A 90,300-nucleotide genomic window follows, 5' to 3' on the forward strand; every position below is an offset into this window, starting at 1 on the left:
TGGAGATCAGCCCACCGGGCCCGCCCGACGCGAGTCGTCCGCGGTCCGGACCCCCCGGCCGCGGCAAGAACGCGGCAGCTGCTCGCCCTGTCGACCGGGCCCCGCGCGTCATGGCGCCGGGGCAGGAGTTGTCGTCTTTTACTCCAGGGTGACACAGATGGGAGCTGACTGACGGTCATGTTAGATTTCCGCGTTCTCGGGCCCGTCGGAGTGTGGTCCGCCGGAGCGGAGGCTCCACTGGGCGGTTGCAAGCAACGGACGATACTGACCGCCCTCTTGCTTGCGGACGGCTGGGTCGTCTCCGACTCCGACCTCGGTGGTGTCCTGTGGGAGCGAAGACCTCCCGCCACGTACCAGGCACAGATCTACACCTACGCGTCGCGACTGAGGGGCCACTTCGGCGCTGGAGCGACGATCACTCGCTGCGGACGGGGATACCGTATTGAGAGAGGGGATGCCCGCTTCGATCTGGACGAGTTCTACAAGCTGTCCAAAGAGGGCCATTCCCTGATGCGTACCGGAAGGGTCGGCGATGCGGCGTTCCGTTTCCGTACGGCACTCGGCTTGTGGAGCGGCCCCACCCTCACGGGGGTGACCGAAGCGCTCATCGACAACGAACGGTCCAGAATCGAGATGGCCCGTATGGAAGTGCTGGAGAGCCGGATCGACGCGGAGCTTCAGCTGGGGCTGCACCAGGAACTGATCGGCGAGCTCACGCGGTTGGTGGGCGCGCACCCGCTCCGGGAGTCCTTCCGGGCGAAACTGATGATCGCTCTGCACCGGAGCGACCGGCAGGCCGAGGCCTTCGACACGTTCCACGCGGGCTGCGATCTGCTGCGGGATCAGCTGGGGGTCGACCCCGGGCCGACCCTGCGCAGCGCTCACCAGGCGATCCTGACGGACGACTTCACGGCGGTGCTTCCCCACCGGGGACACCTGGTGGCCGGTCCGACGGGATGAGGGAAGCTCCGGGCTTGTGTGCGGTTGCGCGGCGCCGCACACAAGCGCGCGAGCGAGGAACGGCGAAGCGGCCGGGCCTCCCGGCGGACAGGGCCGGCTCTCGCGGGCCGGCGAGGACAGGGCGCACGGCGGCGTGCGCGCCCGCGTAGCGGCCGCACAACGGCGCGCCACGGCGTGGGGAAACCGTTCAGTCACCACGTCGTCGGGCAGGACGACGTCAGCCGGGCCGGGGAAGTCCCCGACCCGGCTCCGTCACGTCGGGACGGCATGACCCGGGCCGGAGCGCCCGGGTGCGGTCATGTGATCACCCACGCGAGCGAGGCACACCGGACCGCCGGCACGAGGCGCCTCCCGGCGACGGGCCGGACGGGCCGCGCGGTCGCCGGAGCAGGGAAGGGCCAGGGCCGGCGGGGGGTGGGCCGGCCCTGGCCCTGCTTCGGTGGCGGGGGGGCCCGGCCGGTCAGTCCGGCAGGAAGCCCTCCACCGGCACGCCGAGTCCCTGGGCACGGGCGGCCGTGAGGACGTGGTCGGCCAGGGCGATGTCCAGGACGCCCAGACCGAACGGCGCGTAGACGACCGTCCGGTCGCGCGCGGGCCTGAACTCCCGGTCGGTGCCCTCGTCCAGGAGCAGCCGGCCGATCGTCGGGGCGATGAAGTCACGGTGGCCCGCCGCCTGGACGGCGAGGTCCAGGGACGTGCGCTCGCGCAGCGCGTGGTCGGTGTCGTCGACGATGTTGTACGCGTCGGGCAGCGACTCGGGCAGCAGGTCCCGCAGGGAGATGTGCAGGACGACCGTGCCCGGCTCGGCCGCCTTCAGGTCCAGGTGCGGTTCGACGGCCGAGGTGGCGATGGAGACCAGGTCGTGCGCGGCCATGGCCTTCTCGGCGCTGTCGAGGACCAGCACCTGCGCCCCGGGCACCACCGCCGCCGCCTGGGCGGCGGTCTCGGCCGCCCGTTCGGCCGAACTGTCGTACAGTGCCAGCGAGTTCAAGTCAGGCAGGGCGGCGTGGATGTGCCGCAGGATCTCCAGGTTGATGACTCCGCAGCCGATCAGCGAGAGCCCGCTCGGACGACGCTCACGGGTGAGCAGCTCCGCCGCGAGGGCGGCGCTGGCCGCCGTCCGCGCGGCGGAGATCAGCGATCCTTCGATCACGGCCTCGGGGCGGCCCGTCTCCAGTGAGTTGAGGATGATCGCCGCGCTGGCCCGCTGCGTCCCGCGGTCGATGTTGGCGGGGAAGGAGGCGATCCACTTCATGCCGGCGGCCGGCCGGTCCCCGCCGCGGTAGGCGGGCAGGCCGATGATGCGGTTGCGCGGCTGCCCGGGGAACCGCAGGAACGTGGAGTGCGGTACTGCGGTGTCCCCCTGCTCGTGCAGGCGGTAGGCGTGTGCGACGACCGACATGGTGTCGAGTTCGCAACCGTCGAGGAGCTGTGCGACCTCGCTGTGTCGCAGGATGAGCATGACGGAATCGGTTCCTTCCACGAGGAGCGGAGCGGGTCAGCGGGTCGCTTTGAGCGTGCCCAGGTAGGGGCGCCACAGGTGGTCGGGGTTGCTCTCGACCGCGGCCACCGCCTCGCGCATGGCGACCAGGGCCTTCGGCTCCTCGTCGTCGTACACGTCGCCCTGGAGCATCTTCAGCACGTCCGTCCGGTACCGGGGGTCCTGGACGAAGGCGGTGAAGAGCACGTTCAGGCGGTAGTAGATGGAGATGAACTCGTACCAGTAGCTCACCGCCCTGCGGAGCTTGGTCTCGAACGTGGCGAACCGCTCCTTGCCGTAGTCGCCGGCGGCGTGCGCCGCGATGATGTCCTGCGAGGCGATGCGGGCGCTGTTGAGCGCGACGCTGACTCCGCTGGAGAAGATCGGGTCCACGAAGCGCGCCGCGTCACCGATGAGGACGTAGCGGTCGCCGACGATCTCCTTCACCGCGTAGCTGTAGTCGCCCTCCGCCTTGAGGGGCCGGACCTGGCGGCAGCCCTTCAAGGCGTCGTGCAGTTCGGGACGGCTGCCGACGAAGTCCCAGAAGAACTCGTCGAGATCTCCGCTGCCTTCCGCGAAGCGCTTCTTCTGGGTCACCACGCCGATGCTGGTGATCGTGTCGGTGATCGGGATCTGCCAGACCCAGGTGTCCGCGATCGGGAGGAAGTGCACGTAGATGTGCTCGGCCTGGGCCGTGGAGGTGCTCAGCGCCTCCCGGTCGAGCCCCTCGAACCAGGCGTGCACGGCGTACTGGTCGAAGACCGGGTCGGGCACCTTGGTCTTGAGCTGACGGCCGAGCATCGTCTGCCGCCCGGAGGCGTCCACGACCATCCCGGCCGTGTAGTCGACCTGCTTGCCCGCGATCCGGGTCCGTACCACCACCTCGTCGGGGTCGTCGAAGTCGACGCCGAGGACGCGGGCCCCGTTGACGACGGTCGCGCCCTGTTCCTCGGCATGGCGCAGCAGGATCGAGTCGAACCGCGACCGGTCCACGTGGTAGGTGTAGTCGCGGTCCACCCCCTTCTGGCCGCGCTCCACGAACTGGATGTCGGCGGTCCAGTCGTGCTGCAGGCCGCGGAAGCCCAGCCGGGGTATGTCACGCGATTCGGCCGAGGTCCACGAGGCCCCGTACTTGCGGGGGAAACCGGCCTCGTCGATCTTGTCGAGGGCGTCTATCTCCAGGAGCACCGGCGTGGTGGCCGGCACGAGCGACTCGCCCACGTGCGGCCGGGGAAAGATCGCGCTCTCCAGGACGATCACGGAGAGCCCGGCGCGCGCCAGGTACGAGGCGGCGGTCGAGCCCGCGGGCCCGCCGCCGATCACGGCGACGTCGAAGTCGGTGGCGCTCATCGGACGGTCTCCTTCTCCAGCTCGCAGATCATGGTGGCGATCGAGGCCGCGTTCTTGAAGTTCTTCGCGTCGATCTTGGCGGCGGGTACGGGGACGTCCCATTCGTTGAGGATGAAGGCCTGCAGCAGGGCTATCCGGAGCGAGTCGACGATGCCCCACTCCAGCAGCGGGGTCGCCGCGTCGATCTCCCGTCCTTCGTCGGACCAGAGGAATTCGCTCCGGATGAAGTCGAGCAAGCGCGCCGTCACGGCATCGGTGTTCATGAGCGTCCTTTCGAAAGGGTCAGATGCCGCCGGACCAGCGCCGGTCGGTCGATCTTTCCGTTGGGTGTCCTCGGCAGGTCGGGAAGCAGATGGACGTGGTTGGCGATCATGTAGCTCGGCAGCCGCTCCGCGAGATGGCGGCGGAGCGCGAGTGTGCCGGGCGCGGCCCCCTCGACGGGGACGACGAAGGCGACCAGCCGGGCGTCCACGCCGTCGCCGGCCACGACGACGGCCGCGTTCTCCACCTCGTCGTGGGCGTTGCAGGTCGCTTCGATCTCGCCGAGTTCGATCCGGTGGCCGCGGACCTTCACCGCGTGGTCGCGGCGGCCGACGTAGTCGAAGGAGCCGTCGGGCAGCACCAGCACGATGTCGCCGGTGGCGTACGTGCCGGGGCAGGGCCCCCTGCCCCAGTAGCCGAGCATCACCGTCGGCCCGCTGACGACGAGCTCGCCCTGCTCGCCCGGCCCGGCGACGGAACCGGCGTCGGTCCTGGCCCACACCTCGTCGCCGCTCGCGGCCTTGCCGATCGGTACCGGCCGCTCGCGTTCCAGGTCGGCCGGGACGACCTCGTGCCAGGTGCACACGTTGGTCTCGGTCGGGCCGTACAGGTTGAGCAGGCGGGCGTTCGTCCACTCGGCCAGGCGGCGGACGTGGGTGACCGGAAACGGCTCGCCGGCGAAGAGCACCGCCCGCAGGCCGGCGGGGGCGGGCCGGTCGAGCAGCCCGCCGCCGCGGATCATGAGGATCAGCGCCGACGGCACCGAGTACCAGACCGTGATGCGCTCCCGGTGCAGGAACTCGACCAGTTCGCCGGGCGCGTAGGCCAGTTCCGCCGGGACCAGGTGGACCGACGCCCCGACCGAGAAGGCGGCGTACAGGTCCAGCACCGACAGGTCGAAGACGAGCGGCGCGTGGTTGGCGAAGCGGTCCTCGGGCCCCGGGGCGAGCAGGTCCACGGCCCAGTCGATGAACGACCGGGCGTTGCGGTGGCTGATGCTCACGCCCTTCGGCGACCCGGTGGAACCGGAGGTGTAGAGGATGAAGGCCGGGTCGTCCGGCTTCACCTCCGTGTTGACCGGGGGCGCCTCCTCGTCGTCGGGCAGGTGCTCGTCGAGGTCGAGGACCACGCCGTCCCCGAGCGCCGTGCGGACCTCCGCCAGGCGGGTCCCCGTCGTGCACACGACGCGGGCCCCGCAGTCGCGGGCCACGGTGGCGACCCTGCCGACCGGCGCGGTCCCGTCCTGGGGCACATGGACGGCTCCCAGACGCAGCACCGCCTGCATGGCCGCGACGACCGAGGGCGACTTGTCGCTCCACAGGACGACCCGGTCCCCGCGACCGACCCCGGCCCTGGCGAGGAGACGCGCGAAGGCGTCCGCCCTGCGGTCCAGTTCCCGGTAGCTCAGCTCACGCCCGGAGCCCGTCACGGCCGGTCTCCCGGGGTGCAGCTGGGCGGATCGTATGACCAGCTCGTGCAGGTTCACAGCCCTCTCTCCCTTGCGATGACACTCCGGTGGATCTCGGTGGTGCCGGAGAAGAGCGTGCTGGGCACGGCGTCGCGCAGCTGCTGCTCGATGCCGGTCGCGGCGAGGTATCCGATGCCGCCGAAGACCTGGACCGCGTCCCTGGCGTTGGCGACGGCGGCCTCGGAGACCGCGACCTTGGCCAGGGACACGGCGCCCGCGTCCGCGGTGCCCTGGTCCGTGAGCCAGCAGGCGCGGTACAGCAGCAGCCGCGCCCCCTCCAGCCGCTCCGACATGACGGAGATCTTGTGCGAGACGGCCTGGAAGTCGGCCAGCCTGTGGCCGAACTGCTTGCGCGACCGGACGTGGGTGACGCACCGCTGAATCTGATACGTCATCACCCCGAGGTAGATCGCGAACAGGCAGGCCCGCTCCCACCCCATCGAGTGCTGGAAGATCATCCGCCCCTGGCCCTCGCCGCCCAGCAGGTAGCGGGCGGGGACGCGGACCCCCTCGAAGGTGATCCGGCCGGCCGGGCAGCCGTGCAGGCCCATCTTCTCCAGGGGCGGGCTGACGCTCAGGCCCGGCAGATCGCGGGGCACCGCGAACCCGCTGGTGCCGAGGAACCCGGCCTCGGGCTGGGTGACCGCGTAGGTGACGATCACGTCGGCCATCGGGGCGTTGCTCGCGAACGACTTCACACCGTCGAGCACGTAGCAGTCGCCGTCGCGGCGGGCGGTCATCTCCAGCCGGGCGGAGTCGGAGCCCGCCGCGTCCTCGGTGATCGCGTTGGACGCGATCAACGAGCCGGTGGCCAGACCCTTCAGCAGTTCCTCCCGCACCTCCTCGCCGGCGAAGTCCCGGACCGGCACGGCGCAGGCCAGCAGATGGGCGGCGACCCCGAAGGCCAGTCCGGTGTCGAGGCACCCCTGGCCGAAGGCCTCCAGGCACAGCGCCGTGTCCAGGGCGCCGAGCCCGCCGCCGCCGTATTCCTCGGGCAGGCAGAGCCCGGTCAGCCCGAGCGCCGCTGCTTTGCTCCAGTCGTCCCGGTCGAAGTGGTCTGCCGGATTCGTGCGCCGACCCCCGGGAAGTTCTTCCCGGATCGCGGCCAGCAGCCGGTCACGACGACGCTGCTGCTCGATCGTCAAGGCGAAGTCCATCGACGTCCTCCTTTCTGTAGGCGTTGAGCTCGGCGTCGGACATCGCGTCGAGCTCGGAGCGGACCAGTTCCTCGATCAGGGCCGCCAGCTCGCTGACGGTCGGGCCCTCGAAGACGGCCCGGATCGGCAGGTCCACGTCGAAGGCCTCCCGGAGCGCGGCGACCAGCCGGATCGCGAGGATCGAGTTGCCTCCGGCCCGGAAGAAGCCGGTGTGCGCGCCCACCGGGACCGTGAGCAGTCCGGTGAAGATCTCCGCGACCCGTTCCTCGACGATGCCGCGCGGTGCGACCAGTTCCTGCGCCTGGGCGGTGGGCGTGGGCAGCGCGCCGCGGTCGACCTTGCCGTTGGCGTTCAACGGCATCGCGCTCAGCGCGGTGAACGTGGTGGGCAGCATGTAGGCGGGCAGCCGCGCGGCACACAACGCCGTGAGCGACTGCGCGGAGGGCTCGTTGCCGTCCGGGACGTAGAAGACCCCGATCCGCCCGTCGTGCGCGGTGGCCACCGCCTGTCTGACCTGCGGGTGTTCGGTGACCACCGCGGCGATCTCGGCGAGCTCGATGCGGTAGCCGCGGATCTTGACCTGGGTGTCGGCGCGGCCGGCGAACTCCACGTCTCCGCCGTCCAGCACCCGGGCGAGGTCTCCGGTCCGGTACAGCCGGTCGCCCGGCTCTCCGTACGGGTCGGGGACGAACCGCTCCGCGGTCAGTTCCGGTCTGCCGGTGTAGCCGCGGGCGATGCCCGCGCCGCCGACGCAGAGTTCACCGACCGCGCCGATCGGAACCGGCTCGAGCCAGGGGTCGAGCACATGCATCCGCACGCCGGGCAGGGGCCGTCCGATCGGCACGTTGTCCCGGCCGGTCCCCGCCGTGACCTCGTGGACGCAGGTGCCCACGGAGGCTTCGGTCGGGCCGTACTCGTTGATCAGCCGGCCCGGTCCCAGGAGGGACGCCCAGCGCTCGGCCAGGGCGATCGGCAGGGCTTCGCCCGCGACGACGATCCGGGCCGCGAGCGCGGCGATCCGCTCGTCCGCGAGTCCGGAGAGGATCTCCAGGTGGCCCGGCGTGAGCTTGAGGAAGGCGAGCGGGGCGGCGGCGGCCAGGCGGTCACCCAGCTCCGTCAGTTCGAGGTCCTGCGGCAGCAAGGTGGTCGGCCGGCCGGCCAGCAGTCCCGCCCACAGGTTGGGTACGCCGAGGTCGAAGGCGACCGAGGTGAACACCGCCGCGCCGCCCGGAGCCGGCAGCGCCAACTCGTCGACGGCCCACCGCAGATGGCCGGCGAGTCCGGCGTGGGTGATCTCGACGCCCTTGGGCCGTCCCGTCGAACCGGACGTGTAGATCACATAGGCCAGCCGCTCGGGGTCCGCCGACCGGGAGGGCCGGGAGCTGTCGGCGTCCCGCGGCCGCGGGGACACCGTCTCGACCCCGTCGACGGCGGTGGCGCAGACCATGAGACCGGCCCCGGCGTCGGCCAGCATGTACCGGAGCCGCTCGGCCGGGGTGCCCGGTTCCACCGGCAGGTAGGCCGCTCCCGCCTTCCAGACGCCCAGCAGGGAGGCGATCAGGTCGGGGCCGCGGTCCACCAGGACGCCGACGACGGTGTCGGCGCCCGCGCCGAGGTCCCGCAGGCGGTGGGCGATGCGATTGGCCTGACGGTCGAGCTCGGCGAAGGTGACCTCGCCGGCCTCGGACCTCAGGGCGACCGCGTCGGGTGAGGCGTCGGCCTGCCGCTCGAAGAGGCCGGGGGCGTCGGTGGTGTACGCGGGTGCGGGGGTGCGGCCCCACCGCAGGAGCGTCTCGCGCTCGGAAGCCGGGAGCAGGGCCAGTTCGTCCAGGCCGGTGCCCGGTCCCGACGCGGCGTCCTCCAGCAGGAGGACGAGCTGGGCCGCCATGCGCGCGGCGGTCCCCCGCTCGAACAGGGCGGTGGCGTACTCCAGGCCGCCGGACATCCCGCCGTCGGGACGGCGGCGCAGGTAGAGGGTGAGATCCGTCTTGGCGATCCGGGAGACCTCGACCAGGGTCGCGTGGTCGGCCGCCTCGGCGGCGGACCCGGTCAGCTCCTCGTCGTGGAGGTCGAAGGCGACCTGGTAGAGCGGCGTGCGCGACGGGTCGCGCTCGGGTGCGAGGTCGGCGACCAACTGCTCGAAGGGCAGCTCCTGGTGGGCGAACGCCTCACGGCACGCGTCCCTGACCTTCTCGACGCCGGCGCCGAAGGACAGGGAGCCGGAGAGACCCAGCCGCAGCACGAGACTGTTGAGGAAGAAGCCGACCACCCCTTCCGTCTCGGGCCTGTCGCGGCCCGCGACCGGGGTGCCGAGCACGACGTCCCACTGCCCCGTCTGCCGGGCGAGCAGCGTGGCGAACCCGGTCAGCAGCGTCATGAACGGGGTGGCTCCACGGGTCCGGCCGATCTCGGTGAGGGCCGTGGTGACCTGGGGCGACAGTTCGATGGGCACCATCGCGCCCTTGGCGTCCCGGGTCCGGGGGCGCGGGTGATCCGCCCTCGGCTCCAGCGGGGCAGCACCCTCCAGGGCCCTACGCCAGTGGAGGAGTTCCTTCTCCACCCTCTCGGGCGTCATCAGGTCGCGCTGCCACGAGGCGAAGTCGGCGTACTGGACGGGCAGGGCGGGGAGTCCGGGCTCGCCGCCGGTCCGCAGGGCGGAGAGGATCGCGGCGAACTCGCGCTCGAGCACCGACGAGGACCACCCGTCGCAGATGATGTGGTGCACCGAGAGCACCAGCACCTGGCGGCCGCCGGGCGCCGGGTCGCCGGCCAGCAGGGCCCGGGCGAGCGGGCCGCCCTCCAGGTCGAAGCCGCGGTCGAGCTCGCGGTCGAGCACCGCGGGCAGCTCCTCGTGCGTGACGGCGGCCGTGGTCAGTTCCAGCGGGACGGGCGGCCGGATCAGCTGCATGGGTTCGCCGTCCCGGACGACGAAGGCGGTCCGCAGCGCCTCATGGCGTTCGACCAGCCGCTCCAGCGCGGTGGCCACCTGTTCGACGCCGGTCCCCTCCGGGACCCGCAGGAACAACGCGGAGATCCACTCGCGGCTGCGCGGTTTCATCCGGTCCAGCACCCAGAGCCGGCGCTGGCCGAAGGAGAGCGGCAGGGGGCCGGTACGGGGCAGCGGCACCGGTCCGTCCTGGGCGCCCGGGCCCTCGATCAGGCGGGCCTGGGCGGCGATCGTCGTCGCGGTCAGCAGATCCGCGAGAGCGAGGTCGCGTCCGGTCGCCTTGCGCAGCCGGTTGACCAGCCGGGTGAACTGCAGGGACGTGCCGCCGAGCTGGTAGAAGTCGGCCTCGGGGTCGATGGCGTCGGTCTTGAACAGGTCGCGCCAGACCTCGGCCACCGTCCGCTCCGCCTCGGACACCGGCCGGGCGGCCGCCGAGGGAGCGGGCGGCTCGGGCAGTGCCGCGCGGTCCAGCTTGCCGCTGGAGGTCGTCGGGAACTGGTCGACCGCGATCAGCACCGAGGGCACATGGGTGCCCGGCAGCCGCTCGACGAGGTAGTCGCGGAGCCCGTCCGGCACCGCGGGGGCCCGGACGTAGGCAGCCAGGGCCTTCCCACCGCCGGGTGTCTCGACCGGGACGACGGCCGCGCCGCCGATCGCGGGGTGGCCCTCGAGGGCCGCTTCGATCTCGTCCGGCTCGATCCGGACACCGTTGATCTTGACCTGGCGGTCCACGCGCCCGAGGTACTCCAGGCATCCGTCCTCACGGACCCTGACCCGGTCTCCGGTGCGGTAGAGCCTCGCCCCGGCGGGCCCGTACGGGTCGGGCACGAACCGCTCGGCCGTCAGGTCGGCGCGGCCGAGGTAGCCGCGGGCGACACCCACCCCGCCCGCGTAGAGCTCGCCCTCGTCCGCCGGTTCGCCGTCCTCGTCGAGGACCAGGACGCGCATCCCGGTGATCGCCCGCCCGATCGGCACGGGCCCGGTCAGCTGCCCGGGGTCGAAACGGTGGGCGGTGACGTCGATGGAGCATTCCGTCGGCCCGTAGGTGTTCCAGACCACGGTCCGGTGCGGGGCCAGCGCGAGCAGCCTGCGGACCGGCTCGGCGTGGAGCGGCTCCCCGGCGCAGCACAGCGCGCGCAGGGCGTCGCAGCGGTCCCAGCCGTCCACCTCCAGCAGCTCGCGCAGGACGGACGGCACGACCTGGAGTACGGTCACGCCGGCGTCGCCCACGGCCCGGAGCAGGGTGGCCGGGTCCCGTTCGGCGCCGTCCGGCGCGAGGACGACCGTGCCGCCGACGGCCAGCGGGGCGAAGATCTCCCAGCCGGCGGCGTCGAAGGTCACCGGGGTCTTCTGCAGCACCCGGTCGGAGGCGTTCAGGCCGAGCGACTCGACCGCCCACAGGACGCGGTTGGCGATGCCCGCGTGGTCGATCACGACGCCCTTGGGGCGGCCGGTCGAACCCGAGGTGTGCATCACGTACGCGGCGTCCCCGGGCTCGACGGCGACGGGCCGGAACCCGGCCACCGGGGCGAGTCCGTCCGTCAGCACGGGTGTCGCACCGGCTGCGGTGACCAGGTCGCGCCCGGCGTGGTCGGTGACCACCAGGGCGAGGCCGGTCTGCTCGGTCAGGCCGGATATCCGGGCGGCGGGATGTCCCGGATCCATGGGCAGGTAGGCGGCCCCCGCCCGCCAGACGGCGAGCAGGGCGACGACCAGGTCGATGCCGCGCGGCAGCAGGACGCCGACCGGGCAGCCGGGGAGCGCGCCGTGGGCGATGAGGCTGTGGGCCAGGGCATCGGCCCTGGCGTCCAGCTCGGCGTAGGTCAGCTGCCTTCCGGCCGCGGCCACCGCCGGCCGGTCCGGGGTCAGCGCGATCTGCCGGGCCACCAGCTCGGGCAGGGGCGATGGGGCGGTCATGGCGGTTCTCCTTCGAATGTGCTGAGCGCGGGTCAGGACGTGAACTGCGGGACGCCGTAACGGGCGAACCGCGTGGCCACGTCCTCGGGCTCCCGGGTGGTGGCGAGCGTGAGCAGCAGCAGGATCCGGGCCTTCTGCGGGAGGAGGTCCTCGGCGGGCAGGATTCCGGGGCCGTGACTGTCGTAGACGGCTCCGGAGCCCGTCCGCGCCGCGGCCACGACCGTCACGCCCTTGCCGAGGACCCCGGGCAGTGCGGCGACCTCGGCGGGCGACGGGTCGCCCGCGACGACGATGCCCTTGGCTCCGGCGTCGGCGAACGCGGTGAGCGCCTCGCCGCCCGCGTCCGGGTAGGAGGCGACGATCTCGGTCCGGGGAAGCGTGTCGCGCCCGATCCGGGACAGGTCGAACGGGGTGCGCCAGGCGCCCTTGCCGCACGTCTGGAAGCGGGCGGGCGCCCGCAGCAGCCGGATCCGGCTGCCGTCGACGGTGCCGAGCGTCCCTTGCTCCCTCGCCTGGAACGCGTCGAGCCGGAGCGTGTTGGTCTTGGTGGCTTCGCGTGCGGCGAGGATCTCGTTGTTGAGCGAGACGACCGTGCCGAAGCACCTGGTGCGCGCGCTCGCGGCGAGCACGACGGAGTTGTAGAGGTTCGCGGGGCCGTCCGCGCCGAACACGTTGGACGGCCGCATGGACCCCGTCACCACCACGGGCTTCGGGCTGCGGACCGTCAGGTCGAGGAAGTAGGCGAGCTCCTCCATCGACTTGGTGCCGGCCGTGACCACGACCGCGTCCGCTCCGGCCAGCGCCCGGTCGACCTGCCGGGCCAGGTCGTAGTAGTCGGTCATCGCGGTCTGTTCCGGGCCTTCCGCGGTGGAGACCTGCGCCACCGCGTCGAGCTCCGGTCGCAGGCCGGCCACGATGTCCGCGATCGGCAGCGCGCTGCCGTCGTAGTCCTCGAACGCGGCCCGGTCCTTCGCGACGCCCGTGATGGTGCCGCCGGTCCCGATCACGACCACCTCCGGCTTGGCCGCCTTCGCGACGGCCGGCGCGGAGGGGACCAGCCCGATGAGGAGGGCCCCGAGGAGGAGGCAGGCCCGTTTCACGACAGCACCTGCCCGTTGTCGGCCCGCAGGGCGCGGGACTTGCGGTGGTCGAGGTGGATGAAGGTCCGGTGGAGCCAGCGGTCCTCGCCGTCGTAACGCGGGGTGAAGCGGGTCCTGCCGTGGAGGGCGACGCGGTTGTCCACGACCGCGAGGTCGCCCGGGCGCAGGTGGACGGCCCGGGTCACCGTGTCGAGGGCGGCCCGCAGCACCGTCATCGCGTCGGCGGCCTGCTCGTCGGCGGGGTGGGTGGCGTGGAAGTCGACCCGGACGTCGGGGTCGTCGAAGTCACCGCTCAGGATCGCGTGCAGCGGGGCCTGTCCCCCGGGGGCGCCGAAGGACGGCGGCACCTCCGTGCGGAACCGCTCCTCGCCGAGCACTTTGCGTACGTCGTACGGGAGCAGGGCGGTCGCCCTGCGGATCGAGGCGACCCGCAGGCCGGCGCCGCCCTCGTGGTCGGGACGGACGCAGAACAGCGCGACCATGTCCGGCCGGTGCGGGTGGAAGGCGTTCTCGACGTGCAGTTCGAGCGGGACCGATCCGGCGTTGCTCTGCTGCTCCTCGCGTCCCGCCACCGGCACGACGTTCTGCACCAGGGCGCCGCTCTTCTCGTCCCGGTAGGCGATGACCTCGCCGATCTGCATGGAGACCAGGGCGGTGGTCCCGGCGGCGGGGGTGGCCGCCCGTTCCACCGATTCGTACACGGTCGGGGTGGGCGCGAGCGTGGAGGCCACCGGCAGGTTGCGGACCAGCAGGACCCCGTCCAGCTGCGGGTCGTGCAGGAACGCGCGCAGTCGGCGCCGCAGCCTCTCCGGGAGCTCCGCGGACATGCCCCGGCAGGCGTCGAGCCAGGTCCGGTCGTCGACGAGGCGCGGCTCCACCTCGGCGAGGGCCTCGGCGACGGCTCGGGTCTGGTCCCTCTCCACCTGGGTGAGGGTGAATACGTGGTCCTCGGTCATGAGGTGCCTTCCTGAACGGGGTCGGACAGATCGCGGACCAGGGGGTCCGGGCCGAGCGCGACCGCTTCGAGTACCCGCGCGCAGCGAGCGGCCAGCCGCTGCGCCTCGTCGCGGCCGAAGGCGTCGGGCCGGTGCCCGAGCCGCAGCGACAGCCGTGCGCCGGGGACGACCGCCAGCCGGAGCGGGAAGTGGGTGTCGTCCGCCGCCTCGAACGCGCGCATCCGCAGCTGCCCGCCGAGAGCCGTCGCCCAGGCGGCGGGGTCCATCGGGTAGTTGACGAAGAGCATCGTCGTGTCGAACAGGGTGCGCAGGCCGGCCTCGCGCTGGATCTCGGCCAGGCCCAGATGGTCGTGCGGCTGGAGCGCGGCCTGCTCCTGCTGGAGTCGGCGCAGCGCGGTGAAGAACGGCTCGCCGGGCGCCAGTCGCACCCGCACCGGGACGGTGTTCGTGAACAGGCCGACCATGCCCTCGACGCCGGGCAGTTCGGGCGGCCGGCCGGACACCGAGGAACCGAAGACCACGTCGTGGCTGCCGGTGAGCTCGCCGAGCACCAAGGCCCAGGCGCCCTGGACGACGGTGTTCAGCGTCAGACCGTGGGCCGCGGTGCGCGCCGACAGCGCCTGGGTCGTCGGCTCGTCGAGCTCGTGGACGACCAGCTCGTGCGCCACCTCGGTCAGACCCGTCGTGCCGGCCGTGGTCGGGCCGGGCAGGCCCGCGAGGGCCTCGCGCCATGCCGCCTTCGCCGCGTCCCGGTCGCGGGCGGCGAGCCAGGCCGCGTACCGCGCGTACGGTGCGACGGGAGCCAGTTGCCGTCCCGCGTAGAGGGAGAACAGCTCCTGGACGAACACCGAGGTGGACCAGCCGTCCCACAGGATGTGGTGGACGGTCAGGACCAGCCGGAACCGCTGCCCGCCGAGCCTCAGCAGGCGGACGCGCAGCAGCGGTGGCTCCGCCAGGTCGAACCTGCCCTTGCGGTCCTCGGCCGCCAGCCGTGCGGCCTCCGCCTCCGGGCGGGGGTGAGCGGTCAGGTCCTGCTCCTGCCAGGGCAGGGCGACGTCCGCCGGCAGGACCTGGACCGGCTCGTCGAGGTCGCCGTAGTAGAAGGCGGCTCGCAGGTTGGCGTGCCGGTCGAGGACGGCCTCGGCGGCGGCCTTCATGCGCGCGGCGTCGAGTGCTCCTTCGAGCTCGACGGCGAGCTGGGCGGCGTAGACGTCGAGCATGCTCTCCGTCCGCATGCTGTGGACGAGGAAACCTTCCTGCAACGGGGAGAGCGGCAGCAGGTCGGTGAGCGTTCCGTAGCGCTCGGCCAGCTCGTCCGTCTCCGCCTGGGTCAGCTCGACCAGCGGCACGTCGGACGGGGTGAGTCCGCCCGCCCCGGGACGCGTCCCGTGCTCGGCCAGCGCCTCCAGGGCGGCGCGGAACAGATCGGTCAGGCCGGCGACCCGCTCCTCGGGAAAGAGTCCGGCCGGCCAGTGCAGGGTGACGGTCAGCTCGGGACCGGACGGGCCGTCGAAGGTGGCCGCGACGATCTCGAGTTCGTGCGCGAAGGGCATCCGCGGGTCGGCGTCGGCGTGGAAACCGCCGTCGGTGAGCTCCCAGTCGGCGTCCTGGCCCGAGGAGAACCGGCCCAGGTAGTTGAAGCCGACGCGCGGGGCGCGGGCTTCCGCGAGCCGGGCCCGTGACGGCTCGTCGGCGTAGCGCAGCATGCCGTAGCCGATGCCGTGGTCGGGCAGGGCGCGCAGTTGCTCCTTGACCCGCTTGAGCGCGGCGCCCAGGGCAGGGCCCGCGGCGGCGACGTCCGGCCAGGCGACCTCGCCCGGGTCCAGGCGGGCCGGATACATGCTGGTGAACCAGCCGACCGTCCGGTCGAGGCGCACGCCGGGGAAGATGTCCTCCCTGCCGTGGCCCTCGAGGTCGCAGAGCACCGGGCCGCCCGCTCCGCGCCATTGGCGGTAGGCCAGGGCGAGCCCGGTCAGCAGCACCTCGGTGACCCCCGTGCGGAACGCCGCGGGCACCTCGGCGAGCAGGGCCGCGGTCGTCGCGGGGGAAAGCGTGAGGTCGAGGCTGCGGGCGGTGCGGAACAGGTCCGTGGCCGGGTCGAGGTCGCGGGTTCCGGGCCTCGGGTCGGCGGTCCGTGCGATCCGCTCCCACATCGGGAGTTCGCCCGCCCGGCCCGGTGCGGCCTCGACGAGCCGGCCGGCCCAGGTGCGCAGCGAGGTGCCCACCGCGGGCAGCGGGTCGCCGGTCATGGCCGAGGCGAGGTCCTGGATGAGCACGCGCCAGGACACCCCGTCCACGGACAGGTGGTGCAGCGTCAGTTCGAGCCGGCCGGGCAGGCCGGGCCCGGCGGGGAACCAGACCGCCTGGTGCATGACGCCCCGCGCCGGGTCGAGCCTGCTCCGTGCGGCCTCGCGCTGGTCCGGTGCCGGGCCGGCGACGGTCAGTTCGGGGGCGACCGTGCCGGCCGGCCGGACCTCGAGGCGCCATCCGTCGCGCACCCGCAGGCGCAGCGCGTCGTGGTGGTCGATGAGGGTGTGCAGCCCCTTGAGCAGGGCGTCGAAGCTGGTGTCCGCGGGCGTGCGGAGCAGCACCGACTGGCTGAAGCGCGAGCTGGGGACGTCCTGTTCCGCCAGCCAGGAGACGATCGGGGTGACCGGCACGTCACCGGTGCCCGCGCCTTCGGGTTCGGCGGCCTCGTCCTCGGGCAGCGGCTGCGCGACGGCGGCCAGGGCGGCGACCGTGGGGTGCAGGAAGACCTCGCGCGAGGTGAACGCGAGCCCGGCCTTGCGGGCGCGGCTGACCAGCTGCAGCGCCATGATGCTGTCGCCGCCCCGGTCGAAGAACGAGGCGGCGGTGCCGACCCGGTCCAGTCCGAGGACCTCGGCGAACAGGGCGCAGAGCGTCCGTTCGACCGGGGAGCCGGGCAGGTCGGTGTCCTCCCGCGCCTCGGGCGGGTCGGGCAGGGCGCGGCGGTCGACCTTGCCGTGCGGGGTCAGGGGGAACGCGTCGAGCACGACGAACGCGGAGGGCACCATGGCCTCGGGCAGGGTGCGCCGGGCCGTCTCCCGGACCTCGGCGGTGTCGAGTGGTCCGGCCGGTATCAGGTAGCCGATGAGGCGCTTGACGCCGGGGCGGTCCTCGCGGACGGCCACGGCCGCCGCGCGGACGCCGGGGTGCCGGTTCAGCGCGGCCTCGACCTCGCCCGCCTCGATCCGCAGCCCGCGCAGCTTGAACTGCCCGTCACCGCGGCCGAGGTACTCCAGCTGCCCGTCGGGACGCCACCGGGCGCGGTCTCCGGTCCGGTACATGCGGTCGCCGTCCGGGCCGAACGGGCAGGGGAGGAAGCGGTCCGCGGTGAGGTCCGGGCGGCCGTGGTAGCCGCGCGCGACGCCGGCGCCGGCGATGTAGAGCTCGCCGGGGCAGCCGGTGGGTACGGGTGCGAGCCGCTCGTCGAGCACGTAGACGCGCGCCCCCGAGATCGGGCGGCCGATGGGGGGCCGGCCCTCCCCGCGCAGCGGGCCGTAGCCGGTCGCCGCCACGGTCGTCTCGGTCGGGCCGTACATGTTGAACATGCGGCGGCCCGCCGACCAGCGGGCGACGAGTGCCTCGTCCACGGCTTCGCCGCCGACGATCAGCACGTCCAGGTCGGGAAGCTCGACGGCGGGCAGGCCGGACAGGACGGCGGGCGCCAGCGCGAGGTGGGTGATGCGGGCCTCCCGCAGCAGTACCGCGAGATCGTCCGGGGCGAGTGCCGAGGTCTCCGGCGCGAGCACGAGCGTGGCTCCGGAGACCAGGGCGGGCCAGATGTCGGCGCCGGCGGCGTCGAAACCCGGCGAGAGGTACTGCAGCACCCGGCTGCCGGGCCCGAGCCCGAACCGTTCGGCGTGGTCGAGGGCGAGGTTGGCGAGCGCGCTGTGCGGGACGACCACCCCCTTCGGCAGGCCGGTCGAGCCCGAGGTGTAGATGACGTACGCCGCCGAGTCCGGGTCGGGACCGGCGAACGCGGCGCCTCCCGCCCCGGCGGAGCCCTCTTCGGTGAGTACGCACACCGGGGCGGCGTCCGCCAGGAGGTGGTCGATCCGCTCCCGCGGGTACCCGGGGTCGACCGGTACGTAGGCGGCGCCGGCCCGCAGGCAGGCGAGCATCGCGACCACGAGGCCGGCCGTGCGCGGCATCAGCAGCGCGACGTTCGTTCCCGGTCCCGCCCCCCGCTCGCGCAGCGAGGCGGCCAGCGCGTCGGCCCGCGCGTTGAGTTCGCCGTAGGTCAGTGCGGTGTCGCCGGACTCGACGGCCGGTTCCCCGGCGGGACGCGCGGCGATGAGCCCGGGCACGTGACTGCCGTGCGCGGCGGAAGGAGCCTCGGCCGGAAGCAGGGTCGCGCGCTCCCTCGGGGTCAGCAGTTCGAGCTCGCCGATCGGCGTGTGCACGGAGCCCGCCGCCCGCTGGACGAACGCGACCAGCCGGCCGGCGTGCGCGGCCAGGCCGTCACCGTCGTGCAACTCGGGGTTGGCGTCGAAGAGCAGCGCACCGGGCGACCCGTCCGAACGGCCGCTGACCGCGACGGACAGATCGGGGGTGGGGCCCGAGGCGAGATTCGTCACCCGGCCCGAAGCTCCCCGGAGGTCGAGGTCCCGTTCGTACGGCATGAAGTTGACCAACGGTCCGAGCAGTCCGCCCTCGCGCCCGGTGAGGCCCAGCTCCCGGCACAGGTCCTCGTGCCGGTAGCGCTCGTGCCGCAGGGCGGTCCCGATCTCCGCCGCGACCACGGGCACCAGGTCGGCGAGGCTCGCCCCCAACGGGACGTCGAACCTCAGCGCGACCGTGCCGGTCGCCATTCCGGGGACGTTGCGCAGGCGCGGGCCGCGGCGCCCGGAGACCGGGAGGCCGAGGATCACGTCGGGGCTCCCGGTCATCCGCCGGACATAGCCGGCGATGGCGGCGACGAGGACGGTCTGCCAGGTGGCGCCGACGGCCTGCGCGGCCTCGGCGAGCACGGCGCGTCCGGCCTCGGGCACCGTCTCCTCCCGGCGCAGCCGCGGCGGCCGGTCACCGGCGGGGGCCGAGCCGGGCAGCAGGACGGGCTCCGAGCGGTCCGCGAAGCGGGCGGTCCAGTAGCGGCCGTCGGCCTCGAAGTCGGGCGACGACCGGTAGGCGGCATCCTGTTCGGCCAGGTTCCCCAGCGGCTCGAAAGCGGCGGGGCCCGGTCGCTCGCCGCACAGTTCGGCGAGCCGGCTGCGCAGCAGGTGCACACCGTAGGCGTCCACGAGAATGTGGTGAATGCGGTAGTAGAACAGCAGCCGCGACGGTCCGATGCGGAAAACCGCCGCGTGGGAAAGCGGCCCTTTTTCCAGATCGACGGGCGTCGCCAGATCGGCGTGCATCCGTTCCCGGGCCTCTTCCTCCGGGTCGGCGCAATCGCTCAGATCGATCAGAGGAGGCAGGACCGGCGAGGCGGCGGTGACATATTGCCGCAGCCCCTCGCTGTCCTCGCCGACCGAGGCCACGCGCAGTACTTCGGCCTCGGAGCGCAACTGGACCCAGGCCCGTCTGAGCACCTCGGGGTCCAGGTCACCGCGGATGTCTATCTGCTCACCGCAGTTGTAGCGCTGTCCCGAGGGGTCCAGTTGATGGGCGAACCAGACGCCTTGCTGCGCCGTGGAGAGCGGAAGCCGCCGTTCGTATTCCATGGCCGAGAGCGTGCTCGGCCCAGCTATCAGTCACCTATAACAAGACAACCGCCGGCTGCGGCGCCGAACGGGTATTGCAGGAATATGGGCACGCTATCGGATGCGATTTGACGCTCGCCTCCATGGTTATAGCTGTGAATCCCATAGCACCCCTTCCTGCGGACAGACTGCTGACCTTTCTGCTCCAGGCGGGCGTGCTCCTGGGTACCGCACTGGTCCTGGGCAGGCTCGCCCAGCGGGTGAACCTGCCCGCCGTGGTCGGAGAGCTCTGCGCCGGAGTCCTGCTCGGACCGTCCGTGCTCGGCGCGCTGGACCTCTGGCACGGCCCGGACGTCGAACAGATGCACCTTCTCGACGCCACGGGCCAGCTCGGGGTGCTGCTGCTGGTCGGTCTCTCCGGCTTCGAGCTGGACATGCGGCTGGTGCGCAAACGAGGAGCGACCGCGGCCAAGATCAGCCTCGGCGGGCTGCTCGTTCCCCTGGCCTTCGGCGTGTCGGCGGGATTCCTGATCCCCCTGTCGCTGCTGTCGGACGACGCGGACCGGACGGTCGTCGCGCTGTTCCTCGGCGTGGCGCTGTGCGTGAGCGCGATCCCCGTGATCGCCAAGACCCTGCTCGACATGAACCTCCTGCACCGCACCGTGAGCCAGTTGACCCTGACCGCGGCGGTCATCGACGACATCTTCGGCTGGCTGATGCTCTCGGTGGTGTCCGCGATGGCCACCACCGGCTTCCGTGCCGGGACGGTGGTGGGCTCCGTGCTCGACATCGCCGCCGTGGTGCTGGTCGCCGTGTTCGTGCTGCGGCCGGTGGCACGGGTCGTCCTGCGGCGGGGATCCGCGATCGCACCGGTGACGGTCATCATCCTGCTGGGCGCCGCGGCCACCCAGGCCCTCGATATCGAGGCGGTGTTCGGCGCCTTCGTCTGCGGTGTCGTGCTCGCCTCGGTCACTCCGCGTCCGGAGACGCTGGCGCCCCTGCGGACGGTCGTGCTGACCGTCCTGGCTCCGCTGTACTTCGCTCTGGCCGGCCTGCGGATGGACCTGACCGCGCTGGCCGATCCCCAGGTCGCCGCGGTCGCCGTCGGCATCCTGGTCCTGGCCATCGGGGGCAAGTTCCTCGGCGCCTGGATCGGGGCCACGTTCAGCGGTCTCACCAAATGGGAGGCGGTGGCCTGCGGGGCCGGTATGAACGCCCGCGGTGTGATCGAGGTGATCGTCGCGATGACGGGGCTCCGGCTCGGCGTACTCAACGGCACCGCCTACACCACGATCGTGCTCGTCGCGATCGTGACCTCCCTCATGGCCCCGCCCCTGCTGCGCAGGGCGATGGACCGCATCGAGCACACCGCTGAGGAGCAGATGCGGCGCAACTGGCCTTCGGTCTCGGAAAAGAAGACGGAGATTCCATGAACGACCTGCCCCACCTCATCCAGGGCGAGCCCACCGCCCCGTCACTGGCCCAATTCACCGCGCGCCACCGCGACGACCTGCGTGACCGGCTGACCCGGCACGGGGCGGTGCTGCTGCGGGGCTTCTCCACCGGCCCCGATCAGCTGCGCGGCGTCGACGACGCGGTCCGCGCCTTCTCGGGCCCGCCCCTGGAGTACGCGGAGCAGTCGTCCCCGCGCACGGCCCTCCAGGGCAACATCTACACCTCGACGGACTACCCGCCGGACGAGGAGATCTTCCTGCACAACGAGAACTCCTACCAGGCGTCCTGGCCGGGCGTGCTGTTCTTCACCTGCGTCGAGCCGCCCCTCACGCAGGGCGCGACCCCGCTCGCCGACATCGGGGAGATCTACCGGTCGATCGATCCGGCGGTCCGCACGGAGTTCGAGGAGCGCGGCTGGATGGTCGTACGCAACTACCGGCCGCGCTTCGGCGTCGACTGGCGGGTCTCCTTCGGCACCGAGGACCGGGAAGAGATCGCCCGCCTGTGCGAGAGCCGCGCCCTGCGCTGGTCCTGGGAGGACGGCGACGTGCTGCGGACCGAGGGCGTCCGCAGGGCCGTCCACCAGCACCCGGTCACCGGCGAGTCCGTCTGGTTCAACCACATCACGTTCTTCCACAACAGCACGCTGCCCCCGGACGTGCGGGAGGGCCTGCTGGCGTTGTTCGGGGACGCCGGCCTGCCGACCAACAGCTATTACGGCGACGGCGGCACGATCCCCGACGAGGTCATCGCCCATCTGCGCGACTGCTACCGCAAGGCGAGCCGCCGGTTCGACTGGGAGCGCGGGGACGTGCTGCTGGTCGACAACATGCGGGCGGCGCACGGCCGGGAGCCGTTCACCGGCCCGCGCAAGATCGCCGTGGCCATGGCCGAGCCCCTCACCCCGGCAGGACTGCGGTGAGCTGGTTCCGGACGTTCCACCCCCGGCCCGGGGCCCGCGTCCGCCTCGTCTGCCTTCCCTACGCAGGCGGCGGCGCGGGCCTCTACCGCGCGCTGGCGCAGAAGATCGCACCGGAGATCGAGGTCGTGGCCGTGCAGTATCCGGGCCGCCAGGACCGGCGGGCCGAGGCCCCCATCGACGATCTCCACGCGCTGGCCGACCGCATCGCGGACGAACTGGCCGCCCTGGACGGCCCCCCTGTGGCGCTGTTCGGGCACAGCCTGGGCGCCACGATCGGCTTCGAGGTGGCCCGCCGGATGCTCCCCAGGTTCCCGTCCCCGGTCGTCCGGCTGTTCGTATCCGCCCGCACGGCCCCCGTCGACCACCGGCCGAGCGGGCGGGACTTCCGCCAGGACGCCGTGCTGCGCGCCTGGGCCGGACGCGCGGGTGACGCGGCGCGGCAGGCCGCGGCCGACCCTGACCTCTGGCAGCTGGCGGCTCCCTCGCTGGCCGCGGACCTCATGATGTCGGAGACCTACGCGGCCCGTCCCGGCGCCAAGGTGACCTGCCCGGTCACCGCCGTCGCCGGCACCGACGACCGCGGCTGCGGCGCCGAGCACATGGCCCGCTGGGCGGCCCACACCATCGGCGGCTTCGAGGTCGCCGAGGTGGTGGGTGACCACTACTTCATCGACGACCCGTCCACCGAGCTCTGCGGGCTCCTCGAAGGTCTCCTCTGAGCTGTCGCAGGGCGGGGCAGGCTCCCCGGTCCCGGCGCGGCCCCGGCCCCCACGTCTCGCGTCACACGAGACGTGGGGGCCCACGTGCGCCCGGGGAGCCGTCGCGGAGCACGGCGAAGGCGACGGACGTGACATCGCGGCGACCGTCCGCTCACCGTCCCGGGCCGGCGAGCGGACCGCCGGGAACCCACGGAAGGGCCGGGCCGAACTCGGCTGCACCGCACGTGGACACGCCCGGTGAGCCCAAGAACGCCCAGGCCAGGTCCTCGTGACGTCGCGTCAGTAGGGCAACGCGGACGCACCGGTGGCCCCCCGCAGGGACAGCGACGAGCACGAAAGCGTACGCAGGCGCACGTGAGGGGCGGGATCCCTCAGGATCCCGCCCCTCGTGGAGTCGCTCGCTCCCCCTTGTCCCCCCGCGCTACTCCCCCTTGCCGACCAGGTCGAGCAGCCGGCCCCGGAGGAAGAAGCGGGTGGCGACGACCGCGACGGTCACCGCGACCGCCGCACAGGCGACGGCCACGCCGAGGATGGAACCCCACGGAGCGTCGAAGGTGAAGTCTCCGGCCAGTTCGGTGAGCGCGACCCGCTGGCCGACCACCACCAGGCCGGCCGCGATCGCGCCGAGGATCACTCCGGCGACCGCCGCGACCGCGGTCTCCGCGGCGACGTACTTGAGGGTGTCACCGCGCGTGGCACCGGACAGGTTCAGGGTCGCGAGCTCCCTGCGCCGGCCGGGAGCCGCCATCACCAGGGTGTTGGCGATCGCCAGGAGCGCGTACCCCAGGGCGATCCCGAACACGATCAGGGTCGCGAGCCGGGCCTGCTTCTGCTGCTCGGCCCGCATGTCGTCGAGGAACACGCCCATGGGCGCGACCTTGACCGGCTGGTTCTCCGCGATCCCGCGCAGCGCGGCGTCGACCTTGTCGGCGTCGCCGCCCGGGCCGACCGTGACGTCGATCCTGGTCGGCGAGCCGCCGGCCGTGTGGGCGGCGGAGACGTAGCCGGTCTCGCCGAGGACCGACGGTCCCGTCAGCGCCGCGACCGTCAGGTTCACGGCCGATCCGTCCGGCATCCCGGCCTTCACCGCGTCCCCGGCCTCGATGCCGAACTCGGCCGCGGTGTCCTGGTCGAGCACGAGCTGCTGGTCGCCGAACCCGTCGAGCGAGCCTTCGGTGACCTTGAGGTCCTGGGTGGCGGCCAGGGCCTTCGGGTCCACCGCCCAGCTGGACAGCGTGCCGATGTAGCGGTCCTTCTCGCCGGACAGGCGCAGTTCGCCGGGTGTCAGCGCGGCGACCTGGACGCCCGGCAGGGCGAGGACCTTCTCCCTGGTTCCGGGGGTGATGGTCGCGCCGTCGTCGGCGACCATGGTGAAGTCGGCCTTGGTCTGGGCGCGCAGGCCCGCGCTGCCGGCGTCACCGGCGGCGATCGGCGCGATGAGCAGCGCACCGCCGAGTCCGAGCGCCAGTACGACCGGAGCCGCGACCGAGGCGCTGCGGCGGCCGGCGAACAGCGCGCCCTCCCGCACGATCATGGCTCCGGCACCGAGCGTGCTCAGCGGCCAGGAGGCGAGGAGCAGGACCGGGCGCAGCAGCAGAGGCGTCAGCATGGCGCAGCCGCCCACGATCAGCACCGGCACCGGGAAGTAGTTCTGCATGCTCATCGCGGTGAGCGGGCTGTCCACGGCCGAGAGGCTCTTCTGTATGCCGAGTCCGAGCAGGGCCACGCCGAGCACCAGGCGGACGGGGGTCAGCACGGCGCGCCGGCCGGTCGCCTCCCGCAGCGCCTCGGCGGGCTTCACCCGGCCCGCCTTCCACGACACGGCGGCGGTGCCGATCATCGCGGACAGCAGTCCCGCCGCGAAGGCGATCACCAGCGGCGGCCAGACGACCTGGATCTCGTACCAGGCCGGGGCGATGTTCTTGGTGATCATGAAGTCCTGCAGGAGACCGGCGCATTGGGTCCCGATCAGGCAGCCCAGGGCTGAGGCGACCGAGGCCAGCAGCAGGGCCTCGAACAGCACCATCCGCCGCACCTGCCAGGGGGTCGCCCCCACGGTGCGGATCAGGGCGAGTTCGCGGCGCCGCTGGTCGACCACGAAGGCGAAGGTGGCGATCACGACGAAGATCGCGACGAAGGCCACGATCATCAACGAGGTGCCCGCCATGCCTTCGGCGTCCCTGAGCTGGTCGCGGCCGCCCTCCTGGTCGGCCTCGGCGAGCAGCCGGGACTCTCCGGTCAGGACGGACGCCGGGCCCGCCGCCGAGCGGACCTCGCCGACCGGCCCGTAGGCCACGACGGCCTGGACGCCCGGCGACAGTTTCCGGGCCTCGGCGTCCGTGAAGAAGAGCGCGTCCTCGAACCAGACCAGCTCGGTGACGCCGACGACCTTGTAGTCGGCGAACGTCCCGGCCACGGCGACCTTGACCTCCGTGCCGACCAGGGAGGGTTCGCCGCCGCCGACCGCGATCTCGTCGTCGGCCTTCGGGGCCCGCCCCGAGGCCATCCGGTAGGGGGTGAAGGCGGCTGCCGACCACGGGTGGCCGACCTGCTCGCCGGGACCGTCCTGGAGGCGGGCGGAGAACGTCCGGTCCTCCACCGTCCTGCCGGTGGCGGCCAGTGCGGTCACGGTGTCCGCGGGCAGGTCCCCCGGACGCGCGATCGGGAACTCGCGCGGATCCCCGTCGTCGTCGGTCAGCTTGTAGGTGACGGGCTGGGTCACGACGGCCGGGGCTGCGGCGTACCGCTGCGGCCCCGACAGATCGGTGGACCCCACGGCCCAGAGGGCGAGGATCATCATCGCGATGACGCCGACGCCCAGCGCGAGGGCGACGAACGCGCCCGCGTACGAGACCGCTCGGGCCCGCACGGTCGCGAGCGCGAGTCTCACCATGACCCCTCCAGCTTGGTGATCCGCGCTGCGGCCAGCTCGGGCGTCGGGTCTTCGAGCACGCCCGCGGGCCTGCCGTCGGCCAGGAAGACGATCTGGTCGGCGTAGGAGGCGGCGACCGGGTCGTGGGTGACCATGATGATCGTCTGCCCGTCGGTGTCGACCAGCTCGCGCAGTAACTGCATCACCTGCCGGGAGGACTTGGAGTCCAGGGCCCCGGTCGGTTCGTCGGCGAACAGCACCCTCGGCCCGGTGAGCAGCGCCCGCGCGATCGCGACCCGCTGCTGCTGACCACCCGACAGCTCGCCGGGGCGGTGCCGCTTGCGCTCACCCAGTCCCAGCCGGTCGAGTGCGGCGTCGACGGCCTTGCGCGCGGGCTTCTTGCCCGCCAGCATCAGCGGAAGCGCCACGTTCTGACGCGCGGTCAGCGACGGAATGAGGTTGAAGGTCTGGAAGACGAAGCCGACATGCTGCCGTCTCAACTTGGTCAGCGCCGCTTCGCTCATCCCGCGCAACGATGTGCCGGCCAGTATCACCTCGCCCGAGTCGACCCGGTCGATGCCGGCCGCACACTGCAACATGGTCGACTTGCCCGACCCGGAGGGTCCCATCACCGCGGTGAAGGCCCCCTCGGGGAAGTCGAGCGTCACCTCATCGAGCGCGATGACTCTGTTGTCCCGCTTGCCGAACCCTCTGCTCACGGCTTCGAGGCTCACCATCGCGGTTCCCGTATTCATAACCGGAATGCTAGGTGTGCGATCTATATACGGACCATAGCGTCGGTTACGCCCCGGGCCCCCCGGCGGGCCCAGCGCCTGCTCACAGCCTTCCGGCCTCGGGATATCTGGCGAATATGGCTTGCTTATGGCCGGTTCCCGATGCTCTGGAGAGTCCGTGTTTTGCACGGATCCCTTGTTCACCGGAGGTGGGAAAATGCACGCTGACGAAGCCGACGACCGCCGTTACCTCGTGGTTCTCAACGACGAGGAGCAGTACTCGATCTGGTGGGCCGACCGGGCGCTGCCGGCCGGCTGGCACCCGGAGGGCACCGAGGGCAGCAAGTCCGACTGCCTGGACCACATAGGAAAGATCTGGACCGACCTGCGGCCGGCGAGCCTGCGCCGCCGGATGGCTGCGGCCCGATGAGTGCCTCCCGCAGGCTGGTGTCGCTCGACGACCTGGGCGACGACGATCTGGAGCAGATCGTGCGCCGGGGCGTCGCCCACTCCGCGGGCACCTCCGAGAACCGCGAGCCGCTGGCCGGGCAGGTGGTCGGGATCTACTTCGGGATGACCTCGACCCGGACCAGGACCGCCTTCTGGTCCTCGGCGCTCCGGCTCGGAGCCCACGTGATCTACTTCGGCCCCTCGGATCTGCAGACCAACACCGGTGAGGCGGCCGGGGACACGGGGCGGGTGCTGTCGGGCATGCTCGACCTGCTCGTCGCCCGGACCGGCCGGCCGACCGCGGAGCTGGAGCTCTGGGCCGACCAGCACCGCATGCCGGTCGTCAACGCGATGACGGAGGAGGAGCATCCGACCCAGGCGCTCGCCGATCTGACCACGCTGCGACGCCGCTTCGGCTCGCTCGACGGGCTGCGGGTGCTCTACGTCGGCGAGGGCAACAACACCGCGGCCGCGCTGGCCATGGCGCTCGGCAGGACGCCCGGTGTGGAGCTCGAGCTGCGCACACCGCCCGGCTACGGGCTGGACCCGCGCATCCTGGAGCGGGCGCGGGGCTCTGCCCGGCGGAGCGGGGCCCACGTCACCGAGACGCACCGGATGGACCCGCGGCCGCGCGGCTTCGACGTCATCTACACGACGCGGTGGCAGACCACCGGCACCACCAAACCCGACGCCGACTGGCGGCGGATCTTCGCGCCGTTCCAGGTCACCCGGGCGCTGTGGGAGGGAAGTCCGGACGCGGTGTTCATGCACGACCTGCCCGCCCACCGTGGCGAGGAGGTCACCGCGGACGTGCTGGACGGTCCGATGAGCATCGCCTTCGACCAGGCCGAGAACAAGATGCACAGCGCCATGGCGGTCCTCGAGTGGTGCCACGGCGCGGCCATGGAGGACCGCACCGAGAGCGAAAAGGCATCCCTGCGGTGACCGGGATCAGTCCCAGCGGCGCGTCGGCCCCGGTCGACGCGCCGCCGCCGTTGCGGCGCAACCGCGACTTCCTGCTGCTGTGGACCAGTGCGGGAGCCACCCAGTTCGGGGCTCGGATCGGCGTCATCGCCTACCCGCTGCTCATCCTGTGGGGCAACGGCTCGGCCTCCGACGCCGGGCTGGTCGCGTTCGCCGGTCTGCTGCCCATGCTGGTCCTCCAGCTTCCCGCCGGGGTGATGGTCGACCGCTGGGACCGGCGACGCCTGATGCTCATCTGCAACGTGGTGGGTCTGGCGGCGATGCTCAGCGTGGTAGCCGTGGTGGTGGCCGGTTCGGTCTGGCTGCCCCACATCCTGGCGGTCGCCTTCGTGGACGGCGCGGCGACGATCTTCTACCAACTGGCCGAGCGCACCGCCGTCAGGAACGTGGTGCATCCCGACCGGCTGTCGTCCGCGCTCGCCCAGAACGAGGCGCGGGGACGGGCGGCGGGCCTGCTCGGCCAGCCGGCCGGCGGCGCCGCGTTCTCGCTGGCGGGCTGGCTGCCCTTCGGACTGGTGGCGGGCGGTCATCTGCTGTCCCTCATCAACCTCAGCCTGGTCAAGGCGCCCTTCCAGGAGGAACGCGAACCGGGCGAGCGCGACTGGAAGGCGGAGGTGAAGCAGGGGCTTTCCTGGCTGTGGGGCCAGCGGTTCCTGCGCGCGGCGATCTGCGTGGTGGCGGGTACCAACCTGCTGTTCCAGATCGTCAACATGGCTCCGCTCGTGGTCATCAGGGCCCAGGGCGGCTCGGCCGCCCAGGTCGGTGTCATCGGGCTGGTCTCCGGTCTCGGCGGGGTGGCCGGCGCGCTGTCGGCCGGCAAACTGCTGACCGGGTTCAAGCTGCCGAACATCCTGCTCGGCACCCTGCTGAGCTGGACGATCCTGGTCCCCACGGTCGCCCTGACCACGCAGTACTGGGCCATGCTCGTGCTGTACGCGGCGATGTCCTTCACGGGCGCGGCGCTCAACGTCGGGGCCGGCGCCTACATGGCGCACCTGGTGCCCGACGAGATCCACGGCAAGGCGATGAGCGCGGTGATGCTGGCTTCCTGGGGAGCCAACTCCCTCGGTGCGCTGGCCGCGGGCTTCCTGCTCGAAGCCTTCAGCACCACTGCCGTCCTGCTCGGTGTCGCCGCGGCCATGCTCCTGTGCACCGTCGCGGCCGCGGCCAGCCCGGCGATCCGTAACCCCTAGGGCCTGTACGGGCCCGTGACGCCGCGGGACATCCCCGGAAGGCCCTGACCCCCAGCGCTTGAGGCTCTCCACCCGGACCACGGGTGGGGAGCCTCAAGCGCTGCGGCACGTGCACGGTCGGACGGCCTGACACCCCGCGGCCACGGTCGGGCAACCTCAAGCCCCCGGCCCTCACACGGTCGGGCGACCTCAAGCCCCCCAGCCCTCACACGGTCGGAAAACCTCAAGCCCCGGCCCTCGCACGCGAAAAGGCTCTCCGCCGGACCACGGGTGGGGAGCCTCAAGCGCGACCGAACGCCCTCAGGTCCCCGGCCCTCACACGCGAAAAGGCTCTCCTCCCGGTCCGGGAGGAGAGCCTTTTCGCGGTGGCCCGTCAGCGCCCTCCCGGCGGTGTCCGCCCCGTCATGGGGCGGACACCGCCGGTCGGTGCGCTAGGCGAGCGCGGCACAGAGCCTGGCCGCCGTACGGTACTCGAACACCTCGCGGACCGAGACGTCCAGACCCTGGCGGCGCAGTGCCTCGGTCGCCCGGTGCGCACGGATCGAGTCGCCCCCGAGGTCGAAGAAGTCGTCCTCGACCCCGATCCCGTCCACCGGGAGCACCGAGCGCCAGACGGTCACGACCTTCTCCTCCAGCGGGGTCCTGGGGGCCACCGGCTCGGCCCGGGCGTAGGCCTGAGGCCCCGGTACGGGCAGGCCGCTGGGGTCGGTCTTGCCGGCGACCGTACGGGGGATGGCGTCCAGGAGCACGAACGCGACGGGGATCATCGGCTCGGGCAGGACCCGGGCCAGCGCCCTGCGCAGCTGTGCGGGGCTCGTGTCCCGCGCCACCACGTAGGCCACCAGCTCACCGCCGACCATGGTCACGGCTGCCTCGGCGACCGGGCCGACCGCCATGAGGGCGGCGGCCACCTCACCGGGCTCGACCCGGTGCCCCCGGATCTTCAGCTGGTCGTCGAGCCTGCCCAGGAACTCCAGGGATCCGTCGGCCAGCCGGCGGACCCGGTCGCCGGTGCGGAACCAGCGGGCGCCCGGTTCGCCCGTCGGGTCGGGGACGAACCGCTCAGCCGTGGCCCGGGCGTCGCCGAGGTAACCCTCGGCCACACCGACGCCGCCGACGCAGAGTTCGCCCGGGACCCCGTCCGGGACCGGGTGCCCGGCCGCGTCCCGCGGCTCGGCGTGCACGCCCTTCAGCGGCCGGCCGATCACGCTCCTGCCGCCGTGGGCGATGTCGTCGGCGGTGATCCGGTGCGCCGTCGCGTACACGGTGGTCTCCGTCGGGCCGTACAGGTTGACGAGGGCCGTGCGATCGAGCCGGCCCGCCCACGGGGCGAGCTCGCCCGCGCGCACCTTCTCCCCGGCCAGCACCACCGCCCGGAGGCCGGGTTCCGTGCCGTCCGTGAGAATCTCGGTCAGGCCGCGGAAGGCCGTGGGCGTCTGGCAGAGCACGGTCACACCCTGCTCGTCGATCAGGTCGGCCAGCTCGCGCGGCGAGCGGGCGGTCTCCCGGTCCGGGACGACCAGCGTCCCGCCCGAGACCAGCGCTCCGAAGACCTCGAAGACGGAGACGTCGAACGACGGGGAGTGGGTCAGCGCCCAGACCTCGCCCTCCGCCACACCGATCCGCTCCAGCGCGGCCACCACAACTGAGGCCGCCTGGGCGTGCCCGACCGCGACGCCCTTGGGCCGTCCCGTCGAACCCGAGGTGTAGATCACGTACGCCAGGTCTCCGGCCGGTTCCGGGCCGGACGCCGAACGGCCGCTGCCGACGAGCGGTACGGAATCGAGTCCGGCCAGGGCGAGCCCGGGGCCGGTCACCACGGTCCGGGCGCCGGCGTCCGCCGCGTACCCGGTGAGCCGGTCGGCCGGCAGGGCGGGGTCGAGCGGCAGGTAGGCCGCGCCCGACTTGAGGACGCCCAGCAGCGCGACGACGAGGGCGGCGGAGCGCTCGACATGCACGCCGACGACGTCTCCGGGACGCACGCCCCGTTCGGCGAGGTCCTCGGCCAGCCGGTTCGCACGCTGGTCGAGCTCCTCGTACGACAGCGTGTCCGCCCCCGAGACGACCGCGGGCAGGTGCGGGGTGCGGGCCGCCCGCTGTCGGACCAATTCGTGCAGCCTGTCCGTGACCGGGACGGCCGGCTCGCGCACGGGTGCCCGGCCGGACGGGAGGGGGCCGCGGGCGTCGCCGTCCGGGTCCTCGGCCATGGCCTCCAGAACGGTGCGGAGCATCCGTCCGATGCGTTCGGCCTCGGACCGGGACACGGCGCGGGGGTCGTGGCTGAGCCCCAGCCGGTCCGGCCGGGCGATCACATTGAGCCCGAACTCGGTCCGCAGGCTGCCGCCCCGGCCGGCCGCGACGTCCACGAGATCGGTGTCCACCTGGTGGAAGTGCACGAAGTTGAAGATCGTGTCGATCAGCCGGCCGGAACTCCAGCCGCGCTGCAGCGCCGACATCGGGTACCGGCGGTGCGGCCAGAGCTCGATCTCGCGCCGGAACACCGACTGCACCAGTTCGCGCCACGTCGTCGCCGTCCGGTCCACCGGGAACGGCACGGTGTTGAGGTACATGCCGTGCACGCGGTCGGCGCCGATCCGCTCGGGCCTGGTGTCGCAGACGAGCCCGACGTGGACGTCGCGTTCCTCGGTCAGCGCCCCCATGACCTTGACGAACGCGGCCAGCAGCACGCTCTTGACGGAGGCCTGGGCGCTTGCGGCGAGTTCCCTCAGCGCGGGCTGGATGTCCTCCAGCCCGACGACGACATCGGTCGTGTCCCCGGGCTCCTCGTCGCCTCCCCAGCTGTCGGGGAAGGCGAAGGGCGCTCTGCCCTCCAGGACCCCCTCCCAGTAGGCGCGGTCCTCCTTCGAGGTGAGCGAGGCCAGCTCCTCGGCGACGAAGTCGGCGAACCGGACGGCCGGGAGCCGGTGCGGTTCGGCCTCCAGCCCGTCCCTGAACCGGTGGTAGACGGTGACCAGCTCCATCAGCAGCTGATGGTAGGTCCAGCCCTCGGTGATCAGGTGCGCCTGGGTGAAGACGACGGTCCAGTGGCCGTCCGGTTCGAGGAGCACGGTCATCCGCATGAGGGGCGCCCGGGTGAGGTCGAACAGATCCCCCTGCCCGGCCATCCCCCGTACGGCCTCCTCGACCTCGGTCCCGGTCCCGGCCCGGAGGTCGCGGACCTCGACCGGGATGCGCGCGGACTCGTGGACGAGCTGCATCGGCACGGAGTACCCGGACAGATGGATCGAGGTCCGGAGCATCTCGTGCCGGGCCGTCAGCTCTTCGACGGCGCGGCGGAAGGCCTCGGGCTCGAACGGCCGCTCGTCCTTGATCCGGAACGAGGTGACGTCGTGGTAGCTGTCGCGGCCGTCGTCGGAGAGCATCTCCACCGCCATGCCGATCTGGTTCTGCGCCAGCGGGTAGGCGTCGGTGAGGGAGCCGGGCAGCAGCGGCCTGTCCTGTGCGGGCACCAGCGCGAACGGCGCGACGACCTGCTGGGCCGCGGCGTCGAGCAGCGGCCGTTCCTCGAGGGCCGCGCAGAGCGCGGCGACGGTCCGCAGCTGGAAGATGTCGCGCACGGTCACGTCCAGGCCCTCGGCGCGCAGCACGCCCGCCACGGTGACGGCCCGGATCGAGTCGCCGCCGAGGTCGAAGAAGGCGTTCTCCACCCCCACGTGGCCGACCGGCAGCGCCTCCAGCCACGCCGCGGCCACCCTGCGCTCCAGGGCGGTGCGCGGTTCGACGTGGGCGGCCCGCACGAACGCCTCGGAGCCGGGCTCCGGCAGCGCCTTGCGGTCCACCTTCCCGTTCGGCGTGAGCGGGATGCTCCGCAGCGCGACGAACGCGGCCGGGATCATGTAGTCGGGCAGAGTGGGAGCCAGCGCGGCCCTCAGCGCCGCGGGGTCGGCCTCGTCGGCCACCACGTAACCCACCGGCTGCCCGCCGCGGACCGCCACGACGGCCTGGCGCACCAGGCCGGTGGCGGTGATCGCGGCCTCGATCTCGCCGAGCTCGACCCGGTGGCCGCGGATCTTCACCTGGTCGTCGATCCGGCCGAGGTATTCCAGGTTGCCGTCGGCTCCCCAGCGGGCCAGGTCGCCCGTGCGGTAGAGCCGGTCGCCCGGCCGGCCGCTGAACGGGTCCGGGACGAAGCGTTCCGCGGTCAGTCCCGGCCGGCCGCCGTACCCCCGGGCCACGCCGACGCCGCCCGCGTACAACTCCCCCGCGGTTCCCGCGGGGACGAGCCGGAGCTCGCCGTCGAGGACATAGAGCTCGGTGTTGCGGACGACCTTGCCGATGGGCGTACGGAGCATGGGGGCGTCGTCGGGGGTCAGGACGGCGTGGGTGATGTCGTCGGAGCACTCGGTCGGGCCGTAGGCGTTCACCAGCGGGATGTCCGGGAAGCGCTGGAACCAGCGGGTGCACAGGTCCGGCGGCAGTTCCTCTCCGGTGACGACCAGCCGGCGCAGGGCCTGGAGCCGGGGCACGGGGGTGCCCAGGTCCCAGAGGTCCAGGCCGGCGCGCAGCAGGGACGGGACGACCTCGAGCACGGTGACGGACTCGGCGTCCGCGAGGCCGAACAGGGCCTTCGGGTCGAGCGCCACCTCGCGGTCGACCACGCGGGTGCGGCCTCCCGTGACCAGCCCGGCGAGCATCTGCCACACGGAGATGTCGAAGCCCTGCGAGGCGTTCTGCACGATCGTGTCGGCGGTGGTCAGCTCCAGGTCCTCGGCCTTGGCGAGGAGGTGGTTGCCCATGCCGCGCCGGTGCACCAGCACCCCCTTGGGGAGACCGGTGGAACCGGAGGTGTAGATGACGTAGGCGAGGTTCTCGGGGTCCGCCCGGCAGTCGGTCCCCGCCAGGTCTCCGGTCGGCCCCTCCAGTCCCTCCAGCTCCAGGACGGTGTCGGCGCCGAGGCCGTCCGGGGCGCCGCGACCGGTCACCAGCCGGCGGGCCCCCGAGTCGGAAAGCATGTACGCGAGACGGTCCACCGGCAGTTCGGGGTCGAGCGGCAGGTAGGCCGCGCCTGCCTTGAGCACCGCCAGCACCGCGACGACCAGGTCCGACGAACGGTCCATGCACAGGGCGACCACGGCGTCGGCGCCGACGCCCTTGGCCGTGAGGCGGCGGGCGAGCCGGCCCGAACGCTCGTCGAGCTCCCGGTAGGTGAGCGTGCCCGCGTCATCGGTCAGGGCGGGCGCGTCCGGGGTCTCGCGGGCGAAGGCGGCGACCTTCTCCGGGACGTCCAGGGTCAGCGGGGTGCGCACGTTCGAGGACCAGGCGGCGAGCTGCTCGCGCTCCCCGTCGGGCAGCCGGACGGCCTGCGCGTCGCCCTCCGGGTCGGCGGCCATCGATTCGAGCACCGCGCGGAACATTCCCGCGATGCGGTCGGCGTTGCCCTCGTGCACGAAGCGGGGGTCGGCGGTCACCCAGATGTGGCCCGCCCTGGAGGACACGGTCAGGGGGAACTCGGTCGGGCTGTCGTCGGTGCCGGCCATGTCGATCAGATCGGTGTCGACCTGGCGGAAGTCCTGGTAGTTGAAGTACACGTTGACCAGGCGCTGCCGGCCGGGCACGTCACGCTGGATCTCCGCGAGCGGGAAGCGGCGGTGCGGCCAGAGCTCCACCTCGCGCTCGAAGGTGCGGCGCACGAGGTCGCGCCAGGTCCTGCCGCCGCGCTCGACCGGGAACGGGAGCGTGTTCAGGTACATGCCGTAGACCCGGTCGGCGCCGGCCGCTTCCGGACGGGCGTCGCAGATCAGCCCGGTGTGGAACGCCGCCTCGTCGGTGAGCTGGCTCATCACCTTGGTGTACGCGGCGACCATCACGCTCTTGAGCGAGGCGTCGGCGGCCGAGGCCAGCCGGCGCAGGCCGGCCTCCAGGTGGGACCAGGGGGTACGGCGGACGAGGTAGCGGGAGCCGGTCGGCAGCGATGGGTCGCCCCAGCCCGCGGGCACCCGCATCGGCGCATGGGCGCTGGTGACGCCCTTCCAGTAGGCGCGGTCCTCGGCCGAGTCGACGGAGGCCAGTTCGGCCGCGATGAAGTCCGCGAACCGGACGGCCGGCCGCTCGAACGGCGCGGGCTCGCGGCCGTCCCTGAGCTGGTCGTAGAGAGCGAGCAGCTCCATGATCAGGGTGTGGTGCCCCCAGCCCTCCAGGATCGGGTGGCACTCGGTGATCGACAGCCAGTAGCCGCCGTCGTCCGTGATGTGGGCGAAGACCCGCATCAGTGCGGGGGTGCTCAGGTCGAAGAGGTTCGCCCGGTCACGGGCGGCGAAGTCGGCGAGCCTGCGCTGGACGTCCTCGTCGGGGAGCGGGCCGAGCTCCTCCATGCCGACCGGCATCACCGCCGCGGTGTGGACCACCTGCATGGGCACCGTGTAGCCGGCCAGGTGGAGCGAGGTGCGCAGGATCTCGTGCCGCGCCACCGCGATCCGGGCCGCCTCGCGCCAGGCCGGCAGCGAGAACGGCTTCGGGTCCTTGATCCGGAACGAGGTGACGTTGTGGTAGCTGTTCTGCTCGTCGGCGAGCATCTCGACGAGCATGCCGATCTGGTTCTGGGACAGCGGATACGCGTCGGCGGCGCCCTCGGGGAGCCGTGCCCGGTCCACGTCCGAGATGAGCGCGAACGGGAGGACGCCCTGGTCCTGACCGGCCAGCACCGGCCGGGAGGCCACGAGTTCACAGAGCGCGGCGACGGTGTGGTGGGCGAACACATCGCGGACCGAGACGTCCAGGCCCGCCTCCCGCACCGCGCCGACCAGCGCGACGGCCCGGATGGAGTCGCCGCCGAGGTCGAAGAAGCTGTCGTGGACGCCGACCTCGCCGACCTGCAGGACCTGTTCCCAGACCGCGGCGACCTGCTCCTCGAGCGGGGTGCGCGGGGCCGTCCTGACCACGTCCCGCGCGGGGCCGGGAGCGGGCAGGGCCGCCACGTCCAGCTTGCCGACGGGGGTGAGCGGGATCCGCTCCAGCGCCTGGAACGTGCCGGGGATCATGTGGTCGGGCAGGGTCAGGGCCAGCCAGTCGCGCAGTGCGCCCGGCTCCGGCACGTCTGCGGCGGGCACGTAGTAGGCGGCGAGCCTGCCGTCGACGGCGAGCACCCGCGCCTCGGTGACCGACGGGTGCCCGGTCAGGGTGCCCTCGACCTCGGCGGGCTCGACCCGGTAACCGCGGATCTTGAGCTGCCGGTCGACGCGGCCGGCGAACTCGACGGTGCCGTCCGGGAGTACCCGGCCGAGGTCGCCGGTGCGGTAGAGGCGTGAGCCCGGCTCACCGAAGGGGTCGGGCAGGAACTTCTCGGCGGTCGCTCCCGGCCGCCCCGCGTAGCCCCGGGCCACGCCCGTCCCGCCGACGCAGACCTCTCCGACGACCCCGGACGGGACGGGCGAGAAGGTCTCGTCGAGCACGTACATGGTGGTGCCGGGGATCGGGAGCCCGATCGGGACGACCTCGCGCTGGGGGCCGCCGACCTGGTGGGTCGAGTTGCCGACCGTGATCTCGGTGGGGCCGTACTCGTTGATCAGACGGCCCGCGCCCAGCAGGGTGTCCCAGCGTTCCGCGGTCGGGCCGAGCAGGGCGTCGCCGCCGGTGACGACGACGTTCGCGAGGCCGTCGATGTCCGCGTCGGCGAGCTGGTGGCCCAGCAGGTCGAGGTGGCCCGGGGTGAGCTTGACGAACGCGTACGGCGCGCCGCGCGTCAGCAGGGCGCCCAGGTCGGCGAGGTCGAGGTCCTGCGGGAGCACGTGCACCGGGAGTCCCGCGCACAGCGGACCGAACAGCACCGGGACGACCACGTCCGAGGAGACCGTGGAGAACAGCGGGGCTCCGGTGATCCGGGCGTCGCCGATGTACTGGGCCAGCACCCAGTCGAGGTGGACGGCCAGCGAGGCGTGCGAGATCTGCACGCCCTTGGGACGGCCGGTCGATCCCGAGGTGTGGATGATGTAGGCCAGCGCGTCGGGGTCGGGCAGGGCCCGGGGGCCGGGGGCGTCGAGCGGATCGGCCTCGTCCACGACGACGATCTCACCGGTGAAGACCTCGGCGAGGCGTCCGGCCCTGGCCCGGTCGGTGACGGCGACCTTGGCGCCGGCGTCGGCGAGCAGAGCGGCCCAGCGCTCCGGCGGGTACTCCGGGTCCAGCGGGACGTAGGCGCCTTGGGCGCGCCAGGCGCCGAGCAGGGTGGCGATGAGGTCGGGGCCGCGGTCGAGCAGCACACCGACGACCGACTCCGCCGCCACGCCGGTGCGGACCAGGCGGCCGGCGATGATGCCGGCGCGGTCGTCCAGCGCCTGGAAGGAGGTGGTTCCCGCGCCGGTGACGGCGGGGGTGTCCGGAGTGGCCGCGACCTGCTCCATGAAGCGTTCGAGCACCGAGCGGTAGGGGGCGGCGGCACCGCCCCGGCCCGAGGCGAGGAACCGGTCCCGCTCCGCGTCGTCCAGGATCTCCAGGGCGGACAGGGGACGGTCCGGGGCGGCCGTGAGCTCTTCCAGCAGCCGGACGAAGCGGCGGCCCATGGCCTCGACGGTCTCGTGGTCGAACAGGTCGGTGGCGTAGATGAGACGCCCGGCGAAGCCGTTCTCGCGGGAGTCACGCACCTGCAGTTCGAGGTCGCACCGTGCCACGCCGCCGTCGGCGAGGAAGGGTTCGGCCGCGATGCCGGGCGGTTCGAAGCCGGCGCCGCCGCCCTCGTGCAGGGTGAAGACCGCCTGGTAGAGCGGGGTGCGCGAGAGATCTCGCTCCGGCTCCACCTCGGCGACGACCTTGGCGAAGGGGACGGCCTGGTGGTCGTACGCGTCCAGGCTGGTGCTCTTGGCCTGGGCGATCAGGTCGGTGAACGAGTCGTCGGCGCCCCAGCCCGCTCTGAGGACCAGCGTGTTGACCCCGTAGCCGAGCATGCCCTGCAGCTCGGGGCGGGTGCGGCCGGAGACGACGGTGCCGACCGCCACGTCCCGGCGGCCGGTGTGGCGGCCGAGCAGTACCTGGTAGGCGGCGAGCAGCACGGTGAAGACCGTGGTGCCCCGCTCGTCGGCGACGGACCTGATCCGCGCGCCCAGGGCGTCCGGGAGGTCGAGGCCGACCTCGGCTCCCTGGTGGCCCCGCACCGCCGGACGGGGCCGGTCGCTGGGCAGTTCGAGCGGCTCCAGCCCGACGAGGTGGGACTTCCAGTAGGCGAGCTGCTCGGCGAACCGTTCACCGGAGGCCTGCCGCCGCTGCCAGGCGGCGAAGTCGGCGTACTGCAGCGCGGGAGCGGGCAGCGGCAGTTCCCGCCCGTCGGCGAACGCGGCGTAGGCGGTGGCCAGTTCGGAGAGCAGGATTCCGGTCGACCAGGCGTCGCAGGCGATGTGGTGGGAGACGAGCAGCAGCACGTGGTCGTCGTCCGCGATCCGGATGAGGTGGGCCCGTGTCGGCCAGTCCCGCGCCAGGTCGAAGGCCCGCGCGCACTCGCCCTCCACCACCTCGCGGGCGTGCGTCTCATCCGCCTCGGTGACGGCGAGCGTGCCCGCGCGGGGCGGGTCGACGACCTGCTCGGGCTCCGCGCCTTCCAGCACGTGCCGGGTGCGGAGGATCTCGTGCCGTTCGACCGTCGTGTCCCACGCCCGCCCGAGCACCTCCGCGTCGAGCGATCCGCGCAGCCGGACCGAGACGGGAACCAGGTACTCGGTGCTCCCCGGGTCGAGCCGGCTGAGGAACCACATCTGCTCCTGCCCGAACGAGAGCGGCAGCGCGCCGGACCGGTCGGCCGGCTCGATGACCGCCCGCGCCCGCCGCCCCCCTCCGGCCAGCCGCTGCCGCAGCAGCTCGGCGCGCACATCGTCGGCGGGTGGCGTCATCACGGTTTCTCTCGGGGTCATCTCGGCCTCTCCCAGTCACGGATCCATCAGCCTTCCGATGCTGGCGAGGGCCGCCATACACGCTCCATATTCGAGCAACTGCGCGCCCCCGCCCGGAGCTGCGACGACGGCCGGGCGGCCGTCACGGCAGCGCGACCGGGCGGGCCGGCCACGCCGGTCGCGCCGGTCGCGCCGCTTCGGCCGCCGTCGGCGGACCGGCCGAGGCTCCTGAGCGACAGGTCCCCGCTCCGCCCGGGACCCGCACGGAGCGAGGTGCTCAGGCGGCCGGGACGGGCAGCTCCGGCTTCCAGAGCTGTGAGACCTCGCCGAACCGCTCGCTGACCCAGAGGTCGTCGTAGATGGTGTCGAGATAGCGGTCCCCCCTGTCGGGGAAGATCATCACGCAGGTGGAGCCGTCCGGGATCTCCTCACTGATCTGCTGGAGCGCGGCGACCACCGCACCCGACGAGCCGCCCGCGAGCACCGCCTCCCTCCCGACCAGCCTCCGGCAGCCCACGACACAGTCGAGGTCGGTCACGTGCACCACCCGGTCGGCAGCGGAGGCGTCGAAGAGGGCCGGCTTGACCGACGCGCCGTGCCCCGGGATGAGGCGCGGCACCTGGCCCCGTTCGCCGAAGAGGACGCTGCCGACGGCGTCGACCGCGACCATGGTCGTACCGAGGCCGTTGGCCCTGGCGTACTGTGCGCAGCCCTGCAGCGTTCCGGTGGTGCTGGTGGCGCAGAACAGGTAGTCGACCTTGCCGTCCAGGGCATCCGCGATCTCCCGCATGGTGTGCTGGTGTGCCGCGGGATTCAGCGGGTTGGCGTACTGGTTGGGCCAGAAGGCGTGCGGGATGGTCGCCACCAGGTGGCGGACCCGCTGCACCCGGCGCTCCAGGAACTCACCGGTCCGCGGGTCCGGCTCCGTCACCTCCTCGATCTCGGCGCCGTAGGCCCGCAGGATGGCGAGGTTCTGCCGCGAGGTCTTCGCGTCGACCACGCAGATGAACCGGATCCCGTGGTAGCGGCAGAGCTGGGCGATTCCGACAGCGAGGTTTCCCGAGCTCGATTCGACCACCACCGAGCGGGCGGGGTCGACTTCGCCGCTCCGGATCCGGTCGAGGATCATGCTCACGGCGGTCCTGTCCTTTATGCTGCCGCCCGGATTGAAGCCTTCGATCTTGGCGAATACCCTTCCGCCGAAATCCGGCAGAAACCGGGGTAGTTCCACCAAGGGCGTGCCCCCGACTGTCCCGAGGATGCTGCTCGCAGCTGTTCCGTACATAGCCACTCCTCTTCGAAAATACCTCCTTCAACCGTTGCCCAGGACGCTATAGGGGCCCTATATGCAACCGGATATGGATGAAGTGCAGAATTGTGTTCCAAGCTCTTCTCAACCGACCCGAGACGAGGTGGACATGAACAGCAACCTGAACAACAACGCGAACAACGCCCGGAACAACAACGGGAACAACAACGCGAACAACAACAACCGGAACAACAACAACTGAACGGCGCACTGAAAGCCCGGCTCCGTGGCCACGGAGCCGGGCTTTGTGTGTGCGGGCCGGCAGCTCAGTCGGACATCGCCACCAGGACGCGGCGCGGCCCCGCGTAGGGCCGGCGCCCGTGCGCCACCAGCACGTTGTCGATGACCAGGAGGTCCCCGGCCTGCCAGTCGACGTCCACGGCGGTGGCCAGGCCCCGGTCGCGGATCTCCAGGACGTACGCGGGGTCGATCGGCGACCCGTCGGCGAAGGTGACGTGCTGGGGCAGGTCCTCCTCCGGCATGATCGCGGCCAGGGCGGCGGCGGTCTCGTCGCCGAGCGCCGCGTGATGCCACTGGTCGGCCTGGTTGAACCAGACCTCCGCGCCGGTGACCGGGTGGGTGACCGTGGCCGGGCGTATCTGCGCGATCCGCAGGCCGCCGTCGCGCTTCCACTCCCACGTCGTCCCGTCCATCGCCTCCAGGTGCCGTTCCACTTCGGCCCGGCCGGAGGCTTCGAAGGTCTCCTGCCAGCTCTTGCCGAAGCCGTGGCCGTCATGAAGGTTCTGGGTGTAGCGCACGCCTCCGGCGAAGGCGGTGCGCAGTTCCGGCGAGAGCGCGGCCAGCCACGCCACGCCGGGAACGACCGGGGTGGCGCCGCCCGAACCCGGCGTGGTCTCGCAGTAGAACGCCAGCCGGGAGGGCCAGCGTGCCGAGTACGACAACTCGTTGTGCATCGAGATCGTCTGCTCGGCGGGGTACTCGGTGGAGGTGTAGACACGGTCGCCCACATGGCTGCGGGGCGAGTTCCCGTGCACGTACGCGAGCCGGTTGCGCAGGATCCGGTCGAGTACGCCGCCCAAGGCGGCGGGCGTGATCCGGAAGCCGCGGAACACCACGGCGCCGTTACTCAGCAGCAAGTCGTCGAGGCGCTCGGTCAGTTGGTCGAGCAGCGGGCCGTCCGCCGCGGTGATCTCCGTGGGGGCCCAGGTCATGGTTTCCGTCATGCGCACGAGCGTCCCGCCGGGGGCTATACCGGCCCGATATCACCGCCGGGTCCGTCGCGGGCGGGTCGGTCGCGGGGCCCCCGCCCCGCGGGCTCGACGCCGCCTCCGAGCTCGGCGGCGCACGCCCCAGGCCCTGCGCCGACACACACGTACCTGCGCTCCCAGTTCACCCCAGGAGTGCACCAACTGCTCATAACTGCGCAGAGGTTCGGGGTGAACATACATTTTCAGTCACGGGCGGCTTCCCTCCCCCCACATACTGGGAGTTCACTGGTCGTGACGAATGGTGACGTGATCGCCGTGCACGTCAGGCGGTCCGCTGCCCTGGTCCGGCGGGCCCGGCTGCGACGGGCCGGCCCCGCGGAGGAAAGAGGACAGCAATGACAGCCGCCCCTCCCGTGACGCTTCCCCGGCGGGATCCGGCCGTCCGGCCCGGCCGCGGCGCCCGAAGCGTGCCACGGGTGGCCCGCTGCGACCGTCCGCCCCGCCGGCCCTGATCCGCTCCCGCGGCGACCACCGCCGCAGCCGGCTCACGGCCGTTCCACCTGTCACCGACGCCGGTGCGGACAGCTTTCCCCACGGACACGGCTTTGTCGAAGCGCCGATCGACGACCTCGTGTTCACCGTCCGCCGCCCCGGCCTGTGCGTGCGCGGTTCCTTTGCGCATCCCCCTTCCCTGTACATGACGTTCAGACGAGGTGCACCATGAGCAAGTTGGCGCTACCGGAATTCCACATGCCGTTCGAGAGCGCGGGATGTCATCCGGGAGTCGAGCAGACCAAGCAGGCCGCCTGGGCATGGGCGGAGGCCAGTGATCTCGCCCTGTCACCGGTGGCCCGTAAGAAAATGATCCGGACCCGCCCCGAACTCTGGATATCGCTCATATTCCCCGAGGCCTCACAGAAACACCTCGACCTCTTCTGCCAGTGGCTCTTCTGGGCGTTCCTGGTCGACGACGAGTTCGACGACGGCCCGGCCGGCCGCGACCCCCAGGTGTGCGAGAGCGCGATCGCCCGGCTCGTGGACGTGCTCGACGGCGCACGGGCGCCCGTCGGCCCCATGGAGCACGCCCTGGCCGAACTGCTGGTCCGCACGTGCACGGACAGGTCGGCGCGCTGGATCCGGCAGTTCCGCCGCGACACGGCGGCCTGGCTGTGGACGTACTACGCGGAGGCGGTCGACCGGGCGGCCGGGCACGTGCCGAGCACGGCCGACTTCGTGAAGCACCGCCGCGATTCGGTGGCCATGCAGCCGTTTCTCGACCTGCACGAGATCACGGCGGGAATCGACCTGCCGGAATCCGCCCGGAGCCTTCCCGCCTACATCGCCCTGCGCAATGCGGTGGCCGACCATTCAGGACTCTGCAACGACATCTGCTCCTTCGAGAAGGAGGCCGTGCTCGGATACGAGCACAACACCGTCCGGCTCATCCAGCGGGACCGCGGCGGCTCGCTCCAGGACGCCGTCGACGAGGCCGGGATCCTGCTGGCCCGCATCGCCGACCGGGTGCAACGGGCGGAGAAGGAGCTGGTCGAGGAGATCGAGGCGGCGGGCATCGAGGGGCTCCCGCGCGTCGCACTGGAGCGGTGCGTACGGGACTACCGAGGGCTCGTCCGGGGCGACTTCGACTACCACGCACGCGCGGAGCGCTACACCCGCCCCGACCTCATGGAGATCGACGAACACGGCTCCATGTCCCGGAACTTCGCCGCCTGACAGGGGCGCGCAGCACTGAACTACCCGTTGGCAACGGTGAGTTCAGGACATTGTCCGTCCACACGAGACGTGGCTTCCGGTCGCTTCGCGGCGGCCGGAAAGCCGTGTGGCCCACATCGGCCACCCTGCGGCAGCAGGCCCCGCGGAGCACGGACCACCGCCGCCCGGCCCCGCGGCCTCACCGGCCAGGAGGCGCCTCCCCGTCTGGGTGGGCACGGCCGTCATGGACGTGCGGCGGAAGGATGCGGACACACGGGCCCACACCACCACCGACCCTCATTTCCTGACTGACAACCACACAATTCACCCGCCTCTGTCCATGGGAACAGCGGACGTTCACCCGGAAGAAGGCATTGGGGACGGCGCGAACGTTTCTGCGTCGCCGCCTGACGGACTCTCGGGTTAGGTTCACCGACTGTCACCTCACCGGTCGTCCCCCGCCGACTGTCACGCGGGTCCCCGGGCACGTCCGTGGGCCCGGCCATGCGAGGAGAGGCATCAATGACCGAGACGCCGGCCACTACGGCATTCCTCGTGCCCGCCCCGCTGCCCGAGCCGTGCGGCCGGGTGTACCGCAGGGACGGGCACACGGTGGTGGCGCTGCGCGACGAGATCGACCTCGCGACCGCGGCGCTCATCGCGCCGGCCCTCGACGGCGCGACGTCGGACGGCTCGCCCCACCTGGTGGTCGACCTGACGGAGGTGAGCTTCCTCGACTGCTCGGGGCTGACGCTGCTGTGCCGGGCCCGCCGGCGCGCCCTGGACCGTGAGGGGCGGTTCTGGCTCGTCTGCGCCTGCCCGCGGATCCTGCGCCTGCTGCGGGCCGGCCGGCTGCACGATCTCTTCTGCCCGGTGGCCACCCCGGACGAGATCTTCCGCCCGGCGGCCGCCCCGGACGCGACCTTCCGCACGACGGACCCCGGAACCCCGGACGTCTCCTGAACGAGCGGACGGGGCCCTTCGCGCGACGGAGCCCGCGCATCCGGCCGTGACCCGCACGCGGCCCCCGGCCGACCGGCCGGGGGTCCTGCGGACGTCAGTTCTGCGCGGCCCAGAACTCGTCGAACGTGAGGAGCCCGTCCCCGTTCGCGTCATGGGAGTTGATCACGGCCTGGGCGACCGTCTCCGTGACGTAGGGGTCACCCAGCTGAGCCATGACGCTCTTGTACTCGACAGCCGATATCAGCCCGTCGCCGTTCAGGTCGTACCGCTCGAACGCCTTGCGCGCCGACTCGATGTCCGCCACTTTTCCGCCCCTTCGTAAGACTGTCTGACGGAGGTCAGATTAACGGGCGCGACGGATGGTCCCGGCGGCGGCCGGTCGACGATCATGGGTGAGCCGTCCACCACCCGGTGGGCGGTGGCCCGAGCGGGGAGCACGAGGCGCGATGAGCGAGGCACTGGCACGGATCCTGGACGCCGCGTCGCACGGGCGGTTCCCGCCGCCGGACGGGTCCACGACCGTGGTGAGGCAGCCCAGCACACGGGATGCCGGGGTGCTGGCGTTCACCGCGCACTCGGTCGTCTTCACCGACGAGGACCCCCGGTGGGTGCGGGACACCCTGGCCGCCGCCCCCGGCGACCCGCTCGCCGCGACGATGAATCCGCACTTCCTGGGCGCCCTCCTGGCCAGGACCGGCCGGCACATGAACACGATCGACCTGCTCACGGTCGCCCCCGCGCTGCCGGGCGCTCCGGAACTGGAACTGCGCGAGATCCGCGACCCGGAGCACCCCCGCGTCGCGCGGGCGATGAAGTACCGGGACGAGGTCCGGGCCTGGGGCGCGCAGGGCGGTGTGCTGATCCTCGGCCGTGGTGTGGCGGGGCGCTGGGAGACCGCGATCGAGGTGACCGAGGAGGCGCGCGGCCAGGGGCTGGGCAAGCGGCTGGCACGGGCGGCCCGGCACCTGGTGCCGGACACGGTGGTGTGGGCCCAGCAGTCGCCCGGGAACGCCCGCAGCGTGCGGACGTTCCAGGCGGCGGGCTACCGGCCGGTGGCCTCGGAGGCCCTGCTCGTCGCCGGGTGAGCCGGCAACCGGCGCGGCCCCGCCGGGGCCTGGCTCAGCGGAAGACGCCGGTGTGGCCGAGCGAGTAGCGGCCCGGCTGCGGGTAGACGGCGAGGCCGTGCGGTCCGCTGCCCACCGGGATGCGGGCCAGCTGCTTACCGGTGGCGGTGTCGATCGCGTACACCTCGGCGTCGTAGCGCCCGGACAGCCACAGGACCTTGCCGTCCGCCGAGACCCCGCCCATGTCCGGGCTGCCGCCGTTCGGCAGGCGCCACTTCTTCGCCAGCTTCTTCCGGGCGAAGTCGAAGACGGAGACGGAGCCTTCGCCGCGGTTGGAGATGTACATCTCCTTGGCGTCGCGGCTGACGTAGAGCCCGTGCGTGCCCTTGCCCGTGGGCAGCAGCTTCGGTGGGGTGAAGTTCTTCCCGTCCAGCACCCACATGCCGTTGGCGATCATGTCCGCGATGTAGAAGGTGCTGCCGTCCGGGGACAGCTTGACGTCCTGCGGCATGGCGCCCTCGAACGGAAGCCTCTGCTGGCCCACGACCTTCATCTGCGCCGTGTCGACCTTGAGGAGTTCGCCGGAGAACTCGCAGGAGACGATGAAGTACCGGCCGTCCGCGGAGAAGTCGGCGTGGTTGACGCCCGCGCAGCTCACCGGCACGGTCTTGGCCGTCTTCATGGTGTGCGCGTCGCGGAAGACGAGTTCGCGGTCCATCGAGGCCATCACGACGGCGTACTTGCCGTCCGGTGTGAAGTAGAGGTTGTACGGGTCGGAGACGTCGACCGTCTTCCCCGGCCTCCCGGTCGCCGGATCGATGGCGGTGAGACTGTCGCCGACGTCGTTGTTGACCCAGAGCGTCTTCAGGTCCCAGGACGGGACGACGTGCTGCGGCTGACGGCCGACCGGGATCGTCTCGATGACCTTGTACGTGACGGGGTCGATCACCGAGACGGTGTCGGAGTTGGTGTTGGGCACGTACACCCGGGACGGGAAGCCCTTGACGGCCGGCGACAGCTTTCCCGGCGCGTCGGCCGCGTACACGTTCCCGGCGTCGAGGACGGGGGGCATCCCGGGGAGCCCCGGGGGCGCGGGCGGGGTGACGTGTTCGGGCCGGGCGGGCGGGGCGGCGGCCTCGGTGGCGGCGTCGGCCCCCTTGCCCGCGGGGGTGCCGCCGCACCCGGTGAGGACGGCGAGCAGGAGGCCCCCGAGCAGGGCCGCGGCGCGTGGGGTGGTGGGAGGCATCAGGTCAGCAACTCCGTGGTCGTCACCGCACGCAGGTGGCGGCGGTCGAGTTCGGTGAGGAGGAGGGGCAGTGCGGCGACCGTGTCCGCATAGCCGAAGTGCATGCTCACCACCGATCCGTTGCGGATCTCCCCGGCCACCTTGCGGGTGACGGCCGCGGCGCCGGGCGAGGTGAAGTCGAGCGAGTCCACGTCGTACGAGAGGACGTGGGGGTATCCGGCCCGGACGGCGAGCCGCTGGACGAGCGGGGTGGCGTACCGGGTGCGCGAGGGACGGAACCAGGTGCCGATGGAGCCGGTGAGCCGGTGCAGCCGCTGGGCGCAGTCGGTGATCTCCGCGTAGGCCCGTGGCTCGTCCATCGCGGAGATGTCGATGTGGCGCTGGGTGTGGTTGCCGAGGTCGTGGCCGCCGTCGAGGATCCGGCGGGCCATGCCGGGGTGCTCGTCCAGCCAGCTGCCCACGGCGAGGACGGTGACCCTCGCGCCGGCGCGTTCGGCCTCTTCGAGGACGGTCCGGGCGACGGCGGGGTCGCCCTGCCCGTGGAAGGTGAGGGCGACGCGGGCGCGGTCGCGGGGGCCGTGGTCGATCTGCACGGGCTGCCCGGGGATGCGGTGCGGGGCGGGCGCCGGGGCGTGCGCGCCGGTGGTGGCGGCCTGCTTCCTCGGTGCCGGACGCGTGGGGGGCTTCGCCGGCGGGCCGGCGGCGTCGGGGTCCGCACAGCCGGCGGCGAGGGCGGCCGTGAGGGCGGCTCCCGCGCGCAGGGCGCTGCGTCGGCGCACCGGTCCGTCGGGAACGTTCATGCGCAGAACATTAGGGGCGCGATGTCCGGAAAATAACAATTGACCCTGTGGCGGGCGTCGAAGGTCACACGGATGCGCATGTCCACCCCTCGGGAGATCAATGAATCACCCAGGGAATCCCCGACTTGCTCGCTATTTTCCAGGCATGTGACTCAGTACACCTGCGATTCATCGATGGAATGTCCGGAGATGCACCACTATAGGAGTATTACGGCTTTGGCGATGGAGTCGCCCGTCTGCCATAGTCGGGGACACGACCCCCATGACCCGGGCCAGGTCGTCACAAGCGGCCGTGAACACACCCCCCATGTCACGGCCCCCCACACAGAAGCCCCCGCAGCGCCGCACCACGGCCGATCCGGGGGCTTCTGTGCATCCGCCGGCAGGGGCCGAAGGCCGGCGGCGGGAGCGGAGGGGTGGTGACCGGCAGGTGGAGCGGACGGGCCGAAACGGCCGGGGCAGGGGGCGACGGGTCAGCGGTCGGAGGTCCGCATCTCGAACCAGGTGGTCTTGCCGCGCGGCAGCAGGTCGACGCCCCAGCGGTCGGACAACTTGTCGACCAGGAAGAGCCCGCGCCCGCCGATGTCCGTCTCCTGGACGGGCATCAGGCACGGCAGTCCGCGCGAGGGGTCGCGGACCTCGATCCTGATCCAGCCGCGACGGCGCATCATCCGTAACCCGAAGACCCTGGCGCCGGTGTGCCGCACGGCGTTCCCGACGAGTTCGGACACGAGCAGAACGGCATGCTCGGCGGTCTGCGGGGAGAGCCCCCACTGACGCAGCACCACACAGGAAGTGAGCCTGCGCGCCGTGGCGGCGGACTCGGGGCGGGAGGGCAGCCGGACCTCGTCCTCCGTCGGATTCCCGAACAACTCCAGCGCTTTGAACGCCTGTTCGTCTTCGACGGCCGGCATCCTCCGGTCCGCTGTCACGCTGCTGCGCTGTCGCGGCTGCTCCACACCCTCCAGGCCCGCCATGGACACCATCATGGCCGCACAGCGGGCACCCCGTGGCCGTTCCGCGGGAATCCGCGACCCCGGACAAGGCATTGCGCGGAGGGCTCCAGGCATATGCCACTGACAGGATGCCCCCTCGCGCACCCGCACTGACCTGCGGGAACGCTCCGGTCGAACGGGTTCGCCCGGGCCGCCGTGAAGCCGGGCCTTAAGGTTGCCTTAAGGCCCGGCTAATCCGCCCACACGGATGAACGCTCACCCGGCCGTTCCCAACTGGCGTTCGGTCAGAGGAACTTGGCCTTGCCCGGGCCCTCGTCCACGAAGCTGCGCATTCCGCGCTCCCGGTCCTCGGTGGCGAAGAGGCCCGCGAACCAGGTCCGCTCGATCGTGAGCCCGGTGTCGATGTCCGTCTCCAGCCCGGCATCGACGGCCTCCTTGGCGGCGCGCAGCGCGAGCGCCGGGCCCTTCGCCAGCTTGGCGGCCCAGGCGTGCGCCTGCTCGTACACCTCGGCGGCGGGCACGACGCGGTCCACCAGCCCCATGGTCAGGGCCTCCTCGGCCTTCACGTGGCGGCCGGTGAAGATCAGGTCCTTGGCCTTGGCGGGGCCCACCAGACGGGCGAGGCGCTGGGTACCGCCGGCGCCCGGGATCAGCCCGAGCATGATCTCCGGCTGTCCCAGCTTGGCGTTGTCCCCGGCGATCCGGAAGTCCGCGCACAGGGCCAGCTCGCAGCCGCCGCCGAGCGCGTAGCCGGTGACGGCGGCGACGACCGGCTTGGGGATGCGGGCCACCGCGGTGAAGGAGTCCTGCAGCGCCTTGGAGCGTACGACCATCGCCGGGTGGTCCATCGCCTGCATCTCCTTGATGTCCGCGCCGGCCGCGAACACCTTCTCGCCGCCGTAGAGCACCACGGCGCGCACGTCGTCGCGCCGCGACGCCTCTTCGGCGAGCTCGCGCAGCCGGTCCTGGGTGGCGATGTCCAGGGCGTTCATCGGCGGACGGTCCAGCCGGATCGTGCCGACGCCGCCGCTTACTTCGAGGGTTACGGTCATGGGAGGCAGGTTAACGGGCGCTCACGCGAAGGGGCCCGGTGCCGTTGGTCACAGCACCGGGCCCCTTCGCGCGCTCCGTACGGCGGAACCTACTTGGTCCACTCCGACCAGCTCATGTTCCAGCCGTTGAGGCCGTTGTCCGGCTGGATCGTGCTGTCGTGGGAGTTCTTGACGATCACGACGTCGCCGATCAGGGAGCGGTCGAAGAACCAGGCCGCCGGGGTGCTCGGATCACCGGCGCCGCGCGCGTCCTGAAGTCCGACGCAGCCGTGGCTGGTGTTGGTGGAGCCGAAGATGCCTGAGCCGCCCCAGTAGTTGCCGTGGATGAAGGTGCCCGACGTGGACAGGCGCATCGCGTGCGGCACGTCCTTGATGTCGTACTCGCCGCCGAAGCCGACGGTGTCACCGTTCATCCGGGTCACCCGGAGCTTCTCGCTGATGACCATCTGGCCGTTGTACGTGGTGGTGGCCGGGGCGCCCGCCGAGATCGGGATGTCCTTGATCTGCTTGCCGTCACGGACGACCTTCATGCGGTGCGTGCTCGCGTCGACCGTGCTGACCTGCCGGCGGCCGACGGTGAACGACACCGTCTTGGCCTGCTTGCCGTAGACCCCCGGGCGCCCCTCGACACCGTCGAGGTTGAGCTTCACGGTCACCTTGGTGCCCGCGGCCCAGTAGTCCTCGGGACGGAAGTCCAGGCGGTCGTTGCCGAACCAGTGGCCCTCGATCTCGACGGCGGGCTCGGCCGTCACCTCGATGGCCTTCTCGACGGACTCCGGGTCGGTGATGCCCCGGGTGAAGTGGATCGAGACCGGCATGCCGACACCGACCGTGGAACCGTCCTCCGGGGTGTACTGCCCGATGAAGGTGTTCTGCGGGACCAGCGTGGTGAAGGTGGTGTCCTTCGCCGATTCACGGCCCTTCGCGTCCTTGGCGACCGCGTGGACCCGGTACTTGGTCGCCGAGGCCAGGTGCCGGTCCGGCTCCCAGCTCGCGCCGTCGGCCGCGATCTTCCCCGCGACCTCGGCCCCCTTGGGGTCCAAGACCTTGACCGTGGCCAGCTTCCCCTGCTCGGCCGAGACCTTCAGTGCCCCGCTCGTGGCGACGGAGTCGGCCCCGTCCTTCGGCACGATGTTCACCACGGCCTGCGAGGCGGTGGTGTCCTCGGCCTTCGCCCCGTCCGCCCCGCCGCCCTTGCCGCCGCTTCCGGTGTCTCCCCCGCCGCACGCCGTTACCAGCAACAGCAGCGCACCCAGTACCAGAGCCAGCAGACCGGTGGACCCACGCCCCCGCCGCCTGCTGTCCGCCCCGGCCGATGCCCCCGATATCGGCTGCCCGTTCAATGTGGTCGTCTCCCCTCACACGGCCTGGTCCCGCCAAGGCCCCGGGGGCCCGCAGGCCCCACCCCCGCGCGCTACAGATGCACGCTCATCGAAAGATAATCACACCGACAGCGGGCAGATCTCCCCACGAATGTCACCGTTCAGTCCCAACTCGTCCAGGACTTCGCCTGGTCGCGGGCGGTGTCGCCCCCGTGGGGCCGGTACGCGGGACGGCGCGGCCGGAGCGGCCGCGCCGTCGATGAGGCAGCGGGGGAACGCCCCCGGGCGTCAGCGGAGTGCGGAACCCGCCTTCCACCGCTTCCAGTCCATGTTCCAGCCACTCAGGCCGTTGTCCGGAGCGACCTGCTTGTCCGTGGAGTTGACGACCTCGACGACGTCCCCGACCAGGGTCCGCTCGAAGAACCAGCCGGCCGGGGTGGCGCCGCTGCCGCCCTGCACGTCGCGCAGCCCGATGCAGCCGTGGCTGACGTTGGCCGAGCCGAAGATGTCCTCGTCGGACCAGTAGTTGCCGTGCAGGAAGGTGCCGGACTCGGTGAGCCGGACGGCGTGCGGGACGTCCTTGATGTCGTACTCGCCGCCGAAGCCGACGGTCCGCCCGTCCATCCGCGTCACCTCGTGCATCTCGCTGACCACCATCTTGCCGTTGTACGTGGTCGTCCTGGCGGAGCCCGCGGTGATCGGGACGGTGGAGACGAGCTGCCCGTCCCGGCGCACCTCCATCGTGTGCGCGGCCGCGTCCACCCGGGACACCTGCTCGCGGCCGACCGTGAACCGCACCGTCTTGCGCTGGCTGCCGTAGACCCCCGGCGCCCCCTCCACGTCGCGCAGCCCCACCTCGACGGTCACCTCGGTGCCCGGCTTCCAGTAGGCGGCGGGCCGGAAGTCCAGGCGTTTGTCGCCGAACCAGTGCCCCGCGACCTCGACCGCCGGATCGGCGGTCACCCGGATGGCCCGCTGCACGGCCGCACGGCGGGTGACGGGACGGTTGAACGCGAAGGAGACGATCATTCCGGTGCCGACCGTCGACCGGTTCTCCGGTTTGAAGTAGCCGATGAAGCGGTGTTCGGGGACCGCCGTCGTGAAGGTGGTGTGCCGGGCCGAGCGGCGCCCCGCGCCGTCCACGGCCACCGCGTCGACGCTGTACTTGGCGGCGAGCCCGAGCCGGCCCGCCACCCCCTGCGGCGACCAGGAGAGCCCGTCCTCGGCGATCAGACCCCGCACCTTCGTCTGCTGCGCGTCCTCGATCCGGGTCACCTCGACGCTCTCCAGCCGTCCGTCGGGAACCCTCACCTCGATGCGGCTGTCCGGCGCGACGTCCTCGGCCCCGTCCCGCGGGGTGATCCGGATGGCCTCCTGCGGCGAGCGGGGTTTCCCGCCGATGATCGAGTCCGTACCCGAGCAGCCGGTCAGAACAGCCAGTACGGCCACTACGGCGAGCAGTCCCGACCGGGCCGTCACGGTCACCGGGCTCGCCCCTGCCTTCTTCGCTACGTGGTTCACGTCCCCCCAACGACGGGGGCGGGCCGGGGGAAACGTGAGTGCGGGCCCCGTCGTGGGCAGAACAGAGGGGACGACCACACTCGGGGAGCCGCGGCCGGGACGCCGCACGCCCCCCTCACGGTGCCGGTCCCCACGAGCCGCGGGAGGCGAGCAGGTGTCGAGCGCAGCCGAGCAGGAGGCAGGGCCGAGGACGGATACGGGGCCGGCCGGACCGGTGCCGGAGCGGGCTGCCGCCCCGGGGCCGGGGCGGGCCGCCGAGCCGGCGCGGCGGCCGCCCGCCGTGTGGCCGGGGGCGCCGACGCCGCTGGGAGCCCGCTTCCGGGTGGGCCCCGACGGGGTCGCGGGCACCAACTTCGCCCTCTGGGCCGGCGGGGCGGAGGCCGTCGAGCTCTGCCTCTTCGACGAGGACGGCACCGAGACCCGCCTGGCCCTGACCGAGCTGACCCACGAGATCTGGCACGGCTTCGTGCCCGGTGTGCGGCCCGGCCGGCGCTACGGCTACCGGGTGCACGGCCGCTGGGACCCGTGGACGGGTGCGCGGTGGAACGCGGCGAAGCTCCTCCTCGACCCGTACGCACGGGCCGTCGACGGCGATTTCACCCTTCCGGCCGAGGTGTACGGCCATGTGAGGGACTGGCCCCAGCAGCACGTCGCCGACACCGTGCGCGACGAACGGGACTCCGCTCCGTACGTCCCCAAGGGCGTGGTCGTCCATGACGACGACGACTGGGCCGAGGACCGGCGGCCCAAGACCCCCTGGGCCGACTCCGTCATCTACGAGCTCCACGTCCGCGGCTTCACCGCGCGCCACCCCGGCATCCCCGAGGAGCTGCGGGGCACCTACGCCGGTCTCGCGCACCCCGTGGCGATCGGCCATCTGCGACGCCTGGGGGTGACGGCGGTGGAGCTGCTGCCGGTGCACCAGTTCGCCCACGAGGACCACCTGTTGCGGCGCGGGCTGCGCAACTACTGGGGATACAACTCGATCGGCTACTTCGCCCCGCACGCCGGGTACTCCGCGAGCGGCACGGCGGGGGAACAGGTCGGCGAGTTCAAGCGGATGGTCCACGCCCTGCACGACGCGGGGATCGAGGTGATCCTCGACGTCGTCTACAACCACACGGCCGAGGCGGGCGAACTGGGGCCGATGCTGTCGCTGCGCGGCATCGACAACCGCGGCTACTACCGCCTCCAGTCCGACGCCCGCCGCTACGCGGACTACACGGGGTGCGGCAACACCCTGCACGTGGTGCAGCCGAACGTGCTGCGGCTCATCACCGACTCCCTGCGGTACTGGGTGACCGAGATGGGCGTGGACGGCTTCCGGTTCGACCTGGCGGCGGCGCTGGCCCGCTCGATGCACGACGTCGACATGCTGTCCCCGTTCCTCGCGGTGATCGCCCAGGACCCCGTGCTGCGCCGGGTGAAGCTGATCGCCGAGCCGTGGGACGTCGGCAACGGCGGTTACCAGGTGGGCGCCTTCCCGCCGCTGTGGACCGAGTGGAACGACCGCTACCGGGACGCCGTACGGGACTTCTGGCGCGGGGCGCTGCCGGACGTACGCGATCTCGGCTACCGGCTGACCGGATCGAGCGACCTGTACGCGTGGGGCGGCCGGCGGCCGTACGCGTCGGTCAACTTCGTCACCGCGCACGACGGCTTCACCCTGCGCGACCTGGTCAGCTACGAGCACAAGCACAACGAGGCCAACGGCGAGGGCAACCGGGACGGCACCTCGGACAACCGGGCCTGGAACTGCGGAGCCGAGGGCGAGAGCGACGACGCCGGCGTCAACGCGCTGCGCCGCCGCCAGTTGCGCAACCTCCTCACCACCCTGCTGCTGTCGACCGGGGTGCCGATGCTCGTCGCGGGCGACGAGATGGGCCGTACCCAGGGAGGCAACAACAACGCCTACTGCCAGGACAACGAGATCGGCTGGGTGGACTGGTCGCTGCTGGAGCAGCCGCAGTGGCGGGAGCTGACCGAGCTGACGGCCCGGGTGCTTTCGCTGCGCCACGCCCATCCGGTGCTGCGGCGCCGCGCGTTCTTCTCCGGGCGGGCCCAGGCGCCTGACGGACTGCGGGACCTGGCGTGGTTCACCCGGCAGGGCGCGGAGATGAGGGAGGAGGACTGGTACGCACCGGCCGCCACGGTCGGGCTCTACCTCTCCGGCCGTGACATCCCGGGCCGGGACGCCCGGGGCGAGCAGGTGAGCGACGACAGCTTCCTGGCGGTCCTGCACGCCGGGGACCGGCCCGTGGACTTCCTGCTGCCGGGGCCGCCGTGGGCCGACGCGTACGAACTGCTCGTGGACACCTCGCGGGAGGACCAGTCCGCCGCACCCGGCACGGTCCACCGGGGCGGGGCGGCCTTCACGGTGCCGGCGCGGTCGGTCCTGCTGCTGCGGGTGCGGTCGTGACGGGCCGTCACGGGGTGCCGGAGGCGGTCAGCCGAGGATGCCGCGCTCGTAGGCGACCGCGACCGCCGCGGCGCGGTCCTTGGCGCCCAGCTTGGCGAAGACATGGGTGAGATGGGTCTTCACGGTCGCCTCGCTGATGAACAGCTCGGCGGCGATCTCACGGTTCGGCGTCCCCCTGGCCACGAGTACGAGCACCTCGCGCTCGCGCGCGGACAGCGATTCGTGGCCGGGTGCGGCCGGGGTGCGCACCCGTGAGATCAGCCGGGAGGCGACGGCGGGCGACAGGACCGTGCGGCCGTCGGCGGCGGCGCGGACGGCGGTGAAGAGCTCGTCGCGCGGCGCGTCCTTGAGCAGATAGCCGGTGGCGCCCGCCTCGATGGCGGGCAGGGTGTCGGAGTCGGTGTCGTACGTGGTGAGGACCAGGACCTTGGAACGGGCGCCGCGCCGGGTGAGTTCGGTGATCGCCGCGACTCCGCCGCCGCCCGGCATCCGCAGGTCCATCAGCACGACGTCGGGGTCGAGCCGGACGGCCATGTCGACGCCTTCGACGCCGTCGGCCGCCTCGCCGAGCACCCGGAACTCCGCCGCCGACTCGAACATGCCGCGCAGTCCGTCCCGTACGACGGGGTGGTCGTCGACGACGATCAGGGTGATGACGCGTGCGGGTTCCCGGTCCATGGCGGTCACCGTACTGCGCGGACGCGGGTGACCGGCTGTCTCAGCCGTGCCGGACCATCGGGACCCGGGCGCAGACGGCGGTGCCGAGGTCCGGTCCGGTCTCCACCTCGACGGTGCCCGCGATGCGTTCGGCGCGGGCCCGCATGCCGCCGAGCCCGAAGCCGCCGGCGCCCCGGTAGGGCGGCAGCGCGGCCGGGTCGAAGCCGCGGCCGTCGTCGCGTACGTCCAGCGAGATCTCGTCGCCCATGTAGGACAGGGTGATGCCGGCCCGGGAGGCGCCGGCGTGCCGCGCCGCGTTGGCCAGGGCCTCCTCGGCGATGCGCAGCAGGGTGGCGCCGACCTCGTCGTGCAGGGGCTCGGCGGTGCCGGTGACGGTGAACTCGGCCCGGACACCGGTCCGCTGCGACCAGGTGGTGACCGTCTTCTCCAGCGCGCCCGGCAGATCGTCGTGCTCCAGCGCGGCCGGGACGAGGTTGTGCACCGAGCGACGCGCCTCGCCGAGGCTGTGCCGGGCGAGAGCGGCCGCCCGGGCCAGGTGCTCCCCGGCGAGGACGGGGTCGGCCTCCGCCGTGGAGGTGACCGCCTGGAGCTGGGCGATGATGCCGGTGAGTCCCTGGGCGATGGTGTCGTGGATCTCGGCGGCCAGCCGGCTCCGCTCGTCGGCCACCCCCGCCTCGCGGGCCTGCACGAGGAGCTGGGCGTGCAGCCCGGCGTTCTCGGCCAGGGCCTGTTCGAGCCGGGCGTTGGCCCGCTCCAGTGCGGTGATGGTGTCGGTCTGGGTACGGGACTGTTCGGCCTCCCGGTCGCCGATCTGGGCGAAGACCAGGGTGAGGGTCACGTGCACGGCCAGCACGACGGCGAAGACGACCCAGTTCATGAACGTGCGGGGCGGCAGGCCGCTGCCGGACTGCGACCCGGCCATGATGACGGCCGTGACCAGCAGCCCGGCCCGCATGCCCCGTCGCGGGAGGACCCGGCCCGCGTCGAAGTAGCCGAGCACCGCGTAGATCGAGAAGAACGGGTTGCACCAGGTCAGCCCGAAGGCCAGCAGCGTGCGGACGACGAAGTAGCACAGCGCCGTCCGCGATCCCGGCTTCGCCTGGGTGCGGCTCCACCAGAGCTGCAGGACGAGGGCCGGGGGGACCAGGACCGCGGCGGCGTACACGTGCGCGCGGGACATGATGAGCCCGCTGGTCACGGCCGAGACCACGGTGGCCAGAGCGAGCAGCCCGTAGGGTCCGTGCCGGTAGAACCGCTCCCACCACTGCTCGGCCGTCGTCACACCGGTCATGGCCGCCGTCTCCCCCGGGTCCGCGTCCGCCGCCGTCATGGGGGAAGTGTCCCCCCCGTACCGGCTACTCCCACCGGAAGGTGCGGATCGCGGCCATCGCCGCCAGTACGGTCCACAGCGCCACCACCCCGAGATACGCCCAGCTCGGCCAGGCGCCGGTGGCCGCGCGGTCCAGCACCTGGGACGCCGCGCCGAACGGGCTGACCTGGACGATGTGGCGGACCGTGCCGGGCATGGCCTGCACCGGCACCCAGACGCCCGCGGTGAACATCATCACGAAGAAGACCACCGAGCCGACGGCGGCCGAGACCTTGGTGGTGCGCGAGACGGCGCAGACCAGCGCGCCCAGGGCCAGCACGCAGGCGACGGCCAGCAGCAGCCCGAGCAGATAGCCGAACGGCTGAGCGGGCAGCCGGACTCCGAAGGCGATCCGGCCGACGGCCATCACCAGCAGGGTGGAGCCGAGCGCCGCGGCGCCGTGCAGGGCGATCTGCGCGCCGAGCAGGGCAGAGGGGCGCACGGGGGTGGTGGACATGCGGCGCAGGATGCCGCGTTCGCGGTAGCCGGTGAGCACGGGCGGCATCGCCTGGAGACCGGCCATGATCATGGCGAGCAGCACCGCCACGGGGACGTACAGGTCGATGACGCGGCGGCCGCCGAGCGCGTCGTCGTGCTCCCGGAAGGACGGGATCAGGCCGAGGATCGTCATGAGCGCGGTCGGGAAGACGAGGATCCAGAACAGGCTGCCGGGCTCGCGGAGGAAGAGCCGGGCCTCCGATCGCAGGACCGCGAGCGAGGCGCGCGAGGAGACGGTGCGGGGCGCGGGGTCGGTCGTCGTCGTGGCCATCTCAGGCTGCCTGTTCCGTCAGGCCGCGCTCGTCCGCGGGGCCTGACCGCTCGGTGAGGTCGAGGAAGGCGTCGTCGAGGGTGGCCTCGGCGACGCGGAGCCGGTGCGCGGTGATGCGGTGCCGGGCCAGCAGCGAGATGACGGCGTTGACGGTCTCGTCGGTCCCGTTGATGAGGATGCGTCCGTCGCTGTTCTCGTACGAGGCGACGCCGGGCAGCCCGGCCAGTTCGGCGTCGGGGAGCGGCTGCGAGGGCGTGAAGGAGATGGCCGTGGAGCTGCCGGCCCTGGCGATCAGGCCGGACGGGGTGTCGAGGGCGGCGAGCCGCCCCCGGTCGATCACGGCGATGCGGTCGCACAGGCGCTGGGCCTCCTCCATGAAGTGGGTGACCAGCACGACGGTGACCCCGCCGGCGCGCACCTCTTCGATCAGCTGCCAGGTGTCGCGCCGGGCGCGCGGGTCCAGCCCGGTGGTCAGCTCGTCGAGGACCACGACCCGGGGGGCGCCGACGAGGGCGAGCGCGATGGACAGCCGTTGCTTCTGGCCGCCGGACAGCCGCCCGTACCGGGTGGTGAGCCGGGTCTGCAGCCCCAGCCGTTCGGCGAGGGAGCGCCAGTCGGCGGGCCGCGGGTAGAAGGCGCTGTACAGCTCCAGCGCCTCGCCCACGGTCATCTTCGGCTGCAGTTCGCTCTCCTGGAGCTGCACGCCCAGCAGGAGTGTCACGCGGTCGTGGTCGGCGACGGGGTCGAGCCCGGCGACGCGGACCGTACCGGCGTCGGGGACGCGCAGACCCTCGACGCACTCGACGGTGGTGGTCTTGCCCGCGCCGTTGGGCCCGAGGATCCCGAAGATCTCCCCCTCGTCCACGGAGAAGCTCACCCCGTCGACCACGGGGCGGCCGGCGTAGGTCTTGCGCACCCCGTTCACTTCGATGATTGGCATGCCTGTGAGCATCGCGGGGGCGGAGGCCTCGGCGGCATCCGCCAACGCGCTCGAACCGGCATCCGCCGATCGGTTGATGCCGCGCTACGACCGGCCGCCGCCCGGCCCGGCTCCGGCTTCCCCAGCCGCCTGCTCCGGCCGGGGAAGGCGGGGAAAATCATGTGAGCGATGTCAGTGGTGAAACGTAGGCTCGCCCCTGATGCCCGAAGAACATGCACAGCCCAAGGACCGGTCCGCCGCACAGAGCCTGGTGCGGCTGTGGCCGTATGTGAAGCCGGTACGGACCCGTCTGTTCGGCGCCGCCCTGATCGCGATCGTCGCCTCGTGCCTCGGCCTGGTGATACCGCTCGTGCTGAAGTGGATCGTCGACGGGCCGGTCGCCCACCAGGACCCGGGCGGTGTCTGGCTCGGGGCGCTGTTCCTGCTGTTGCTGGGGATCGCCGAGGCGGTCCTGTTCGGGGTGCGGCGATGGCTGGTGGCGCGTCCGCTGGCCGGAGTCGAGGCGTCGATGCGGGCCGACCTCTACCGGCATCTGCAACGGCTGCCGGTGGCCTTCCACGACCGGTGGTCCTCGGGCCAGTTGCTGTCGCGCGGCACCACGGACCTGATGCTGCTGCGGATGTTCCTGGCCTTTCCGCTGACCTTCCTGCTGGTCAACGCCACCACCATCCTGGTCGGATTCGTGATCCTGCTGCTCCAGGAGTGGACGCTCGGCCTGGTGCTGCTCGCCCCCGTCGTGCCCCTGGTGATCATCTGCTCGGTCTTCGAGACGAAGTACTCGTCGGTGGCGCGCAGCGCCCAGGACCAGGTGGGCGATCTGACGACGGTGGTCGAGGAGAGCGTGCTCGGCATCCGCATCATCAAGGGCTTCGGCCGGCACCGCAGCCAGGCCCTCGCCTTCCGCGCGCTCTCCCAGCGGCTGCGCACCACGGAGCTCGGCAAGGCGCGGCTGCTCGCGGGTATCTGGGCGCTCATCACGACGATCCCCGAACTGGCGATCGGGGCGGCGCTGGTGCTGGGCACGATCGAGGTCGCGGACGGCGGGCTTTCGGCGGGCACCCTGGTCGCGTTCCTCTCCACGGCGCTGGCGCTTCGGTGGCCCGTCGAGTCGATCGGCTTCCTGCTGGCGATGAGCCAGGAGTCGGCGACGGCGACGGAGCGGTTCTTCGAGGTGATGGACGTGGCCGAGGAGACGGACACCGCCGCGCCGGTGAGCACCTCCCACGGCGGCGTCCCCGAGGCCGGCGGCATGGTCTTCGAGGGGGTGGGGTTCCGCTACCCGGACGCGGCGGAGGGTTCCGTGCCCGTTCTGGACCGGATCGACCTGCGGATCCGGCCGGGCGAGACGATGGCCCTGGTCGGGGCCACGGGATCCGGCAAGACCACGCTCACCGCGCTCGTTCCCCGGCTGCACGACGCCACGTCGGGCCGGATCACGCTGGACGGCGAGGACATCACCGCGATGTCGCGCGCCCGGCTGCGCGAACTGGTGTCGGTGGCGTTCGAGGAGCCGACGCTCTTCTCCGCGAGCGTCGGGGAGAACGTGCTGATGGGCGCGGCGGATGCGGGCGAACAGGAGCTGCGGCGGGCCCTGTCGGTCGCGCAGGCCGACTTCGTCCACGACCTGCCGCACGGCGTCGACACCCAGGTCGGTGAACAGGGCCTCAGCCTCTCCGGCGGCCAGCGCCAGCGCCTCGCTCTGGCGAGGGCCGTGGTCGGCCGGCCGCGCTTCCTCGTGCTCGACGACCCGCTCTCGGCGCTGGACGTGCACACGGAGACGCTGGTCGAGGCGGCGTTGCGGCGGGTGCTGGAGGAGACGACGGCGATCGTGGTCGCGCACCGGCCGTCCACGGTGATGCTCGCCGACCGGGTGGCGCTCCTGTCCGAGGGCCGGATCAGCGCGGTCGGGACCCACCAGGAACTGCTGCGCGACAACGCCGAGTACGCCTGGCTGATGTCCGGCGCCGGCGTCACGGACGCCGGGGAACCGGCAGCCGGGGTCCGTTCCCCCGCAGCCGGAGGTGCCGGGCGCCCGCCCGGGCCCGACCGTACCGAGGCGTCCTGGGCGGACGCGACGGCCGACGACGTCCTGGACATGGACGCTCCTGCCGAGGAGGGCAGCACCCGATGAGCAGCACGACGACCGGGCATCCGGCGGAACCGGGCGGCGGCCGGGACGAGGAGGCCCGGCCGGTCTCCGGAACCGCCCCGCAGGCGGACCGAAGCGCCGTGCCGCCTTCCGGGGCTCCACCGAAGACGGCCGGGGCTCCCCGGAAGGCGGCCGGTGACCCCTTCGACCGCGACGATCTGCCCACCCCGCCCGGCGCCACGCGCGCGCTGCTCGCCTCGCTGCTGCGGCCGCTGCGGGGCCGGGTCGTGGTGGCCGCGCTGTTCCTGCTGGTCCAGCAGGTCGCGGTCCAGGCGGGGCCGTTGCTCGTGGCGTACGCCATCGACAGCGGGGTGCCCGCGTTCCGGGACGAGGACTACGGGCCGCTGGTCGCCGTGGCCCTCGGCTACGCCCTCTGCTCGGCCGGTGCGGGCGCCATGCAGTACGCCTTCATCCGGGCCGCCGCGCGGGTCAACCAGGACGTGCTGCTCGATCTGCGCGGCCGGATCTTCCGCCATGCGCAGGCGCTGAGCGTGGACTTCCACGAGCGGTACACCTCGGGGCGGCTGATCTCCCGTGCCACCACCGACGTGGAGTCGCTGCGGGAGCTGCTCAGCGAGGGCCTGCAGGAACTGATCGGGGTCGTCCTCTCCTTCGTCTCCATCTCCCTGATGCTGCTCTGGCTGGACGTCGGCATGGGCGCCGTGGCGGTGCTGTCCTTCGTGCCGCTGTACCTGCTGGTGCGGCTCTACCAGCACCGGGCCGCGGTGATCTTCGCGTCGCGGTCGACGGCGATCGCCGCGGTCATCGTGAAGTTCGCGGAGACGATGAACGGGATCCGTCCCGTCCAGGCCTTCCGCCGCGAGCCCGTCAACGACGAGGTCTTCCGCGCGCTCAACCACGAGCACCGGCGCACGAACGGCGACGCGATGCTGGAGAACGCGCGCTACGTCGTCGGGTCCCGGCTGGTCGCCAACACCGCCGTGGCCGGAATCGTTCTGTGGGGTGCCTACCGCGTCGCCTCCGGAAGCCTCGCCCTCGGTGTGCTGGCCGCGGTGGTCCTGTATCTGCGACGGCTCTACGACCCCATCGACCGGCTCAGCATGTTCCTCAACTCCTACCAGTCGGCGGCGGCTTCGCTGGAGAAGATCGCGGGGCTGCTGGCGCAGACGCCCACCGTCCCCGAGGCGCTGGAGCCGCGGGAACTTCCGGTGCCGGCGGATCAGCGCCCGGGCCGTGAGGTGGTCTTCGACGGGGTGCGTTTCGCCTACCGCACGGGCGGCGAGGTGCTGCCGCGCTTCGACCTGACCATTCCCGCGGGTCAGACGGTCGCCGTGGTCGGCTCGACGGGCGCGGGCAAGTCGACGCTGGCCAAGCTGCTGGCCCGCTTCTACGACCCGACCGAGGGCCGGGTCCTGCTGGACGGCACCGATCTGCGGGATCTCGCCACCCCCGAACTGCGGCGCGGGGTGGTCATGGTGACCCAGGAGGCCTTCCTGTTCTCCGGCACCGTCGCGGAGAACATCGCGATCGGCAGCCCGGACGCGACCCGTGAGGAGATCGAGCAGGCCGCCAAGGCGATCGGCGCCCACGACTTCATCGCGGGTCTGCCCGACGGGTACGACACGGACGTACGCAAGCGCGGCGGCCGGATCTCGGCCGGTCAGCGCCAGTTGGTCGCGTTCGCCCGCGCCCTGCTCGCCGACCCGGCGGTCCTGATCCTCGACGAGGCGACGAGCTCCCTGGACATCCCCGGCGAGCGGGCGGTGCAGCAGGCGATGGACACCGTGCTGCACGGCCGCACCGCGGTGGTCATCGCCCACCGGCTGTCGACCGTGGAGATCGCGGACCGGGTCCTGGTGATGGAGCACGGCCGTGTGGTGGAGGACGGCGCCCCGGCCGAACTGATCGGCGGCACGGGCCGGTTCGCCGGCCTGCACCGCGCCTGGCGGGAGAGCCTGGCCTGAGCGGCCCGTCCGGAGGTTCCGCGATTCGGTGCGCACTACCCGTGAGATGCGCACCGAATGCGCAATTCCAAGGATCTGTGCGCACTGACTCCGCACGGTAACCAGCTCCGGGGAGTTGGCTTCAACAAATCACCCGGCTTGGCACCCGGTTCGATCAGAACCCCGCCCTCATGATCGATAGGACTACGGCCGCTTACAGCACGCGCAAAGCCTGGTCGGCGTCGCGTTCACGCCTGGCGAGCGCATGGAGCACGGCCTGATCGCCGTGCCGGTCACGGGCGGCTGCGACAAGGACATCGACTGCGACGGCGAGCGTGGCTTCGGGTGTCCGGCAGTGAGCGCCCACGCTCAGAACCAGGTCATCAAGGTGCACTGCCAATTCGACGCATCGGGTTTGGAGGTAGCCATCGAGCAGCATTTCCTCTCCGGGCCGGTGGAGGACGGCCACTCGCCGATCCGCCGGCTCTTGGACCAGCCGTCGTGCCAGCCTTTGCCGGGCGGCGCGCGCCTGCTCAGCCACGGCGGCGGGGCCGGCGGCTGCCGTCTCCTCGCTCCGCGCGCGCACGCCGACGTTGAGTGCGGAGTCCGGCGAAGACGTGCCGACGAGCCGCGCGTAGTAGCGCACTGGCGATACCGGCTCCGCGCCGACTGTCTCACCGTCGAGGAACCATTCGACCTGCAGGACGCTGCGCGCAAGGTGACCAGCCAGTCCGCCTACCGTCATCCCCGGCAGCACCGACTCCTTGCCCCAGCACTGCGCCACCTCTTCCGTGGCCAGCAGGCGCACAGCCTGCTCGGCGCCGAGCAGGTATGCCGTGCGTATCTCCTCAGTCATACGAGGCATCCTGCCCGCACCAAGACCGCATCGACCGAGGTGTCCATATGGTGGAATCATAAACCAGAATGTGGACAACCTCGGTGGGGCCGAAGCCCATCACTGCCTGCGAGATACCGGATCGGGCAGACCACTCGCGCCCGAGAGATCACCCGACGGGACAGTCGCACCCAGATCTCGATCACCGCACGGAAGATTCAGCTCGTCGGAGGGTCCGCACCCTGAACGACTACCTCGCTACGGCCGTTCAGAACCAGCCAACGAACCTCCCCTGCGGACAGCAACCTGATCACTCGGTATTGGCTGGCGGCCGGCCGCGCGGTTCTGCCAGGGTGACGACCATGACCCGTACCTTCCTGCCCGGTCTCGAACTGGCGCGGCTGTTTCACACAGAGGTCGTCGCCCCCATCCTGGACACGGCGTTGGACAGGGTGCCGTATTCGGCAGCACTGATCGGCTGGGGCTCCGAAGTACAGGGTTTCGACACCGCACGCTCGACCGACCACGCCTGGGGCCCCAGGATGCAGGTGTTCCTCAGCAGTGGCGACTTCCGCGCCCACGCGGACGAACTGGACGCTCTGCTGGACCGCGAGCTGCCGCAGACGTTCCGCGGCTACCCGGTCCGCTTCCCCTTTCCCGACAGCGCACCGGCCCGGCACTGGGTTCACGTCCACGACATCCAGGGCTTCTTCACCGAGCACCTCGGCGAGGACCCGGCCGCCGGCCTCTCCGTGTCCGGCTGGCTGACGACCCCGACGCAGGTGCTGCGCGAGCTGACCGGAGGCGCCGTGTTCCACGACGGGCTCGGCCTGCTGGATTCCTGCCGCAAGGAACTGACCTGGTATCCGGACGATGTCTGGCGCTACATCCTGGCCTGCCAATGGATGCGCCTGTCCCAGGAGGAACCGTTCGTCGGACGCTGCGGAGAAGTCGGTGACGACCTGGGTTCCGCGGTAGTGGCCGCCCGACAGGTGCGCGACCTGATGAAACTGTGTCTGCTGATGAACCGGATCTACCCGCCCTACAGCAAATGGCTGGGCACCGCGTTCGCGGAGCTCCCGTGCGCCGCGGCGCTCACGCCACTGCTGTCCGCGGCGCTGGCGGCGCGAAGTTGGCAGGAGCGGGAGCGGCATCTTTCCCCGGCCTACGAGATCACCGCCGGCATGCACAACGACCTGGGGCTGACCGAACCGCTGGAGACGAAGGCCCGCTACTTCCACACCCGGCCGTTCCTCGTCATGGACGGCCACCGCTTCACCGACACCCTCATGGCCACGATCAACGACCCGCGGATCAGGTCGCTGCCGCCCGTCGGTGCGATCGACCAGTTCGTCGACAGCACCGATGTGACCCAATTCGCCAGCCGTCGCACGCGCTACATCACAGGCCCCGTACCCGCTGTGCCACACCTCGACAAGTAGGCACGCGACGACCCACAGGACGCCGTCACCGACTGTGACGGGCGGCCTGCCCAGCAGGGCGCCTGTCGCGCGCGGAGGACCGATACCCGCAGTGCTCACTTCCCGCGGAATCCGGTATGTCCGCCGGAGTCGGTGCGCACGAGAAGGCGGAACCCACACCGTCCGCGCCCCGGGGGCCGGGGGAGCCACTCCCCCGGGGTGCGAACGCTTCACGCCACGGGCGGCGCGAAGACGCGCGGAACGAGCCACAGTTCCCAGCCGTCTCGACAGGTGGGCATCTCCCGGCCCCGCTCCTCCTTTTCGAACACGGCGCCGTCGCGCCCGACCGCAGCTCCCCCCTCGGATTCGGCCTCCTATGGTCCTTTACGCCATCGAGATGACGTTCGGCGAAACGTCCGCTTAACGAACATGACCATTCCGGCAACGGACGAATTCCGGCCAACTTGTTGACGCGGTCCTGACAGGCGACTGCTTCTGCTGACACTCTTCACCCCGTTCTGCGCACTGCTTGCTATGCCCGGACGGCTCACCCAGCCGCCGGTACCCCCCTCGCAGAAGGAGTCCGCGTGAGATCCACGCTCAGCCGTCGTACCACCGCGACCGGCGCTCTGATAGCCGCAGCAGCCCTCCTCGCCGTAGGAGTCCAGACCGGAACGGCCACGGCGACGCCCGGCGGCACCGCCCAGGCCGCCACCGGCGCGTCCCAGCCCCGTCCCGGCGCACTGGCCAAGCAGCTCTCGCCCTCGCAGCGGGCCGAGCTCATCCGTGAAGCGAGCGCCGGCACCGCGGCCACCGCCAAGAAGCTCGGGCTCGGTTCGCAGGAGAAGCTCGTCGTCAAGGACGTCGTCCAGGACAACGACGGCACCACGCACACGCGTTACGAGCGCACCTTCGGCGGACTCCCCGTCCTCGGCGGCGACCTGGTCGTCCAGGAGTCGAAGGCCGGTGCGACCAAGAGCGTCACCAAGGCGTCCAAGGCCACCTCGGCGCAGCTCAAGGCCGTCGACACGACCGCGGACGTGGCCCCGGCGGCCGCCGAGAAGCAGGCCGTCGGCCTGGCCAAGGCGGACGGCTCCTCCAGGACCGCGGCCGAGAAGGCGCCGCGCAAGGTCGTCTGGATGGCGTCGGGCACCCCGCAGCTCGCCTACGAGACCGTGGTCGGCGGACTGCAGGAGGACGGCACTCCGAACGCCCTGCACGTCATCACCGACGCCACCACCGGCGCGAAGCTCTACCAGTGGCAGGCCATCGAGAACGGTGTCGGCAACACCGAGTACAGCGGCCAGGTCACCCTCAACACCTCGGGTTCGTACAACCTGACCGACACCACCCGCGGCAACCACAAGACGTACAACCTGAACCACGGTACGTCCGGCACGGGCACGCTCTTCTCCGGCTCCGACGACGTCTGGGGCAACGGCCTCGCCTCGAACGCGGAGACCGCGGCGGCGGACGCCCACTACGGTGCGGCCGAGACCTGGGACTACTACAAGAACGTCCACGGCCGGACCGGCATCCGTGGCGACGGCGTCGGCGCGTACTCCCGCGTCCACTACGGCAACAACTACGTCAACGCCTTCTGGGACGACAGCTGCTTCTGCATGACGTACGGCGACGGCAGCGGAAACGCCTCACCGCTGACCGCGCTGGACGTCGCCGCGCACGAGATGACGCACGGCGTCACCTCCAACACCGCCGACCTGAACTACAGCGGTGAGTCCGGTGGCCTCAACGAGGCGACCAGCGACATCTTCGCCACCGCCGTCGAGTTCTACTCGAACAACGCCACCGACAAGGGCGACTACCTCATCGGCGAGAAGATCGACATCAACGGCGACGGCTCGCCGCTGCGCTACCAGGACAAGCCGAGCAAGGACGGCGCGTCCAAGGACGCCTGGTACTCCGGCATCGGCAACGTCGACGTCCACTACTCGTCGGGCCCGGCCAACCACTTCTTCTACCTTCTCTCCGAAGGCAGCGGCGCCAAGACCATCAACGGCGTCTCCTACGACTCGCCGACCTCCGACGGCCTGCCGGTGACCGGCATCGGCCGCGACAAGGCCGCGCTGATCTGGTACAAGGCGCTCACCACCAAGTTCACCTCGACCACCAACTACGCGGCCGCCCGCACGGGCACCCTCGCCGCGGCCGGTGAGCTGTACGGCACGACCAGCGCCGAGTACAAGGCCGTCGCCGACGCGTGGGCCGGCATCAACGTCGGCTCGCGCCCGGGTGGCGGCACCGACCCCGGCGGCACGGTCTTCGAGAACACCACCGTCGTGGCCATCCCCGACCACGGCTCCGCCGTCACCAGCTCGGTCAACGTCACCGGCCGCACCGGCAACGCTCCCAGCACCCTCAAGGTCGGCGTGGACATCACCCACACCTACCGCGGTGACCTGGTCCTCGACCTCGTCGCCCCGGACGGCACGGCCTACCGCCTGAAGAACTCCTCGTCGACCGACTCGGCGGACAACGTCCAGACGACCTACACGGTCAACGCCTCCTCGGAGGTGGCGAACGGGACCTGGAAGCTGAAGGTCCAGGACGTCTACTCGGGCGACATCGGGAAGATCAACAGCTTCAAGCTGACCTTCTGAAACGGCCCCACCACATGACCCGCGCCTGAGCGGCATCCCGCCCGGGAGGAGACCACTCCTCCCGGGCGGTGACGCGTCCGGCACCGCCGGTGCGGGCCCGAGGGGGCGTCAGCGCATCAGCACGCCCCCGCCCTCACCCGTCGCCTCCGTCGGCTGGGCGACCAGCCCGAGCTCCGCGCCGGTGGCCAGCAGCCGGTGGGCCGGCAGCACCCGCACGGTGTAGCCGTACGGACCGGTGCGGTCGAGGGCGAGCGGGCCGTCGTACAGCCAGCGGCCCTCCAGGTCCTGGCCGCCCGCCGGTTTCAGCGGGAAGACCTGGGCGTCGGAGATCGCGTCGGCGGAGTCGACGCGGCCGGCCACCGCCTGCACCTCCACGTCGTCCGGGTCCAGCGCCCCGAGGGTGACCCGCACCCGCAGCGTCAGCGTGGAGCCCAGTTCGGCCGAGCCGCCGGCCGCGGTGGCCGTCACCGCCTCGACGTGGTCGACGGCCACCCGCGGCCAGGCCGCCCGGACCCGGGCCTTCCAGCCGGCGAGCTCCCGTGCCGTGGCCGCGTCCAGGGTGCGCCCGGCCTGCGCGGCGGGGGCGTACAGCCGCTCCACGTACTCACGGACCATCCGGTCGGCGAGGACCTTGGGCCCCAGCGTGCCGAGCGTGCGGCGGACCATCTCGATCCAGCGCCCGGGAAGCCCCTCCTCCCCCTGGTCGTAGAAGCGCGGGGCGACCCGGTCCTCGATCAGCTCGTAGAGGGCGCCCGCCTCCAGGTCGTCGCGCCGGTCCTCGTCCAGGGCGGAACCGTCGGCCGTGGGGATGGCCCAGCCGAAGTCCGGCTCGAACCACTCGTCCCACCAGCCGTCGAGGACCGACAGGTTGAGACAGCCGTTGAGCGCCGCCTTCATCCCGCTCGTACCGCAGGCCTCCAGCGGGCGCAGCGGGTTGTTCAGCCAGACGTCGCAGCCGGGGTAGAGCTTCTGGGCCATCGCCATCCCGTAGTCGGGCAGGAAGACGATGCGGTGGCGCACCCTGGGGTCGTCGGCGAACCGGACCAGCTCCTGGACCAGGCGCTTCCCGCTGTCGTCGGCCGGGTGCGCCTTGCCCGCCACGACGATCTGGACGGGGCGCTCCGGGTGCAGGAGCAGTCTGCGCAACCGGTCCCGGTCGCGCAGCATCAGGGTCAGGCGCTTGTACGAGGGCACCCGGCGGGCGAAGCCGATCGTCAGCACGCCGGGGTCCAGCACCCCGTCGATCCAGCCGAGCTCGGCGGCCTCGGCGCCGCGGTTGCGCCAGGAGTCGCGCAGCCGGCCGCGCACCTCGGTGACGAGTTGTTCGCGCAGGGTGCGGCGCAGGTCCCAGAGCTGCCGGTCGGGGATCCGCGCGACGGAGTCCCACCGGCCGGGGGTGCCTCCGGACTCGGTGCGCAGCCGGTAGACCTCGGGTGCGACCCAGGTCGGCGCGTGGACCCCGTTGGTCACGGAGGTGATCGGCACCTCCGGGGCGTCGAAGCCCGGCCAGAGACCGGCGAACATCTCCCGGCTGACGGCGCCGTGCAGGGTGGAGACCCCGTTGGCGCGCTGGGCGAGCCGGAGTCCCATGACCGCCATGTTGAAGACGCCCGGATCGCCGCCCGCGTAGGTCTCCATGCCCAGGTGCAGGATGCGGTCGGCCGCGACGCCGGGCAGTTCGCCGTCGTCGCCGAAGTGGCGGGCGACCAGTTCGCGGTCGAACCGGTCGATGCCGGCCGGGACCGGGGTGTGGGTGGTGAAGACGGTGCCGGCGCGGACGGCCTCCACCGCGGCGTCGAAGTCGAGCCCCGTGGTGGAGAGCTCACGGACGCGTTCGAGTCCGAGGAAGCCGGCGTGCCCCTCGTTGGTGTGGAAGACCTCGGGGGCCGGATGGCCGGTGAGCCGGCAGAAGGTGCGCACCGCGCGCACCCCGCCGATGCCCAGCAGCATCTCCTGGAGCAGCCGGTGTTCGCTGCCGCCGCCGTAGAGCCGGTCGGTGACCTCCCGTTCGACGGGGGCGTTGTCCTCGACGTCGGAGTCGAGCATCAGCAGCGGCACCCGGCCCACCTGGGCCTGCCAGATCTGGGCGTGCAGCGAGCGGCCGCCGGGGAGGGACAGGGCGATCTGGCTGGGCGTGCCGTCGGCCTCGCGCACGAGCGTGAGCGGGAGTTCGTTGGGGTCGAGGACGGGGTAGCGCTCCTGCTGCCAGCCGTCGCGCGAGAGGCTCTGGCGGAAGTAGCCGTGCCGGTAGAGGAGGCCGACGCCGACGAGGGGGACGCCCAGGTCGCTGGCGGCCTTCAGATGGTCTCCGGCCAGGATGCCGAGCCCGCCGGAGTACTGCGGCAGCGCCGCCGTCACGCCGAACTCGGGCGAGAAGTAGGCGATGGCGGCGGGAAGCCCGTCGCCCTGGGCGCGTTGCTCCTGGTACCACCTGGGGCCCTCCAGGTACTCCCGGAGGTCGGCGGACACCTCGGCCAGGCGCTGCAGGAACTGCTCGTCCCGGGCCAGCTCGGCGAGGCGTCCGGCGGACACGGCGCCGAGCAGGCGCACGGGGTCGCCCTCCGCCGCACGGCCGGCCACCGGGTCGACGGCCTGGAAGAGCTCTCGGGTCTCGGTGTGCCAGGACCAGCGCAGGTTGCGCGCGAGGTCGCTGAGCGGTTGAAGGGGATCGGGGAGGACGGGACGCACGGTGAACCGACGAATGGCCTTCACGTATTCCACCTTTACAGGGGACGTACGAATCCGAGCGGACGCACCGCTGTGTGCGCCGCTCCGTCACCCTCGACGGTAGCGGTGTGCGGCCTCCCGCGACCACGGCGCACGACCGGCTCGGGTGTGCGACCCCGGGTGTGCGGCTGCCCCTGCCGCCGACGCCTCTCGCGTCCGTTCCGCACCAGGCGCAGATGCAGACACATCCGTCACAGGCGTTATGGCCGATTCCCTCCCCTCGTACGGCCTTGTGGGCCTTCGCGCCACAGGGAAAGCTGCCCTGTGGCGCCCGTACCACCGGGCGTGCGCCGGTTCCGCGGAATCCCGCGCACGCGCGGCGGAACCCGGCGCATTCGGAACGTCACAGATACGCCCGAGTAGTTAACACACCACCGGATTGGCCGACCGAGAACTGTGGGAAGGCTTCTCCGGTACCCGGAACGAAGGCATTCGGATGAGAGCTGAAGGCGATCCGCATCCGCCCCTCGCACGATTCATCCCCTGTCCATCGGCAATCCTCCCCCGGTTCGTATGCAATCGGTCCGGAGGGCGCACGCATGCGGTCCACACCCGCGAACCGGACCCGCACCTCATCCATTCGAGTGCCATTCGAGTGAACGCGGACAGGAGCGGCCATGCCCACACCCCATCAGTCGTCGACGGAGCAGCTAGAAAGGACCGAACCCCACCATCGCGGCGCGCGCATTCAGCCCTCCGCGCCCGCTTCGCGCCCTGCCGAGTCCGCGCTCCAGTCCCCAGGTGATTCCATGATCGGTCGCATTCCCGTCCTCGACGTCCGTCCGCTCGTCGACTGCGGCAGAAGGCCCGCCAAGGCCGTCGCCGGTGAAACCTTCCAGGTCTCCGCGACCGTGTTCCGGGAGGGTCATGACGCGGTGGCGGCCAATGTCGTCCTGCGGAGCCCGAGCGGGCGCCCCGGCCCCTGGACGCCGATGCGCGAGCTCGCCCCGGGCACCGACCGCTGGGGCGCCGACGTCACTCCGGACGCCGAGGGCCGCTGGACGTACAAGGTCGAGGCCTGGAGCGACCCGGTCGCCACCTGGCGGCACGCGGCGCAGATCAAGATCCCGGCGGGGATCGACACCGCTCTCGTCCTGGCGGAGGGCGCCGAGCTGTACGAACGGGCCGCCGAAGGCGTACCGAAGCGCGACGGGCGCGAGGCGGTACTGGCCGTGGTCGACGCCCTGCGCGACGAGTCCCGCCCGGCCGCCGCCCGGCTGGCCGCGGCGCTCACCCCGGACGCGGTCGCCGCACTGGCCCGTCACCCCTTGCGGGAGCTGGTCACCGCCTCACGCCCGCACCCGCTCGTCGTCGAGCGCCGGCGGGCGCTGTTCGGCTCCTGGTACGAGTTGTTCCCCCGCTCCGAGGGAGCCAGGGTGGAACCGGCGAAGGCGCCCCGCAAGGGCCGTACGGCCAGGTCCGCGCCGACGCCGCCCCGGATCGTCAGCGGCACCTTCCGCACCGCGGCCGAACGGCTGCCCGCGGTCGCCGCGATGGGGTTCGACGTGGTCTACCTCCCGCCCATCCACCCCATCGGCACCACCCACCGCAAGGGCCCCAACAACTCCCTCTCCCCCGCCCCGCACGACGTGGGGGTGCCGTGGGCGATCGGTTCCGCGGAGGGCGGTCACGACGCGGTCCACCCCGATCTCGGCACCCTGGACGACTTCGACCACTTCGTCGAGACGGCCCGCACCCTGCGCATGGAGATCGCGCTGGACTTCGCCCTCCAGTGCTCACCCGACCATCCGTGGGTGGAGAAACACCCCGAGTGGTTCCACCACCGGGCGGACGGCACGATCGCCTACGCGGAGAATCCGCCGAAGAAATACCAGGACATCTATCCGATCGCCTTCGACAAGGACCTGCCGGGCCTCGTCGCGGAGACCGTGCGCATCCTGCGCTTCTGGATGGATCACGGCGTGCGCATCTTCCGGGTCGACAATCCGCACACCAAGCCGGTGATCTTCTGGGAGAAGGTGATCGCCGACATCGGCCGCACCGACCCCGACGTGATCTTCCTGGCCGAGGCGTTCACCCGCCCCGCGATGATGCGCGCCCTCGCCACCGTCGGATTCCAGCAGTCGTACACCTACTTCACCTGGCGCAACACCCGGCAGGAAATCACCGAGTACGTGAGCGAACTGTCCGGCGAATCGGCCTCCGTGATGAGGCCCAATTTCTTCGTGAACACCCCCGATATCCTTCCCGGATATCTACAGGAAGGCGGCAGGCCAGCCTTCGAGGCACGGGCGGTGCTCGCGGCGACCCTCTCCCCGTCCTGGGGGGTGTACGCGGGGTACGAGCTGTGCGAGAACACCCCGGTCCGCAGCGGCAGTGAGGAGTACCTCGACTCGGAGAAGTACGAGATCCGGCCCAGGGACTGGGAAGCCGCCGAGCGGGAGGGCCGCTCGCTGGCTCCGCTCATCACCGCCCTCAACCGGATCAGGCGCCGCCACCCGGCGCTGCAGCAGCTGCGGGACGTGCACTTCCACTCGTCCGACAACGACGCCTTGATCGTGTACAGCAAGCGCTCCGGTTCGAACATCGTTCTGACGGTCGTCAACCTCGACCCGCACCACACCCAGGAGGCGACCGTCTCGTTGGACATGCCGCAACTCGGCCTCGAACGGCACGAGAGCGTGCCGGTGCGCGACGAGCTCACCGGCCACACCTATCACTGGGGCAGGACCTTCTATGTGCGTCTGGAGCCAGGCGTCACGCCGGCGCACATCGCGGTCCTGCGACCGTCCCCGCCGACCGGAGGGTCACCCACACCATGATCGTCAACGAGCCCGTCCACGACACGTTCGAGGACACACCGGCCAAGGACCGCGATCCCGACTGGTTCAAGCGCGCCGTCTTCTACGAGGTCCTCGTCCGGTCCTTCCAGGACTCCAACGGCGACGGCATCGGAGACCTGAAGGGGATCACCGCCAAGCTGGACTACCTGCAGTGGCTGGGCGTCGACTGCCTCTGGCTGCCGCCGTTCTTCAAGTCGCCGCTGCGCGACGGCGGTTACGACGTGTCCGACTACACCGCCGTGCTGCCGGAGTTCGGGGATCTCGCCGACTTCGTCGAGTTCGTCGACGCCGCGCACCAGCGCGGCATGCGCGTGATCATCGACTTCGTCATGAACCACACCAGCGACCAGCACGACTGGTTCCAGCAGTCCCGTACGGACCCCGACGGCCCGTACGGCGACTACTACGTCTGGGCGGATGACGACAAGCAGTTCCAGGACGCCCGGATCATCTTCGTCGACACCGAGACGTCCAACTGGACCTTCGACCCGGTGCGCAAGCAGTACTACTGGCACCGGTTCTTCTCGCACCAGCCCGACCTCAACTACGAGAACCCGGCGGTGCAGGAGGAGATCATCTCCGCCCTGCGCTTCTGGCTGGACCTCGGCATCGACGGCTTCCGCGTCGACGCCGTGCCCTACCTCTACACGCGTGAGGGCACCAACTGCGAGAACCTCCCGGAGACCCACGGCTTCCTCAAGCGGGTCCGCAAGGAGATCGACGCCAACTACCCCGACACCGTGCTGCTCGCCGAGGCCAACCAGTGGCCCGAGGACGTCGTCGACTACTTCGGCGACTACCAGGCCGGCGGCGACGAGTGCCACATGGCGTTCCACTTCCCGGTGATGCCGCGGATCTTCATGGCCGTACGACGCGAGAGCCGCTACCCGGTCTCGGAAATCCTGGCCAAGACGCCGGCGATCCCCTCGGGCTGCCAGTGGGGCATCTTCCTGCGCAACCACGACGAGCTGACGCTCGAGATGGTCACGGACGAAGAGCGCGACTACATGTACGCGGAGTACGCCAAGGATCCGCGGATGCGGGCCAACATCGGCATCCGCCGCCGGCTGGCGCCCCTCCTGGACAACGACCGCAACCAGATCGAGCTGTTCACCGCCCTGCTGCTGTCCCTGCCCGGCTCCCCGATCCTCTACTACGGGGACGAGATCGGGATGGGCGACAACATCTGGCTGGGCGACCGGGACGCCGTGCGCACCCCGATGCAGTGGACGCCCGACCGCAACGCGGGCTTCTCCTCCAGCGATCCGGGGCGGCTCTACCTCCCCACGATCATGGATCCGGTCTACGGCTACCAGGTCACCAACGTCGAGGCGTCGATGGCCTCGCCGTCCTCGCTGCTGCACTGGACGCGGCGGATGATCGAGATCCGCAAGCAGAACCCGGCGTTCGGGCTCGGCTCGTTCAACGAGCTGCCCTCCTCCAATCCGGCCGTGCTCGCCTTCACCCGTGAGCACGGCGACGACCTCGTGCTGTGCGTGCACAACTTCTCCCGGTTCGCGCAGCCGACCGAGCTCGATCTGAGGTCCTTCAACGGGCGTCATCCGGTGGAGCTGATCGGCGGGGTGCGCTTCCCCGCCATCGGCCAGTGGCCCTACCTGCTGACGCTCGCCGGCCACGGCTTCTACTGGTTCCGGCTGCGGAAGGACGCACCGCCGAGCTGAGGGGGCATCAACTCGCGCACCACCGGCGGGGCGGTTTCCGCCGCCCCGCACGGGGCACTCTCCCTCCCATATCGAGTGCTTCCGCAACCTTCCTGGATCTTCCTGGCGTTTCGATCACTCCGAGTCGAGTCCGTACGGACCATGCTGACCCGACACGTCCCGCACAGCCGGACAGCCAAAGCCGCAATCCGGGACACTCTTCGCATCCTGTGGTGTGCCCGGGGAAAGGACGCGATGCCATGTCGGAGGCTGCATCCGCTCAGGTCACCCTGGCGACCAGCACAGCCCTGCTCCCGTCTCTCGGACCGCTGCTCCACGAATGGCTGCCCCGGCAGCGGTGGTTCGCGGGAAAGGGGCGGCCCATCACCGCCTTCTCGCTCGTCTCGGCGACCGAGATACTGCCGATGGAGTCCGGCGCGGCCGACACCGGCCCGGGGCTCCTCCACCTCCTGGTCCGGGCCCACCAGCCCACGATGCCGGCGCAGCCGCCCCCGGACTGCTACCAGTTGCTGCTCGGCGTGCGGTCCACGCTCCCCCCGCGGCTGGCGCCCGCCCTCATCGGTCATGTGACGGAGGGGCCGCTGGCCGGCCGCGCCGTCTACGAGGGCCTGCACGATCCACGCCTCGCCGCGCTGCTGCTGGAGCGGCTGCGCACGCCCGGCGGTCTCGGCGGCCTGCGCTTCGGCCGGGGAGCGGAACCCGTCCCCGAGGGGCTGACCCCGCGGGTGCTGGACACCGAGCAGTCCAACTCCTCGCTCGTGTACGGCGACTCGTACATCCTCAAGATCTTCCGCCGGGTGTTCCCGGGCACCAACCCCGATCTGGAGCTGCCGCTCGCGCTCTCGCGCCAGGGGTGCGGACGCGTGCCCGCGCCGGTCGCGTGGTTCGAGGCCGCCACACCCGAACGCCTCACGCTCGGCGTGCTCCAGCCGTTCCTGCGCGGCGCCCAGGACGGCTGGCAGCTCGCCCTGCGCGCCCTCGCGGCCGGGGACGACTTCACGCGGGAGGCCCACGCCCTGGGCCGGGCCACCGCCGAGGTGCACACCGCGCTCGCCGCCGCGCTGCCCACCTCGTCCCTGCGCCGCTCCCAGACCGATCAGCTGGCCGCCGCCATGGTGCAGCGGCTGGAGGCGGCCGCCCACGCGGTGCCCGCACTGGTTCCGTACGTCCCCGGGCTGCGGGCCGCGTTCGACGCCGTGACAGCCCTCGGCCACCGGGGCCGGGGCTGGGCCGTCCAGCGGGTGCACGGCGATCTCCACCTCGGCCAGACGCTGCGCCGCGCCGACGGCTTCTGGTCACTGATCGACTTCGAGGGCGAACCGGCGCGCCCCCTCCCGGAGCGCCGCAGCCCGCAGTCACCGGTACGCGACATCGCCGGAATGCTCCGCTCGTTCGACTACGCCGCCCGCTCGCACCAGCCCTGGAACGCCGCCTGGGCGGCGCGCTGCCGGACCGCGTACTGCGACGGCTACGCGAGGACCGCGGGCGTCGACCCCCGCGACGAACCGGAGCTGCTGCGCGCCCACGAGACCGACAAGGCGGTCTACGAGGTGCTGTACGAGGCCCGGCACCGGCCCGACTGGCTGCCGGTCCCGATGGCCGCGATCCAGCGCCTGGCGGCCGTCGCCGACTGACGCGGCCCGCCGCTCCCGTACCGCGACACCCCGCGCACCACCCCGCCCCACCCCTTCCACACCTTCGAGGAGGCTGTCCCTGTGACCGCCCGCAAGCCGTCCCGCAACGCGTCCGATCCCGCTCCGTCCACCACCGACGCCCCCGTCCCCGCGGCCCCCGCCGAGCACGCGGACGCCGCCGCCGGCCCGGCCACCGGGACCCTCGCACCGGTGGAGGCGGCCACGCTTCCCCCCGAGGCGTCCGCCGCGCCCGCACCCGCGCCGGGCAAGCGGGCGAAGCGGGCGGCGACCCCGCCACGGCCCCGCCGCGCCGCGACCGGGCAGGGGGTCCGCCCGGCCCGCCCGCTCGACGCCGGGGACCGGGCACGGCTCCTGGCCGGCGAGCACTACGCCCCGCACGCGCTGCTCGGCGCGCACCAGGTCCGCGGCGGGGTGGCCTTCCGGGCGCTGCGCCCGTTCGCCCGCTCGGTCACCGTGCTCGCCAAGGGGCTGCGCGTCCAACTGCTCGACGAGGGCGACGGGTTCTTCGGCGGGCTCCTGCCGATGCCCGCGGTCCCCGAGTACCAGCTCCTGGTCGCCTACGACGACAACGAGATCGAGATCCACGATCCGTACCGCTTCCTGCCGGCGCTCGGGGATCTCGATCTGCACCTGATCGGCGAGGGCCGGCACGAGGAGCTGTGGACGGCGCTCGGCGCCCGGACCATGGAGCACCAGGGCGTCACCGGCACCCGCTTCACCCTCTGGGCCCCCAACGCCCGCGGGGTCAGGGTCAGCGGGGACTTCAACTACTGGGACGGCACCGGGTTCCCGATGCGCTCGCTCGGCTCCACCGGGGTGTGGGAGCTGTTCCTGCCCGGGATCGGGGAGGGCGCGCTGTACAAGTTCGACATCTGCCGTCCGGACGGCTCGCACACGATGCGCGCCGACCCGATGGCCCGCCAGGCCGAGGTGCCGCCCGCCAACGCCTCGGTCGTGACGGCCTCGCACCACGTCTGGCAGGACCAGGAGTGGATGGCCCGCCGCGGGGACGTACCCGTGCACGAGGCCCCGCTGTCGGTCTACGAGGTGCACCTGCCGTCCTGGCGCCCGGGCCTGACCTACCGCCAGCTGGCCGACCAACTCCCGGCGTACGTACGCGACCTGGGGTTCACGCACGTGGAGCTGATGCCGGTCTCCGAGCACCCCTTCGGCGGCTCCTGGGGGTACCAGGTCACCGGCTTCTACGCCCCGACGTCCCGGATGGGCTCGCCCGACGACTTCCGCTTCCTCGTCGACGCGCTGCACGGGGCCGGGATCGGGGTCATCGTCGACTGGGTGCCCGCGCACTTCCCGCGCGACGGGTGGGCGCTCGCCGAGTTCGACGGCCGGCCGCTGTACGAGCACTCGGATCCCCAGCGGGCGGCGCACCCGGACTGGGGCACCCTCGAATTCGACTACGGCCGCACCGAGGTGCGTAACTTCCTGGTCGCCAACGCCACTTACTGGTGCGAGGAGTTCCACATCGACGGGCTGCGGGTCGACGCGGTCGCCTCGATGCTCTACCTCGACTACTCACGCGAGGACGGGGAGTGGTCCGCGAACGAGCACGGCGGCCGGGAGAACCTGGACGCCGTCGCCTTCCTCCAGGAGATGAACGCCACCGTCTACCGGCGCAACCCCGGTGTCGTCACCATCGCGGAGGAGTCCACCGCCTGGGACGGCGTCACCCGCGCCACCCATCACGTGGGCCCCGGCGGGTTCGGCGGTCTCGGCTTCGGGCTGAAGTGGAACATGGGCTGGATGCACGACTCGCTGGAGTACGTGTCGAAGGAGCCGGTGCACCGCAAGTACCACCACAACGAGATGACGTTCTCGATGGTGTACGCGTACAGCGAGAACTACGTCCTGCCGATCTCGCACGACGAGGTCGTGCACGGCAAGCGGGCACTGGTCAGCAAGATGCCCGGCGACTGGTGGCAGCAGCGCGCCAACCACCGCGCGTACCTCGGCTTCATGTGGGCCCACCCCGGCAAGCAACTCCTCTTCATGGGGCAGGAGTTCGCCCAGGGCGCGGAGTGGTCGGAGGGGCACGGCCCGGACTGGTGGCTGCTCGACCCCTCGTACGCGGCGGAGAGCGACCACCGGGGCGTACGGACGCTGGTGAGCGATCTGAACGCGGTGTACGGGGCGACGCCCGCGCTCTGGCAGCGCGACACCGTCCCGGAGGGCTTCAGCTGGATCGACGGCGGCGCCGCGGAGGACAACGCCTTCTCCTTCGTGCGGTACGACGCGCAGGGGTCACCGCTGATCGCCGTCTCCCACTTCTCCCCCGTGGTGCGGCACGACTACCGCATCGGGGTGCCGGACGGGCCCGAGGCCTGGGTGGAGGTCCTGAACACGGACGCGGCGCGGTACGGGGGCGGCGACGTGCGCAACGAGGGGCAGCTGAAGCCGGAGGCGGTGGCGGCGCACGGCAGGGACACCAGCATCACACTGACGCTCCCGCCGCTGGCGACGGTGTGGCTGCGGCCGGCCTGACCGGCCGGCCGTTCCCGTGGCCGGGGGCCCGCACCACGAACGCGTGGTGCGGGCCCCGACCGCCGCGCCCCGTCACAGCGCCGCCGGGAGCACCCCCTCCAGCTCCTGGAGCAGTCGCCGCTTGGGGCGGGCGCCCACCATCGACTTCACCGGCGCGCCGTCCTGGAAGACCATCAGGGTCGGCATCGACAGCACCGCGTAGCGGCCCGTGATCTCGGGGTTGTGGTCGACGTCGATCTGCACCACCTTGAGCCGGCCGGCCTCCTCCTCGGCGATCGCGCTGAGCACCGGAGCCAGCTGGCGGCAGGGGCCGCACCAGTCGGCGGTGAATTCGACCAGGACCGGCAGACCGGCTGCCAGGACCTCCCCGTCGAACGTCGTGTCGGTGACCTCGGCGACACCTTCCGCGTGGATCATCTCTCGTCCTCCCAGTTCAGTTCACATCGTGGCTCGGGGCCGCCCGGCAGTTCGGCGGACGCCTCGAGTTCGGCGCGGGCCAGCTGGGCGCCCACCTCCGCGCGGACCGAATTGAGCTGGCCGATGAGCGCGTCCAGTTCGCCGAGCTTGCGCCGGTAGACGGCCAGCGAGGCCGGGCAGGCGTCGCCCGCCGGATGGCCGGCGCGCAGACAGTCGACGAAGGGCCGGGTCTCCTCCAGGTCGAACCCGAAGTCCTGAAGGGTCCGGATCTGCTGGATCAGCCGCAGGTCGCCCTCGTCGTACGTGCGGTAGCCGTTGCCCGCGCGGCGTGCGGACAGCAGGCCCCGTGACTCGTAGTACCGCAGCGTCCGTGTCGTCGTACCGGCGCGTTCGGCCAGTTCCCCGATTCGCATGCCACGACCGTAATCCTTGACGTCGGCGTCAAGGCAAGGCGGTGGGCTCGTGATCCGTGCGTACAAGTTCCTCTTACGGCCCACTGTGGGCCCCGACCATCACCAGTCGGTCGTCCACATCCCGCACGGCTGGAGACCGACCGGACAGACGGGTGCGGCCGGTACGGGACTCCCGTACCGGCCGCATCAGCGACGCGTCACACCTTCGCGAGCGCGGGCTTCTCCTCGCCGCCGTCCCTGGCCTCCGGGACCTGCGGCTCGGTGGCGCCCTCGTCCGTGATCATCTTCTCGTCGAACGGGATCGCGCCGGACAGGACCTGGTCCACCCGCGCCTTGTCGATCTCCTTGGTCCAGGTGCCGACGAGCACCGTGGCCACCGCGTTGCCCGCGAAGTTCGTGAGGGCGCGGGCCTCGCTCATGAAGCGGTCGATGCCGACGATCAGGCCGACCCCGTCCACCAGCTCGGGGCGGTGCGACTGGAGGCCTCCGGCGAGGGTGGCCAGGCCGGCGCCGGTGACGCCCGCCGCCCCCTTGGACGCGATCACCATGAAGACCAGCAGCGAGATCTGCTCGCCGATGCTCAGCGGGTCGCCCGTCGCGTTGGCGATGAAGAGCGACGCCATCGTGAGGTAGATCGCGGTGCCGTCGAGGTTGAAGGAGTAGCCGGTCGGCACGGTGATGCCGACGACGGGCTTGCTGACGCCCATGTGCTCCATCTTCGCGATCAGCCGCGGCAGGGCCGACTCGGACGAGGAGGTGGAGAGGATGAGCAGGAACTCGCGGCCCAGGTACTTCAGCAGGGCGAAGATGTTGACCCCGGCCACCAGGCGCAAAATCGTGCCCAGGATCACGAACACGAACAGCGCGCAGGTGATGTAGAAGCCGATCATGATGACCGCGAGGGACTTCAGCGCGTCCACGCCGGTCTCGCCGACCACCGCGGCCATGGCGCCGAACGCGCCGACCGGGGCCACCCACATGATCATGGCGAGGATGCGGAAGACGAGCTTCTGGATGTGGCCGATGCCGCGCAGGACCGGCTCGCCGGCCGAGCCCAGGGCCTGGAGCGCGAAGCCCGCGAGCAGGGCGATGAGCAGGGTCTGCAGGACCTCGCCCTCGGTGAAGGCCGACACGAGGGTGGTGGGGATGATGCCGAGCAGGAAGTCCGCGGTGGACTCACTGGCCCCCGAGGCCTGCTTCTCCCCCGCGGCGCGGACCGCCTCGGTGAGGTGGAGGCTCGATCCGGGCTCCAGGAGGTTGCCGACGACCAGACCGATGGCCAGGGCCACCGTCGACATCACCAGGAAGTAGCCGAGGGCCAGACCGCCGACGGCGCCGACCTTGGCGGCCTTGCGCACGGAGCCGACCCCGAGCACGATCGTGCAGAAGATGATCGGCGAGATCATCATCTTGATCAGGTTGACGAAGCCGGTGCCGATCGGCTTGAGCTCGACGGCGGCGTCGGGAGCGACGAGGCCCACGAGGATGCCGAGCCCCACCGCCGCGATCACGGCGATATACAGATATTTCGTACGGTCCCGCTTGGCGGCGGCCACTCCCACGGGGGTCTCCTCGGCTCGTTCGTGTCCCTCCCCCGTCCCTGGGGGCCCCGGCGACTATTCCGCCCCTTGTGACACCGGTCACCCTTACGTGCATTTCGTTCACGAGAGGGACCGGTCATCGGGGGGGCGGATGAAGGAGCGGGCCGGGTGCGTGGGGCTGCGAGGCGGAGGGTGTGAGCCAGGGCGCGGAGGCCCGGTGACCACGACGACGCGGCAGACGCGCGTCCCCGGTCGCGTGACACCGCTCCCCCGGCGGCCGGTCCCGTGACACCGCTCCCCCGGCGGCCGGTCCCTCTTCGGATGGGGGGCAGGCAGACTGGAGCCATGCGCTTCGCCCTCCCCCGCACCCGCCCGCGCAGCCTGGCGGGCCAGCTCTTCGCCATGCAGGTGGTGCTGGTCGCGGCCGTGGTCGCGGGGTGCGCCTTCTTCGCGTACATCTCCGGCAGCGCTCAGGCCAAGGAGACCGCGAGCCGGCAGGTGCGGACGGCCGCGCTGGCGATCGCCGGTTCCCCGTCGGTACGGGAGGCCATCCGCACCCCGGACCCGTCGGCGGTGCTTCAGCCGTACGCGGAGCGGGTCCGCAGGGAGACCGGGATCGCCTTCGTCACCATCATGGATCCGCACCGGGTCCGCTGGACGCACCCGCACGCCGAGCGGATCGGCGAGACCTTCCTCGGGCACACCGCGCAGGCCCTGCGCGGCGAGACCTTCTCGGAGACGTACACCGGCACGCTCGGCCCCTCGATACGCGTCGTCACGCCGGTCCGGGACGGCGGCAAGATCGTCGGCCTCGTCAGTGCCGGCATCACGGTCGAGCGGGTCTCCTCGCAGGTGCGGGCCCAGCTGGGCGCGCTGGGGCTCGCGGCGGGCGCGGCGCTGGCGCTCGGCGGCCTCGGCACGTACGTGATCAACGCGCGGCTGCGGCGGCACACCCACGGGATGAACGCCGCCGAGCTGAGCCGGCTGCACGACTACCACGAGGCCACGCTGCACGCGGTGCGCGAGGGGCTGCTGATGCTCGACGGGCAGCGCAGGATCGCGCTGATCAACGACGCGGGGCGCGAGCTGCTGGGCCTGGCGCCCGGCACGGTCGGCCGCCGGGTCGCCGAGCTCGATCTGCCCGCGCCGCTGACCGGGGCCCTGCTCGCCTCCGAGGAGCGGGTCGACGAGGTGCATCTGACGGCGGACCGGGTAATCGTCGTCAACACCCGCCCGGTGGTGGGCGGGGAGCGGCGCGGCACCGTCGTCACGCTGCGCGACCACACCGAACTCCAGGCCCTCTCCGGTGAGTTGGACTCCGAACGCGGATTCACCCAGGCCCTGCGCTCCCAGGCGCACGAGGCGGCGAACCGGCTGCACACGGTGGTCTCGCTGATCGAGCTGGACCGGGCACGGGAGGCGGTCGGCTTCGCCACGGCAGAGCTGGAACTGGCCCAGGCCCTCACCGACCGGGTCGTCGGCGCGGTCGCCGAACCGGTGCTGGCGGCCCTGCTGCTCGGCAAGGCAGCGCAGGCCAACGAGCGCGGGGTGGAACTGGTCCTGGCGGACGACAGCCTGATCGACGACGGTGCCCTTCCCGCGACGCTGCCGCAGCGCGACCTGGTGACCATCCTCGGCAACCTGATCGACAACGCGGTGGACGCGGCGTCGGAGGCGGCGACGGGCACCGCCGACGACCCGGCCGACCACGTCCCCGTCCAGCGCACCGGCCCGCGCCCGGCCCGCGCCCGGGTCACGGTCACCGCGCTCGCCGGCGACGGGGAGCTCCTGCTGCGCGTCGCCGACACCGGGGCGGGCGTCGGACCGGCCGACGCCGCCGAGGTGTTCCGCCGCGGCTGGTCCACGCACGGCGCCGGCCGCGGGCTCGGCCTGGCGCTCGTCCGGCAGGCCGTGCACCGCAACGGCGGGGCGGTGGTGCTGGAACAGGGGCCGGACGGCGGCGCTGAGTTCACGGTACGGCTGCCGCTGCCGAGCGGCAGCGGAGCGGAGAAGGAGGCGGCCCCGTGCACTCCGTGATCCAGGTGCTGGTCGTCGAGGACGACCCCGTCGCCGCCGACGCCCATCAGCTGTACGTGGACCGCGTCCCGGGCTTCTCCGTGGCGGCCGTCGCCCACACCCGCGCGGAGGCGGTGCGGGCACTGGACCGCGTCCCGGTCGACCTGCTGCTCCTCGATCTGTATCTGCCCGACGGGCACGGCCTCCAATTGCTGCGTGCGCTGCGCGCGGCCGGGCACGCGGCCGATGTGATCGCGGTGACCTCGGCCCGCGATCTGGCCGTGGTCCGCGAAGGGGTCTCGCTCGGCGTCGTCCAGTACGTGCTGAAGCCCTTCACCTTCGCCACGTTGCGCGACCGGCTCGTGCGCTACGCCGAGTTCCGCGCCGCGGCCGGTGAGGCGAGCGGCCAGGACGAGGTGGACCGCGCGCTGGCCACCCTGCGCGCCCCGCAGCCGGCCCGCCTGCCCAAGGGCCTCAGCGGACCGACGCTGGAGGCGGTGACCCGCGTGCTGCGCGCGGCCCCGGACGGCGTGACGGCGGCGGCGACCGGCCTGGAGCTCGGCATCTCCCGGATCACCGCGCGCCGCTATCTGGAACACCTGGTGACGGCCGGCCGTGCGGTGCGCAGCCCGCAGTACGGCCAGATCGGGCGCCCTGAGCTCCACTACCGCTGGCTGGCACAGGGGCGCTGAGTAGCCTTCGCGGCGGCCCGGAAGGCCCGCCCGGCCGACTGGACGTTCCTACGAGCCGTGCTCTCGGGCGAACAGACCGTAGTCAGACCGGCTCCGGCCTCCTACGGTGGGGCCGTGCACCCCACCCCGCCTTTCAACGCCCCCGCCGCGCGCAGACTGCGCGAGGCCCTGGGGATGGCTCCCGGCCATGTCGCCTACGGTCTCGGCGCCCAGTACGGACTCCGGATCAGCGCCGAGACGGTCGCGGCCTGGGAACGCGGGCTCGCCTGGCCGACCGAGTACGAACTCACCGCTCTGGCCGGGGTGTTGTGGTGCGCTCCTGGCGAGCTCCTCACCGCGGCCCGGACGCTGCGCGAGCACCGGATCGCCCGGGAGCTGACCCCGGAAGAGCTGGCGGGGCAGCTCGGGATGTCCGCGTCCGCGTACCTGCGGATGGAGGAGTCGGGCCGGTGGCGGGGCAACGAGCGCCAGTCCGCCGCCCTCAGCGAGTCGCTGGGACTGACGGCGGCGGAATTCGTGACGGTCTGCGGGCGGGACGAGGAACTGGCCGAACTGCTGCGCAGCGCCGTGACGACCCGCTGGCAGGCGTACGTCCGCCCGGTGGCGAAGCTCGCCCCGGTGGACCGGCCCCGGGTCCAGGGCATGCTGGAGCGGCTGCACTCCGACTACCAGGCGTTGATGGTGTCCACGCTGAGCTGGAGCAGTACCGGTACGGAACGGGCCGGCGCGACCGGGGACGCGGGACGGGCGTACCTGGCGGGGATCGTGGACCGCTTCTGGGAGACGGCCGACGCGTAGGGCCTGCCCGGCGGGCCGCCGGGCGGCAGGCGCGTGCCCGCGGGGGCACGCGACGGAGGAGGGCACACACCGGCCTCGCCCGCCCCGACACGCGTGCGGCTCAGGACCCGCCGCCCGCCCCGCGCACCGTCCGGGACCCGTCGCTCGCCCCCACGCGCCGGTACCGGCTCAGAAGACGGACTCGGCCTCGTGCATCCGGTCCAGCGGAACCGTCTTGAGCTGGGTGATCGCGTGGGCCAGCGGCACCATCTCGATGTCGTTGCCGCGCAGGGCCGTCATCCGCCCGAAGTCACCCCGGTGCGCCGCCTCCACCGCGTGCCAGCCGAAGCGGGTGGCGAGCACCCTGTCGTACGCGGTCGGTGTGCCGCCGCGCTGGACGTGGCCGAGGATGACCGGACGGGCCTCCTTGCCGAGCCGGGTCTCGAGCTCGACGGCGAGGCGGTTGCCGATGCCCTGGAACCGTTCGTGGCCGAACTGGTCGATCGCGCCCTTGGCGTACGGCATGGAGCCCTCGGCCGGGTGGGCGCCCTCGGCGACACAGATGACGGCGAACTTCTTGCCGCGCGCGAAACGCTCCTCGACCATCTTGACGAGGTCCTCGACCTGGAACTTCCGCTCGGGCAGGCAGATGCCGTGCGCGCCGCCGGCCATACCGGACTCCAGGGCGATCCAGCCCGCGTGGCGGCCCATCACTTCGACGACCATCACGCGCTGGTGGGACTCGGCGGTGGTCTTCAGCCGGTCTATGGCCTCGGTCGCGACGCCCACCGCGGTGTCGAAGCCGAAGGTGCGGTCGGTGGCCGAGATGTCGTTGTCGATGGTCTTGGGCACGCCGACGACGGGCATTCCGGCGTCCGACAGCATCCGGGCGGCCGTGAGGGTGCCCTCGCCGCCGATCGGGATCAGCGCGTCCATGCCGTAACGCCGGCTCAGCTCCGCGCAGTTCTCCGCGGCCTCGCGCAGCCGGTCGCGCTCCAGGCGGGCGGAGCCGAGGATGGTGCCGCCGCGGGCGAGGATCCCGCTGACGGCGTTGAGGTCGAGGGGGCGGAAGTGGCCGTCGAGGAGGCCCTTGAACCCGTCCTCGAAGCCGATGACCTCGTCTCCATGACCCACCACGGCACGGTGCACGACCGAGCGGATCACTGCGTTCAGGCCTGGGCAGTCGCCGCCTGCGGTGAGAACTCCGATGCGCATCGTGCTGTATCTCCTGCTCGCTGGGGCCCGTCGTGTGCCGTACGGACCGGGGGCGACGGCATCATCCCCCGTACCGTGAGTCACGACGATTGTCCCACGTCAGGTCCGCGCCCCGCGCTTTCGGCTGCTCCAAGAGCGGCCGGCCCGGCTTCGGCGGCCGGCTCCGACGGGTGCGACCAGGGACTTTCGTCCGGCGGGCGGCCTCTTGGTCCCCGCGGGTATCGTCAACCTGGCGATAACACTCGAACCGGACAACATACCGGACAAGAGATGACGGGAGGCACGCGTGACGCGCAGCGTGTACGTGACCGGGATCGACCGGGGGGACGGCCGCCAGGTCGTCGATCTGGGAGTCATGGAGCTCCTGACGCGTCAGGTGGACCGGGTCGGGGTCTTCCGGCCCCTGGTCCACGACGACCCGGACCGGCTCTTCGAACTGCTGCGGGCCCGCTACCGGCTGTCCCAGGACCCGGGCACGGTCTACGGGCTGGACTACCACGAGGCCTCCGCGATCCAGGCGGAACAGGGTACGGACGAACTGGTCTCCCGGCTCGTCGAGCGCTTCCACCGGGTCGCCGCGAGGTACGAGGTGGTCCTGGTCCTCGGCACCGACTTCGCCGCCACGCAGCTCCCCGACGAGCTGGCCCTGAACGCCCGGCTCGCCAACGAGTTCGGCGCCTCGGTGATCGCCGTGGTCGGCGGCCAGGACCAGGACGCGGAGTCCGTGCGGGCCGAGACCCGCAACGCGTACCGCGCGTACGCCGGTCTGGGCTGCGACGTCCTGGCGATGGTGGTGAACCGGGTGGCCTCGGCGGACCGCGAGGCGATCGCGGAGCGGCTGACCGCGACGCTGCCGGTGCCGTGTTCCGTACTGCCCGACGACCCGGCCCTGTCGGCGCCGACGGTCGCTCAGATCACCGCGGCGCTGGGCGGCACGGTGCTGCTGGGCGACGAGGCGGGGATGGCGCGGGACGCGCTGGACTTCGTGTTCGGCGGGGCGATGCTGCCGAACCTGCTGAAGGCGCTGACGCCCGGGTGCCTCGTGGTGACGCCCGGGGACCGGTCCGACCTGGTGGTCGGCTCGCTGGCGGCGCACAGTGCGGGGACGCCGCCCATCGCGGGCGTGCTGCTGACGCTGAACGAGCGGCCGGGCGAGGAGATCCTCAAACTGGCGGCCCGGCTCGCACCCGGCACCCCGGTCGTCTCGGTGGCCGGAGGCTCCTTCCCCACGGCCGGGGAGCTCTTCGCCCTGGAGGGCAAGCTGAACGCGGCGACGCCGCGCAAGGCCGAGACGGCCCTGGGACTCTTCGAGCGACATGTCGACACCGGCGCACTCCTCGACCGGATCTCGGTCGCGCGCAGCGGCCGGGTCACGCCGATGATGTTCGAGCACGAACTGCTGGAGCAGGCCCGCGCGGACCGGCGCCGGGTGGTGCTTCCGGAGGGCACGGAGGAGCGCGTCCTGCGGGCCGCGGACGTCCTGACGCGCCGCGACGTCTGCGACCTCACCCTGCTCGGCGATCCCGACGTCATCCGCAAGAAGGCCGCCGACCTCGGCATCGACCTGGCCGGCACCCAGCTCATCGACCCGCAGACCTCCGAACTGCGCCAGGCCTTCGCGGAGCGGTACGCGCAGCTGCGCGCCCACCGCGGGGTGACGGTCGAGCTCGCGTACGACGTCGTCTCGGACGTCAACTACTTCGGCACCCTGATGGTCCAGGAGGGGCTCGCCGACGGCATGGTCTCCGGGGCCGTGCACTCCACGGCGGCGACGATCCGGCCGGCCTTCGAGATCATCAAGACGAAGCCCGGAGCCTCGATCGTCTCGTCGGTGTTCTTCATGTGCCTCGCCGACAAGGTGCTGGTGTACGGCGACTGCGCGGTCAATCCGGACCCGGACGCGGAGCAGCTCGCGGACATCGCCGTGCAGTCCGCCGTCACCGCCGCCCGCTTCGGCGTGGAGCCGCGCATCGCGATGCTCTCGTACTCGACCGGGACCTCGGGCACGGGCGCCGACGTCGAGAAGGTCCGTGCGGCGACGGACCTGGTGCGCGCGAGCCGCCCGGACCTGATGATCGAGGGCCCGATCCAGTACGACGCCGCGGTGGAGCCGAGCGTCGCCGCGACCAAGCTGCCCGGCTCCGAGGTGGCGGGCCAGGCGACGGTCCTGATCTTCCCGGACCTGAACACCGGCAACAACACGTACAAGGCCGTGCAGCGCTCGGCGGGCGCCGTGGCGGTCGGTCCGGTCCTCCAGGGGCTGCGCAAGCCCGTCAACGACCTGTCCCGGGGTGCGCTCGTCCAGGACATCGTGAATACCGTGGCCATCACGGCGATCCAGGCACAGGGCGAGGAGTGACCCGCATGACCACCCCGAACACCGAAGGCGCCACCCACGGGGCGAGCCGCGTGCTCGTCCTGAATTCCGGCTCCTCCTCCGTGAAGTACCAGCTCCTCGACATGCGCGACCGCACCCGGCTGGCGTCCGGCCTGGTCGAGCGGATCGGCGAGGAGACCTCCCGGCTCGTCCACACCCCGCTGGCCGGCGGCGGTGGCGGGAGCCGGGAGCGCACCGGCCGGATCGCCGACCACGAGGCGGCGCTCAAGGCGGCCGCCGAAGAGCTCGCCGCCGACGGGCTCGGACTGGACTCCCCCGAACTGGCGGCGATCGGCCACCGGGTGGTGCACGGCGGACTGCGGTTCACCGAGCCGACCGTGATCACCGACGAGGTGCTGAAGGAGATCGAGCGCCTGGTTCCGGTGGCGCCGCTGCACAACCCGGCCAACATCACCGGTATCCGTACCGCCCAGGCGCTGCGCCCCGACCTGCCGCAGGTGGCGGTCTTCGACACGGCGTTCCACACGACGATGCCGGAGCACGCGGCGCGGTACGCGATCGACGTGGAGACGGCCGACGCGCACCGCATCCGCCGCTACGGATTCCACGGCACCTCGCACGCGTACGTATCCCGCAAGACCGCGGAGCTGCTGGGCAGGGCCCCCGAGGACGTCAACGTCATCGTGCTCCACCTCGGCAACGGCGCCTCGGCCTCGGCGGTGGCGGGCGGCCGGTGCGTGGAGACGTCGATGGGACTGACCCCCTTGGAAGGGCTGGTCATGGGTACCCGGTCCGGAGACATCGATCCGGCGGTCACCTTCCACCTGAAGCGGGTGGCGGGCATGTCGGCCGACGAGATCGATGAACTTCTCAACAAGAAGAGCGGTCTGGTGGGCCTCTGCGGCGACAACGACATGCGGGAGATCAGGCGCCGGGTCGACGAGGGCGACGAGAGGGCCGCCCTCGCCTTCGACATCTACGTCCACCGGCTGAAGAAGTACATCGGCGCCTATTCGGCCGTCCTCGGGCGGGTGGACGCGGTGGTGTTCACGGCGGGGGTCGGCGAGAACTCGGCTCCCGTACGCGAGGCTGCCATCGCCGGCCTGGAGGAACTCGGCCTGGCGGTGGACGCGGACCTCAACGCCGTACGGTCCGCCGAACCCCGGCTGATCTCGCCGGACTACGCACGGGTCGCGGTCGCCGTGGTGCCTACGGACGAGGAGCTGGAGATCGCCGGCCAGACCTTCACACTGGTCGACAACTGAGCACCCCCGCGCCCCTTTGTATCTTCCACCAGACGGAATATTCCGCAGCGAAACAAACCGATAGGATCCGCCTCATGCGCCGTTCCAAAATCGTCTGCACCCTCGGTCCCGCCGTCGACTCCCATGAGCAGCTCGTCGCTCTGATCGAGGCCGGCATGAGCGTGGCCCGATTCAACTTCAGTCACGGCTCCCACGCGGAGCACCAGGGTCGTTACGACCGGGTCCGCAAGGCCGCCGCCGAGACCGGCCGGGCGGTCGGCGTCCTCGCCGACCTCCAGGGCCCGAAGATCCGCCTGGCCAAGTTCGCCGAGGGCCCGGTCGAACTGGTCCGCGGGGACGAGTTCGTCATCACCGCCGAGGACGTCCCCGGGGACAAGTCGATCTGCGGCACGACCTACAAGGGCCTGCCCGGCGACGTCGCCAAGGGCGACCCGATCCTGATCAACGACGGCAACGTCGAGCTGAAGGTCGTCTCCGTGGAAGGCCCCCGCGTCCACACCATCGTCATCGAGGGCGGGGTGATCTCCGACCACAAGGGGATCAACCTCCCGGGTGCGGCGGTCAACGTCCCGGCCCTGTCGGAGAAGGACATCGACGACCTGCGCTTCGCCCTGAGGATGGGCTGCGACCTGGTCGCGCTCTCCTTCGTGCGGGACGCGGGCGACGTCAAGGACGTCCACAAGGTCATGGACGAGGAGGGCCGCCGGGTCCCCGTCATCGCCAAGGTCGAGAAGCCGCAGGCCGTCGAGAACATGGAGGGCGTCGTCGCGGCGTTCGACGGTGTGATGGTCGCCCGTGGCGACCTCGCGGTCGAGTACCCGCTGGAGAAGGTCCCGATGGTGCAGAAGCGCCTGGTGGAGCTGTGCCGGCGCAACGCCAAGCCGGTGATCGTGGCGACCCAGATGATGGAGTCGATGATCACCAACTCCCGCCCGACCCGCGCCGAGGCGTCCGACGTCGCCAACGCGATCCTGGACGGCGCGGACGCGGTCATGCTGTCGGCCGAGTCCTCGGTGGGCGCGTACCCGATCGAGACGGTCAAGACGATGTCGAAGATCGTCGTCGCCGCCGAGGAGGAACTGCTCTCCAAGGGCCTCCAGCCGCTGGTGCCGGGCAAGAAGCCGCGCACCCAGGGCGGCTCGGTGGCCCGCGCGGCCTGCGAGATCGCGGACTTCCTGAACGGTGAGGCCCTGGTCGCCTTCACCAAGTCCGGCGACACCGCCCGCCGCCTCTCCCGCTACCGCGCGGCCCAGCCCATCCTGGCCTTCACCACGGACGAGTCCACCCGCAACCAGCTGGCCCTCAGCTGGGGCGTCGAGGCCTACGTGGTCCCGCACGTGGACACCACGGACGCGATGGTGGACCTGGTCGACGGAGAGCTGCTGAAGCTGAACCGCTACAGCAACGGCGACACGATGGTCATCACGGCCGGCTCGCCTCCCGGCATCCCCGGCACGACCAACATGGTGCGCGTGCACCACGTGGGCGGCCAGGTCCGCGACTGACCGCGCGGCGGTCCCGTACGCGACACGAGGGCGGCGCCCCGGTTCGAATCGATGATCTTCATGCCGTGGGTCAGGTGACCGACGTGGGCCAGGTTCAGGCCCATGATCGTGTC

Annotated in this window: 56 protein-coding genes; 25 read left to right on the top strand and 31 right to left on the bottom strand. The window is 71.9% G+C overall.

Translation table 11 applies throughout. The annotated features are described in order from the left end of the window. Positions 1-177 precede the first annotated feature (177 nt). Positions 178-960, top strand: a complete 783-nt coding sequence (locus ABZ454_RS22100; protein ID WP_359540093.1) for an AfsR/SARP family transcriptional regulator — start codon at positions 178-180, stop codon at positions 958-960. Positions 961-1,420: 460 nt separating this feature from the next. On the opposite strand, the gene sbnB is transcribed toward ABZ454_RS22100, so the two are convergent. From sbnB to ABZ454_RS22145, 9 genes are read right to left on the bottom strand one after another with little or no spacing between them, the layout of a single operon-like run. Beyond that, the gene (sbnB, locus tag ABZ454_RS22105) at positions 1,421-2,422 is read right to left on the bottom strand and encodes a 2,3-diaminopropionate biosynthesis protein SbnB (protein ID WP_356316569.1); all 1,002 of its coding nucleotides are present in this window, start codon (positions 2,420-2,422) and stop codon (positions 1,421-1,423) included. A gap of 36 nt (positions 2,423-2,458) precedes the next feature. Next, entirely contained in the window at positions 2,459-3,790 is a 1,332-nt protein-coding gene (locus tag ABZ454_RS22110) for an NAD(P)/FAD-dependent oxidoreductase (RefSeq protein WP_356316567.1), read from the bottom strand. Further along, positions 3,787-4,053: a hypothetical protein gene (locus tag ABZ454_RS22115; RefSeq protein WP_359540096.1), complete on the bottom strand. Its 267-nt coding sequence runs from the start codon at positions 4,051-4,053 to the stop codon at positions 3,787-3,789. The genes ABZ454_RS22110 and ABZ454_RS22115 overlap by 4 nt, the downstream gene beginning before the upstream one ends. Continuing rightward, positions 4,050-5,537 (bottom strand): amino acid adenylation domain-containing protein, encoded by a 1,488-nt coding sequence (locus ABZ454_RS22120; protein ID WP_359540098.1) that lies wholly within the window; start codon positions 5,535-5,537, stop codon positions 4,050-4,052. Before ABZ454_RS22120 ends, ABZ454_RS22115 begins: the two co-directional genes overlap by 4 nt. Further along, positions 5,534-6,676, bottom strand: coding sequence for an acyl-CoA dehydrogenase family protein (locus ABZ454_RS22125; protein ID WP_356316561.1), 1,143 nt, complete (start codon positions 6,674-6,676; stop codon positions 5,534-5,536). Before ABZ454_RS22125 ends, ABZ454_RS22120 begins: the two co-directional genes overlap by 4 nt. Next, positions 6,636-11,540, bottom strand: a complete 4,905-nt coding sequence (locus ABZ454_RS22130; RefSeq protein ID WP_359540099.1) for an amino acid adenylation domain-containing protein — start codon at positions 11,538-11,540, stop codon at positions 6,636-6,638. The genes ABZ454_RS22125 and ABZ454_RS22130 overlap by 41 nt, the downstream gene beginning before the upstream one ends. A gap of 32 nt (positions 11,541-11,572) precedes the next feature. Continuing rightward, positions 11,573-12,640: an asparaginase gene (locus ABZ454_RS22135; protein ID WP_359540100.1), complete on the bottom strand. Its 1,068-nt coding sequence runs from the start codon at positions 12,638-12,640 to the stop codon at positions 11,573-11,575. Beyond that, complete coding sequence (locus ABZ454_RS22140; RefSeq protein ID WP_359540102.1) at positions 12,637-13,596, bottom strand: TauD/TfdA family dioxygenase; 960 nt, start codon at positions 13,594-13,596, stop codon at positions 12,637-12,639. Before ABZ454_RS22140 ends, ABZ454_RS22135 begins: the two co-directional genes overlap by 4 nt. Beyond that, entirely contained in the window at positions 13,593-19,283 is a 5,691-nt protein-coding gene (locus ABZ454_RS22145; protein WP_359540104.1) for an amino acid adenylation domain-containing protein, read from the bottom strand. The genes ABZ454_RS22140 and ABZ454_RS22145 overlap by 4 nt, the downstream gene beginning before the upstream one ends. 134 nt (positions 19,284-19,417) lie before the next feature. On the opposite strand from ABZ454_RS22145, the gene ABZ454_RS22150 reads away from it, so the two are divergent. The 3 genes from ABZ454_RS22150 to ABZ454_RS22160 are packed head-to-tail and all read left to right on the top strand — an operon-like array spanning position 19,418 to position 22,358. Continuing rightward, complete coding sequence (locus tag ABZ454_RS22150; RefSeq protein ID WP_359540107.1) at positions 19,418-20,695, top strand: cation:proton antiporter; 1,278 nt, start codon at positions 19,418-19,420, stop codon at positions 20,693-20,695. Continuing rightward, positions 20,692-21,639: a TauD/TfdA family dioxygenase gene (locus tag ABZ454_RS22155; protein WP_356316548.1), complete on the top strand. Its 948-nt coding sequence runs from the start codon at positions 20,692-20,694 to the stop codon at positions 21,637-21,639. Before ABZ454_RS22150 ends, ABZ454_RS22155 begins: the two co-directional genes overlap by 4 nt. Next, positions 21,636-22,358: an alpha/beta fold hydrolase gene (locus ABZ454_RS22160; protein WP_359540109.1), complete on the top strand. Its 723-nt coding sequence runs from the start codon at positions 21,636-21,638 to the stop codon at positions 22,356-22,358. Before ABZ454_RS22155 ends, ABZ454_RS22160 begins: the two co-directional genes overlap by 4 nt. 421 nt (positions 22,359-22,779) lie before the next feature. Here ABZ454_RS22160 and ABZ454_RS22165 read toward each other — a convergent pair whose 3' ends face one another. Both ABZ454_RS22165 and ABZ454_RS22170 read right to left on the bottom strand, forming a co-directional pair. After that, positions 22,780-25,251 carry an ABC transporter permease gene (locus ABZ454_RS22165; RefSeq protein WP_356316544.1) on the bottom strand — a complete coding sequence of 824 codons (2,472 nt, stop codon included), beginning with the start codon at positions 25,249-25,251 and terminating at the stop codon, positions 22,780-22,782. Beyond that, positions 25,245-25,985: an ABC transporter ATP-binding protein gene (locus ABZ454_RS22170; protein WP_356316542.1), complete on the bottom strand. Its 741-nt coding sequence runs from the start codon at positions 25,983-25,985 to the stop codon at positions 25,245-25,247. The genes ABZ454_RS22165 and ABZ454_RS22170 overlap by 7 nt, the downstream gene beginning before the upstream one ends. 196 nt (positions 25,986-26,181) lie before the next feature. Here ABZ454_RS22170 and ABZ454_RS22175 point away from each other — a divergent pair, with 196 nt between their 5' ends. The 3 genes from ABZ454_RS22175 to ABZ454_RS22185 are packed head-to-tail and all read left to right on the top strand — an operon-like array spanning position 26,182 to position 28,591. Next, the gene (locus tag ABZ454_RS22175; RefSeq protein ID WP_359540111.1) at positions 26,182-26,394 is read left to right on the top strand and encodes an MbtH family NRPS accessory protein; all 213 of its coding nucleotides are present in this window, start codon (positions 26,182-26,184) and stop codon (positions 26,392-26,394) included. After that, on the top strand, positions 26,391-27,359 hold the full coding sequence (locus tag ABZ454_RS22180) for an ornithine carbamoyltransferase (protein WP_356316537.1): 969 nt from the start codon (positions 26,391-26,393) through the stop codon (positions 27,357-27,359). Before ABZ454_RS22175 ends, ABZ454_RS22180 begins: the two co-directional genes overlap by 4 nt. Further along, on the top strand, positions 27,356-28,591 hold the full coding sequence (locus tag ABZ454_RS22185; RefSeq protein ID WP_359540114.1) for an MFS transporter: 1,236 nt from the start codon (positions 27,356-27,358) through the stop codon (positions 28,589-28,591). The genes ABZ454_RS22180 and ABZ454_RS22185 overlap by 4 nt, the downstream gene beginning before the upstream one ends. 431 nt (positions 28,592-29,022) lie before the next feature. Here ABZ454_RS22185 and ABZ454_RS22190 read toward each other — a convergent pair whose 3' ends face one another. From ABZ454_RS22190 to ABZ454_RS22200, 3 genes are all read right to left on the bottom strand, one after another. Continuing rightward, the gene (locus ABZ454_RS22190) at positions 29,023-38,445 is read right to left on the bottom strand and encodes an amino acid adenylation domain-containing protein (RefSeq protein ID WP_359540116.1); all 9,423 of its coding nucleotides are present in this window, start codon (positions 38,443-38,445) and stop codon (positions 29,023-29,025) included. Between the two features lie 256 nt (positions 38,446-38,701). Beyond that, on the bottom strand, positions 38,702-39,709 hold the full coding sequence (gene sbnA, locus ABZ454_RS22195; protein ID WP_359540119.1) for a 2,3-diaminopropionate biosynthesis protein SbnA: 1,008 nt from the start codon (positions 39,707-39,709) through the stop codon (positions 38,702-38,704). 290 nt (positions 39,710-39,999) lie between these two features. Then, positions 40,000-40,917 (bottom strand): TauD/TfdA family dioxygenase, encoded by a 918-nt coding sequence (locus ABZ454_RS22200; protein ID WP_359540121.1) that lies wholly within the window; start codon positions 40,915-40,917, stop codon positions 40,000-40,002. A 735-nt stretch (positions 40,918-41,652) separates the two neighbouring features. On the opposite strand from ABZ454_RS22200, the gene ABZ454_RS22205 reads away from it, so the two are divergent. Both ABZ454_RS22205 and ABZ454_RS22210 read left to right on the top strand, forming a co-directional pair. Then, on the top strand, positions 41,653-42,633 hold the full coding sequence (locus ABZ454_RS22205; RefSeq protein WP_356318941.1) for a terpene synthase family protein: 981 nt from the start codon (positions 41,653-41,655) through the stop codon (positions 42,631-42,633). Between the two features lie 501 nt (positions 42,634-43,134). Further along, positions 43,135-43,575, top strand: a complete 441-nt coding sequence (locus ABZ454_RS22210) for an STAS domain-containing protein (RefSeq protein WP_359540123.1) — start codon at positions 43,135-43,137, stop codon at positions 43,573-43,575. Positions 43,576-43,669: 94 nt separating this feature from the next. Here the strand turns inward: ABZ454_RS22210 and ABZ454_RS22215 are convergent, their stop codons facing one another. After that, entirely contained in the window at positions 43,670-43,879 is a 210-nt protein-coding gene (locus tag ABZ454_RS22215; RefSeq protein WP_219574369.1) for an EF-hand domain-containing protein, read from the bottom strand. 142 nt (positions 43,880-44,021) lie between these two features. Between ABZ454_RS22215 and ABZ454_RS22220 the strand changes: the two genes are divergently transcribed. Beyond that, complete coding sequence (locus ABZ454_RS22220) at positions 44,022-44,660, top strand: GNAT family N-acetyltransferase (protein WP_359540125.1); 639 nt, start codon at positions 44,022-44,024, stop codon at positions 44,658-44,660. Positions 44,661-44,694: 34 nt separating this feature from the next. On the opposite strand, the gene ABZ454_RS22225 is transcribed toward ABZ454_RS22220, so the two are convergent. From ABZ454_RS22225 to ABZ454_RS22250, 6 genes are all read right to left on the bottom strand, one after another. Further along, entirely contained in the window at positions 44,695-45,885 is a 1,191-nt protein-coding gene (locus ABZ454_RS22225; protein WP_359540127.1) for a hypothetical protein, read from the bottom strand. Then, a complete protein-coding gene (locus tag ABZ454_RS22230) occupies positions 45,885-46,685 on the bottom strand; it encodes a polysaccharide deacetylase family protein (RefSeq protein WP_359540129.1) in 801 nt (266 codons plus the stop codon). Before ABZ454_RS22230 ends, ABZ454_RS22225 begins: the two co-directional genes overlap by 1 nt. Positions 46,686-47,158: 473 nt before the next feature. Further along, positions 47,159-47,674, bottom strand: coding sequence for an ATP-binding protein (locus ABZ454_RS22235; RefSeq protein ID WP_359540131.1), 516 nt, complete (start codon positions 47,672-47,674; stop codon positions 47,159-47,161). Between the two features lie 251 nt (positions 47,675-47,925). Beyond that, positions 47,926-48,693 (bottom strand): enoyl-CoA hydratase-related protein, encoded by a 768-nt coding sequence (locus ABZ454_RS22240; protein WP_359540132.1) that lies wholly within the window; start codon positions 48,691-48,693, stop codon positions 47,926-47,928. Positions 48,694-48,782: 89 nt separating this feature from the next. Further along, entirely contained in the window at positions 48,783-50,036 is a 1,254-nt protein-coding gene (locus tag ABZ454_RS22245) for an Ig-like domain-containing protein (protein WP_359540134.1), read from the bottom strand. A gap of 267 nt (positions 50,037-50,303) precedes the next feature. After that, positions 50,304-51,536: an Ig-like domain-containing protein gene (locus ABZ454_RS22250; protein WP_359540136.1), complete on the bottom strand. Its 1,233-nt coding sequence runs from the start codon at positions 51,534-51,536 to the stop codon at positions 50,304-50,306. 214 nt (positions 51,537-51,750) lie between these two features. Between ABZ454_RS22250 and glgX the strand changes: the two genes are divergently transcribed. Further along, positions 51,751-53,955, top strand: coding sequence for a glycogen debranching protein GlgX (glgX, locus tag ABZ454_RS22255; protein ID WP_356318940.1), 2,205 nt, complete (start codon positions 51,751-51,753; stop codon positions 53,953-53,955). A gap of 27 nt (positions 53,956-53,982) precedes the next feature. Here glgX and ABZ454_RS22260 read toward each other — a convergent pair whose 3' ends face one another. From ABZ454_RS22260 to ABZ454_RS22275, 4 genes are all read right to left on the bottom strand, one after another. Continuing rightward, positions 53,983-54,633, bottom strand: coding sequence for a response regulator transcription factor (locus tag ABZ454_RS22260; protein ID WP_359540138.1), 651 nt, complete (start codon positions 54,631-54,633; stop codon positions 53,983-53,985). Positions 54,634-54,673: 40 nt separating this feature from the next. After that, positions 54,674-55,924 carry a sensor histidine kinase gene (locus tag ABZ454_RS22265; RefSeq protein WP_359540181.1) on the bottom strand — a complete coding sequence of 417 codons (1,251 nt, stop codon included), beginning with the start codon at positions 55,922-55,924 and terminating at the stop codon, positions 54,674-54,676. A 64-nt stretch (positions 55,925-55,988) separates the two neighbouring features. After that, the gene (locus ABZ454_RS22270) at positions 55,989-56,771 is read right to left on the bottom strand and encodes an ABC transporter permease (RefSeq protein ID WP_359540139.1); all 783 of its coding nucleotides are present in this window, start codon (positions 56,769-56,771) and stop codon (positions 55,989-55,991) included. A gap of 1 nt (position 56,772) precedes the next feature. Further along, the gene (locus ABZ454_RS22275) at positions 56,773-57,711 is read right to left on the bottom strand and encodes an ABC transporter ATP-binding protein (protein WP_359540142.1); all 939 of its coding nucleotides are present in this window, start codon (positions 57,709-57,711) and stop codon (positions 56,773-56,775) included. Positions 57,712-57,910: 199 nt separating this feature from the next. On the opposite strand from ABZ454_RS22275, the gene ABZ454_RS22280 reads away from it, so the two are divergent. Both ABZ454_RS22280 and ABZ454_RS22285 read left to right on the top strand, forming a co-directional pair. Further along, positions 57,911-59,842 (top strand): ABC transporter ATP-binding protein, encoded by a 1,932-nt coding sequence (locus ABZ454_RS22280; RefSeq protein WP_359540144.1) that lies wholly within the window; start codon positions 57,911-57,913, stop codon positions 59,840-59,842. Next, positions 59,839-61,785, top strand: a complete 1,947-nt coding sequence (locus tag ABZ454_RS22285) for an ABC transporter ATP-binding protein (protein ID WP_359540145.1) — start codon at positions 59,839-59,841, stop codon at positions 61,783-61,785. Before ABZ454_RS22280 ends, ABZ454_RS22285 begins: the two co-directional genes overlap by 4 nt. A 193-nt stretch (positions 61,786-61,978) precedes the next feature. Here the strand turns inward: ABZ454_RS22285 and ABZ454_RS22290 are convergent, their stop codons facing one another. Beyond that, positions 61,979-62,620 carry a maleylpyruvate isomerase N-terminal domain-containing protein gene (locus ABZ454_RS22290; protein ID WP_359540147.1) on the bottom strand — a complete coding sequence of 214 codons (642 nt, stop codon included), beginning with the start codon at positions 62,618-62,620 and terminating at the stop codon, positions 61,979-61,981. 341 nt (positions 62,621-62,961) lie between these two features. Between ABZ454_RS22290 and ABZ454_RS22295 the strand changes: the two genes are divergently transcribed. Both ABZ454_RS22295 and ABZ454_RS22300 read left to right on the top strand, forming a co-directional pair. Next, positions 62,962-64,041: a DUF4037 domain-containing protein gene (locus ABZ454_RS22295; protein ID WP_359540149.1), complete on the top strand. Its 1,080-nt coding sequence runs from the start codon at positions 62,962-62,964 to the stop codon at positions 64,039-64,041. A 566-nt stretch (positions 64,042-64,607) separates the two neighbouring features. Beyond that, on the top strand, positions 64,608-66,641 hold the full coding sequence (locus ABZ454_RS22300) for a M4 family metallopeptidase (RefSeq protein ID WP_359540150.1): 2,034 nt from the start codon (positions 64,608-64,610) through the stop codon (positions 66,639-66,641). A 108-nt stretch (positions 66,642-66,749) separates the two neighbouring features. Here ABZ454_RS22300 and glgP read toward each other — a convergent pair whose 3' ends face one another. Continuing rightward, positions 66,750-69,353 carry an alpha-glucan family phosphorylase gene (gene glgP, locus ABZ454_RS22305; RefSeq protein WP_359540151.1) on the bottom strand — a complete coding sequence of 868 codons (2,604 nt, stop codon included), beginning with the start codon at positions 69,351-69,353 and terminating at the stop codon, positions 66,750-66,752. 764 nt (positions 69,354-70,117) lie between these two features. On the opposite strand from glgP, the gene ABZ454_RS22310 reads away from it, so the two are divergent. The 4 genes from ABZ454_RS22310 (at position 70,118) to glgB (ending at position 78,008) form a co-directional block, all read left to right on the top strand. Next, entirely contained in the window at positions 70,118-72,151 is a 2,034-nt protein-coding gene (locus tag ABZ454_RS22310; RefSeq protein ID WP_359540152.1) for an alpha-1,4-glucan--maltose-1-phosphate maltosyltransferase, read from the top strand. Then, the gene (gene treS / locus ABZ454_RS22315) at positions 72,148-73,854 is read left to right on the top strand and encodes a maltose alpha-D-glucosyltransferase (protein WP_356318913.1); all 1,707 of its coding nucleotides are present in this window, start codon (positions 72,148-72,150) and stop codon (positions 73,852-73,854) included. Before ABZ454_RS22310 ends, treS begins: the two co-directional genes overlap by 4 nt. Positions 73,855-74,093: 239 nt before the next feature. Beyond that, positions 74,094-75,488, top strand: coding sequence for a maltokinase (locus ABZ454_RS22320; RefSeq protein ID WP_359540153.1), 1,395 nt, complete (start codon positions 74,094-74,096; stop codon positions 75,486-75,488). 81 nt (positions 75,489-75,569) lie between these two features. Further along, positions 75,570-78,008, top strand: coding sequence for a 1,4-alpha-glucan branching enzyme (gene glgB, locus ABZ454_RS22325; protein ID WP_359540154.1), 2,439 nt, complete (start codon positions 75,570-75,572; stop codon positions 78,006-78,008). A 72-nt stretch (positions 78,009-78,080) separates the two neighbouring features. On the opposite strand, the gene trxA is transcribed toward glgB, so the two are convergent. The 3 genes from trxA to ABZ454_RS22340 all read right to left on the bottom strand — a co-directional run bounded on the left by trxA (position 78,081) and on the right by ABZ454_RS22340 (position 80,400). Further along, positions 78,081-78,425, bottom strand: coding sequence for a thioredoxin (trxA, locus tag ABZ454_RS22330; protein ID WP_359540156.1), 345 nt, complete (start codon positions 78,423-78,425; stop codon positions 78,081-78,083). After that, positions 78,422-78,838 carry a MerR family transcriptional regulator gene (locus ABZ454_RS22335; RefSeq protein WP_356318909.1) on the bottom strand — a complete coding sequence of 139 codons (417 nt, stop codon included), beginning with the start codon at positions 78,836-78,838 and terminating at the stop codon, positions 78,422-78,424. Before ABZ454_RS22335 ends, trxA begins: the two co-directional genes overlap by 4 nt. Positions 78,839-79,035: 197 nt before the next feature. Continuing rightward, the gene (locus ABZ454_RS22340; RefSeq protein ID WP_359540158.1) at positions 79,036-80,400 is read right to left on the bottom strand and encodes a cation:dicarboxylase symporter family transporter; all 1,365 of its coding nucleotides are present in this window, start codon (positions 80,398-80,400) and stop codon (positions 79,036-79,038) included. Between the two features lie 324 nt (positions 80,401-80,724). Here ABZ454_RS22340 and ABZ454_RS22345 point away from each other — a divergent pair, with 324 nt between their 5' ends. From ABZ454_RS22345 to ABZ454_RS22355, 3 genes are all read left to right on the top strand, one after another. After that, positions 80,725-82,416, top strand: a complete 1,692-nt coding sequence (locus ABZ454_RS22345) for an ATP-binding protein (protein ID WP_359540160.1) — start codon at positions 80,725-80,727, stop codon at positions 82,414-82,416. After that, positions 82,413-83,087: a response regulator gene (locus ABZ454_RS22350; protein ID WP_356318937.1), complete on the top strand. Its 675-nt coding sequence runs from the start codon at positions 82,413-82,415 to the stop codon at positions 83,085-83,087. Before ABZ454_RS22345 ends, ABZ454_RS22350 begins: the two co-directional genes overlap by 4 nt. Before the next feature lie 174 nt (positions 83,088-83,261). Then, positions 83,262-83,885 (top strand): helix-turn-helix transcriptional regulator, encoded by a 624-nt coding sequence (locus ABZ454_RS22355; RefSeq protein WP_359540184.1) that lies wholly within the window; start codon positions 83,262-83,264, stop codon positions 83,883-83,885. A gap of 168 nt (positions 83,886-84,053) precedes the next feature. Here ABZ454_RS22355 and ABZ454_RS22360 read toward each other — a convergent pair whose 3' ends face one another. Then, positions 84,054-85,079, bottom strand: coding sequence for an ATP-dependent 6-phosphofructokinase (locus tag ABZ454_RS22360; protein ID WP_356318906.1), 1,026 nt, complete (start codon positions 85,077-85,079; stop codon positions 84,054-84,056). A gap of 286 nt (positions 85,080-85,365) precedes the next feature. Between ABZ454_RS22360 and pta the strand changes: the two genes are divergently transcribed. The 3 genes from pta (at position 85,366) to pyk (ending at position 90,187) form a co-directional block, all read left to right on the top strand. Continuing rightward, positions 85,366-87,438, top strand: coding sequence for a phosphate acetyltransferase (pta, locus tag ABZ454_RS22365; protein ID WP_359540162.1), 2,073 nt, complete (start codon positions 85,366-85,368; stop codon positions 87,436-87,438). 5 nt (positions 87,439-87,443) lie between these two features. Next, positions 87,444-88,682 carry an acetate kinase gene (locus ABZ454_RS22370; RefSeq protein ID WP_359540164.1) on the top strand — a complete coding sequence of 413 codons (1,239 nt, stop codon included), beginning with the start codon at positions 87,444-87,446 and terminating at the stop codon, positions 88,680-88,682. A gap of 74 nt (positions 88,683-88,756) precedes the next feature. Next, entirely contained in the window at positions 88,757-90,187 is a 1,431-nt protein-coding gene (pyk, locus tag ABZ454_RS22375; protein WP_356318903.1) for a pyruvate kinase, read from the top strand. Positions 90,188-90,300 lie beyond the last annotated feature (113 nt).

It is taken from the genome of Streptomyces sp. NPDC005803 (assembly GCF_040630435.1).
Taxonomy (GTDB): Bacteria; Actinomycetota; Actinomycetes; order Streptomycetales; family Streptomycetaceae; genus Streptomyces.

Coding starts and splice junctions, on each gene's coding strand:
- ABZ454_RS22100 (WP_359540093.1), top strand. CDS start 178: ATGTTAGATTTCCGCGTTCTCGGGCCCGTCGGAGTGTGGTCCGCCGGA.
- sbnB (WP_356316569.1), bottom strand. CDS start 2,422: ATGCTCATCCTGCGACACAGCGAGGTCGCACAGCTCCTCGACGGTTGC.
- ABZ454_RS22110 (WP_356316567.1), bottom strand. CDS start 3,790: ATGAGCGCCACCGACTTCGACGTCGCCGTGATCGGCGGCGGGCCCGCG.
- ABZ454_RS22115 (WP_359540096.1), bottom strand. CDS start 4,053: ATGAACACCGATGCCGTGACGGCGCGCTTGCTCGACTTCATCCGGAGC.
- ABZ454_RS22125 (WP_356316561.1), bottom strand. CDS start 6,676: ATGGACTTCGCCTTGACGATCGAGCAGCAGCGTCGTCGTGACCGGCTG.
- ABZ454_RS22130 (WP_359540099.1), bottom strand. CDS start 11,540: ATGACCGCCCCATCGCCCCTGCCCGAGCTGGTGGCCCGGCAGATCGCG.
- ABZ454_RS22140 (WP_359540102.1), bottom strand. CDS start 13,596: ATGACCGAGGACCACGTATTCACCCTCACCCAGGTGGAGAGGGACCAG.
- ABZ454_RS22145 (WP_359540104.1), bottom strand. CDS start 19,283: ATGGAATACGAACGGCGGCTTCCGCTCTCCACGGCGCAGCAAGGCGTC.
- ABZ454_RS22155 (WP_356316548.1), top strand. CDS start 20,692: ATGAACGACCTGCCCCACCTCATCCAGGGCGAGCCCACCGCCCCGTCA.
- ABZ454_RS22165 (WP_356316544.1), bottom strand. CDS start 25,251: ATGGTGAGACTCGCGCTCGCGACCGTGCGGGCCCGAGCGGTCTCGTAC.
- ABZ454_RS22170 (WP_356316542.1), bottom strand. CDS start 25,985: ATGAATACGGGAACCGCGATGGTGAGCCTCGAAGCCGTGAGCAGAGGG.
- ABZ454_RS22175 (WP_359540111.1), top strand. CDS start 26,182: ATGCACGCTGACGAAGCCGACGACCGCCGTTACCTCGTGGTTCTCAAC.
- ABZ454_RS22180 (WP_356316537.1), top strand. CDS start 26,391: ATGAGTGCCTCCCGCAGGCTGGTGTCGCTCGACGACCTGGGCGACGAC.
- ABZ454_RS22190 (WP_359540116.1), bottom strand. CDS start 38,445: ATGACCCCGAGAGAAACCGTGATGACGCCACCCGCCGACGATGTGCGC.
- sbnA (WP_359540119.1), bottom strand. CDS start 39,709: ATGTACGGAACAGCTGCGAGCAGCATCCTCGGGACAGTCGGGGGCACG.
- ABZ454_RS22200 (WP_359540121.1), bottom strand. CDS start 40,917: ATGACGGAAACCATGACCTGGGCCCCCACGGAGATCACCGCGGCGGAC.
- ABZ454_RS22205 (WP_356318941.1), top strand. CDS start 41,653: ATGCCGTTCGAGAGCGCGGGATGTCATCCGGGAGTCGAGCAGACCAAG.
- ABZ454_RS22210 (WP_359540123.1), top strand. CDS start 43,135: ATGACCGAGACGCCGGCCACTACGGCATTCCTCGTGCCCGCCCCGCTG.
- ABZ454_RS22220 (WP_359540125.1), top strand. CDS start 44,022: ATGAGCGAGGCACTGGCACGGATCCTGGACGCCGCGTCGCACGGGCGG.
- ABZ454_RS22225 (WP_359540127.1), bottom strand. CDS start 45,885: ATGCCTCCCACCACCCCACGCGCCGCGGCCCTGCTCGGGGGCCTCCTG.
- ABZ454_RS22230 (WP_359540129.1), bottom strand. CDS start 46,685: ATGAACGTTCCCGACGGACCGGTGCGCCGACGCAGCGCCCTGCGCGCG.
- ABZ454_RS22235 (WP_359540131.1), bottom strand. CDS start 47,674: ATGATGGTGTCCATGGCGGGCCTGGAGGGTGTGGAGCAGCCGCGACAG.
- ABZ454_RS22240 (WP_359540132.1), bottom strand. CDS start 48,693: ATGACCGTAACCCTCGAAGTAAGCGGCGGCGTCGGCACGATCCGGCTG.
- ABZ454_RS22260 (WP_359540138.1), bottom strand. CDS start 54,633: ATGGACCGGGAACCCGCACGCGTCATCACCCTGATCGTCGTCGACGAC.
- ABZ454_RS22265 (WP_359540181.1), bottom strand. CDS start 55,924: ATGACCGGTGTGACGACGGCCGAGCAGTGGTGGGAGCGGTTCTACCGG.
- ABZ454_RS22270 (WP_359540139.1), bottom strand. CDS start 56,771: ATGGCCACGACGACGACCGACCCCGCGCCCCGCACCGTCTCCTCGCGC.
- ABZ454_RS22275 (WP_359540142.1), bottom strand. CDS start 57,711: ATGCCAATCATCGAAGTGAACGGGGTGCGCAAGACCTACGCCGGCCGC.
- ABZ454_RS22280 (WP_359540144.1), top strand. CDS start 57,911: ATGCCCGAAGAACATGCACAGCCCAAGGACCGGTCCGCCGCACAGAGC.
- ABZ454_RS22285 (WP_359540145.1), top strand. CDS start 59,839: ATGAGCAGCACGACGACCGGGCATCCGGCGGAACCGGGCGGCGGCCGG.
- ABZ454_RS22290 (WP_359540147.1), bottom strand. CDS start 62,620: ATGACTGAGGAGATACGCACGGCATACCTGCTCGGCGCCGAGCAGGCT.
- ABZ454_RS22295 (WP_359540149.1), top strand. CDS start 62,962: ATGACCCGTACCTTCCTGCCCGGTCTCGAACTGGCGCGGCTGTTTCAC.
- ABZ454_RS22310 (WP_359540152.1), top strand. CDS start 70,118: ATGATCGGTCGCATTCCCGTCCTCGACGTCCGTCCGCTCGTCGACTGC.
- treS (WP_356318913.1), top strand. CDS start 72,148: ATGATCGTCAACGAGCCCGTCCACGACACGTTCGAGGACACACCGGCC.
- ABZ454_RS22320 (WP_359540153.1), top strand. CDS start 74,094: ATGTCGGAGGCTGCATCCGCTCAGGTCACCCTGGCGACCAGCACAGCC.
- trxA (WP_359540156.1), bottom strand. CDS start 78,425: ATGATCCACGCGGAAGGTGTCGCCGAGGTCACCGACACGACGTTCGAC.
- ABZ454_RS22335 (WP_356318909.1), bottom strand. CDS start 78,838: ATGCGAATCGGGGAACTGGCCGAACGCGCCGGTACGACGACACGGACG.
- ABZ454_RS22345 (WP_359540160.1), top strand. CDS start 80,725: ATGCGCTTCGCCCTCCCCCGCACCCGCCCGCGCAGCCTGGCGGGCCAG.
- ABZ454_RS22355 (WP_359540184.1), top strand. CDS start 83,262: ATGGCTCCCGGCCATGTCGCCTACGGTCTCGGCGCCCAGTACGGACTC.
- ABZ454_RS22360 (WP_356318906.1), bottom strand. CDS start 85,079: ATGCGCATCGGAGTTCTCACCGCAGGCGGCGACTGCCCAGGCCTGAAC.
- ABZ454_RS22370 (WP_359540164.1), top strand. CDS start 87,444: ATGACCACCCCGAACACCGAAGGCGCCACCCACGGGGCGAGCCGCGTG.
- pyk (WP_356318903.1), top strand. CDS start 88,757: ATGCGCCGTTCCAAAATCGTCTGCACCCTCGGTCCCGCCGTCGACTCC.